Here is a 115,343-nt window from a genome sequence, read left to right as displayed (position 1 = left end):
ACAATTTATCCGCAATGTGGATAGTGTGCTGCGATCAATGGGACTGCCTGTCGCGGAAGTACTGGACATTCGCCGTACCACCCGTGGCCGCAGCTGGTTTCTGCAGGTCGGTGGCTTGGTATCCAGCTACGAGGAGCGGGCTGGAGCCGTCTTTTCACACCCTTGGCCAGATCCGGGGGTTCCCGTCACCGGCATTGCGCTGGATCAGTCGGGCCACGCATGGACGGTCGATCAAAAAGGGACGGTCCGCCAAGTGGAGGGCACGCCATCGGTAAGCTTTCATTTGCAGGACAAAACCGTGGCCGATCAAGGAGGTGCCGATTTTCGGTTGTTCATGGATCGCAACGGCCAGCCCTGGGTATACGCATCCGGTCGTCCCCAGGGTGTCTATTGGTGGCCGGAAAAGCAGGCTTCCCCGATGCACCTCACGACGGCTTCCACCGGCATGTGGCTGAGCAACCCAATCATCTTCGGGATGGCCGAAGATCCTGATGGGCATGTTTGGGTGGCCACAGATCATGGGGGAATAAACGTGGTAGATCCCAAAAACCGGCACGTTTCATATTTGCTACATGACGCGTATGACGACCGCACCATTGGCCAGAACAGCATCATGTCGCTTTATTGCGATCGGGACGGGATCATGTGGGCGGGCACCTTCAAGCGCGGTGTCAGCTATTACCACTCCAGCCAAATCCAATTTGCGCTGCACCAGCGTCAGCGGGGCGTGGGCGATGCGGCGCTTCCTTTTGACGATATCAACCAATTTATAGAAGACCAGCGCGGCAATGTGTGGATCGGCACCAATGGTGGCGGGTTGATTTATTTTGATCGGCGGGCGAATCGGTTTACGCAATATCGGCATGACCCCAAGGATCCGCATAGCCTGGGCAGTGATGTGATTGTAAACCTGTATACGGATCGCCGCGGCGAGCTTTGGATAGGCACCTACTACGGCGGGCTCAACCGCTTCGATGGAAACCGGTTTGTGCGCTACATGCATGACCCCCATGACCCGGCGTCCATCCCCGACAATAGCGTGTGGGAGATTTATGAAGACAGCCAGGGCCGCTTTTGGGTAGGCACGCTCAGCGCCGGGTTGGCCCGGTTTGATAGGGAGACGGGTCTTTTCACCCGGCTGGGGTTCGGTGAGCAGGGGTTTACCCGGTCGGCTTACATTTCGGCCATCGCCGAAGATCGCGAGGGAGCGTTGTGGTTCGGTACCGCTTCCGGCATCGAATTGCTGACGCGGGATGGTACATTCAAGCGGTTTTCCTATGCAGAAAATAAGCCCGGGGCGATCAGCCATGACCACGTAAATGCAATTATTGAAGACAGTAGCCACCGCATCTGGGTGGCCACGCGGGATGGCCTCAACCTCTATGAGGCATCCAGCGGCACATTCAGGGCCTTCCACACGGAAGACGGCCTGCCGGACAATACCGTAGTAGGGGTTGTTGAAGATCGGGAGGGAACGATTTGGGCGAGCACCACGCGTGGGATTTCAGCAGGCAGGGAAGTGGAGGGCAGTCCGGGGCAGTGGCGTTTCACGAATTATGACCGCCGGGACGGCTTACAGGGCAACGCGTTCAACGAAGATGCCGTTAGCTTGTTATCCACGGGGGAGTTGTTTTTCGGCGGCCCATCGGGATTTAACATCATAGACCCCGCGCATGTACAGCAGCCCCCATCGCCCCCGGCACAGCCCCTCCTCACCGATTTCCAATTGTTCAACCGCAGTGTGGAAGCGTCGCAATGGCTGGATCGCGGGCGGATGCAACTTTCCCATGATCAAAACGTTTTGGGGTTTGTCGTCGCCTCGTTGTATTTCCTCAATAAGGATCGGGTCTATTTCCGGTACAAATTGGAGGGATTCGACCAAGATTGGTCAGCGATGGATCCCCGTACACGCAAGGTCACCTTCACCAACCTGGATCCCGGAGACTACCATTTCCAGGTAATGGTCTCCGGCGATGGTGAGACGTGGAGCAAGCCCTACAACTTGGCAGCAATTACCATCCTGCCACCTTTCTGGCGTACGGGGTGGGCTTACATGGCCTATGCCTTGCTCTTCATTGCAGGCATGCTGCTGATCCGCTATATTGAGCGCACACGCGAAAAAACGCGGTTTGCTCTCCAGCAAGAACGCCAACAAGCCCGTCAGCTTGCTGAGCTGGACAACCTGAAGACACTTTTTTTTACCAACGTGAGCCACGAATTCCGGAGCCCGATCAACGTGATTCTGGCTGCGTTGGACAAGCTGCACCGTGAGACACATTCAGAAGCCATTGGCCGCCACCTGGCCGTCGTCCAGCGAAATGCCCGCCGTTTGCTCCACTTGGTCAATCAGCTGCTTGATTTCAGGAAGGCCGATACGCATGAGCTGAAGCCTCATCTGGAACAGGGCGATTTGGCCAAAGCCGTCCGCCAGCACCTTGAATCGTTCAACGACCTTGCCGAAAACAAAAAGATAACCTATCGTTATTCGCTCAGCGATACGCGGTACGAGGCTTGGTTCGATCACGACAAGGTAGAGCGCATGCTGTTTAACCTGCTGTCAAACGCCTTCAAGTTTACGCCTGCGGGCGGCCAGGTGACGGTAGAAGCCATTTTTAAAGACACCATGAGGCTGGAGGTGCGCGATACCGGTATTGGCATACCAGAAGCATCGAGGGAACGGATTTTTGACCGTTACTTCCAGCACGACACGCCCGCCGACATGCTCAATCAAGGCAGCGGCATCGGCTTAGCCATCACCAAAGAATATATCCAATTGCTTGGCGGGCATATCCACGTGGAGAGTACGCCGGAGCAGGGAAGTGTTTTTACGGTCGTCTTGCCGCTTACATCCCCTTCCGGCCAGCCCCCTAAGAGCCAGCCGGATCCGGATGAAGGGGAGGGCAAGGTGATGAAGCGTATCCTGTTGGTCGAGGATGATGCCGATTTCCGGTTTTACCTAAAAGACAACCTGCACAGCAGCCTGACGGTTTATGAGGCTGGTGATGCGGTCTCGGGCTGGACGAAGGCATTGGCTGTACATCCGGACATCATCGTATCTGACGTCGCCATGCCCGGCGAAGACGGCCTCGCACTGTGCCGCCGCCTGAAGAGCGATCCACGGACCCGGCATATCCCTGTCATCCTGCTCACGGCGATGGATGACGAGGCCATGCAGCTGGCCGGCATCGAATCCGGAGCTACGGATTACATCACCAAGCCTTTCAATTTTGAGTTGCTGCGTTCCAAGCTCAGCAGCATCCTCCGGCAGAAAGACTCCATGGAGCAGACCTATAAGAAGCGAATCGATGTCCAGCCCGCCGATACGAAAGAAGCATCCGCCGATGAGCTGTTTTTGCGGAAAGCCTTTGAGACCGTCGAGCGGCATATCGACAAAGCCGGTTTTTCGGTAGAGACCCTGGCCGGTGCGATGAATCTGAGCCGGGTGGGATTGTACAAGCGGATACTGACGCTTACGGGACATACCCCCTCCGAGTTTATCCGCAATACCCGGCTCAGGCGTGCTGCCCAGTTGCTGGAGCAGTCGGGCATTACGGTAGCCGAAGTGGCCTATAAGGTCGGCTTCAGCAACCCCAAGCAATTCAGCAAGTATTTCAAAGCACTGTATGGCGTGGCTCCATCAGCCTACCGGAAATAGCCTGCTGCCCCCATCAGTTAACCAAACTACCCCCATTTATTAACATAAGACCCCCATTGCCTATTTCCCGCTGGTGTATCTTTGACCCGATAACCAATGCAGTAATCCGTTACCATTAGTGCCTTTTATGATAATATTTGGACGTTTACTTACCATCGATTTACGTTTATCTTTAGTTGCAGTGTTGTTTGTCGGCGCTGTCATGCCAACGATGGCTTTCCAATCCGGCCAGCCCACCATCACGCGCCACGAAAGCGGCATATCCCTTGCCTACCAGGGCATGGCCACGGCAGTAGATCAGGAATTGGCGCTGGATGTTATCACCGATCGGATTATCCACGTGGTTGCGCGCCCGCTGGGCAGCACCGTCCGGCCGAGCGCATCATTGGTTATCGTCGATTCCCTCCACCGCACGGTCGGCCCATGGCAGCTGGAGGAGACTGCGGAGCATGTGCTCTTAAAAACCACGGCACTGACCGCGCAGGTCACCAAGGCCACGGGGGTCGTCACGTTCCTTGATAAGCAGGGCCAGCCCCTGCTGGCCGAACGGCAGCGCGATGCCACCACGTTTGCCGAAGCAGCTTACGATGGCGATGCCTTTTACCGCGTGCGGCAGCATTTTACCGTTTCCGATGGCGAGGGGCTGTACGGCTTGGGCCAGCATCAAAACGGCGTGATGAACTACCGGGGCAGGCAGGTGACCCTGTTGCAGTACAACACGATGATCGGTGTCCCCTTCCTGCTATCCACCAATCAGTACGGCATCCTTTGGCACAACTATTCGATCACGAAGGCGGGTGACATCCGGCCCCTGCTGCCGCTTTCCGCCTTTCGGCTATATTCCAAGGAAGGGCAGCCGGGATGGCTCACAGCCACCTACCGCGACAAAGATCACCCCGGCACGGTATGGGCATCCCGTCCCGAGTCGGACATCGCGTACCTGTACCTTGATGATCAATCCCGGTTTCCGGACTCGGTCGATTTGGCCCGCAGCCAGGTTACCTACGAAGGGGAGCTGGAATCACCCTATAGCGGGCTGCACCGCCTGCACTTCAATTATTCCGGCTATGTCAAGGTCTGGATAGACGGCCAGTTGCAGGAAGATCGCTGGCGCGAATCGTGGAACGCCGGGTCTTTTGAGATCCCACTGGACATGCAGGCGGGCGAGCGCCATGCCATCCGGCTGGAGTGGCTGCCCGATGGCGGGCAGTCGTATCTCGGTATCCAGTGGCAGCGCCCCATACCGGCATCCGACCAGGCGCTCTTTTCGTTTGATTCCGAGGCAGGCGCTGGCGTGGATTACTATTTCGTCGCTGGCGACGACATGGATGCCGTCATCGGCGGGTACCGCCACCTCACCGGCCGTGCCCCCATCATGCCGCGCTGGGCCTTCGGCTACTGGCAGAGCCGTGAGCGGTACAAGACCCAGCAGGAGCTGGAGGAGGTCGCCCGGGAATTCCGCCGCCGCCGCATACCCATTGACAACCTCGTGCAGGACTGGTCATATTGGCCCGAGCACGACTGGGGGAGCCACACCTTCGATTCCGCGCGTTTTCCCGATCCCGAGGGGATGATCAAGCGGCTTCACGGCCAGCATTTCCGGCTGATGATCTCCGTATGGCCGAAGATCAACGAGGCGTCCAGCGTTTACCCCCATTTCCGGGACAATGGCTGGCTGTACATGCGCAACATCTACGATGGTCGGCGCGACTGGATTGGCAAGGGCTATACGTCCACCTTTTACGACCCCTTCAATGCCGGCGCGCGGCAGGGATTCTGGACGTTGCTGGACAAGCAGCTCTACCAGAAAGGCGTAGACGCCTGGTGGATGGATGCCAGCGAACCCGATATCCATTCGAACCTCAACATCGATGAGCGCAAGTCGGTGATGCAGCCCGCCATTGGATCATCGGCCCGGTACTACAACGCCTTCCCCCTGGAAAATGCACGCGGCATTTACGAGGGGCAGCGCCATACCGATCCCGAAAACCGGGTGTTTATCCTCACCCGTTCGTTTTTCGCTGGTCAGCAACGTTATGCCGCAGCAGCATGGAGTGGCGATATCTCGGCGCGCTGGCACGATATGAAAGACCAAATTGCCGCAGGCGTCAATTTTTCCATGTCTGGTACACCCTATTGGACGATGGATGCCGGGGGCTTCTTGGTCGAACGGCGGTTTCACCAGCCCAATGCCGATGATTTGGAGGCTTGGCGTGAGCTCAATGCCCGTTGGTACCAGTATGGGGCATTTCTTCCCCTATTCCGGGCGCACGGGCAGTTTCCATACCGCGAGCCGTTCCACATTGCGCCAGACGGGCATCCTGCATACAGCAGTATGCGCTATTACATTGAGCTGCGCTACCGGCTATTGCCCTACACCTATTCCCTGGCCGGAAACACCTACCTGCACCACGATACGATGCTCAGGGGCCTGGCCATGGACTTTCCCCGCGATACACGGGCATTGGACATCAACGATCAGTTTCTCTTCGGACCATCGCTGCTGGTGAGCCCCGTGACCCAGCCGGGTGCGACCTCACGCCCCCTTTATTTGCCCCAAGGGGCAGGTTGGTATGATTTTTACAGCGGAGAGTACCATCGCGGCGGGCAAATGCTGGAAGCGGCAGCGCCCTATGAGCGTTTGCCCCTGTTTGCCAAGGCAGGCAGCATGGTACCAATCGGCCCGGCGGTGCAGTATACCGACGAAAAGCCTGCCGACGAAATTACGCTTTGGGTGTACGGCGGGGCAGATGCCACCTTTACACTTTATGAAGACGAAGGAACCAATTATAATTATGAACAAGGAAAATTCAGCACGATCACCTTTACTTATTACGATAGTACCAAGACGCTGCATATCGGCAGCCGCAAAGGCACCTTCGAGGGGATGTTGGCGCGCCGGAAATTCCATGTCGTCTACGTACATCCCGATGCGCCACAGGGCGTCGCCACCACATTCCGCATCACGAAGACGGCAACCTATACGGGAAAGGAGGAACGAATTATCTTGAGTAAATAAGCCATAGAAATAAAAGAGTGTAGTTAAAATTCTTCAATTATAAACAAAAAACCATGCGATCTATTTTTTACAAACAGTACACGCGAAGGCTGCTGCAGCTCACCATAGGCTGCCTGGCCTTACCTATTTCGGTACCTCCCGGTACCGCTTTTGCATACGAGCACGCTGCGCTTTCATCACGGGCCTATGCGCCGCAGGAAGCGGTCAGCGGCACGGTCGTCGATGATACCGGTGCGCCGCTGATGGGCGTCACCGTCAGCGAAAAAGGTACGGCCACATCCACGACGACCGATGCCGACGGCAACTTCCAGCTCACCGTATCCTCGGGCGATGCCATCCTCGTCTTTTCATCGATAGGTTTCGCCCCGCAGGAAATCGCCGTCGGCGGTCGGCAGACCATCAATGTGGCGCTGGAAGCCGAGGTCAATCTCCTTGAAGAGCTGGTGGTCGTCGGGTACGGCACGCAGAAAAAGAAGCTCACCACGGGTGCCACGGTACAGGTGAGCGGAGAAGACATTGCCAAGCTCAGCACCACCAACGTGGTCAATGCCCTCCAGAGCCAGTCGCCCGGTGTGCAGATCACGCAAGGCTCCGGCATGCCCGGGCAAGGATTCAAGGTCAATATCCGCGGTATCGGTACCATCGGCAATTCGCAGCCGCTCTACGTCATTGACAATGTCATCGGCGGCGACATCAACAGCCTGAACCCGTCGGATATCGAATCCATCGACATCCTGAAAGATGCCGCTTCGGCAGCCATCTACGGTGCCCGGGCCGCCAACGGTGTCGTGCTGGTCACCACCAAGCAGGGCAAATCCGGCAAGGTAACGCTCAACTACGATGCTTTCGTCGGCTGGCAGAATGCCTATAAGTTGCCGCCCTTGCTCAATGCCAAAGAATACATGGCCATCCAGGATGAGCGCATGTTCAACGAAGGGTTGGCTCCCTACGATTGGGCCAGTTTGATTCCCAACCAGTACCAGCAGATCCAGGATGGGACATGGAACGGCACCAACTGGCTGAAGGAAATCCATCAGGACAATGCGCTCACGCAAAACCACGCCATCAACCTCACGGGCGGTACGGATCGGTCTACGTTTGCCCTGGGCTACTCCGTCGCTTCGCAAGACGGTATCTTCGGCAAGCCCGTAGCACCCCATTTCAACCGGCATACCGTCCGGATCAATTCAAACCACGTCATCCTGAAAAACGATGATTTTGATATCCTCAAATTTGGCGAAAATCTCACCTATACCTATCGCACCACCGGCGGTATCGGCATCGGCAATATCTATTGGAACGACATCAACAACATGCTGAAGGGCAATCCGCTGATGCCGGTCTACAACAGCGACGGCGACTATTATGATCAGCCGAGCAAAGTAGCCGATGGCTGGGCATTTGACGGTGCCACGGTCAATCCCATTGCAGACATGGTATACCGGCGGGGGCAGAATACGAGCAAAAACCACTCCGTGATGGCCAATGCCTTCATGGAGCTGCAGCCCATCAAAGACCTGCGTTTCCGCAGCAATTTCGGCTATCGGCTCAATGCATCGTCATACCGGTCGTATACACCCGCTTTCCATTTGTCTACCACGTCGATCAACGACATTGACGATATTTCGCAAAACCAGAGCCTCAACTATGCTTGGACGCTGGAAAACACGCTGGCCTACCAGCGTACCTTCGGCGGCGGGCACCACCTGGATGCCGTCATCGGCCAATCCATAGAGCGCTGGGGTATCGGCGAGAACCTGAGCGTCACCACCTCCAACTCCTCCTTCCCCGGCAGCTGGAAGCAAGCCTACGTGGGCAATTGGATGGCCTTCCCCGGGTTTACGCCCACCATCGGCGGCGGGCATGACCTTGAAAATAATTTTGCCGCATTTTTCGGACGCGTCAATTACAACTACAACGAAACCTACATGGCCACGCTCATCCTGCGGGCAGATGGGTCGTCCAACTTTGCCCGGGGCAATCGCTGGGGTTATTTCCCATCGGTATCCGCAGGCTGGATTGTCACCAACGAATCGTTTCTGGAATCCGTCGACGGGCTCAATTTCTTGAAATTGCGCGGCAGCTGGGGCCAGAATGGGAATGCCAGCATCGATCCCTTCCAGTACCTGGCCACCATCGCCATCGATAGCCAAAACGGCTATTATTTCGGCAACGACAAAAACACCTTGCGCAACGGTGCCTATCCGGATATCCTGCCCAATCCGGCGGTCTCCTGGGAAACGTCCGAGCAGCTCAACATCGGGTTTGATGCGCGCTTCGCACAAGACCGCCTGGGCGTGGTCTTCGATTGGTACCGCAAGTCTACCATCGATTGGTTGCTCCAAGCCCCTGTACTGGCCATCTATGGCACTTCGGCTCCGTTTATCAACGGGGGCGACGTAGATAACCGCGGGGTGGAGCTCGGCTTGAACTGGAATGAAACCCGGGGCGACTTCCGCTACGGTATCAATCTCAATGGCGCTTACAACCGCAACCGCGTCGTGCGGATCGCCAATACCGAGCAGCTCATCGAAGGGCAGGCCAACGTATTGAGCCAGGGCACGCTGCCCATGTACCGCGCACAAGTGGGCTTTCCGATAGGCTACTTCTACGGCTACAGGACGGACGGCATTTTCCAGACCGAAGCACAAATTGCCGATTACCGTGCCCAAGGTCATGGCGTACTATCCACGGCGCAGCCCGGCGATGTCATCTTCGTAGATACCAATGGCGATGGTGCCATCACCGATGCAGACAAGGTGCAGATTGGCAATCCGCATCCCGATTTTACCGCAGGCTTCAACCTGTCGCTCGGCTACAAGGGAATCGATCTGAGCGTCACCGCCTTTGGTGCATTCGGGCATCAGATTGCCAAGTCGTACCGCTCCTTTGCAGACAGCCCGCTGCAAAATTACACCACGGAGGTGTTCCAGCGCTGGCATGGCGAGGGCACGTCCAACCGCTATCCGCGGCTGACTAATGGTAGCCATACCAATTACCAGTACGTTTCCGACATTTATATCGAAGATGCCGATTTTGTCAAGATCCAAAACGTCACGTTGGGTTATAATTTCAAGTCCCTGTTTCCAAAATGGCCGCTTGGCCAAGCCCGCATCTACGTATCGGCGCAAAACCTGTATACGTTTACAGGCTACTCGGGTATGGATCCCGAGATCGGATACGGCGACGAGCAGGGCTGGGTGTCCGGTATCGACCTGGGCTTCTATCCCAGCCCCCGGAACATCATCGTTGGATTAAATGTCAACTTCTAATACTGAAAGAACATGAAACGGATTTTCGCTATTACACTATGCGTCATCACGCTATCCAGCTGCGAAAGCTTCCTGGATACGGAGAGTTATGACAAAAAAAATACGGGCAATTTCCCGATTAACGTCGCTGATGCCGAGCAGATGGTCACCGGCATCTATTCCACCTTCAGCCGGGCCATTTCCGATGCGGCGCACACGCATTTCTATGCCGCAGAGCTTGCCTCGGACGACCGCTTTGGCGGCGGCGGCGAAAACGATCGCGACATGCACGGACTTGATCACCTGATGAATACCCAGCCCAACCGCTTTTTGCCCTTCTGGCGGGCCCGCTATCAGGGCATCTTCCGTGCCAATACGGCCATTGCCACGATGGACAATGTGACCGGCTGGGACAACGAATCGCAGCGCAACCAACTGCTGGGCGAAGTATATTTCCTGCGGGCGCTGTTTTACTTCGAGCTTTCCCAACTCTTCGGTGAAGTGCCGCTGGTCATCGTACCGGAGGCCGAAAACCTGCCCAAATCACCAGCCGCCGACACCTACGCACAGATCGGTGCAGACCTTCAGCAGGCGATATCGCTGCTGCCGGCCACGTCCTACACCAATACCACGGTGGGCCATGCCACCCGCTGGGCCGCCCAGGCGTTGGCAGCACGGGTATTCCTGTTTTACACCGGGTATTATGAGCAAAACGCATTGCCCGTAGCCGGGGGCGGTGAGATCACACAGGCACAGGTGGTCAGCTGGCTGGACGAGTGCATCGCCAGCAGTGGCCATGATCTGGTGGGAGACTTCCGCAACCTCTGGCCGTATACCAACGAGTATACCGCAGCAAATTATGACTACGTGCGGGAAAACGGATTGCATTGGGCCGGTGATGGCAACCAAGAGACCGTGTTTGCCGTCAAATTCGGCACGTTGGTCGATTGGGGCGACCAGTATACGCTCGGCTATTCAAACCAGTATGTCCTCCACTTCGGCATGCGGTCCAACAATGGGCAAGCAGGCACCTTCCCCTTCGGGCAAGGCTGGGGTGCCGGTCCGGTCAATGGCCGGCTGTGGGATCAGTGGCGCCAAGCCGAGCCTACTGACATCCGGCGCACGGGATCCATCATCAATGTGGATGCCGATCTGGAAAGCTACATCTACGGAGCCGATTCGCAGATGGAAGAAACCGGTTTCTGGCAAAAGAAATACATACCCATCACTGCATACCGCGATGGCACGCTGCTGCCTTCGTATGCGATTATGGCCGATGGTGCGCCCACGGACATGCAGCTGGCCCATACGCAGGATCTGGTGCTGATCCGCTTTGCCGACGTCCTGCTGATGCATTCCGAGCTTACCGAAAGTGCCGCGGGGCTCAACCGTGTGCGTGCGCGGGTAAATCTCGGCCCTGTAGCCTATTCATTGGACGCTTTGAAGCGCGAGCGCCGTTGGGAACTGGCCTTCGAAGGCCTCCGTTATTTCGATCTCATGCGCTGGCATGATGCGGCGACTGCCCTTGCTGCACAGGAAGGCGCAGCCATCAAAAATAAGGGCATAGACACCCAGATGCGGGGCTTCGGTGGCGGATACCGTGCGCGCTACGAAGCCACGGGGGGCTTCTGGCCGATTCCGCAGAATGAAATCGCACTTTCAGATGGAGTATTGACCCAAAATGCCGGATGGGGTACCCCAGAAGCTGAATTTCCGGGCTGGTAATATTAATGTAAGAAGACAATGAAGACATATAGCAAATACAGTTTGTGGTTTGTACTGCTACTGATAGCGGCATTTTCGGCCTGCGAACCCATCGAAGACCGCATGGAGATGAGCGGAGCGATCACCGCCGAGCAATTGGATATCACGGCCACCCTCTTGCAGGTCGATGGCAAAAACTCCAACAAAGTGGTGCTGGACAATAAAAGTCCGGTACTTTCCTCGTGGGATTACGGTTCGGGTGTTACGCAGCGGAAGACCGATACCGTCCTGCTGGTTGCCACCGGCGAAAACGAAATCCGCTTCACCGGACTCAATGCCGACGGCACGAAGATCACCAAGACGCTCACGGTGAATGTCGATGAGCTCACCTTTGAGGTCCCGTTGGAGTGGGGCTACCTCACCGGCGGATCCGAGAAGACCTGGGTGTGGGACGATACCCGGCCCGCCGTATGGGGCAATGGTGGCTACATGGGCGATAGTGCACCCGCTTGGTGGGCCCTGCCGATTAGCGATATCGACGGGCAGGCCGCCGGCGAAGGTGCCGGGGCCGAGATGGTCTTTTCGCTGAGCGGCTCGCGCCTCACCAAAGTTAAGTCCAGCGGCGAGAGCCAGACCGGCTCCTTCGCATTCGATATGAGCCAGATCATTACGCTGGACAATGGCAACGTATGGGCCAAGGGCAAGCTCACCACGCGGGGCGTCACCGTGTTATGCGGCATTTCGCCCAATGAAGGCAACGCGCCGGTCTACGAGTACAGCATCTTGATGCTGGATGACGACCATATGGTGCTGAGCTACTCCGCTCCCGGCACCGGAGCTTGGGGCGAGGCGTGGTTTTGGATGTTCAAAGCGGTGGATTAATTATTTGTGCTGCTGATATCGAATTCCCCGGGGCGAGAAGTCGCTCCGGGGATTTTTTATGGTAAGGAAACAGGCTATGAATGCGCATCTTAAAATTTTATGCGTATATTTGTGGCTGTAGAAAATAAAACGATGAAGGCGAGAGTAAATTTAACCATCGAGGAAGGCTTACTGGAAAAAGTAAAAAGCTACGCAGCAAGCAGGAAAAGCAGTGTCTCCGAACTGGTAGAAAATTATTTCAGGACGTTTGTCCAAGCGCCTCCGCACAAAAGCATCGTTGCTATCATCGAGGAACTTCCCAAACCTGATTTGCCTGCCGAAGGCGATTTAAAAAAACAATATATGGAAGAAAATGCAGGCAAGTATGGCTTTTAAGGTATTTTTGGACGCCAATATTATACTTGATTTTGCCCTTCGGCGAGCGCAGTATGAGCAAGGCAAAACCATCGTATCCTGGGCTGAGCAGGGAAAGCTTATCGGCTTTGTTTCGCCTACCGTGGTACAAATCTGTTCTTATTGGACGGCAAAAGCTTACGGAATCAAAAAAGCAAAGGAAATCATGGCGACCTTGCTGACATTCACCCACGCGGTCGATACCCCGCATGAAACCGTACTTGCAGCGCTTCACTCTTCCATGGATGATATTGAAGATGCGCTACTTTATTACACCGCTTTGCACCACGGTATCGACTATGTCATCAGTCAAGACCGTGCATTCCAACAGGCGGCACTTCCTTCGTTACCGGTGATTTCCCCCACAGATTTTATAGCGTTGGTGCACTGAGGCCAGTGGCCCCAGCAGCCGTTTGTCATTGAGCAACCGTTTGCGTACCGCACACCCTTGCCCTATTGAATTTCTTTTCTTAGTATTGTGATAGATGGATCAGACCAACGCAATACCATTACCCGCGCGCGTCCTTTCGCTGGATGTCATGCGGGGATTGATCATGATCTTGCTGGCCGCCGAAGCCTGCGGGCTCTACGAAGCCCTCGCCCATGCCTTTCCCGGCGGTGTAGCACATGCCGTGGTGGGCCAGTTTTTCCACCACGAGTGGCATGGGCTCTACGCCTGGGACCTCGTGCAGCCCGGCTTTATGCTTATTGCGGGCACTTCCCTCTACTTTTCTTGGCTGCGCAAATCCCTGCACGGCGTCAGCTGGTCGGCCAATTTCAGGAGCGTAGCCTGGCGGTCGCTGAAGCTATTTGGCTGCGGGGTGGCCCTGCATTGCGTGTATTCCGGCAGGTTGGTTTGGGAGCTCTGGAATGTGCTTACCCAGCTTGCCGCCACCACGCTGATCGCCTACCTAATCATCCGTTGGCCAGCGGTAGGACAGCTGCTGTTTAGCCTGGGGTTGCTCCTGCTTACCGAGTGCCTGTATCGCCTGGTGGCCGTACCGGGCTATGACCAGCCGTTCGTCAAGGGCGAAAACTTCGGCACCTATGTCGACCACCTGGCCATGGGCAAGCACAATTCCGGCGGTTGGGCTGCCATCAACTTCCTTCCCACGGCCGCCCACACTATTTGGGGTGTGCTGGTGGGCAAGCTGCTGGCCAGCAGCCAGCCTGTAGCGATCCAGCTTAGGAAACTGTTGATAGCGGGTATCGTTGGCCTCGCGGCCGGTTACCTGCTGGATTGGACATCCGTGACGCCCATCATCAAACGCATCAGCACCTCGTCCTTTGTGCTGGTATCCGGCGGCTACATCCTGCTTTTTATGGCGCTCTTGAGGTGGCTGGTCGATGTGCGGCAGTACGACCGCCATGCGTGGGTGTTTACCGTGGTGGGCATGAATCCCATTTTTATTTACCTATTTTTCGAGACCGTGGGCAAGCAGTGGTTCAATGGCACGGTCGGCATCTTCGTGGGCGGTACATTGGAATTATTGGCCGTGCCCGCAAGTGCCATTGCTATCGTAGTAGCGCTGGCTGCCCTATTTCTGGAGGGGCTATTGTGCTACTGGTTGTACCGCAAGCGGATCTTTTTCAAGCTGTAATAGCCACCTACCGAGACCATCCCATCACCATTCGCAAAAAAAGTAAAAAAATCCCTTTGGCGATTTAAAATTAAATGCATCTTTGTGGCAATTACAAAAGCAACTAAGATGCGTTTGTAACGAGCTTTTTATCTCCATTGTTACATTATGCTAAAGGCTACCCACTTATCCAAGGTATATCAGGGCAACCAAGCTCTTATCGATCTCAATCTTGACGTGCAGCAAGGCGAGATCTGCTGCCTGCTCGGCCAGAACGGCGCGGGCAAGACGACCACGATCAACCTGTTTTTGGGCTTTATCCAGCCCAGTGCGGGGGAGGCGAGCGTAGCTGGTCTGCCCGTCGTTTCCGGAAGCCGCGACTACCTCCGGCATCTCGCCTATATCCCCGAGGTGGTGCATCTCTATGCACACATGAGTGCACTGGAAAATCTTGATTTTTTCAGTCGGCTGGCGGGTTTCCGTTACAGTGTGGTTCGCCAGCAGGAGTTTTTAGAACGGGCCGGGTTGCAGCCGGAAGCCTTTGAACGGCGTTTGGGCGGTTTTTCCAAAGGCATGCGACAGAAGGTAGGCATTGCCATCGCCATTGCCAAAGACGCCCAAGCCATCCTTATGGATGAGCCCACCAGCGGCCTGGACCCCCGGGCTACCGAAGAGTTTTCGGCAATCTGCAAACAGCTTGCCGCCGACCAGCGGACCATACTGATGGCCACGCACGATATCTTCAATGCCGTGCATGTGGGCCATACCATCGGCATTATGAAGCAGGGCCGCCTGATACACCGCTTGGTCGCATCGAGTGTCTCGGCGGCTGAGCTTCAGCAATTATACTTAGCGACCATTTAACTTACTTCAATATTCCAAATTTAACCATGAAACGATTTTTTACCGCATTACTGTTTTTCATCGCTATCGGTGTATCCGCCCAGTCCGGCGGCACCATTACGGGAACGATTTTGGACGCCAACGGCAATCCGTTGCCGGGCATCAACATCGCGATTGACCCATTATCCCTCCGCACGGCCACAGACGCAGAAGGCCAGTATCACATCGCCCAGGTACCTTCCGGCAACCATACGCTCACGGTATCCGGCGTGGGGTATACCTTGCAGAAAAAAGATATCCGGGTCGATGGCCGGCGGCTGGAGCTTGATTTGGTGCTGGACGTGGCCAACCGCACGCTCACGGAGGTTGTTGTTTCCGGCACGCGTGGTAGGCCTGTACTATCATCAGCGGTGACGCGCGATGCCACAGCCTTGCGGGATATTCCGCAGAGTATTCAGGTGGTCGATCAAGCCACCATACAGGAGCAGCAGCTTTTTACCATTGACCAAGCACTGAAAAATGTGGCCGGCGTAAACTTATCCGCGAGCTACGGCGCTGTGAATATGCGCGGGTTTAACACCAATGCCGGGGCGTTCCTGACCAATGGCATCAAAGGTTCGCCATATCCCGAAGGGGTGATGCCGCTGCTTGGCAATGTAGAGCGCGTGGAAGTCATCCACGGCGCTTCAGCCATCTTGTACGGCGAGGGATCGGTAGGGGGCAATATCAACCTGGTGACCAAGCAGCCCAAACCCCAGACGACGGCCAACGTGTCATTGGGTGCCGGCAACCAGTCGCTCTTCCGTGGCCTGGCAGACGTCACGGGAAGCATCAATAAGCAGCAGACGGTATATTTCCTGCTGGGCACCGCCTATCAGCATGGCGGTCGTTTTACCCAGCATTTTGACAACGACAACCTGCAAGTGTACGGTTCGCTGAAGTGGGATGCCTCCGCGCGTACGTCCTTCCAGTTGAATGCCAATTACAGCCGGGATCGCAGTACCGGCACGTGGCTGCCCGGCATTCCGGTGCTGCCCGGTCTTGACCTATTTTCCCTGCCCACCGATTTCACGTACTACGGTTCGGATGGCCGCTACGAGGGAGATTCCTACCAGTTCCAAGGCATCGTGAAGCATCGGCTGAGCCCCACTTGGGATGCGCAGCTGCTGGTGGGTGTGAGCCAGAGCCGCGCCGACAGGCGCGAATACCGGCTTTCCTGGGATTATGATCCAGCAACAACCGAGCTTGGCCGCACGTATGCCAGCCAGCAGCTCAATTCGCCGACGACCACCATCAACCCATTTGTCACAGGCACCGTGAGCACGTTTGGGGTGGCCAACCGCATTACCGCGGGAGCCGATATTTCCTACAACAGGAGCAACTACCCGCGGGGTATCCGCTCGTACGCGGCCGATCCGTTTCTGATCAATGCCCCGGATTACGATCCGGCAGCAGCAGGCACGGCCAATTCGTGGAGCAGCGCCTGGGAGAAATTTACCTACAATACAGCGGCGGCGTACGTACAAGACCATATTACGATTACCGATCAATTCAAGGCCCTGCTGGGACTTCGCTATACCAATTACTTTATGCGCTACAGGGCCGTAAACGATGCGGGTGAGGTGACCAACGATGAGCGGCCGGAGGTGACCGAGTCGATTACGCCCCGTGCAGGGCTGGTATACCAGCCATGGGCGAGCACAAGCATTTATATCGACTATAACCGCGGCTTTATCCCGCAGTACAGCAATGAGCGGAAGTATGGTGGGCCGTTTGATCCGGAGACCTCCCACCAGTTTGAGCTCGGCTATAAGGGCAGCTACCTGCACAACCGCCTGCATCCCAGCATTGCGGTTTACCAGATCACGAAGCGCAACGTGCTCAAGTATTACCAGGATGAGGCCCTGCCCAATGGGTTCGGCTATCGCCCGCTTGAGCAGGTCAGGAGCCGCGGCATCGAGCTGGGCCTCAGCGGAAGCATTACAGACGAACTGTACCTCATTGCCAACTACAGCCACAACGAGACGATCATCAACAAGAGCGACGATCCCGCCGAGATTGGCGCAGGCTTCTACAACGCCCCGTCGGACGTGGCCTCGGCGTGGCTGAGCTACACCTTGCGGAAAACCGCGCTGAAGGGACTTTTTGCCGGCGTCGGGTTCAACTACGTAGGTGACCGCACGGCTTATTTCGGCGAAGCACCGGGATATACGCTGCTCGATGCCGCTATCGGTTACCGCTATGCGCAGTTTACCCTGCAATGCAACGGGAATAACCTGGCAGACCGCAATTATGTGTATGCTGGCGGGTATGCCGATTATACGCCCGGCTCGCCCAGGAATTTCATGGTCACACTGTCCTATTCATTGAAGTAAGGTACCATGTGGAAGATCATTGCCGGTAAGGAGATCAGTACCGCGTTCAGGAAACGTACCGCATATCTCCTTGGGTTTGTGTTGCTGGCGCTTTTGGCCGTTGCCGCTATCGGTGGCTACCAGCGTTATCGCAGTTATTCCGAAGATGCCGGGCGTGCAGGGTCGTTGTTCCGCGAAGAGTGGACGCATCAGCAGGCCAATCCACATTCGGCGGCGCACTTTGGCACCTACCTGTTCAAGCCCGTCCATTTCCTGTCGTTGCTTGATCCCGGCATCAATTCCTACACCGGAAATACCTATCGCGTAGAAGGCCACTACCAGCATCAGGTAGACGGGGCTGCGGCGGCAGCGAGCGATATACTCTCGCGCTTCGGCGATTTGCATGTGGCGCTGGTATTTCAGTGGCTGGTGCCCCTTGCCATCGTCGTCCTTTGTTTTTCGGCCATCTGCGGCGAACGCGAGTCGCAGACGCTGAAGATGCTGTTGACACAGGGCGCGCAGCCGGCGAGCTTGTTGTGGGGGAAGATCGCGGGTAACTTCACCGTGCTCCTGCTGGTCCTATTCCCCGCGTTTATCGTCCTTGCACTGGGGGTGTCGCCCGGGCCAGATGCCGCAGGTGCGCTGGTGCGGCTGGGATTAATGCTACTGGTCTATTGCCTATACTTTTTTGTCATTACAGCCGTGGTGTGCATGGTGTCGGCGGCATGCCGATCCAGCGCATCCTCGCTGCTGATTTCCATTAGCCTGTGGATGTGCTTTTGCGTGGTATTGCCGCGGGCCTTGGCGGCGCTTGCAGACGAACGCTACCCCTTGCCGTCGCGGCATCAATTCAATACGCTGCTTGAGCAAGGCTTTATGCAGGGGTTGGATGAAGACGGCAGCCGAGACGAGCGCTACACCCACTACCTGGACTCTCTGCTGCAGCACTATGAAAAAGACAGCGTGCAGCAGCTACCCATGAATTTCGACGGGCTGGCCATGCAGCAAAGCGAGGACTACCAGAGCAAGGTCTTCGACCGGTACAATGGCCAGCTGACGGGAATACTTACCCGGCAGCTGCGGTTTCAGGAATCGGCAGCGCTGGTGGATCCGTTCATCGCCGTGCAGCAATTGTCCATGGCACTGGCCGGTACCGACCTGTACCAGCACCTGCGCTTCCACGCCCAGGCGAAGCGCTACCGTGATGAATTCATCCGTATCCTCAACATGGAAACCGCATACGGAGACGCTACGTACCTGAGCTACGAATACGAGGTAGGGCCACGGTTTTTCGAACAGATGGAAGACTTCCAGTACCGTGAACCCGGCGTGGCATGGATGCTGGCACGACACGGCACTTCGGCTATCGCATTGCTCGTGTGCTTTGTTTTGACGCTGTTGTCCATCCAGCCCGTATCACGCCTAATACGCAAGCAATGAATCGATTTCTCATCATTTTCCGGTTTGAAGGCAGGCTGTTGCTCCGGACACCTGCCATGCTCGTTTCGTTGCTGGTGTTTACGCTGATCGGTTGTTATGCACTTTTCAGCGGAAGCGCCACTATCAAACGGCAGCAGGCGGCCATCGATAGCCTCCATGCGGATTATCAGCATAAATACGAGCGTGTGCTGGCCAGGTTCCATCCGGCAGATACATCAGCGGCAGCCAAGCGCGACTCCACGTATGCAGGCATGGCCGTCATGGTGAATTACTGGCTGCCGCAGGTCGCCGCGAACACGCCCTCGGCCGTTGCCTTCATGGCCGTGGGCCAGCGCGATGTTTATCCCTATTTCGTGCAGGTACGCAGTTCGGTAGATTACCTGGATGCATCCAATGCGCAGCTCGCCAATCCGGTGAAACAATTGGCCGGGCACCTTGATTTTGCTTTCGTGATCACTTACCTGCTCCCCTTGCTGTGTATCGGCATGTGCTACAACGCCCTGGCCCAGGAAAAGACCGCAGGCACCCACTCCTTGCTCCGGTTGTATGGCTTGGGCGATGCGCAGCTCGCCAGGTTCAAGCTTTTGGCACGGTATAGCTTTGCCGCCGCGATGCTGGTGATCCTGCATCTCTTGGCCTTGTCCATGGCCGGGCTCGGGGCCATCGTCGCAGTGGGCTCATTTTTGGGCCTATCGCTGTTGTACCTGTTGTTTTGGATGGCCGCCTTTTATGCCATCGTATGTTTGGCCAACGAAGCCATGGCCACGGCATTGGCCATGCTCGCTGCGTGGGTCGCCTTCGTCGTGGTGATGCCGGCATTGAGCAATACCGCGCTTGACGTCCGGCACCCCGTGCCGTTGAAGGCCGATATCGCATCGTATAAGCGCCACGCCAGCGAAACCATCTGGGCTACGGATCAAGACACCCTGGTACGCCAGTTTTTGGACAACAATGTCGAATTTCGCCCGTATTACCGCCCCGAATTGGATGAGCGGCCCTGGGGAGACTGGGCCATCGCCGCCTATTACGATCTGTTGGATCGGCAGGTCACCGCCTATGCGGACACTGCACTGCAACCGTTGGAGCGCCGCACGGCAGCCAGCCAGCAGCTGGTACGGTACAATCCGGTGACCCTCGTGCAGGCGCTCTACACCGAGCTGGCAGGCACGTCCCTGCGGCAGCAGGAGTTTTTTGAGGAGCAGGCGGCCGCATTTCAGCGTACATGGCGGCGGTTTATCTATCGCTTTCAGCTTACCGGTACGTCATTGGTGCCGGATGATTTTCAAACCTTTCCCCGGTTTGAGCCAGTGCCCTATCGCCGCCACCAGCAGCTTTTTGCTTGGGGTGCCATCGCATGGGCCGCCTATATATGCCTCTTTTTGCTGCTTCCTCATGGTTGGCGGAGCCGCCGGGCAGACCGGTAGGCCAATGGGTTTAATGGGTTGGCTATTTTAACGGTTTGGCTATAACGCCATGAAAACCGTACCTTTGGCTATCCACAAAAAACCAACGCACATGACGCATACCACACACATCGCAGCGATACTTGGACGGCTGGCCATAGCGCCCATCAATCCCGCCTGGAGCACGGGGAGCATTCACGGCACTTCCGAAGGCGGAGCCCTTTTAGAAAGTTTCTCCCCCGTAGATGGTGAGCGCATTGCCACCGTGGGTGAGGCCTCGGCGCACGACTACCATGCCGTGGTGGCCCGGGCTGTAGAATCCTTCGGCATCTGGCGGGCCCTTCCCGCGCCACAGCGCGGCGAGGTCGTGCGGCAGTTCGGCGAGGAGCTGCGGCGGCATAAGCAAGATCTCGGCACGCTGGTTTCCTACGAGATGGGCAAGAGCCTGCAGGAAGGGCTGGGCGAAGTGCAGGAGATGATTGATATCTGCGATTTTGCCACAGGCCTGAGCCGTCAGCTCTACGGGCTTACGATGCCCTCCGAGCGGCCCGGCCATCGCATGTATGAGCAGTGGCATCCGCTGGGTGTGGTGGGCATCATTTCGGCATTCAACTTCCCTGTGGCGGTTTGGAGCTGGAATGCTGCCATTGCCTGGGTATGCGGCAATGTCTGCGTATGGAAGCCTTCAGAAAAAACGCCGCTCACGGCTACGGCCTGCCAAAGCATCATTGCCGGAGTATTGGCCCGCAATGGCCTACCCGAAGGCATTTCCTGCCTGGTGCAGGGAGGCCGCCCGCTGGGCGAGCTGCTGGCACGCGATCCACGCATTGCCCTCTTGTCCGCCACGGGCTCTACCCGCATGGGCAAGTCCGTCGCCGAAGCGGTAGCCGCGCGGCTCGGCAAGAGCATCCTGGAGCTGGGCGGCAATAATGCCATCATCATCACGGAGCATGCCGACCTCGATATCGCCCTGCCCGCGGCCGTATTCGGCGCCGTGGGTACGGCTGGCCAGCGCTGCACTAGCACGCGGCGGCTCATCGTCCATGCATCCGTATACGAGGCCTTCAAGGCACGGCTGGTGCGTGCCTATGGGCAGTTGCGCATCGGCGATCCGCTGGATGAAGCCCATCATGTGGGGCCACTGATAGATCGCGCGGCCGTGGGCAATTACCTGGCCGCCATTGCCGCTTGCGAAGTGCAGGGGGGTCGTTTCCTCGTGGCGGGCGAAGTATTGTCTGGTGAAGGATACGCCTCGGGCTGCTATGTGCAGCCCTGCATTGCCGAGGTATCACCGGATATGGCCATTGTGCAGGCGGAGACCTTCGCGCCTATCCTGTACATCATGAAATACGAAACCCTCGATGAAGCCATCCGCATCCAGAACAGTGTGCCACAAGGGCTGTCTTCGGCCATTATGACGCTCAACCTCCGGGAGGCCGAGCAGTTCCTCTCGGCAGGAGGCTCAGACTGCGGCATTGCCAACGTCAATATCGGCACCTCCGGGGCTGAAATCGGCGGAGCATTCGGTGGCGAGAAGGAGACTGGCGGTGGCCGCGAATCCGGCTCCGATGCGTGGAAGGCCTACATGCGCAGGCAGACCAACACGATCAACTATTCCGACAAGCTGCCGCTGGCGCAAGGGATACGGTTTGATTTGTAGTATCGGTGATTTTTAATTAAAAACGTTCATCATCGAGAACGTTTTATTCCTTGCCTGCGCGAAATGAACAACTTGGCTGTTTTTGGCAGCTATCCCGTAAAACTGTCGGCAGCTTCCCTGCCATTTTTTCGGGATGGTCAAGCCAGTTTCACGAAATTGTTAAAAAATGCTAAAACGCAAGCCTTCGTATCAACACTGCACCGAATTTGCCGTTATAGCGATATATGAAGAAGCTACTGATGATCCTCACCTCCCACGCCGATTTGGCTATGGAGAACGGCCAGACCGGTGTATGGCTGAGCACATTTGCTGATGCATACTATGCGTTTATTCAAGCCGGGTTTGAAGTGACCGTTGCTAGTCCGCGAGGAGGCCAGTCGCCAATCGATCCGCTGAGCGAAGAAAATGCCCACATCACGGAGGGCATAAAAACCTACCGTGAAGATTTCATGGCCAAGATGGATTTTGGCAATACGTGGAGCTTGGAAGAAGTTGGCTCGCTGGCCTACGATGCGATCTACATCGCCGATGGGCATGGTGGCTTGTGGGATATGGCAGCCAACGCAAAGCTGGGCCAGCTACTATACAGCGGTCTGCTGAATAATACGCCCGTTGCGATGGTAGGCCACGGTGTAGCAGCATTGTTTTCATTGGCCAAGCTTCGTCCGGCGGTGTTGCAGGGTATGCACGTGACGGCCTTTACCGATACGGAGGAAGCCCTGCTGAAGCGGCACGCTTACCTGCCGTTTAGCCTCAAAGACCGCCTCAAGGAATTAGGCGCTCAGTTTACCCACGCCATCATCCCGTTTACGCCGCATGTCGAGACAGATGGTATCTTCATCACTGGACAAAACCCGGCCTCAGCCGTAATGACTGCGCAGGCGCTGGTGGAGCGGATGGAAGTGGAGCAGTTATATTGCGGTTGATTTTGCGCCGCAGCTCCACGTCTGTATCCGGGCGCGCACCGTAGGGAGCGGTATGGTTCCGTCGCGTATCCAAAGTGTCAAACTTATCAAGTTTCGAAGAGCAGCGCGAGCGTTACAGTCGCGTCTGATTTGTGAAATCCAATTTGTTTTTCGAACTTAGAACACTTTGTATGCGTCGTACATGACAGCCAATGCGGCAACGGGAAGAAACATATTTGCCTGAATGGCAGTCGTTTATCAGTGGTGATGACCATGCGTTAAGTACGGTATATGACGCCGTTGTGCAAAAATTGCACACATTTGGTTGTCAGATCATCGCAGATGACTCGTTGGTCAAGGACACTATTCAGGATTTGTTTGTCGACCTTTTGCGTTACCGCTCGAACCTCAATCCCCAAGTAAACGTGCTTTCCTACCTGTTCAGTTCGTTCCGTCGCAAGCTTATGCAGGCGATTAAACAACGTCAAGGCCGGGAGGAAATACGCGAACAGCTTGGCGATGAAGGCTTTGCTTTTGAATGGGATGCAGAGTCTACGTTCATCCGCAACGAAGAAGAGCGGCTGCTCTACACGAAGCTCCAGCAGGAGTTAGCTATCCTATCAGCGCATCAGCGTGAGGCGCTCTATCTGCGTTTCCGTGCGGGCCTTAGCTATGAAGAGTCCGCTACCGTACTGGGCATCTCCGTTGCATCGTGCCGCACGCTGATCTACCGCACGGTCAAGCAGTTGCGGAGCAAGCTGGATCACTCCAAAACTACGGCCTCCTCCTTCCTTTGGCTGCTCATTGGCCAACCAGCTCCCCCCTCCTCGCATCCAGGAGAAAAAAAATAAATTTTTTTGTCTATATATCGGCCTATACCTGCTCTTATCCTATTGAAGACCGATTATGATCTATGGATAAGCATGCAGAAGACTATATTGACGAGGCATCGCAAGAAGATATGCCCAATAAGCCATTGGCCAGCCGTCAATGGCGGATAGCACGCGCCATCGTCGAGTTGGTACGTACACTCAAGTATCGCCAGCTTGGTATAGAGGAGAAGAGCCAGCTTTGGCATGACATCCAGCATCAATGGCAGCGGGAAACACGTTTGCAGCGCCATCGTCGTCTACTGCGCCTCGTTGCCTGGAGTGCAGCAGCTTCCGTGGTGCTTGCCGCCGGTATGCTGTTCTATCGATACCACAAGGACACTTCCCACGCCTTATTGGCCTCCAGCGAGCGTATTCCGTTGGAAACGCTTGCCCAAGGCGGTGCCCCTGCGCTCCGCATCGGCTCAGACTCGGCCATCTCCTTGGCCAACATCTCCTCTATCCGGTTCGGCAACGGCACCCTGGAGACCATCGATGAGGCGGGAAACAAAAACCAACTAACCGCAGGGAAAACAGACGCATATAGCTCCATCAGCGTCCCTTACGGCCAGCGTACCCTGGTAGAATTGCCGGACGGCACGCAGGTAACCCTGAATTCGGGCTCGGTGCTGACGTTTCCCTCCACCTTTTCTGAAGATAAGCGGGAGGTCTCGCTCCGTGGCGAAGGATTTTTTGAAGTAACTCCCCGTCCGGACCATCCGTTTTACGTGTATACGGACGACATTCAAATCAAAGTGCTGGGCACATCATTCAATGTGAGCGCCTATCCGGACGAAAACGAATTAGGAACCTACCTGGTTGAAGGGCAGATCGAGCTGGCTCCGCTGGCTCATAACCGCTTCGAAAAACGCATACTCAAAAAAGGCAATTTCGCCACGTTCAACAAACGTCAAGGTCGCCTGGCCCTTGCGAATCAGGATGTCGAAAATCACATCGCCTGGACACAAAAGCGCCTGGTTTTGCAGAGTGTGCCGCTGGCTAACATCCTGCGCAAGCTCGAGCGCTGCTATAACGTCGAAATCGAATTGGCCGCAGCGAAGAACAAAGACGACCAATTTTCGGGCGTTTTAGATTTACAACGCCCCATACAAGCCGTATTGCGTGACATCATGAGTGATGAAACACCCAAAATCAAACAAAAAGGAAGGAGGATCATCATCGAATAACAGTAACCATTTATAACCAAAAAAATGCGGGCAAGTGTTCCAGCACTTACCCGCCGCGATTATTTAACGCTATCAATAATTAAATAACCTATATACAATGATACGAAAAAAAATATGGGATTGGAGGATAATGGGCCTCCCGGGAGCGAAGATTAAAGTAATATGCGACATGACTAGGACAGGGGCCATTCTTTTTTTCGCCGGACTCGTTTCGGCACATGCAACCACCTATTCTCAAACGGTTTCCGTGTCGCTCGACAACAGGCCCTTAGCAGAATTATTCCACGATCTTCAAAAACAAACGGATTATGTGTTTTTTTACAATGACGGATTAGTTAAAGGCAAAACGATTAGCATCAGTGCCCAAGGCGCCGAGTTTCGGCAACTCCTCCGGCAGGTACTGCGTGAGCAACAGCTGGATTTCAATGTTTCCGGCAGGCAAGTGACGATCAAGGCCATGGGCGCCAGGCAACAACGCACGGTTGAGGGCGTGGTTCGGGACAACAAGGGGGTGCCCCTGGCAGGTGTGACGGTATTGGTCAAAGGGACCAACATCGGAGCGCAGACGGATGACGAGGGGCGCTACCGTATCCAGGTGACGGGCAGCGTCACCTTAATCTACAGCGCCGTAGGTTTTGCAGATACGGAAATCAATGTGGCAGAACGCACCAAGGTCGATGTCGTCCTGAAGGAAGAAAGTCAGCAGATTGACGAAGTGGTTGTTACCGGCTACAGCACCATCGAACGCCGGCACGTCGCTTCATCCGTGGTTGAACTGAACATGGAGCGCGCCACCAACAGGCCAATATTCAAATTGCAGGAAGCCTTTAGCGGCACCCTGCCGGGAGTGACCCTGATGCAGGGCAGCAACATGCCCGGACGGGTTCCCGGTTCGATATCGATCCGTGGCATCAGCACGTTGCAGGGCGCCGATCCGTTAGTGATTGTAGACGGTATGGAGCAAAGCCTTACCGATCTGGATCCCAATCAGATTAAGAGTATCAGTGTGCTCAAAGACGCGGCTTCGGCCTCCTTATACGGATCAAGGGGAGCCAATGGGGTTATCATTATCGAGACCAAGCGTGGCGCTACCGGCCAATTCAAGGTAGACCTCCATGCGTGGTCTGCCTTCAATGAGCCCATAGACCTGCCGGATCTGGTCAATTCGGCCGATTACATGCGGCTAAACAATGAGGCCCGCATTAGCCAGCAACAGGATCCGCTATTTACCAGTGAGCAAATTGCCCTGGCAGACCAAGGCCAGTTTACGCAAACCGATTGGATAGACCGCATTATGCAGCGCCGGGCGCAAGCCCACAACACCACAGCCAGCATTTCTGGCGGCGGCGGCGTTGGCACGTTCAACCTGATGCTCGGTTATATCAATGAGCTCGGCCTCAACGCAGCCGAAGGAACGGAAAAATTCAGTGCACGGTTCAACACCAACATCAACGTTGCCGACAAATTCGTGCTGCTGGCAGACTTCTATGCGCACCGGCTGCAGGTAGACCGGTTGCAGCTCGGTGGCAACATCAATGATGATCCCAACGATTTCTGGCTTTACCAGGATGCCTGGAAGATGAATCCTACGCAGGATGTCTTTTACGGGGCGGAGAGGCCATACCATTACGTCTTGTACAACAATTTAAACCCGCTGGCCTCCATCAGCCACGGCGGCCGGCGCAACAACATGTATGATGTGAGTACCATCAACCTCCGGCCGCGGTACTTCATCCAGCCCAACCTCTCCATCGAAGGGAACGTATCCTACACCATCGACAAATCGGCGAGCAAGCTCAAGCAGCAGACCTTTATGTTCTATGATGGCGACGGCAAGCCCGCAATGACGTGGAACAACGCAGTGGGTGCCAAACAGGGCGTCAGCGTCAGCCAGTTCACGGCAAGGGCCAACCTCAACTACGAGCAGGACTTGCGCAACAAGAAGGACAAGCTCTACCTCATCGCCGGTTCGGAAATCATGAGCTACAACTATACCGACTACCGGGAAGTGAGCAAAGCCTCGTTTTTTGCAAAGGCCAACTACGCGTGGGACAACCGGTACCTCCTTGAAATCACCGCGCGTGCCGATGGCAGCAGCAAATTTGCTCCCGGACACCGTTGGGGCGCTTTCCCTTCTGCTGCAATCGCATGGAACGCCCATAGCGAACGCTTCTTTAGCTCGCTCCGGGAGTCGGGTGCCATCACCAATCTGAAGTTCCGCTTTTCCTACGGACTTATCGGCAACGAAAACGTCGCACCATATCTGTGGCAGGAAGACGTGGACGACTGGGGGTGGACCGCTCGGGTACCCAATCCCGAATTCAGCTGGGAGAAACAGCGGCAGTGGAACATTGGCTTAGACCTCACGGCGCTGGACAACCGGTTGAACATCACCGCGGAGACCTACAACAAACATTCCTTTGACCTCATATACGACCGCTTTCCGGTACCACCGCTCACTGGCTCCAATGGGCTGGAATCGGCGGTCAACATCGGCGAAGTGGAAAACAAGGGCTGGGAGATCAATGCGCGCTGGTCCGATCAAGTCGACGACTTCTCCTATAGTGTAGGCGGCATGCTGTTTGACAACCGCAACAAGGTGCTCAAAGCCGGCTACAGCGCTGGTGACACACTGATTTTCAAAGACAACGAAAACAAGATCTGGTATCCTGGCATCGCGTTGGATAACTATTACGGTTACCAAAGCAACGGCTACTTCCAGACCCAGGCTGAGGTAGATGCCACCACCGCCAAACTCCCGAATACACGCGTGGGCGACATCCGGTATGTCGATCAGAATGGCGACGGGGTGATCAATGAAGCGGATCGGGTAGACCTGGGCGACCCCTTCCCGCACCTCAACTATGCGGTTACGCTGGACCTCAGCTACAAGCGCTGGGACCTGAGCGTGCTCGGGCAGGGCGTAGGCCGCCGCACGGGATGGGTACAAGGTCTGGAAGGCTACCCGGTACTGATGGACGGCAACAACAACAGCTTTGGGACCCCGCGGCAATATTACATGGACAACCGCTGGACGCCCGAAACCCCCAACAGCAGGTTTCCCCGCGTGTGGACAGGGGCCAGTGCCAATGCCGTGCTGAGTGATGTATGGCTTAGCCGGGCGGCGTTTTTCCGGATCAAAACCATCCAATTGGGCTATACCATTCCACGCGTGGTACGTGGCATCGAAAACCTGCGCATTTACCTCAATGCACAAGATGCCTTCACCTTTACAAAATGGGAGGGGCTTGAGCCCGAGCGTGATGGCGGCAACGGCTCGTATCCGCGCATGGCCATGTACAGTGTAGGCATCAAGGCCACCATATTGTAGGTTTTAAACAAGAAGACCATGAAAAAGTATCTTATTCTATTCCTTATGATAATTGCCTTGTCGAGCTGTGAATCCTTCCTCGACAAGACCGATCCAACGGCTACCACCTTCCAGGAGTTTTTCGTGGATGAAGACGATTTACGCCGCGTGGTGTACAGCACCTATCTCGACGTATTTACCAACCGTGACGACCGAAGGCTCCTTTTCTACATGAAAGACGGACGCACGGACAACGCCTACGCACGGTCGGAGGGCGACCATCACCAGCGCATTGCCAACGGCACGATGAACAGCAACACCCGTGCCTTTGAGTATTATTGGACCATCCACATGAAGCATATCGGCCGGTTGAATACCTATATTGCCAATATCGACGTACCCTATGTGGAGGACGAAGCCGTCCGGCAGCGCTATAAATCCATTCTCGAAGGTCTTCGCATTTGGCACTATTTCGAAGCGGTGATGCGTTGGGAGAATATTCCCTTCGTGTTAGAACCTGCTACGATCGAAGAAGCCAAAGCCGAGCCATTGCCCAAAGCGCAAGTTTTGGACAGTTTGTTCGGCATGGCCACAGAAATCGCCTCCCGTTTGCCGGAAGGCGAGTACACGACAGACAAATACATGTTCAACCGCAATTCGTTCAAGGCCTTAATCATGCGCTATGCATTGTTCAATGAGCGGTTCGAATTGGCTGCTCAGCTTGCCAAGGAAATCATGGATAGTCAGCAGTACGAGCTTTACCACAGCTACCGCGATCTGTTCCAATACGAGGGCGACGCCCGAAATAGGGAGTTCATCATCCACATGGAGCGCGAGAGCGTGGGCAACAATAACACGACCTCGTTCAGGGATTTGGGCCCGCATTTCCGGACGGGGGGTGGCGAGTCGCAATTGGTGCCCTTGAAATCACTTATAGACACTTACTGGACGCTCCAGGGCAGGCCCATAGCCGATTGTCCGCTGCATACCAAAGAGGAGTACGAGCTCAACCCCGGCCTCAACCGTGATCCCCGTTATTCGGCGAGCATCATGGGACACGGAGATACCTTCTATGGCGAGGAAATCGACATTTACAACGCGAACAATCCCATGTACTATGAAAACCAGCGCGCCAGCAAGTCCGGCTTCTGGTTCAGGAAGTTTGTATCCGATGCCGATGCGTTCCGTAGCGGCACGCTTACCTACGGTCTCATCCGGTATGCCGAAGTGTTGCTCACTTATGCGGAAGCCAAGCTCATGCTCAATGATTTTGACGACTTGGCCAAAGACTGCATCAATCAGATCCGTCGCCGTGCAGGGCTGGATATGACCGTGGCTGACATCACGCTTCCGGCGTACAGCAGCTATACCCAGCAGCAATGGATTGATCTCCTCCGCAATGAGCGGCGTATCGAGTTTGCTGGCGAAGGGCTGCGGTACGAGGATATCTTGCGTTGGCGGATAGCAGAGGAGGTACTCAATCAGCCTGCATTGGGCCATACCCGTATCGTCAACGGGCAGAAAGTATCGTTGAAAATCGAGGATCGGTCGTTTTTGCCGTTCAACTACCTGTGGCCTTTCCACCAGACGGTGTTGCGTGTAGAACCCGATTTACGGCAGAATCCGGGGTATTAAGCATCCCTATCCCCAATAACCACGGAGCAATGGCATGCTCCGTGGTTATTGGGGATAGTCCTGTAGGTTCTATAGGTAATAGCATAGGCTGGTGCTTTTCCCTCCGGTAGTGTATCCTGCCTTCAGTCCGTGAAGCGGCAAACACCTTTTTATTCTTGGTGTTTATTAAACGTAAAACCCATTAAAAGGATAGCTTATGGTTGAACGGCTGGCAAACTTATCCGAAAAAATGCCCCATTGGGCATGGAACACATTTATTATACTGTTTTCGATCGGCATCGGTATGATTATTAAGTCGATTTTGGTCCCCATCGTGAGGCGCCAGTCGCAAAAAGAGTACTCCTATTCGGTAATGAGATCCATCATCACGAACTTCAACAGGATTTTTACCTTTTTCATCCCTTTGTTGGTTTTCAGCTCCATGCTTCCATTGATGAAATTTAATCCGGATACGCATGCCTTGTTTTCGAAAATCACCGAAATACTCATCAGTGTTTGCTTTGCGGTTGTCATCATACGCTTATTGTACGTGTTTGAAGATTACCTTTACCACCGCTTCGATGTGACCAAAGCGAACAATCTCCGCGAACGGAAGATCCGCACGCAGATTGTGTTTATCCGGAAACTGTTGATCACGTTGATTATACTGATCACCACGTCAATCATTCTCCTGAGCTTCGAAAGCATGCGTAAAATCGGCGCTGGGCTACTGACGGGTGTCGGTATCGGCGGTATCATCATCGGCTTCGCAGCCCAGCGGTCACTGGGAAACCTGCTTGCCGGTTTTCAGATTGCGTTTACGCAGCCTATCCGGATGGATGACGTGTTGATCGTGGAAGGCGAATGGGGAAAGGTCGAAGAGATCAACCTGACCTATGTGGTGGTCGCCATCTGGGATAAGCGGCGGCTCGTCCTGCCGATCAATTATTTTATAGAAAAGCCTTTTCAGAACTGGACCCGGACAACTGCGGAAATTCTGGGCACCGTCTTTATCTATACTGATTTCACTATTCCTGTTGAACGTTTACGGCAGAAACTGACCGAACTCCTGCATACAAACCGCTTGTGGGATGGCAAGGTAAATGTATTGCAGGTAACCGATCTGAGGGAGCGGACCATGGAAATCAGGTGCCTCATGAGCTGCCGGAATTCGGGAGACGCTTTCGATTTAAGGTGTTACGTGCGCGAAAACATGATCGCTTTCATCCAGGAGCATTATCCGGATAGCTTATCAAAAACGCGGCTCAGTTTAGCCAGTGAATAGGATTTGATTTAGCGGCCAGCTGCTTTTCGCCCAACTATTCATAAAATTATAGTCATACTTATAACTTTTTTATTTTTGACAAAAGTTTAAAGTATATTACTGAATACCGTTGTTTTCGCTATCGCAGGGCATCCACGGCTTGCTGCAATTCCGGGTCGTCCGCTTTCACCGCATAATATTTCGCGATTTTTCCATCAGGGCTGATGATCAGGTAACGCGGAATCCAATTCAGGTCGATGGCATCCGTAAAATCGTTTTTCCAATCGGTCTTGAACCAATAATGTTCGCCTTCCAGCTTAAACTTCCGAATGCCTTCCTGCCATCGCTGCTCCTCGCGGTCCAGCGAAAAATAGACGACCCGGACATCGGGATTGGCCTTCTGGAATGCATATAGTTCCGGAAACCCTTTGAGGCAATCCGGGCACCATGTGGCCCAGATGTACAGCAGCACCGTCTTGCCCTTGCTGGCTTCCAATATGGAGCCCGCGGTTGCCTGCTGCCCGTCCAGCCCGAATAGCGGCTGATGGAGCGCGGCTTCGGAAAATTCCGTTTTGGAAACAGCGGGGGCCTCCTGCCCCAGGGCAAGCTGCATGAAGAATGCGCTGAATATGAGGATTTGGACAAATTTCATCAAGCAAAGGTACGTTTTTTGGGTGTGCGGGGCAAACGATGTAATGGCACGGGTACCATTGGGATCAATACAACACCGTCAACGATCCCCGATAGCGCTCACCCAGTGCCGTGATGATCGTATAATAATAAGCGCCCACGGGCACCAGCCGCCCCTTATAAGAGCCATCCCATGGGACGGCGTATCCACGCGAGTGGAATACTTCCTGTCCATTGCGGTCGAAAATCGTCACCACGGCCGAGCCATCTTCTATGCCGCCGATGACCCATACGTCGTTGATACCGTCGCCGTTGGGCGAGAAGGTATTCGGGATGGTGATCTCTTCGCAGTATGCACGCACTTCAAACGTCGTGGTGGCCGTACAGCCGTTTTCATCTTCCACTTGCAGCGAATACGTGCCGGGCGCAGCGATGTCCAAGTAGCGATCGCTGCTGGTGCCGCCATTCCAGCGATAGACCATGAAGCCAGTAGGAGCCTCCATGCGTACGATTTCGCCCTTGGCTACACAGATGACGGTATCGCGCAGCTGTGGCATTGGTAGAGGCGCATGCGCCAGCACTTCGAATGTTGCCGTGTCCGTACAGCCGGTCGCATTGGTGAGTACCAGCGTATACATACCGGGGGTACTCACGTCGATGCTGCGGGTGGTCTCACCGGTAGACCACTCATAAGTATACGCCTCGCCGATCGGATGGTCGGCCGTCAGCGTGGTGGATGTCCCGTAGCACAGCGGCCCCTCATGCGCCGCTTGTATCCGTGCCACCGGTGGGGCTACGAAGTCGATGAAGAGCAGCTCGGACACCACGGTGCAGGCACCGAGCGAGAGCTCCAAGTGGTATGCGCCCGGCTCGCTTACATGCAATACCGTGTCGGATTCATTCGGCAGCAGCGCCCCGTCTTTGTACCAGCGCTTGATCACCTCGGGCGCATAGCCCACCACGGTGATGGTGCCTGGCTGGCCCTCGCATAGGAGTATCTCCGTATCTGAGGTAATCGGATTTTCCAGCCGTTGAAAACGAACCGTTACCGAATCTGAGAAAACAAAATTGTCACCGCAGGCGCTTACGCCCACGTGGTACGTGCCCGCCTCCGTAACGTTGAGTACGGCCATGGTCTCGTCGGCGATGATCTCCCCATCGCGGTACCATTGGTAGCGGTAGCCAGGCTGGACATCCGTTACTTCCAGTGCAAACACCTCCCCCTCGCAGCTATTCACCGTATCTGGGTAGTTGAAGGTAAACGTGGGCGCGTCCGTCATCGTCACCGTGATTTCTTTGGAATAGATTTCAATGTCTTCGCAGCCAAACCACATCACGGCGCGGTACACGCCCGGCTCGGTGAGGTGCACGAAGCTGGTGTCGGCGCCGACGATGTCCTCCCCGTTGCGCTGCCAGTGGATGAAGTTGTTGTTGTCTTGGAAAAACTTTATAGAAAGTACATCATTCCCTTCACCACACGTATTAACTACCGCGTCTTGCAGGGTATGGCCGTTGAATAACAACTGTTCGCCGACATGAGCATATGAAGCCGGGTTCACGGAATAATCCATCTTGAATAAACCATCGGATGTGGCCACGAACAGAAATTTTTCGCAAAAAGGGAATGGAGAGTAGGAGATTTTCCGACCCGCATCAATTGGCACACCTTGGCTTATCGATTCGGTATCGTAGATTGCCAAGTTGCCTAATGCATCGACTTTCGAATACCCCATCCCGATGCGTAACATTTGATTGTCATCAGAAACATACAAGCCGTCATCAGTTCCGACCAGCATATAGGATAAGTAGTTGTCTTCCGAGGCACTGAGGAGGTGAAGTTCATTAATGGTCTGTACATGCTTATTGGCGAAGGAAGGAACCGGTTTGGAGCGAGCACGACAATCGCGGGCGTTGAATAAATAGTTGAGGCCCATTTCGCTGGCCCAATATACCGAGAACTCTCCGGATGTGCGTACATCGAAGGTTCTTGAAGAGGCGTAGATCGCTTTAATCGCATCTGCATTGGGTGAATAGATATCAATGGGAATAGTTGTGGTTGCGCCGCCCAGGTATCGTACTATCAGATCGTAATTGCTCAGGCCTGGCCCGGCACAGGTGCTACCCAGTCCACTATTCCCATAATAATAAGTGGTTGCATACGCTTTGCGATCGTTTTGCCGAAAAAGATGTGGCAGGTATCTCCCCTTCCAAGGATCCACCTCGGTCACGCGTGACCCATAGGCGGAATACAGGTAGGTTGGTGTAGCGATCCAATTGGCCGCACTGCCGCCGGGGAAAAAGCCGTGCTGGATGTAATATTGTTTTTCCATAGCCACCGATAGAACGCTGGACTCCCGAAGCCCATCCGATGCTTTGTAATGTGTCACATTACCATTTGAAAACACAAAAGCATGGTCCCCGTCGGTACCTAAGATCAATGTATTTGCCGTACGCGAGCTGATATCCGTAAACGGCTTGGTGGAATAATCGGCAAAAAACGCGGTGAAGTCTTCCACTTCATCATCCGGCGATACCCTGGCAACAAAGTTATCTTCGCCCAATACCCACACGTAGTCGTCCCATGTGGTTTCCACTTTCAGAATTTTTTTGCCTGCGAAAAACTGCTCGTCTACGTGTAAGCTGAGCTGGGCCATCGCTGAGTGGCCAGAAAATAGCGCCATGTATAGCAGACAGCAGGATAAAGCGGCGCGGATCATCGGCTGGTCGATCTCAAGTACATACAGGGATAAAAGTTAAGCAATAATAATCATAATTTGTTTTATTGCATAACCATACCTATGATTTAAGCTCGTTCTGATCAACTTAAGCTATTATTTTCTGCAAGATCGCGCGCTTCGTGGAAACTTACTACGGCCGCTCACGCACTTCCACGACACCACCGTGATTAAGTACAGGGCATCGTTTGGCCAGCTCTGTGGCTTGGGCCAGGCTTTCCGCCTGTAATACCACGATACTTACCACTATCTGTCCGCCCGAGGCAACCATTCCCTGCGTAATCCTTTTGTCCGCGCCGGAGATCACATAGCCCTTTGCCGGAAAGGCAAAGCTTTCCACATACGCCCCCGTGGCTTTCCAGTATGCGATGGTCTTGTCCCACTCAGGGTTTACGGCTTTGGCTTGTTCGCGGCCATAGGTTTCAGGTACGCGCACCACCAGGACAAACTTTTTCATTTCGGCGTGCTTTGTTGCTGCGCCCGTTGTGAAGGCCAATGCGGCCATTAAAATCGCTGTCATCATATTCTCTGTTTTTTTACAAAGTTCGGCTGGCCGAGGGCGGCATCCTTGTAAAAAATCATTGATTTACCAGAAGCGCCGCTGCTTGAAAAATGCACGGGGCGGTAGGCCGGTAAAGCGTTTGAAGGCATGGTTGAAATGCGCTTGGTCGAAGTAATCGCCATCGAGTGCCAAGCGTTGCACCGGCAGCTGCGGATTGCTGCCGGCGATGAGCGTTTGCAGCCGCACGATATCTGCAAACGGCTTGGGCAGTATACCTACTGCCCTGCGAAACCGCTTTTCGAACGCATCCTGGCTGAGGTGTATCCGCTCGGCCAGGTCAGCCATGGGTATTCTGCCTTTGGCTTGGTGGATGGCCGCCACGGCATGGAGCGTCGCAGCGTCCGGCTCATGGGGCCGCAGCTTGGCCAGCAGGAAGCGCTCCAGCGTAGCCACCCTTGCCCGGTGATCGGGCGCTCCGGCGAGCTGATCCTGCACACGGGCGATTTCTGAGGCCGCGAAGAAGCTATCCAGCTCCAGCGTGAGCCCCCGCATTTCGTGGAGCGGATTTCTGAAAAATGCCGGGGCCATCCCTTCTTTGAGAAGCGCTACCATGGTGCCTGAGTGGGGCAGGTAGTGGATGAGGCGTGCCGATTGGCGCAGCCCTGCCAGCGATGCCGCAGGCACCAGCGTGCTTTGCTGGCCATACCCGTAGGCGATCTGCCCGCCGAAGCGGAAGGATAGTGCGATGGAGGTGCCGGGCAATACCCGGTTTTCAAGCGGCAGCCCGTGGCTTTCAATGATATGAAAGGCCTTGATGTAAGGCTGCAACGAGGCGCTGGGCTGGTACGTTTCAAACGTCATCGTATTTCCAAAGTTAATCGATTGCGATGATATATCCTATACGGCACAACAATGGTTATAGCCTAGCGGTGTGCGGGGGCTTCAGGATCCATGGGGCTATAGGCGCTTACGACAAACCCATTTGGCGGTATCGCTGATTCAGTACTTTGCTGTAAGCGGCTTTCATTTCATCTGATAGGAAGGATTTTTCGATCCACTCGTCCGCCCGCACCCTGTTTTTTGAAAAACGGGCAAATATGTTGTCGATTTGCCGGTTGGAGAGCCCCAGCTCTTTCCCGAAACGCTCAAAGTGTCCTGCATTGAGTTTACGCTTTTTGCCTTCAAGGGTCAATGCCAGTTCTTCCTGGTCTTCCGGGTTGACGATTGCGACGTTCAACAGGTCATAAGCCGGCGCTAACATCCAACCGGTGGATGAAGCAATCATCGAAAAATTTTTCAGGTGCATGTCGTTGTTGCCTGTTATAAAACAGAAACAGGTCAACTCGAATAAACGCACCATATCCAGCAGTGTATTGTCTGAAAAGGTCATCAGTGCTTTGCCCACCTTCTCCATTGAGCTTCTGTATTTATCAAAAGCCTCTGTGATTTGAAACATATCCAGCATATGTATTTTCTCTCCATTGGCGGCGCGGTCTATACGTTTGGTAATATACGATAGCTCGCCGGATTGCAAGCGCACCAAGCTTGATTGGACTACGGGAATACCAAACGCTTCGGCTATCCGCATGGTTAGGTGTTCGTTTTCCGGCATTTCCCTATACGTGTCAGACGGAGGCTTAAAAATGTAGTTGCCTCCAAGTTCGCCCACGACGGTCAGTCGGCCATTGGGTTCTTTCTGCACTTTTTTGATCAGTGTCATCGATAATTTGGGCTGTACTCCGGGCACCGCAATGCTCCGTTCCACCACATTTTTGGCCAGCTCAGCCATTTGATTCATGGCGTAAGGGATAATAGGGGCGATAGACGAGCCGAAGAAGCGGCGGCTACATGTTGGGTGAAAGTCTTGGTCCCCTGCCAAGACTTTATAACAATATAGGCATTTATTCTCCATCATGCTGTGGTATCGGTATGACACTGACTGCACCGATGCAATTCCTGCAGCAGGCCAATAGCAGGCCCATCCGGTCGTTGCGGTTGATTTTCCAGTTTTTGGACGCAATGTCCAACAGCCATCCTTCCGGTATCAATCCCTCAAAAAAGGGGAATAGCCTGTTAGAGACATAAGGTTTGTCGTTTACAGGCATCGTAAAGGTGATAAATTGTTCCGGAAATGCACGGACATAGTGCTCGTCGTATTCGAATACATATTCGCCGTCGTTGGTTTCTGACAATACACCCGCTTTTTCTTCTTTATAATATATTGCGGCTTTTCTCATTTTTCAAGCTCTTTACTATTTACAGGAGCTAACTCATGGCCAAACATTTGTAGGACCCTATTTACCTTATCCACGTTCATGTTGGATTTTCCCTGCTCGATTTTCCGAATCACGGTGAGTGCCACGCCAGCCCGATCAGCGAATTCCTGTTGCGTAAGGTTCGCGGCTTTCCGGCGGAGCTTTACGAAATCACTTAACGTCTTCATTATATGCTTTTACGTATAGTTCAGGCAAAAATATAAAAAATATATGTTTTTGCATATAACTTTGGCGATATAATTATTATTATATGCTTTTGGATATAGTTGAGTAATACCAGCAAATGACAATGCTCACCACTTTCTGCCCGCCCGAGGTAATCATTCCTTCCCTTTGCCGGAAAGGCGAAGCTTTCCACATACGCGCCCCCGTGGCTTTCCAGTATGCGAACGCCGTAATCTGCTCCTCACTCAGCGTATTTATTCACCAATTTGCGTAAGCAGGGTTAAAAGCTGGCCAGTTATCTGATATGGCGGTTTTTCGTACATGATAGTATCATATGAGGCTAACAAACATACAGATTTTAATGAGTCTTCCCACTTTCCCGTAAAATTCATAGGTCTTCATTTTGCGTTCTTAAAAATATATTGCCTATATTTAGGCACCGAAATCAACTCTTTTATCTATTATGAGCAACAAAAAACCAACTACTAAGGAAGAACAAAAGGTTTATATGGTCTATTCGGTCATTTCACCACCTGAGACCCCCGAAGCAGTCTTTTTTTCAGCGGAAGAAGCACGGGAGTATACCCAGCGTTTCAAGGTGAATCCCACCTATAAGATTGCGCCGCTATTGGTGATGCCAACGTATCTGTCGGATAAAGCACGGTCGCCCTATTTGATAAAATTCGAATCAGATTATCAAACCTACGTCTCGTTGATGACCCCAAATGACGGTGAGCCGGTTGACAAACTGCTTCAATTGGGTTATAGGATAACAAAAGACGAATCGTTGTATGTCTACGTATTGGCCACCGATGAGGCTGATGCCCTGCGCCAGGCTTTGCCAGTCCGGGACAAATTGATCGCTACGGGAGATTGGGTGTTTGACGAAGAGATCTATTGATCAGCTTTCTAGCGCATCCCATCAAACCATTCCCGCACCTCCTTGGCGATATTTTTATGGAAGACGAGGTACGTGCACGGCTGCCCATTACTGGATACCCGCAATACCTGCTTTTCATCGGCTACCACGATGCCCTGCTTGAGAAGCAGTCTAACGCCTTTGCTGCCTACGCCTTCGCAGTCTTCCACGCTATCGTTGTGCCAGCGCAGAAAGGTCTGGCAATGTATCGAGCGCTGCCCTTTTCAACCCTGTGCCCCGTGCTAAGAGGTTGTTTTTTTGGGCCGCGATCACCTGAACGAGTGTTTCCTGTGTTACCATGCTTAAACTTTGCAGTGCAAATGCACAAAATTATGCATTAGTAATATAAACTTTTGCATGATTGCGGATACGAAAGCGACAATTTCGTTTTATCGCGTCAATAACGCCAATATCGTCGCATGCGGCGTGGGGCGACAACTCAAAGGCGTCGCCGATGGTTATGTTGCCGCCGATGATGTTGAATACGGCGCAGCCGGATCTGATTACATACCAACCATCCTCACCACCCACATCGCTCCCTTATCTCCCCCTCATCCAGCCCCGTGTAGTCTGCAAACTCCTTGAAAGAGACATATTGGTGGCTTTCTTTGCCCAGGGCATCGCGGATGGTGCGGAGCAGGCGCTCTGCATGCTTGATGCTTTTTCCCAGAATTTCACTCACGTCTTTCGGATAGATACATATGCGTTTCGGTTGTTTCATAGTTAGTTAAATACAGTTAAACGGATAGTAAAATAGCCCTATTCCGCTTGTCCTGTGGTGATGCCCCCATGGTCGGTTGTCTCCTGTAAGCGGGCGGGATACCCCGCCTTTATAAGCATTACACTGCGATCGCATTACCGCGGATATACCCGACGCATACCCCAAGCATCCCCCAAGGAAACCGCAATGCGCAATCCCACGCTGCCGACCATGACCGTAGGCCAACGGATTTTCATAACAAAAATAACGTTCAGCTCCACACGAAGCAAGGCACAAAAAGGTACAAAAAGGTATAGATGGCGCATATGGGTACAGATGGTGCATTCAGGCCTGTTTGGAGCAAAAAGGCATGAAAAGGCATAAATAGTTCATATACAGCCAAATGAGACAGCTTCCCAGCCATCGCACCCCATCTTTGCAGCGTTGTAACAAATCCATATCAAATGGCACAACAGGCAAGTTTTATCAAATTTAAAGGGAAGATCGGGGATCTGTCCTTTTATCAAAATCGAAGCGGGTATCAAGCCCGCACCAAGGGCGGTGTCAGCGCATCGCGGATCGCTACGGATCCAAACTATGCACGTACCCGCGAAAACATGGCCGAGTTTGGCCGCGCAGGCTCGGCCTCCAAGCAACTGCGCAACGCCTTGCGGGCACTTCTCGTGCAGTACAGCGACCGCAACGTATCGGGCCGGCTCAGCAGCCGATTGCTGCGGGTGCTCAAGACCGATCCGGCAAACCGGCGTGGCGAACGCACGGTGGCCGAGGGCAACCTCCATCTGCTCCGCGGCTTCGAGTTCAACGAGGGTTCGTCCATGTCCAACACGCTGTTTGAAGACGTGGTCTTTACCGTAGACCGCGCCAGCGGAGCGGTGACCGCCACCACCCAGCCTTGGACAGATCCGCGTGTGGCCATGGCTGTACCACCCGAAGCTACGCATTACCGGCTTACGCTGGCAGCCGTGGCGGCAGATTTTGGCGGTGAGGGTACGGTGGTCGTACGGTCGCAGACGGAGCAGCTGGATTTGCAGGCGACCCCCGCACAGGAGCTTGAGGCCTCCCTGCCCGCGGAGACCGATCTACCCATCCTCGTGTTGCTGGGCGTGGGCTTCTTCCAGCAGGTCAACGGCGAGGGGTATGCCCTGCAAAACGGTGCGTTCAACGCCCTGTCTATCATGGAGGTGCATACTACATGATGACCATCCAACTGCGGCGTACCTATCACGCTGCCGGTACCAACGGCCAGCTGTCCCTTCAGGGGCAGCCGGTCTGCGGTACCATCGAATTGCCCTGGCGGGGCAACCGGCAAATGGTCAGCTGCATCCCGGAAGGGCGCTACCGCCTGTACCGACACACCTTTCCGAAGCATGGCGACCAGTTGGGTGTGGCCCATGTACCTGGCCGTGCGGGCATCCTCATCCATCCGGGCAACGATGCCCGGCAAGATCTGCGGGGCTGCATTGCTCCGGTGACCACGCTTACGGGCCCGGGCACCGGTATTAGCAGCCGAGCAGCACTTGAGCGGCTAAAAGCGCTCGTTTACCCCGCGATGGAGCGGGGGGAGGAAGTGTGGCTGGTTGTGGTGGAAGGGACGGTGGTGAGTGATCGGTGATATGTAATCTGTAATGAAAAACAAGAACCAATCGGCTTCCCCCTCTCGGGGAGAGGAGGGAGCCACGCCCGTCCAGGCGTCACATGGACAAACCGCCAACTCTTGGTGGGTAGCGATTCGGCAGGGGTTGCAGTTGGCGAGCCAGCTGGTCATCGCCTCGCCGGTGAAGCTCCCGGCTAAGGTGGTGACGGCGGCCAAGTACGTGAGCTTGGCGCTTGGTATCTGGGATGGCATGGCAGGTAGGCAGGATACACCATCCACACCGGCCGAGGAGCGCCACGATGCACCATGAGCTAAAGCTGGGCACTGCTGTGGGCACCTTGCTGAGTACCCTGCCCTCCATCGGTACCGATGAGCTATTCAAGACAGCCGTCCTTGCCGCGATTGGCGCTACGGTCAGCTTTGCTGTGAGCATGTTGCTGCGTCGGCTGCGCCGATGTCGCCGGCGCTGAATAAACCGCTCCCAAATCGGGGGCGGTTTATTCCATCTGTCATTCACAGCCCCATCCAGGTTTTGTAGGCATTGAAGTAGCCTTGGCTTACGGTCAGCGTTTCTTCAAGCGGCGGTTTGAGCTGCAGGTGGTACGAGCGCGCGCCGTGCTTGACGCTTTTGTCTATGGCATTCCGGTTTACGATGCACCCCGCATTGATTCTGCAAAATAGTTCGCCGCTAAGTTTAGGCTCCCAATCCTTTATCGCCGGGTCATCGTGTATATAGTACTTTCGATTGTCCATGGTGACGACGATGAGGTCTTTGCCGTCCCGCCTGAAGTAGGCACAGTCTTCCTCATGCAATGACACGTGCTGTTTGGCTAGGCGCGCATGGATTTTCATTTTTTCGCTTGGCTTTCCATTTTCTTCCTTGTCTGCCAGCATAAGCCGCTGTGCATGGTTAACGACAAGCAGCCGCCAGATCAGCTGGTATGCATTGCCGAAGATGATGAAGATAATGGAGAGGATGAATACATCGTCGAAATACGAGGTGTCCTCCATAGCTATGGCGAAGAAACTAAAGTACCACCGAGCTGCCAGGTAGGCCAGTGCTATTGGACATAGCAGGCATGCCACTGCTTGCAGCAGTATGCGTAGCGCCCACCTTTTCCTCGGTACCCTGGCTCCAATGCGTGATTCGCCAAGCTGGATAACAAGCAACAGCACGAGGCAGATTATGGTGTTGACAGCCCATAGCGGATAAAATCCCTCCAAGGCCTGCAATTGCCGAAACCCTTCAGGCTCTCCGAATGCCAGCGCAAGATAGCCCGCCCATATAGCCAGGGCTACCTTAAGGGTTAAGTCTATAATCCGGTAGATTTTTTTCATAAGCAAGATGTTTCCATATGTGTCAAACCCCCAACGACCTTCGTTTAGGCGGATAGACTATACCCAAAAACATGCTGGATTATTCCCAATCTGCGCGCGTATGCTGATGTTTAGCGGGTTTAGCGCCTATATTCGAACTCCGATGTTGGTAGGAGCCCAGCACCGGAAGGTTTCACAAAATCGTCGTAATGATAATAATTTAATCTACGTAATCTATGGGAAAATTTGAATTTAGCCAGGCAGGGCTACAAGAACTACTCATGCAACTGTATGCATTATCCGACAGCGAACTGGAAGTGGTGGCTGATTCGGCCGCTACCGATTTTACGGGCTGGGTACTCAATTATTTCGAGCTCAGCCCATCGCAAGTCGCATTCCTGCAGTCGCTCAATCCTCAATTTATCGTGGCTTCGGGCGTGGATACTGCTGTGGTACTCCGGCATCGGCTGCCTATTAATCTCATCAAGCCGGAGTCGGCTGCCGTACGTCCGCAGACCGATAAGCTTATCCGGCGTGAAAGCAATTTGGAGGAGACATCCACGGGTAGCGGCACGGTCACGGCCTCCGGCGTGCTCACTTTTGAGATTATCGATTGATGTCCTTCGGCAGCCTCGGTAGGTGCCCCCCGACCGGATGCCGTATCTAAATCGCCCCTCGCCCGTATGGGCGGGGGCATTGTCAATCCGATCAAAACAAACCATGTACTCCTCCTATTACCAACCCTTGCAGCAAGCGCTGCTTACTTTTGGCCCCGTGCCGCTCGTGGCGTGGGAGGCCGTCGCCCAGCGGCTTCAAGTCGTTCGCTGCCGTCGGGATCGCGGCATGCTACTGGGGAGAGGCCGTGTATTTTTCCTGGTGGAAGGCCTCCTCAAAGAAGAGATAGACGACGGCCGGGAGGTATATATCCAGCAGTTTGTCTGCTCAGGCGATTTTTTCACTGCGCCTGCGCCTGGCAGCGGCGGGCAGCTTGTCGCTATAGAAGCGGCAACGGCCTTGGCCCTTGCACAGCAAGACCTATACGAACTCAACCGCGAGCATCCCGAGCTGGCATCCATATACGAGGGCATCATCGCAGCCATACAGCAGCAGCTCATCAGCCGCATCCGACTATTGTTCATTTCCAAGCGCCAGCGCTACGCTGCTTTCCGGCAAACGTATCCCGGCTTGGCCGCCCGCCTTTTGGATAAAGATGTGATGGCCTATCTCGCCATGAGCCCCAGCTACTTCAGCCGTACGAAGTAGACATGCTTTAAAGCATCTGCACTCATGCTTTATCGGAGGTCGATAGGAGCGCGGATGATATAGTTTTGTAAGTGTGGAAGGGACATCTTCCGATAGCGCAATCATAGCACAAAACAGCAGCACGATGGCCAGCGATTACACAAACACACGCAATAACAGGCCCCGGCAGTCGGGGGTCGCCAAGCTTTTCACTGCATTAGCATTCGGCTGCGCACTGGTGGGCGCACTGGTCGCCTTCTTCATCGATCTGCCCGCTGTCGCGGTCAAGGAAAGCGACACCAGCATATGCTCGTGCAAAGTAGAAATGATTATAGACACCACGGGCGCGGACTGGTTTTATTACGATACGCCAATAGATTTCACACTGGAAGAAGAAGTGGAATTTCTTCCGGCTAAACAGGAAGGGGGTAGCGTTATGGATCCTTAGTTTTCAGATTCAAAAGTCGAAGTATTAACAGGTAAAAACCTATTGAAAATTAAAAAAAATAGATTATGAAACGTTTTTTGATGATAGCCGCAGGTATAGCGGCAATAGTTTGTTCCATTACATTTTTGTTTGGACTTCCCGCAAATAATAAAGGCAAAGCACCCAGAAGCACTGTCTACCATTATCCTCACGCTGACCTTAGCGACTGGAATAATCCGGAACGGTGGGAAGAAGGCGGATCAACGGAGTCTTGCAATGACAACGAGATTCCATGCCAAGTGGATCTTGATATAGCAGGGGCGAGTTCTATCGAGGATCTTTTGGAAGAGTATGAAGAAAACGAGCTAACCCAGTTTATGTCACGTCCGGGCGTTACCGGTAAAAGTGCGCAGCCTTAAAGGAGAAAAGCAGATCCCCCTATACTCACTATGAGCACAGGGGGGCTGCCTTTAATTCTGTTGCACATCTGATAACGTTAATACGATGTCGGGAATCGGCAAAATGAACCGGGGGCTGTTTGGTAGCAATTCATATGTGTTTTGGTCAATGACCCTGGTTAATCCTATGTTAAGTCCTTCTTGGTTAAACCTCTTTATATCCGGCCACCGTAAACCCCGCATAAGAAGTTCCTTTCTGCGATGCTCCAAAATCAAGTCTAAAAGGGATCCGTCTGGTATACCGATCGGCTGGAAAGTTTCGGTGACCATTCGCTTTTCCAATAAAGCGTTCAAATTAGCCAATGCTTTCTCGTATTCACCCAATCTCGCGAGACACTCAGCGCGCATCAAATACACCTCATCCGTTGCAAGGCCGGAAAACAACGTATTGCCCGAATTGTAACTACCCTTAAAGGAGTGTGAACTATCGCTGTTTTCGCGGAAGAAAAGCGTTTTCCTTAAGTCGTTATCATTATAACTATTGTATAACGTCGAATCTATTTTCGCCCGACTCGGTGCTATTGGCGGTGAAGACTGAGTGGACTGGTAAAGAATTTCCTGATTGAATTCAGGAATGGGGTACGTAGCGCTTTTTTCTAATGTATTGTAGTCAAGCAAATCATCCCTTAGCGCCAAGCAAGCCTCGGCATGAAGTAGGCAGTTTGCATAATCTCCCATATACAGGTACGTGCGCGCCAGTAAAGCGAGGGCCGCAGGTTTGGATGCCCTATAGGGATGGATAGCCGTTGATGGGAGGTATTCAACTGCGGCTTGTAGATCCTTTAATATTTGATTATATGACTCTCTGAGGGTCGATCGATTCGATATCAAGTTGAAATCTGACGAAAGCCGAATCGGTATTCCAAGATCCGTGTCGGCTGTGTTGGCGTTGTATGGTTTTGACCAGATCAGCGCGACAGACAAGAAAGCTCGTGCCCGCAAAAACAAGGCTTGCCCCATGATACTGTTCCAGCGTTCTAAGTCGTCCAAATCTGAGGTTAATGCAGAAAGGTTTTCAATCACAACATTGGCTTGATAGATGTTTCGATACGGATAAATCCAATCGAGGGGAGCCGTGGAGTAGATGCCATGATCGGCCCAAATATAAAGCTGCCTATCATTTTCACTGAATAAGCCATTCCATATTTCTGTGGTAAGGTAATAGTCATCTGCCGAAACCTCTCCAATTGCCGGGTCAAATTGAATATTCGGGTAGTAATCCAATAGAGCTTGCAGATCATCCAGTGATTGAGGGATGACCAATTTCTTGTTTGGCTTTACGTCAAGGAATGGATCGCAGCCATAATTACAAAAAGCAAGTGTCATTGCCAATAGGATTAGCCTGTTGATGGTCTTTTTCATTATCTTTTTTATATGTTTTGTCAAAATGTGAGTTGGACACCGAGGGAACCGGTCATAACCGGGGGTAACCCATAAGCCCCATACTCTGGGTCGACCCCGACATCGTTTGCTTTCCAAAGCATACCGACATTCGTTAAGTTCAGGTAAGCTTTTGCATTTCTTAACGATTTCAAAAAGCCCTTGTCGGTATTGAAGTTGTAGCTGAAGTTTACATATTGCAGCCTGATATGATCGGCCTTCTTGACTTTTACTTCGGAGTTGAGGTAAAAATCGTCACGGTCGGAATGGTTCGGATAGACCATGGACGGCACATTGGTAAAGCGTTGGTCGCCGGGGTTTTGCCATCGTTCATTGAATTCCTGATGATAGCCTGTAGGGTTCGCGCGCATTACACTTGCATAGTCAATGCCCTCGTTTCGGAAATAATACCCAAGCTTGTATAATACACTGAATGAAATGGAGAAATTCCGGTAGCTTATGGCATTGCGAAACGAACCAAAATAAGTTGGTATCGCCGACCCGTGGTAGACAATATCATCGATGGTGGTTCCAAGCCCCGTTATCGCATTGTAATCCATGGATGGAAAGCCTCCGAGATAGCCGATTGGATCACCCGTTGCCGGATCCAACCCGCCCCATTTATACGAAAACATCGAGAAAATCGGTTTGCCCTCAACACGAATCATGGATGGCGAACCACCCGTTACAAACACGCTGCCCGTGGCGTCCGAATCGCGATAATAAGACAGTACCTTGTCATTGTAATAACTCAGATTGAGGGTTCCACTCCATTTTATGTTGCGTGGAAATGTATAATCTGTAGTTAGCTCCACATCAAATCCCTTACCTTTCAACGAAGCGACATTCCGTGTAATGGATCCGGTTAGGCCAGTGGTGGGATCCATCGGGGCAGGCCCAAATAAATCCAGCCCTTTTTTCAGGAAAAATTCAACGCTTCCATGCAAACGCGAGTCTTTGAGAGCAAAATCCACTGCGACATTTGACATGTTAACCCGCTCCCATGTCAGCTCTGGATTTGCATGTTGCGTAATCAAGGCCATCGGGGTATTGGTGTACGGCGATTGAGCCGAATTGTACATCAATGTCGTGACCGCACTTTTGCTTATGTCTACATTCCCGCTGTACCCGTGTGTTGCCCTCACTTTTAGTTTGTCCAAAAACACGGAAGTAAAAAAAGACTCGTTATGAATGTTCCAACCCAAGCCTACCGACCAAAGCAGGTTCCATTTATCGTTTACGTTTACGCCAAAAAGATTCGATGCATCTCGCCTTCCGCTTAGGGTCAGCAAATACCGATCATCATAGGTATAGGCTACATTCACAAAGCCAGAAACGAATCGGTTTACCAAACCGGTGAAATCTTGGTTTGACGGGATGAAGATATTGCTGTTTGTGATCAGATGGGGGAATCGGTTTTTCAGGTCAATTGTCCCATATGTCAGGTTTGTCGGATCGTAGCCAAAGGCTCGGCTGTTTTTGCCGGACGTTGTACCGCTCCTGAATTCAGCACCGAGCAATGAGACGAGGTTATGGCTGCCCCATTGGTTGTCTGTATTCAGCTGCCCGCGCAAATTATGAATACGCAGGGAGCTGTAGCCGACATCGAGGACACCGCCCTTTGGAACGTTGTGTGTTATTCCACCCGATGCATCAAGCACGGTAAATTGATTCACAAGGTCGCGTGCGATATAGCTTTGTTCTTCATACAGTGTGTTGTTTTCCGTTTTCTGCTGCTGATATTGATATTTGATATGGAGGGCAATCCAAGGAAGTGGCGTATAGCTTGCACCCGTATTGACAACGGCGTTGTTCAATGAGGCTGTTGTTTTCGAATAGTGGTCTTCCACTAAAGGATAATAGTTCCAGTCCAGAAGCCTGCCATCTCCCAAGGTATCCAAGAACGATTGACGGTAAGTGCGCATTACCGCTAAAGGATTACCGGATTCGTCCATGATACGTGTATAGGGAGGCAACCCCATCGACGGCGAGTACGCCGTCTTCCCACTTACCGATTCACTGAGCGTGTACAGCATGGAGACATCGAAGCGCAGCGCACGATGTGGCGTATACGTGTTTTTGAAACTTAAGTTCCATCGATCGTAAGTTGCGGCCAGTGCGCTTTTGTTCCGGTCATAACCGGCAGAAACATACCACGCATTGTTGTCACTGCCGCCTTGGATATTTGCAGCATATTGCTGATTCAACGATGCGTCATACATGTACTGCTGATACTGTTTCAGCAGATTTCCTTCAGCGATATTGCTTAACTGCCTGTCGACTTCCTGCGCAGCTATTATATTATTCCGTTGAAGAAACAACAGCTCATAGACGGGTGTAAACACCGGTCGGGACCTGGCGGCCGTATCGGAAAACCGATGCCTGTTTTCAAATAGGAACTTTTCGGCCTCGATGAAATCTGCGCCGGTCATCAGTGGATATTTAGTTAAGTCCGGTATTTTCCCCACAGTGGTATTCGCATTGAAATTAAAACTGGTGGGTTGCCGATTGGCGCCCATTTTGGTGGTGATGACGATAACGCCATTGCCTGCCCTCGAACCCCAAATGGACGCCGCGGCGGCGTCTTTGAGCAATGTGATGTCCTTTACATCATTGGGATTGATGTTGTTGATATCGCCCTCATAAGGAAAACCATCCAGAATGATCAATGGGTCGCGGATTGCTCCCGCGCTGAGTGTGCTCAGCCCTCTGATCCGTATACCCATGTCTGTACCGGACGTTGCCCGCCGTTCGATATTCAATCCGTTTGCAACCGCTTCAAGCCTGCTCAATACATCGGTGCTTACCTGTTCATTGAGCGTTTCGCTGTCTATAAAATCGAAAGAGCCAACCGCCCGTTCCTTCGGTATTGATTGATATCCAGTGGATATTTCTACTTCCTGAAGCACGTTCGTGAGCGGGAACAACGTGATGTGTAGCGTATCATAACTATTTATGTCAATGTCTGCACGGTGAAAACCAACATGAGATACGAATATGGAAATAGGGATCGTGGCGATGTTCAGCTGAAAGGTGCCGAATTCATTGGTATGCTCGATGTCATCATTTGCACTGTTTCTGATGGACGCCCCGGTTAAAGGGTTGCCATCGGCATCTTTTACCACACCCTGTAAGACGGGTTGCGCTTCGGTTATCGCGGGCAGGAGGATTGTAATGATTATAAGTTTTAGAATTGTTTTCATTAGTTATTTATGATTTTGGTTTAGTTTGATAACACAAAGAAATCGAGGGCTTTGACACTCTCTTCTATGAATAACCCTGCCTCTTCCAATTGCGCGTTGTAGGACGAAAGTGTTGTTTCCGTGTCGAGGACGATGTTGATGGGTTTTGTGGTTTTTGTTTCGTCAAGTACAATCCTATCTATAGCAAACGGTTGTTTTTCCAGCCACTTTACGAGCTTCTTGATCGTTATCGGTTCGATTTCAGTATGTTTGTCAGGAAAGTGCCGTTGAAATCCAGGAGGCAGTTGCTTCAGTGTAAGGCAGGTCACTTCCTTCTTGACCAACCTTCCTGTAAAGCCGCTGACAGCGTTTAGATTAGCTAACATCAGGCTGTATAGCGAGTCTGCCATTTCCAGCGGCACGATAAACTCATACGTGTTCAGCAGGCGAGATGTCGCTGACACTTCCCTGTACCGCCTATAATCGATTTCTGGATAAGTGTTGGTATCAGCATCGAAGACTATGCGTTTGGGTGAGAACTGCTCCCCGAGCAGTTCTTTCGCAATTCCGAAGTAAAGTTGCCCGATCGTCTGATTAAAAAAAGCACGGCCGTACACTTGATCACCGTTTTTCCTTAGGCGCGATGTGAAGGGCAAACTCGGCATCTCACCTTTTATGAACAGCGTATAATTGGTTATTTCGATGTCTTTTGAGGGCAGTTTGCCCTGTTCCAGCAGTAGTGGGCCTTCCAAATCGATGAATGTTTTCAGTGCATAGGTCGGGATTTCATCGTTTAATACCTTTGTGATATTGGATGCGGTTATATCTGCTGTACCTGTCGTAGCGACCAATACGCCCCGAGGATCGATCCAGGCATAATGCGGCAATGTGATATGCGGGAACAAGTCAGCGAGTGATTGGGCATCAACGACGGAGCTTAGGTTAAGGGATTGCAACCGTGCATGGCTCTTAAGCAGTCGATCGGTATCATGTGGTTTGCTCGATGATACGGGTATAAGTGCCATTTCATCAATAAATTGCTGTTGCACATCATGGAGTGCATCCATAGCAACTATGCAGCTTCCACACCACGTGGCCCAGAAGTCCAGTATAATCAGCTTGCCCTTATAGTCGCCAAGCGTTATGGTCTCCTCCCCTTCCGGATGGTTTACCACCTGTAGCGGCATATCCCACAATTCATCGGGAATGGCATCGCCGATTTGCAACGGCTTGATGCCTGCCTGCCGGCCAGGCAGACTGTCGCTCGGGATTTCTTGGCGGGTGAGCGGGCTGGCTTGCAACCCAATGCTTACCGCCAGCAGGAGCAGTGCCAGTACCCCATTTGCGCGGCCCCGCCCGGGGAGGGCAAGGGCCTGCGCATGGGTCTGCACACATAGTAAGCTTGATTTGCGATAGCTTTGTTTGTTAGACTCCGTAGAGGTGCTACGCGTTACACCGTTGTTCGGCTGCCGTTCGACCGCGACTTGGGACAATGCCGAACCGTGACCGGATAGTATCTGTATTTCGGAAAGGACAAAACCCTTCCCATAGCGTAAAATTCGCTTCATTTTTCATTTGGTTATTAGGGGTTTATGAAATTATCGTCATAAACCGACCCGTCCACCAAATGAAAAATCGTGAAAGAATTTGCGGAAGTCGAAGTAACCTGCTACCTTTAGGGTGGGAAAACCAATAAGCAACATCTACGCCAGACCTAAGCAAACCTCGTGAGTTTCTTCGGCTTGGGGTCGGTGGCACCGGGAAGTGTCCGTTGGCGTATTTGTGCCTCGGGCAACAGAGGTATTTTGCCCTCGTTGTTTACGCTCCCAGCGTTTATTTGGTGTCTGCCTTATTCGGGTGGGCAAATTACGTTCTTTATGCTCGATTGGAACGCTATGCTGTACGGATGTGAGGTCGTGCTAGGGTGTCCGGCAACGGTGTTGCTGAGGATCGTGGTTAGTGGGTTTGGTTTTTTCGTTTTCATACTGTTGGTTATGGAAACGATGTGTACCCGTGAAGCGCTAGGAAAATCTTATTGGTGAAAAACCAAGTAGGGTGAACCGCCACGCTTCTTGCCCTGGAAACCGCTAAGAAACCAGTCAACAGGTCTACTCGAGACCGGTATCTTGAATCCAAGAAGACTGATAGGCGGCTCACCCTACTGGAATATATCGTAAAGATAGTATTTCCAGTAGAAAATGGCGAACCGCAGTCCTCTCGTATTCATTTAGCGGTTTTCGGACGAGAGTAACATCGCATGGTAGAGATTTCATTCCCTACCTTAAATGTCGCTTATTTCAACACAACAAATATATAGACAATAGATTGTAAAAACAAATATTTTAAAATTAATATTTCGATTTGATGACGAACGAGGACAAGTTCATCGCCAAAAGCAAGGATTTTCGTTTACATTTTAAGCTAACCGAGGATGATGTTGATACGTTATTAGCCGGAAAAAAGCTTAAATATAAAGGTCTTGAATTAGGTACGCGAACCGTTACTTTAGAATTGGCAGAAGCCTATCCGTTGATATATGGAATTGAGTATTGCGATTTCAAGAAAGATGAGACAACCTTTCCAGAATTTAGCGAGTTGCCTCAGTCTACCCAAGATTATATAAACGATAGACCTGAAGGCGCAGGTGACACTGTAGGACTTAAAGGGAGCAAAAACATGGCAAGCTATGTAGTTCGCGCTATCAAAGACTATCCAGTCGGATATGAATTTTTGAATGTTGAAGTGTTAAAAGAACTTCCCTCTCCCCTTAATCAGGCGTCATCTATATCTTGGAAAAATGGCTTACTGAAAGGGCTCGTCAAGAGTATGAATAAGTATAAAACCTATGAGGACGAAAATGGAGAGCCGAAACGTGGCATAATTTATAAAGTGCTAAATCCGGTGACTGCTGAATTGTTAGAAAAAGCAATGAAAAATATCGAAAAGGAACGGTTGGAAGAAAAAAAGACCGGTGGTGATCCGGTGGATTGATGGTATCACAATATGTGATACCTACCAATAACGATTCTGAGGTTACAATTTGTGACCTCCAATAAAAGGAAGACAAATGGCCAAAATAAGTTCAGTAATCGACTTATTTACAGTAAACTAATGATAAATATAGACAAAGCTTTTAATACAGAAAATAGAAGTATCTATGAATACTTTGTACAACCTGGAGTAGGTTTTTATATCCCATTGTATCAAAGGGAGTACAGTTGGGACACCTCCAATATTGAGCAGTTATTGGAAGATATCTCTAAAGGGATCGAAGACTTATCTGATGATAGTACCGAAAACCAAATACGTTTTCTAGGTACGATTATTACTGTTACGGAATCTGACAAGAATAACATACAGCCGCAGGATACCAAGGCTCTCCCTCCCGCTATAGAAAAAGTCATCGACGGACAACAGCGACTCTCAACCATTGCGTTGATATCAGCTTTGCTATACAAACAAATCACTGTGATTGAAGAGCGCTTAGAAAAGGCAGCCAAGAAACTGGAAGAACCATACAATAAAGAGGAAATTACAGCAGAGATCAAAGAAGCCTGCAAAGATTGGAAGAAGAAATTGCAGGCCGTATTTGGCGTAGATCTGAACCGTGGAACCCCGACGATAAAGCCAAAGATAATCCGAGGGAACCTAGATAAATGGGTAATGCGCGAACACCTAAATGAAAGCTATCATTCGCAAATAGCAAGTTATTTGTACGCATTTATCGAACATTTCTTCAATGGCGGAGCAATGCCTTCTTTTGATAAACAGTCTAACGCGGGCCGTAATCTAAAAGACGTTTATTCTTGGTTGACAAGAAAAGTGGCGCTGGCACATTTAGACAACTCCGAGTTTTGCGACGCGGCGACAATTTTCGCAAAGATAGACGAGGATAATCTTTGGCAATATGAACGCCCTGTATTAAGAGAAATATTAGAGATAGGTGATATTACGGACAAGAATTCTTTTTCCTACCATCTAGCGTCATTGGTGCAAACATTTTCTGTCTGCCACTACTTACTAGACCGCTGCTGCTTTACAATTATCAAACCGGCTAATGACGATTGGGCGTTTGACATGTTTCAATCGTTAAATGCAACAGGTACACCGCTAACAGCGATAGAGACTTTTAAGCCCGTTGTAGTGCAGACGATAGTTAATTTTAAAGAAGCTCCCGAAAATGAGTATTTTACCAAAATCGAAAGGGCCTTTGAAAACTTATCCAGTGCGGCGCAGAAGAGCAAGTTGACGAATGAGCTACTAACCTCATTCGCCCTACCTGTAGAAGGGAAAAGGTTGGCGACGCACTTCAGCGCACAGAGAAAGTGGTTAGCTGCTATCTATGGTCAACTTGCCACTAACGCTAAGAAAACGGAATTCATTAAGTACTTTGGTAATTACACGGAGTTTTACGACGAAGTGTGGATCAAATATAGAGGCAAAGATCATGTTCCGCTTAGCATACTAAGCGGAAGCGCAGAGGCAGACCTCACTTCCTTATTGCTTCTTTTTCTTAAAGAGAGCAATCATAAAATGGCGATTACCTTTTTGGGAACTTTCTACAGTGATCTAGTGGAGGGTAAGGAAAATTCCGCATCTAAGTTTGTCTCAATCGTCAAAGCTATTTCTGCTTTCTATATAATTTGGCGCGCTCATCAATCCAATTCCGGATTAGATGATGCTTACCGCACGTATTTCAGAGGGTCGGCAAAACTCGAAGTACAGAGCCATACATGGCTGGCCAACGATCCTTTTGATGTGGCAAGTATAAAGTCATATTTTAGAAATATACTACCTAACGAAAAAGGGGATTGGTTGAACAAAGCTAGTCTATATTGTGGCTATGGGACATCTTATAGTGTATCAAAATTTGCGCTAATCAATGCAGCTCACGACACAATGCCTGACGACACCAATCCAGGTTTATTCAAAAAGTCCACGACGGGTAAAGCCGAATACTTGCGACTGGAAAAGTGGGTCAGTGATGAGCTCGATTCGGTGGAGCATATCGCTCCCAAAGTAAACAAAGGGGACTGGAACGCTGGTCTATATGGCGATGATGAGTTGTACAATAACCTGGGCAACCTTACTCTACTTCCCAAAGGAGTTAATACCAGTGCAAGCAATAAAGGTTGGAAGGAGAAGCTAATTTATTATAAGCATCTTGGTGAACAGGATCCTGACCGATTAGTGGAGCTTACCAATAAAGCAAAAGCAGATGGCATTCCACTGAAGGATACCAATCTTGAAATACTGAAAAAGGCAAAATATGCGGATCATATACGCCCACTCCTAAACTACCCCGATGATCGGGAATGGGATGCTAATATTGTACGAGAAAGGTCGCGGAAGACATTGGATGCACTTTGGGATCGGGTGATTGGGTGGTTAGAATAAGTCTTAAAGAACTGAGTTAATCTATTTTTTTCTTCAAAATATTTAAGTATTCATTAATCTCAGAATGATTACCTGAGCGATTTTTGTATGTTATTGTTTGTATCTTAAAGTCTTCAAAAAAACGTCTTTGAATAATAGGATTTGCTTTTTCGTCACTGATAAGTAAATAATGTGTTGGCCCACCACCGGAATATGACTCATGCAAATAATCTAACAATAAATTGAATTCGGGATCAGTCATAGATGTGCCTACAAAAAACACCGATTTCGTGGAAAAAATTGATTGTAAAATGCTCTTATAGCCTAGTTCTCGATATAACGTTTTTCTATAATCTCGTTGTGAAAGAATGATGCCTTGTACGTCAGAAAACGCATCTCCATGAGCTTTTAATACAAAGAACTTCTGTTTCCAATAGTTATTGGCAATTTCTCTACTCTGACTATAGGTAAATGTTGGGGGAGAATACCCGTGAATTCTAGCAAAGGTATTCTCAATTAATCGATCATAATTGGAAGTTAAAATAATATTTGTATTAAACCCTAATATCGACTCCATGGTAACTGTAGGTTCTATATCAGGTCGGCCAAAAGTAGATTCCATATAATCGTAAAATAGGCTTCCTAGCTCGCTCTTTAATTCCTCAGCCAATAACAAAAAATTGCTATCAGAAGAGAGCAATTTTTTGTATTCATCTACCTTATCGGGTCGACACCATGGTTGCTTAGAAGCCAAATCAATAAGATCCTTTATCAGTTCACTCCAACTTGGCAAACCAGCTTCGATAGAGACACCGGCTCCAACAAAAAAAATACTTGACTTTTGTTTAAAGCTATCGGTCATTTCTAAGGGAAAATGATCATCTGTGAAACTCATAATGATTTTATAAATTTTTTAAATATAGAATCAAATACATTAGCCCTGACATTAATGCTGCTACTTAACGAACCCGATCTATCGTAATTCACAATGTAACTATGTAAATTTATTGACTCTTTCGTCCTCTGTTGTGCTAACTCCTTTAGATTATCTTTTTGGCCCAATCTTTTTTCCTCAAACTCATTAAATGTTTTTTTGAAGCTTTTTGAATCAAGATGAGAGCCGTTCAGGTTTCGGTATAAAAACCAAAATATATCTATGAAAGTATATTTATTTATGATTCTTTTACCTTCCAATAGGTCTAGTGTATGAATTATATCAAGAATTTCGTCAATTTTTTTTAAATCGTCAGAGGTCACGGAAATAGATTTATCGAGATATAGCCTCTCAATAAGGTTCCCTTTTAAATCCTCGTTATTTTTGTAATAAATTAAACAAAAAACGTGGGCTAAATAATCTTGATGTTTAAACCTTTGCTTTGATATTTTACAATTTTCAAAAAATTTATGATTGAGCGCTAAGCTGTCAATGTGTTTTCCGACATTACTTATAATAGCATTCCTTTTTTCTGCTGCGTTTAATGTAACCCCTTCTTGCAATCGACCAAATAACACCCTAACCTCATCTTCAGTACAATCATCAATTACGGCAATGGTGATCTCAGTATCTAAAAATTTCTGTTTCAGTTTTTTATCTAGATCTTCATATCTTTTATTACCGATATATAGGTCTCCAATTTTACTCACTTTAAAACCTTTGATACTTTTATCAAGTAACTTAAACTGACCATCATAAAAATTGAATATCGCAGTTAACCTTTGTTGGCCATCGGCTACTTCATAATCGTGAAGACGGTTCGTAATGTTCCGTAAGTATATTTTGGGTATATCAATGCCTCTTAATATAGAATCAATAAGAAGGGCCTCCTTTTCAGCAGACCAAACTTTCCCCCTTTGGTAATCGGGTTGTTCATTTATTTTGTCTCTTCGTTTTAGAAGGGTTGAAATTTTCCAATTTGTAACTTTTACTTCCATGAGGTTTAAACAAAACAAGCAATACACCCGTCACTCTCTTTTATCAGCGAATCCATGAGATAAGGTGAATTTTCAGATTTAGCTTTTTTGGCTCGTTCCATACGTTTAAGGTAGTCACGTTTAATTTCAATGACACGCTCCGGCTTAGCCAATTCTTCCAAAGGCTCATCCATCCATGTATATCCTTCTTTTTCGTATGCTATAGCCTTAGCAAATCGGTCGGGATGCTGCTCCAACAACCACACCCACTCGATCTTTTGCTGGAAGAAGCAGAAAAAACAACCGGAGCGACTACGAGAATAGGTGGCTTTTATCCCATCTACCTCAAAATCAATGTCTTCGTAATAAGCCGGTACTCCCACACCGCTTTCGCGCAGGATACGAAAAATGTCATCTTTAACTAAAACATCTGCATTGTTGATTAAAGGAAAATCAAGCTCGTATGCTAAAGGTCTCTTCTCCTGATCATATTGCAAAAACATATGAACCACCGTATTAAAAAGCACGGTATCTATGTCTAACAATAACTTTGCTTTATCTTTGACGGAAAAAGAATCTCCTGTTTTTCTATCAAGAATCTCCAAAATCCTCGGGGTATCATAATCCCCAGTAAAAGAAGAGTAATATTGCTCTATTACGGGTATATTCTTATTTGCCAAAACATCTTCCAAGACATCTATACTCCATATATTTTGGCGAAAAGGAAAAACGGATTGAATGTTAGATTTTGGAGAAATGTAACCCTCTCGATCCTCATCTCCTCGGATACCGACGTAGGATATCACGAGATCATCCCCAACGTATTCTTCAAACGGCTCTAATTTGAGTTTTTTTGTACACCAACGAACCTGAGAAGAGGGAAGTAAGCGACCAAAAACTTCATAAAAATGGTCAAACGGATCTTGATGGCTGCTCTCTGCCGCCGTTAACCGATGGATTTTTTTACCCAAGTAAATCTCCAAGTTGTCGATGAGCCGATAGGTCTCATCTAGTTCCTTGCCGGTATCGGACGTATAATACTCGATATCCAAATGTGGATAATTATCTTTCATATAAATAGCCAAGGCCGCACTGTCCTTGCCGCCCGAAATTCCTAATACATGCCTAACCTTTTTATTTCCCATAGCTATTTCAATAGCTCATTGAGCATCTTAGATAAAATAAATATATTCAAATTTTTGTCGTCCGTCAATGCGCTGCCAATCAATTTCTCCACACTATTGATCTGTTTGGTTTTGCCTTCGGGTACTTTCACGATCTTCATTTGCTTGCCGCTTTGAAGATTGGTTACTTCCACGCGGAGGGCTTCTTCAATACCCGTACCTTGCGTGGCTTGGGCGATATCGGTATAATTATCCAACTCATGTACCCAGTCGGAAAATCGGACATATAACAAAGGCTCTTCATCATCTTGTATTTGCTCAATTGACTTGCCCAATACCACCTGTGCCACGGCGCTGAGCCATGCTCGTTTATCATCCAATGGAGCGTTGATGCGTTGTAGGAAGGTTTTGAGATAGGGTGCAATGATATAAGACTTGACCGATGCAAAACGCTGTTGCAACTGCGCGCGCCAGGTTTCAAAATCATGCTCGGTACCGCTGCTTATAATTTCTTCCAAGATGAATTGCTCGTAGCGGTCTAACAAAGCGTCGTAACTAAACTGTATTTCTTTGATACAGCTACGTAACAGGTTGAAATAGGCTTGTAGCTTGCCGCTGTCTTCGTGTAATTCGGTAAGCGCATAGCCTAAAGCTTGTGGGAAATCTTCAAAGAACGATTTCTCGGGATCTGTGGCTTTTAGAATCGTTTCACGGAGACGTTGCGCTTCCTTTGTGATTTTTTTTGTGCGTTTAGCGTATTCGGGTAAGCCCCGATAAAACGAAAGGAAGGGGATAATGGTGTCCACAAATCCTTGGGTGGAGAGCTTCTCGGCTTCGGTTTGACTGAGCAGCTCGCGGTATTGGTTGAATACGCTCAGGCGTATACCCTCTACACTGAATGTTTTGATGCTGTAATCACTGGGTTTGCGCACGACCAAATCAAGCGTATCAGTACTCAGATCGGGAATGAAGCGATCGTTTGATTGGTGATAGAGCGATAGCTCATCTTTTTTGATTAACAGGAAAATCGGCAATAAAATATCTACCAACCCACGTTTAAGCTTATATGGCGGTTTCAACAATTGATTCACCAAGTCTTGAAGGGATCGTTTAGATTGCGTCGCTGTATGAAGGAAATCTTCGTAGCATCCCCATACGGGGTCAAAAGAAGCGTCAAGCGGTGCGCCCAATATCCACTGCCCGTTGTTTTCCTGGCGATGAAAGCCTTTGTCCTTTAAAAGGGACAAATAGATCATTTTGTCTGGTGGGAATAGGTGCGTAGGATAGCCAATATCTTCTTGGTCTCCGTTATCGATAAGGTTTTTGACCAGATTCTTTCGTGCCGTGGAAATAGCTGCCGAGAGCTTGGTTTTATTGACCATCTCGTTGAGATAATGGGGGGTGCTTGGGTACGCGTTTTCCGCAATCTTACTCAAAAAATTATTTAGTGTACGGCGGTTATAGATTTCATTCACCACCTCACCATTAAAAATAAAAATTACGTCTTCTGGACTAGCCATATTGAACTTGTCCATTACAAAGTAGCGCAGCAAATTTTTGTAATGGCTAAGGATATCTTCAAACTCACGGGCCGCTACAATATCACCATGGTGATCGGCCTTTGCAATCCGAACTTTCTCGATGTTCAACACCTGCTCCTTGATCTGCTGGATCTGTTTAAAAAGCACATACAGGATTGGCTTACGAGCTTGCTTAGAATATAGGGTGACGTCCTCTACAGAATGTTTAGAAGAGAATACCAAGTTAATAAAGCCATCTTGGTCACTATAGGGTACATCTATTATTAGCTCATCGCTGAGACGAACGTCGAAAAAACGAGGCGTGCCCACTTCGATTTGATAGCGCTTAGCTGGAATAACCGGAAAAGTAAAATAGCCGTTGAGATATTGGCTAATGTTGGTGACCTGCTCCACTACGCGACCAGCTTCGTCAATAGCCAGATCAATATCGACATCGGTGCCTTCAAAAAGAACATACCGATTACTATGATTGCGGTAGCGTATATGCTTATGTTGAACCAGTAGCCTGATGGCTTCTTTGGTTTGCTTCTCATCAATGTTTCCTGCTAATTTCAAATAACCAATGAGAAATTTGTCATTTATCGTTGCGCCTGAAATGCCAAGCAGATTTAATAAACCAATGGTTTTGATGACGGCGTATGCTGCGTGAAGCGATTCATCTAATTGGCTTTCTGCTGCTTCCAATTTATCACGCATTAGTCGCCAAGCGCGATGATCGGGATTGTGCTGAGCAGTCAGTTGGCTGTAATAATGATAGATAAGATAATCATATACATGGGGCAGGTAATAGAACGGAGCGTCTGGCGCTTTTAGGTAATGGTGCAGCCCGTAATAATCCTGCGCCTCGATAAACGAGAAGAAAGATCGCTCGTTTTGACCATACCGTTGCAAACCGATCGTCAAGGCACTGCCTGCCAGCAGCTCAATCGGAGCAAGTTGCTGGGCTATCTCTGGCGTGAAATAATCTCTCAACGGAAATGCTTTCGCTTTTTCAATGATTTGTAAAAGCTTTTTAACCGTTGGTGTTTTGACGTCGTAATCGATTTCTTCCAATCGATTGGCTGCAATACGTAGCAGCTGCTCAGCGGGTTCATTAAATGTAATTTCCTTGAATCTGCCTTGTACTTTTGTCCACTCCTTGCGTTCTCGCTCGGTCAAGCTAAAAGCATATCCACCAAAATCTTGGTGTAAGGTAGTGATGAGCAGGATATTGCGCTTAGCGTTGTTAGCCAATTCTGCCAATTGCTGCAAGAAATAGATTTCAGAATGTGGGTTATTTTTGGCGGCATATTCCAAAAACTTACCATATTCATCGATGCGGATGATGAGCGCGGTTTGTTTCTTTTGCAGCTTTTCAGCATAGACCGTTAGCGAAGCGATTACTTCATCCTCCTTACATTTTAATTCTCCTGCTAACGCAGCTTGGAGCGAGGTAAACTCGCCCACCAAATCCAGCAGCTGGTTTTTGGCGTACCCTTTTAGCAGATAATTAAATCGGTCAAAGCATGTTTTCCGGCCAGCAGCTGTCTCGGCCAGCGCCCACAAAAACGTTGATTTACCTGAACCATATGCCCCAATAATGGTAAACGTGCGTGTTCCTAAAGCCGCTGCCTCAACAATTTGCTCAAAAGCACGTTGACCGTTGTATGTTGGGATATAACGAAGGTTTTTCCCAATATCTCTCTTGATATTGACCGATGGTGAATATTCGTATGCTTGTTTAGTGATTGCCATAGTACGTCTTTAGGATTTCCCATTGATCGAGATTAGGTTGCAATTGCAAGACAGGATTACCTGCCGTTTCTGTGAATACCCCATACGTCGACGGTAATAGCTTAAGCTTATCAGCTAATGCGATTTCGTTGAGTAAGAATACATTGCCCAACGATGAAGAGTCGTTTGCTAATGCGGCTAAACTTAAACTTTGTTGCCCGGGATATTGATTCAACATAATGTAAAGCATTACTTCGTAAGGGAGGTCTGCCTTTGGCCCTACATTGAATCGGTACCAATCAATGAGCTTGCCTTGATCATCAACACCGGAGAAATGAGAAATCAGATTAAGCTCCTGCAATACATTGGTATATCCCTCTTCAATATCGGTTAGATCTGTACTGAGGTAATTGTTAATAAATACTTTTATATCACTTTCCAGTGTTTTGTTGCTAAACTGCTCTTGGTTTTCTTCAATTTTACGTTTTAAGAAACGCTCAAGGTGTCCTTTATTGAAATCTTGCCGTTCGCGTCGGAATTGGTTGAACACGAGGTTGTAAATGCTAGATTTCCCTTGTTTGATTAAGTGGTAGTGCAGCAGCCAAAGGGTTAGCGTGTCTTCTAAATAAAGGTCTGCACCGTTTGGGCCAAACAGGAATTGAGCAATGGGTGTAGGTCGGTCTTGATCGTCCAACAAGCCAAAAGCCCTTACCCAATGCCGAATGGAGGTGACCATGTTTTTACCGACACCGAGGTGCACGACGGCAGCGTCATCCCCAAAGGAATTGTCTGTTTGTATATAATCGAGGCCTTTTTTTAACCAATGCTGTTTGCACGCAAAGGTCTCATGGCCTGAGAATGAATACTTCATTTAACTAGGTGGTTTATTTGCTATAAATACTAACTTTTGAAATATACCCAATATACTCTTTGGGTATATTTTCAGCTTCATTAGTGTTTCTATTTTCTAATATTCTATTTTTGAATATTTCACAAGCTAAACGCAGTTCATTTTTATTTATCTGCTATACCCGAATCGTTCTAAGTCGATCCACACTGTTTCGAACTTGCTGAATAGTATAGCTGATTTCTTCTTCTGTGTTAAACCTGCCTATACTGAACCTGATGGACGAATTAGCTTCCTCCTTCGTAAGTCCCATGGCCAAAAGCACATGCGAGGGTTCCATCGTAAACGAGTGGCAGGCCGAGCCGTTGGACACGCAGATGTTTTTAAGGTTAAGCAGCAAGGCTTCATTGTCCACGCCATGGAAGCATATATTGGTCGTGGTGGGAAGCCTTAAGCTGCCACCGTTCACGGAGGTGTCATCGATTTCTAATAAGCTGTGCTCCAGGTGGTCTCTTAACCATTCGATTTCTACGATATCCTTAGTGCGTTCTTTCGCGGCGTATTTCGCGGCAGCGCCCATGCCAATAATGCCGGAAGTGTTTAACGTCCCGCTTCTCAGCCCCCTCTCATGCCCGCCTCCGAAGATAAGGGGCTGTAATCGTAGACGCGGATTGACGTATAGCCCGCCAATGCCTTTGGGGCCGTAAAACTTATGGGCAGAGAAGGCCATAAGGTCTGCAGCTTCGGCTCGTATACCATATTTGCCCAACGCTTGTGTAACATCCGTCATGAAGAGGGCTCCTCTTGCATGCACAATAGGTTGGATACGTCCGATATCTTGGATAACGCCGGTTTCGTTGTTGACCGTCATGATGCAGACAAGCACGGTGTTTTCCTGAAAGGCGTCTTCGAGCTCCTGCAAGTCGATATACCCACCACGGTCTACGCCCAAATAAGTGACCTCTACGCCAGTATGCTCCAAATAACGACAGGTGTCTAACACGGCTGGGTGCTCGGTAGCCGCGGTGATGATGTGCGGGGATTCGACGCCTACTTGCCGAACGACGCCACGGATAGCGAGGTTAATAGCTTCGGTAGCGCCAGCGGTAAAAATGATATCTTCGGGATTGGCATCGATAAGATCACCCACTTGCCCGCGCGCTTCATCCACTGCCCGCTTGATACGTGCACCCATGCGATGGCTGCTTGAAGCGTTGCCATACAAATCGGTCAAATACGGCATCATCGCCTCTAATACCCTTGGGTCGAGTGGCGTGGTAGCGTTGTTGTCCAGGTAAATGTATTCGTTGGTCATGGTAATTGCTCCCTTGCAATAGGAATCAAATAACTGATATATCAATATTTTTTATTGATATATCAGTATTTAAATATTTAATACAAATGTACATAACATTGGGATACTTGCTGCCGGGTGGAGCCAGATATTTGCTAACAAATAATATTGTTTCAACAGATAGGTAAACCAAGAGGCAAGCTTGGTTATTCGTTTAGTGGAACCGATGCATAGAACACGTAGGTGGGCAAAAGTGGGAGAGCCATCCCAAGAATCAGCGGGTTTGTCCCACCACTGTGGGGAAGTAGCACAAAAACGGTTCAAAAAAAGCAGGTTTGCATAGGGTTGGTGGGAGCAGGGGCATTGGTGAGCAATCAACTTGAATCAACCTTTTGAAATAGCAATTTGAATGTCTTATTTTGTAAGCATAGTAGCTGTAATATGAATGATAAAGATTTTAAAGCATTGATGGAACTTGCTGCCAGAAAGCTGGAAGAAGCTAAGGCGATGTCTAAAAAAGAAGCTATACAATCGCTTAATAGCGCGGGTATACTTACAAAGAAAGGCAAATTCACCAAACCCTACGCCGAACTCGAAAAACTGGTAATTGCAAAATAATTGAGAAGTTATACGAATGACGTGTGAATTGAAGCTTGTAAATCTATTACCAATTACGTTGGACATCCGTGAAGCTGCTATCCGGCTTGCTGATATGGTGAGGGAACGTAATGAGTGCAAGCAGATAGTATTGGACTTTTCGGGTATTGAATTTATCTCACGCTCTTTTGCAGACCAACTCTACAAGGAATTGTACCTTCATGACAAGGACTCATTTGACATTGTCATCAAAAATGCAGATGCCGGCATCATTCGCATGATGGATTCGGTATCTAAAACGCAGACCAAGCGCAGAGCTGTAAAAAAGACTCACCAAGTAGCTTCTTATAATGATTTGAAACAGATGGAAAGTTTTGTGATGAGCTGGTAGGCTCTCCTTTGCTGATTTAGTTCCAACCCCGCTTCGTAAAATAACTGAATAACCGGCTTGGCTTTACGAAATAGATTCGTGTCGCAAAGAATTTTACGAGAAATGGCATATATTTTACGTGAATGGCGGGGATGGGTGTGTGAAAAAAAGAAAAGACCCGCGTTTGAAGGGTCCTTCGAATATCTTATGAAGAGAATAAAAGACTATAGCTTCTCTACCTCCTCAATGGAGAGACCGGTGCCTTTGGCAATATCCGCAATGGATACCCCAAGGTTTTTAAACTCCAACGCTATTTTGCGCTTCTCGGCCAATTTCTCGGCTTCGGCCTTTGCTCGTTCTTTTTCTATACCTTTTGCTTCCCCCCTTTTATAAAAAGGGTCCCGCTCTTCTTTGAAAAATGATGCTGCTTTCAACATGGCTTTCTCCAATTGTGGTGTAAATTTACGTAATTGTGCGATGATTCGCAACTGATTGATTCTTTTTTGCTTTTCGCTGACCGGCGCTTTCTCGCGGTCTATGGCCCGTACGATGCTTTCGGTCACCTCGTAGGCGTCCGCATTGCCCAGATTGCCAAGTATAGCCAGCATCTTAATTTCCGTCTGCTCCGCATTGATGAACAGGTCATAGGGCAAATCGGAAAAGGACATCAGCGTGTACCGGAAACTGAAATTGGGCAAATCCAGCCTGTCCGGCATATTCATCCGCTCCGGCCCGATATACAGGACGTACTGCCGGATGGGCAATTTGTATAGCTGATGCAGCAGTATCCAGTAATCGGCCATCTGTATGGCCATATTGGATTCGTTCTTCCGCTGGATTTCAAGGTGCAGGATAAAGGTATCACCGTTCCTGTCGGTCACTTTGCGCAGTGTATCGGTTTCCTTCTGACGCGTCATCTGCAATTTATCCTTCAGCTCCGTGTACTCGACGATATCCAGGCCTAATACCTTCTCGACAAACACGGTGAGGAAGATAGGCGATATTTCGCGGAATAGCTTATCATAGAGCGCGGTTTCGGCGATCTTGTTCTTTTCATTAGGCATGTGGCAAATATAAGGAATAGAACGCAAACAAGCTAAATAATTTAGCCTTTTCCGGGGCGATTTTTACCCGCATTACATGCAACTATTTTGCCGCTTGCAATATGAAGCACTGCAATTCCATTTCGCCAAAGGGCAGTGATAGCTTAGAAGATTACTGGAGGTTGTTGGGCATTGATCCTAAAAACATGCGCTCACTGGCATACGAAGGATTTGCAAACACGTAGGTGGGCAAAAGTGGGAGAGCCATCCCAAGAATAAGTGGGTTTGTCCCACCAATGTGGGGAAGTAGCACAAAAACGGTTCAAAAAAAACGGATTTGCATAGGGTTGGTGGGGAGCAGGGGCATTGGTGAGCAATCAACTTGAATCAACCTTTTGAAATAGCAATTTGAATGTCTTATTTTGTAAGCATAGTAGCTGTAATATGAATGACAAAGATTTTGAGGTATTAATGGAGCTTGCTGCCAGAAAGCTGGAAGAAGCTAAGGCCATGTCTAAAAAAGAGGCAATACAATCGCTTAATAGCGCGGGAATACTTACAAAAAAAGGCAAATTCACCAAACCATACGCCGAACTTGAAAAACTGGTAATTGCAAAATAATTGAGAAGTTATGCGAATGACGTGTGAATTGAAACTCGTAAACATATTGCCTACTACGTTGGACACCCGTGAAGCTGCTATCCGGCTTGCTGATATGGTGAGGGAACGTAATGAGTGCAAGCAGATAGTATTGGACTTTTCGGGTATTGAATTTATCTCACGCTCTTTTGCAGACCAACTCTACAAGGAATTGTACATTGATGACAAGGACTCATTTGACATTGTCATCAAAAATGCAGATGCCGGCATCATTCGCATGATGGATTCGGTATCTAAAACGCAGACCAAGCGGAGAGTCGTAAAGACAACTCACTTGGTAACGTCATATGACGATTTGGAGCAGATGGAGAGTTTTGTAATGAGCTGGTAGGCTCCCTCTTATGTTTTGCTAAAAATAATTGCATTGTAGCTTGGCAAAACATATCTTTGCCCATACATCACAAATAACCAAATCACCTACCAATGGCAAAGAATAAAATATTAGATGTAAAGGGAACAGAAATCACTGTTTTTCAGGAAGAAACCAATGATTTTATATCCCTGACCGACTTAGCTAGATATAGAGATTCCGAACATATGGACGATATTATAAAAAATTGGCTAAGAAATAGAAATACAATTGAGCTCTTGGGTTTTTGGGAAGTTTTAAATAACCCGGATTTTAAACCCGTCGAATTCGACGGGTTTAAAAAGCAAGCTGGATTAAACAGCTTCGTTCTTACTCCTAAACGCTGGATAGAAACCACAAACGCCATTGGTATTAGATCAAAGTCTGGTCGGTATGGCGGAACTTTCGCGCACAAAGATATTGCCTTTGAATTTGCTTCATGGATATCAATAGAGTTCAAGCTTTACGTTATCAAAGAATTTCAGCGTCTAAAAGAAGAAGAAAGCAATCGTCTCCGTTTGGAATGGGATTTCCAACGTACACTTGCCAAGGTGAACTATCATATTCATACGGATGCCATCAAGGATAATTTGATCCCTGCGGCATTATCAAAAGCACAGGTTTCCCTCGTATATGCAAATGAAGCTGATGTGTTGAATATGGCATTATTCGGAAAGACTGCCAAGCAATGGCGCGATGACAATGCGGACAAAAAAGGTAATATAAGGGATTACGCGACGATAGAACAATTGGTAGTGCTGTCAAATATGGAAAGTACTAATGCGCTGTTAATCCACCAAGGACTGGATCAATCCGAGCGATTAATCCAGTTAAACCGGATGGCAATTATGCAATTGCGTTCGCTGGTGGCACATAAGAAATCAGTGAAGAAACTGAACGATGTAAAAAGGTAGCTATGTACACGGCGATAAAAGGAATCTATGAAAGTGGTAAGATAACATTTACCGAAGAGCCTCCGGTAAAGTCTAAAGCGGAAGTAATGATACTTTTCTCACAGGACAGGACAGCGCTGAAAAGGCTCCGAAAGGGAAAGTGAAGATTGGGTTGTTGGAAGGTAAAATAAAGCTTCCGGGGGACTTCAATGAGCCGTTGGATGACTTAAGAGATTACAGGACTAACCTAACCTGAAAATATTGTCTCGGTGCCATTTCAAGTTTTCTTGTGTTGGCCGATAGGTTTGCGCCAGCGGATAGTGGATAGGATTTCCCTGTAACTTCCTCAAACTATAATCATGCCCTTCATCCTCCGTGAAATGCGGCGACACGGTAATCCGGTAATCTTCATCTACACTAAGCAATCCGCGGTCAAACGCACGGTGCATATTGGGACACAGCGCAATGCCGTTGCCAATGCGGTCGTCATGGCCTACGCTGAATGGCACAATATGACAAGCATCTACAAAGCTGTGGCCATTCCGTGAGACCAAGTGCATACCAGTAAATGCGCAAGTGCTTTGGTAGAGCCGAAGGATGTGCCGCTTAAATAGCCTATTACGTACAAAAACATCCTCCTCGGTGTCGATGCGAATGGTTTTATATTGTGCCTCCGGTTCTTGGAGGATATAGGCCTCCACATCGTGCAGATAACCCTCACCGCTGTGCTTAGCCGCAAGGAAATAAGCTTTTTGCTCGGGGAAGTGAGTATCGAGTATGGCTGTTTGCAGGATAGTGCGGCTTACAGGGTCTTGGAAGAGGGTAATGCGCTTATTTGGCAGCCGGGTTTGGTTTGCTGGTGCCAAAAAGATTCGCCATCAGCTTTATCACTTTGCAGGCAGTAGAATGGTTGGGTAAAATCGGCTTGGTGCGGCGTAGTGACGAGTAGCTGCCAGTTTTCCAGAAATGTGCCCACCAACTCGGCATTGGCTTCGAAACGGTTATCAAGGACAATGCCTTTCTCCACCAGCTCCATGAGCGTAAGCATCAATACGGGCTTATGCGGGGCTGTACCATACCGCGTGGGTGCACGCTTGAGGTGCGTGAGCGCGTGGAGATAAGTATGGAGGGCAGCGGTATCCATTTCGTAAAGATAGGGATTTGTATCGTTTCCTGTAGTTAGGCCGCAAGTGGCAAAAGTGGGAGAGTCATCCTAAGAATAAGCGGGTTTGTCCCACTAATGTGGGGAACTAATACAAAAACTACTCAAAAAAAGCGTGTTTGCCTAGGCTTGGTGGGAGCGGGAGCATTGGTGAGGACAAGAGTGGCTACAGCTCATTGGGCTCCTGTAAACGAAAGCATTCGTTTAATCACTAAAGCAGCAGCCAATCCTATTCGCAAATGTAAGATTTCAGACCTAATACTGTAATTGGCTTTCATAGCTGTGTTTTGAATGTTATGAATAAACTGGTAAGGAATAGAAAATCAAAAACCGAACATTTTTGAAAATACCCAGAAATGGGTATTTCAACTTCAAATGATTATCCGTTTCTTTACGAAAGATAAACTCCGTACAACGGAGAGAGCCGTAAATGTAAGCATTATTAATAACGAACCTGACTTATCCTAAATCATCATGATATCTCAACTCGACACTTCCATCATCATCGGATTGGCGATCCTAAGCACTGCGCTTTCTTTTTTTTCCTTCTACCCGGTAAAAGGCGTAGGAGGCAAAAGGTGGTCTCTGAGGAATATTTTTATTATTACACTGCTGGCACTGAACTTATTATTGTTGGCCTTTAAAGGGTACTTAGACAAGAATGCCGAAAATGAAAAAGCGGCCCGTGAACAACAGCACAGGAATGAAGTTTTAGCGCTGAACAATGAGATAATCTCATCTCAGGATGAGATACTAAGCAAGCTGGATTCTATTGGGCTTGGATATGATATGATAAGGAACGAACTGTACGTGGTGGATAGGGAAACTGTGATACGGTTTGCTACCCAAGCGGAAAACTTAAAAAACGCTTTAAACAACATGAATCCCGATTCGTTGCTCCTGAGAAACGATTCGGTCGGTATAGTTTACGTTACGAGCAAGGCGCCAGCGGTGGCGATTGAGCCGGGTAACTGTGAGACGAAGTATTCGACAAGCTTCTATTCAGGGGGTAAGCTGAGAATCATAAACCAGACGGGAATCCCCATTGAAATCGTAAATGCGACGGCCGCTCAATACGTTTATGCGAGTGGTTATTCCATCAACATGTTTCTGAACGCGGGCCAAGATGGCCGGACACCGTTACTGCATGTATCAAAGCGGGCACAGAACGAGGAATACGCCAACACAATTATGGATTACAAATTGAACATCCGATCTGTCCCGTCTGACGGAAGCCGGGCGAAGTACGCTGAAATTAATGCAGAAGTGGTGGCCTGTGAAGAGAATGTATTACTGCTCACAGAAAATAATGTCTTTTTCCGCTGATTTAATATTTCTCCGTCTGGAAGCCGTAGCGCGACGCCTTGGTATAGGTTACTTCGGCGTGTCGGCATCCCGCAATATGGACCAAATGCGTTGGAGTTGTGATGTTACTTCCGATTCCGGAAGCACAATTGGCTTGCCTGTAAATGGGCGGGGGACGTTGCCCTGGAAATCCGGGAATAGATATTCGAGTTTAGCATCGTCAAGCCCCGTGGCGTCTACGAATGTCCAGCGGTTGCCGCCGTCATCGCTTATGGCCATTAACATGGATAGAACAATCATTTTTTGATCCGGCTGGGGAATCGTCATGACGAGCACCTGAGGAATGAAGGCGTATACAATATCCTCGTTTTGTTGAAAGTTGCCCGGATCGCCGAAATAGACGCTATCAATACGGATGCCGTTGGCGGCCATGTCTTCCATACCAGCAGCAATAAACGCCAGCATTTCTTCACGCCCACCCATTGCGTTGACGAGTGCTGTATGGGTCTGATCGGCGATGGCTCCGTAATTTTTCTCTTGGGTGACGGTGCCCATCAGTCGGACTTGTGTTACAAGTGCTGCCGTATCTTGGGCCATAGCGACTAAGGTATAAAGCAAAAAAATAAACAAAAGGATGGGGATGCGATGGAATGGTGGATTGTAGGTCATGTAAAAAATCTTTTGGTGAAGATAGTGAAAAAATGGGGTTATTCACTATTATGACAGTTTGTGTTGTTTGACTAAGATCAGGTAGTGAGGGGACTTATAACAAAGAGAAAAATTATAACTTTGTACAAAGCAATGATCAAGAAGTTGTCAGGAAAGCAAGGCTAAACGGATGTTTGGGCCTGAAATTTAAACTCATCAACCTTTCGAGTTGCATTTGGACTTTTCGGGTATAGAGTTCATGTCGCATAGTTTGCAGACCATTTCTGCAAAAAATTGTGCCTTTTGATTTTAAATCCCAGTTTAGTTGTATACTACTACCCTAGTTTCCACATTATTATCTGTACAATATTGTTTTGCAAAATCTTCGGCAGATTTTCTGTCTGAGAATGGTCCGGCAACTGTTCGCCACTTTTTTTTGGGTCGCGCTTCCACGAAATATTCCGCATCTGCAAATTGAAGTGAGGCACCCTCGGATGGGTAGAAAACACTTAAGATTGTACGCTTTTTCATAGCTATCGTTATTTGAATAATAATCTTTTGAATGGTATACTTGTATTAACTCCAATAATACGCCTTTTCCAACCGCCTGTATTAGAGCCCCTCGAATCGATAAGATCAGGCAACTCTAAGAAAACCTCGATATTGACCTTTGCTTCAGAAATTTTCTCGGTGGGATCATATTTGTTATTAATAAACCTTATTATGCTGCCAAAATGCAAATGGTATTCCGGTTTAGAAATAGGTGAGAACGTAGCCTTAGCAATAATATTTCCTCCAAAAGCTTTCTTTTCCCCTAACATTGCCGTATAATTTCCGGAGAGGGTATGATCTACTCTTGTCTTGTATTCGATGCCAGTGACGTCTTTAGCCGTGTATTCATTTTGTAAGAAGGTTATTTTCCCTATAACACTGTCTTTCAAAGTCCCAGATTCAAATGTCTGATTTCTTAACTTTTCATAATTATTTGTGACATTTGGTTGATAGCTGAAATTAAAATACTGGGTTCGAAAGAGACCGTCTTCCCAAACCCTTTCTTTATAATGATTTATGGTAATTGTTCCTGAAATCAGGCTGGCGCGTTGTTCGTCGAACTGCTTTTCTATTAATAATGACCCGTCAAAAGTGGAATAAGCCGTCTGGCGGTAAGTAATACCGCCGCTAAACCAAGTTAGTTTTTCCCATTCCCATGTGGGATTTTCTATTTCTAGTTTGTAAAGTTCGTTCAAAAACTTGTTATATGTTGTTTTCGATATATGTGATGCAGTTGAATCAAGTAGTTGGTGGCTTTTAAAAAATGTTTCAATTTCTTCCTTTTCCTTAATGAGTGTATAGTCAGATTTATTAGTAAAGCGGATAAGAGTTTTGTTAATATCGATCCAACGCAACAGTGCTGCGTGGTACTTTTGGGGTAGACTTTCAGTGTGTTGGTGGAAGAAGTCGTTCTTAAATTTCGCTAATCTATCGGTAAATAGGTCGTAACGAGCTTTTTTAAACTCGCCATGAGGAGGAGTAAATCCAGACAAAACCTTTTTATATGTTGCTGTTCTGGGGAAAAGTGCAAAAGACAAGGAAAAAACGGTGCCTGAATTAACATCGCTACCACTAAATAGATTGCTGACCCCATTACCAAATGTTGATTGCAGACCAAAACTTAACACTAATAATCTTTTTAATATGTCTTCATTCTGAAATTTTCTTGCTATAGATAAATCTAAAATGGTTTGGTTTTCTTTGATATTTAAGCTAGCTGATGTTCCTATGGGAAATGTTCCTCGATCATAAGTCAGATAGGTTAGTTTCTCTTCTATGTATTTCTTATAAGTCGGCCTAGTAAAGGTTTTATCATCATTCTTCCGTTCAATAAGTAAATCATCAGCTTGTTGAGATGATTTTAAATGAAGAAAGATAAGCGAGTCGATTCTGCTTGAAATCTGTGTAGGATTTATTTGCGCATTTGACGTCTTGTAGCAAAATTGTGTAAAGAAGATTATTGATAAAATATTAGTGGAGAATCGCTTAGGTCTAACCATTTCGGATAATTAGTTTAGATGGTAACTACAAACTATAAATAAAGGTAGGGCTGTATAGTGGTTTTTACAATACCTAGAAATGGGTATTTTATAGGCCGATTCCTTATATAGCTTATCTTAATTTATTTTTGCTTAAAGGATATAGCTATGTACACGGCGATAAAAGGAATCTATAAAAATGGTTAAATAACTCGGCAAGAACTAAAACGACGCTCTCATAATGCAGGGAAACCGATTCCTTTCAAATATTCATACGTACCATCATAAAACGCTTCGCTCCGTGTATGGTCTTCCGGGTCACCTTTTGGTACCACGATGACCATGCCTTGGCGTGCGCGAGTAAGCAACACGCGATACGCATTTTTGAGGTATTGCTTGCGTTCAGCTTTGAGCACACGCTCCCAGCGGCTACCCTTGAAAGCGAAGGTCTGCCACCCATCGGCGTGATGCCTAAAATCCGCATCCCACGTAACGCAAGCCCAATCCAGCTCTAAGCCCTGTACCTGAAACTCGGTAGCGACGTCTTCTAAATAATACGACGAACGGACGTCATCCTTATCATCCAGAAACCAATGGACAGGGTCTATCGGTACGCGCACATCGATTGCGTAAGGTCTTAGTCGGTAAGCTTGCGACGATACCACGATACCGTACCGTTCATTGCCTCGTGCCCGTTGCTTGAGCCACTGCTTGGCCTTTTGCGCATCGCGCGTGAGCACAATGGGGTAATTGTCTTTGATATGCTGCCAAGTAGCTCGGGCAGCTTCAGGCTGTAGATCCAACAGCTGCTTGACCATGAGCGACAGGTACTCGGCCCGATAAGACCGCATGGATACCGATAGGTGTAGCTCCGGCTTGTAATGCACCTTTGCTTGATACTGGGCGAGTAAGCGTAAGGCATCGCCCGCGGCATACTCGCTATCGGTCAATTGGTCGGATACGTATACTTCCCAATGGGGGAATGAACGATTGAGCGACACAATCCACTCACTAATACCTGCCTCGCCGGTATTGATCTCTTGGCCGCCGCCTACCAAGCAGACGATGACAGCCCAGTCGGGATGCCGGTCTAAACACGAAATGAGAAATGCTGACTCGGAATGAGCAAAGTTGGGCTGGTTCTTTTTGCGCGCCATGAAGCTGGCGGTCTGCCGATGGTCCCAAGCGCGCTGTGCTTCGTCGAATATGGCCACGTGATCATGCGGTGGGTTGGGGTCGGCTAAGCAATCATCTCGGAAGTGATGTACATTTTGAATAAAAAGCTTTACCTCACGGCCTGCTTTTGATTTGCTTATTTTGTGGCCTGCTTCGCGTCCTCGCCGTACTTTATCGCGTGTGAGCGCCTCGCGCAAGACGGCTACCAATGGGCCATTGCCGGAAAGGAATACGCTGGAGGTGCTGCTTTCGCTATCGAGATGTTGTGTAACGATATTGAGCCCCACCAACGTTTTGCCCGCACCTGGCACGCCGGTGACAAAGCAAAGGGCCTTTTTGCCCAGTTGTTTGGCCTGGCTGATAACCTCGCTAACGGCCATGCTCGTCTCATTAAGATTTTCTTCTTCAGCACCACGGCGGGTGATGTCTGCAACAGTATGGTTGGCATACAGCGCGGCTGCGGCTTCGATGATGGTAGGCGTAGGGGAGTAAGGCCCGCTGGCCCAAGCTTGCGGATCGATGTTGGCCCCTTCTGCAAAAAACAGCGCTTGCTCGATGGCTTGTGGCAGCTGCACTTTATTGCACCAAATAGGGGTCAAGACGTTATCATTGTGAAGGCTGGTACTGATGGCAAGAAGCGCCTCCGGTGCAGCAGTAGCTACCAAGATAGGCGCAATAAAAACTTTGTGACTGGGCCTGTGGAAGTTTTTGAGATCAAGGGCATAGTCCCACACTTGATCAATGGCATACCTATGAAAAGCGGTATCGCCTACTTTAAACTCAATGACCAATACAGCGTTGGCGATGATAATTACCGCATCGATACGCCGCCCCATACGGGGAATATCATATTCGAGAAATAAATGGCCGGTAGGATAGGCGACCAACACTGCTTTGAGGATACGGATTTGCTGCTGCCACGCTCCGCGCTGAGTAAGCTCTACATTAAACGTAGTTTGCTGGGTCAGATGGCCAAGTAAGGCTTCATCAGACGTCTGCAAAAAACCAGCGATCGTGTCGGAATAGTATGCGCGAGTCATGGATGGTTTTAATGTGATGATTGCTCCGGTCGTCTTCGGGGTTTGGAAATTGGCATGGCTTTAGGAAAAATCAGCGGTATTAAAAAAGTCCTTTAATGAAATGCCCAGTGTAACGGCGAGCTTTTCAAGGTTTACGATTGAAATATTGCGCCTCCCGTTTTCTACCTCACTGATGTATGACTTATCAATGTCGGAGTCGAAAGAAACTTTCTCTTGGGTTAGTTTTTTTGTCAATCGGACGTCTCGTAATCTTGCTCCTACTTTGGTTTTTATATCCATCCCTAAAGTTCCCAACAATTCGACTATAGTCTATTAGACTTTAAGTGAATTTTTTAAATTTGTCGCGCATTACTAATGAAACCTTTTATACCGTGATGACCAAACTTTTTGACCGATTACCAAACCGCTATGTGGGCACGCATTTGCTTGACTTTGACAAGGACAATCAGCGTTTCACTTCTTGGAGAAGTGAGCGTACAACAGAGCCGTTTGACCCGTTTACCGTGCTATGCGAGATGCATGGTATAAGAAGCCTGATAGCGGCCATTGTCTCGGGAGCGTATTTCGAAGCGGAGCCGCTGTTAGTCGTTCCCACAGGTTCGCGTTATACCGTGCTTGATGGAAATCGCCGGCTGGCCGCCGTGCGCGCGATTTTAGACCATGAGCGTTATGCACACTATTATCCAGATTGGCTGCATAAACCTACGTCGGAATTGCTGGAAAGTTTAACGCAGATTCCGGTCATCATCGTAGCTGACCGGCAATTGGTGTGGCCGCTTTTGGCGCAGCGGCATGGCATGGGTACGGAAAATTGGGATAGTTATACCAGGGCTTCATTTTTTCATCGGGTGACGGACAGTTACTTGGTATCAGATTATCAAGTGGCAAATTACTTGGGAATAGGGAGGTGGGAATTCAATAGATTTATGACCCCTTATAGGCTGATCGCAGCAGCTGAAAAAGCAGGGATATGGAACCGGCGGCAGATGGAACGGAAAACAATCTATTATTCGTTGTTGGCGAAAACGTTGCAGGATGAGCGCATCCAGCGCTTTGTCGGCATGGAGAGCTTGGACGGTTTTGCTGCTGCGGCGCTGAATCTGGCAAATGTTGGCCGTCTGCTTAATTGGCTGCATGGCAATAAGGAAAAAGGTTTGCGTCCGGCGCTGTCTTATGTAGACTCAGATATCCGGAAACTCGGCAGGGTAGTGGAGAGCGATGAGGCCATGCGCTACCTTGATGAACACGGTTGGTTGGAGCGGGCTTATCAGATGGCCGTGCAGCAAAAGTTCCCAATAAACAGTGACCTGCATAAGGTGCATAATAAGCTCGGGGATATGCTGGCCACGGTGCCCGACTATGAGGTGCCTTACGAAGGGGAGGGGCTGGCGAAACAGGTGAAACGTGCAGCGGATGATTTGTATGAACGGGTATTGAAGAAACGCATAAAAAACGGTGGATGATGGAAAGGGTTACTTCAATAGCGGAATTGAAAATACTTGCCTACCGTGAGACAGGGGAATACGTGGATTTTTGCATGATGTTGGCTGGAGGCTTAGCAAAAAGTTACAAACGCATTGGGTATGACTCCGAAACGGATACGTTTGGCGTCTATAATATGTGTGATGATACTGAACAGGAAGATTTGGACGATGACGCTTTAGCGAAGGATACCAGGATCGTGAAAGCTGTGGAGAGAGGGGCACTGTTCTATTGTAAGTGGTAGTTTGGGATCAATAATCCGCCGGATAAGGCACACGCCCCTCTCCGGCTGTTTCGATGTAAAGCGTTATTTGGTTGATGCATTTCTGTAGGTTCTTCCGTACATCCTCGCCCCAGAAGCGGAATACGGTATAACCAACCCATCGCAATAAGTGCAGCGTTGTTTTCCTTATCGCGCTGGATATTGCGCGCTATCTTGGGAATCCAGAAGTCGCGATTACTCTTGATGATGCCTTTGGTCTTTTCCCATTGATGGCCATGCCAAAACTCCCCATCTACGAAAATGACAAGCCGATATTCCGGATGACGATATCTGGCTTGCCGGGTAGGTCTTTTGTATACGAGCGGTAGCGGATGCCCTTTGCCCAAAGCGCCTTGCGCAGCAACAACTCCGGCTTGGTGTCCTTGGAGCGGATTCGGCTCATGATGTACGAGCGCTGCGGCGTTGTGGGGAGATGTGGCATAGGGGTAAAGATAGCGATTTGTATCTTGCCCATCCCAAGAATCAGCGGGTTTGTCCCACCACTGTGGGGAAGTAGCACAAAAACGGGCGAAAAAGCGGGTTTATATGGGGCTGGTGGGAGCAGGGCATTGGTGAGCACACAACCTTTTGAAGTAGCAGGAAATTCACCAAACCCTACGCCGAACTTGAAAAACTGGTAACTGCAAAATAATTGAGAAGTTATGCGAATTACTCTTGAATTGAGACTCGCAAACCTATTGCCTATTACGCTGGACACCCGTGAAGCTGCCATCCGGCTTGCTGATTTAACAACCTAATTCGCTAAAGTGGAGAAAGCGAGGATGTGACTATAACCAAAAAGGCTCCTGACGGGTATCAATAATATGCAATAGCGTGATATGTTTATCTGTAACTTCGTAAAATAAAGAACTTAATTTGTTAATTGGGGCTACGCGAACGTTTTGGTCAAAAGAACTAGCTTTATACATCCGAGGAAAATTTGTGATAAGGTCAATCACTTTTTCGGTTTCTTCAACAAAGTCTGTCACCACTTTGTCACCCCAATTTTCTCTTAAAAAGTCAGTAAGCGCCTTAAAGGTTGATTCAAAGGTTTCGGCATACTGTACAGATAATCCCACAATTATTGGTTTAGGAGCGCATTGAGGCCTTCGTATTTTTTAACTCGGCCTGCTTTTACGTCTTCTTGCGCTTTACGCACACCAGCTATGACATACTCTGGAAAAGTGACGGACTCTTCGAGTTCATATTTGACCCCTAAAGCATCCAAAACAGCTTTAACGGCCTTTTCGGATTTTTTGTTTTCGATATGGACTGTCAATGTAGTCATCACTAAAAAGTACTTGCTAACAAAGTTACATATATCGATCCATAAAATCAAATGGTGTATATTCCGGGCAGTTGCTGTTCGTCACAAAACGCAGCGGCTGAAGGAGAATTCCGAATCACAAGGAATGGTGGGGTGTGATTCGGATTGCCCAGGCGAGACGCAATCTCCTTTGAGGGATAAGTGCCGAGCGAATCTGGCAAACTGTTGATCCGCTCCGGAGACGCGTTATCAAGCTTGCTGACCTGCTATGAGGTAGCAGCCTGGCCTTACGAAATAGATTCGTGTCGCAAAGAATTTTACGAGAAATGGCATATATTTTACGTGAATGGCGGGGATGGGTGTGTGAAAAAAAGACCCGCGTTTGACGGGTCCTTCGAATATCTTATGAAGAGAATAAAAGACTATAGTTTCTCTACCTCCTCAATGGAGAGACCGGTGCCTTTGGCTATATCCGCAACGGATACCCCAAGGTTTTTAAACTCCAATGCTATTTTGCGCTTCTCAGCCTCAGCTTTTGCTCGTTCTTTCTGTGCTCCCATTTTGTAAAATGGATCCCTTTCTTTCTTGAAAAATGTCGCTGCTTTTGACATAGCTATCTGAAATTGTGATTCAAATTTACGTAATTGAACCAATATTCGCAACTGATTGATTCTTTTTTGCTTTTCGCTGACCGGCGCTTTCTCCCGGTCTATGGCCCGTACGATGCTCTCCGTGACCTCATACGAGTCGGCGTTGCCCAGGTTGCCAAGTATGGCCAGCATCTTAATTTCCGTCCGCTCCGCGTTGATGAACAGGTCATAGGGCAAATCGGAAAAGGACATCAGCGTATACCGGAAATTGAAATTGGGCAAGTCCAGCCTGTCCGGCATATTCATCCGCTCCGGCCCGATGTACAGGACGTATTGCCGGATAGGCAATTTGTATAGCTGATGCAGCAGTATCCAGTAATCGGCCATCTGTATGGCCATATTGGATTCGTTCTTCCGCTGGATTTCAAGATGCAGGATAAAAGTATCGCCGTTCCTGTTGGTCACTTTGCGCAATGTATCGGTTTCCTTCTGGCGTGTCATCTGCAACTTATCCTTCAGCTCCGCGTACTCGACAATATCCAGGCACAATACCTTTTCGACAAAGACGGTAAGGAAAATAGGCGATATTTCACGGAATAGCTTATCGTAGAGCGCGGTTTCGGCGATCTTGTTCTTTTCATTAGGCATGCGGCAAATATAAGGAATAGAAAACAAACAAGCTAAATAATTTAGCCTTTGCCGAGGCGGTTTTTACCCGCATTATATGCAACTATTTTGCCGCTTGCAATATGAAGCACTGCAATTCCATTTCGCCAAAGGCAGTGATAGCTTAGAAGATTACTGGAGGTTGTTGGGCATTGATCCTAAAAACATGCGCTCATTGGCATACGAAGGATTTGCAAACACGTAGGTGGGCAAAAGTGGGAGAGCCATCCCAATAAGTGGGTTTGTCCCACCAATGTGGGGAAGTAGCACAAAAACGGTTCAAGAAAGCGGGGCTGGTGTTCGCTATTCCCGAACATTTATTTTTAATCCTTTTGTATAAACTTTTTCCGTTATCTCGTCTGGGTTCATCCCCTTACGCCAGGCAGCGTGGCTTTTGAAATTGAACGCATGTATGGGGCATAGGACGCTTAGGGGAGTTATCGCTGGCTTGAAAACAGGCCTTTTTCAGTAAAAATTGTATAGACGGCTCCCTTTTGAACCACCAACAAGATATCATTGGGGGCTATCATCATCAGGCTTCCCATAGCCTATACTGTATTTGTTGTAAACCTGTAATTGTTGTGGTTTGCTCAGAACGGGCATAACGAAAAGCAAGTCGAAAATGCTTATTTGTACCGGCGTATCAAGCGTTGTTAGCAAGGTAAGTGTTGATGGTGTTTTCATAAGTCAAGGTATTTAAGTTGTTTGTCGTAATCAGGAAATTTTAGGCAATAAAATTGGTATGGCAAAGAATTTTACGTAAAATCGTATATATTTTACGTGAATGACACGAATTGACGCGTGAGCGGTCGTTAGATAGTACTTTCGGAAATCCGCTATCTTCGCAGGATGGGCATTGCAAATGAAATATGGGAAGGCTTTATTAAGCAATATCCCCAAGTAAAGAGCGGTAGGTTATCCTTGGACGAGATCAATCGTCTGATGGCAAAATATATGCTTCAGCGAAACAACGAGCCGCTGAAAGATTTCGATGGGCTGAGTCCCGTGCAGATGCAGGCGCTGATATCCGCTCCGCTCGGGCCGGAAAGCATCGTGCAACTAAAAGCGGCATCCAATGAAGAAACCGTGGCCTCGGTGCCGATGCTTGGATTATCGGATATGCTGCTGGGCGAAATCAGAAAGGCGGGAAATCTCAAATTGACTGCCAAAGGCAATCTACCTGTTTCGGTGTGCACTTCCCTCGTGCAACGGGGCCTAATCAGATGGAAGTATATGGACCACGTCAAAAAATATACGGAAGACAACGTGCCGTATATATGGCCGCTGAAGGATCACCTGCTGGTCGAGGGACTGGTAAAGAAACGCGACAACAAACTATCGCTTACAAAAAATGGTGAGCAATATCTCACAAAGCCCGATAGCGAACGCCTACTGCATATCCTGACATTTTTTACGTTGCGCTTTGACTGGCGCAACCTGTATCGCTTGGAGGATGGTGGCACTTGCGGAAACCTGGGCTGGGCGTATTCGCTCTACTTGCTGCTGAAAAATGGGCACAAACGGCTCAATACCGAATTCTATTTTGAAAAATGGATGGCGGCATTTGAGAAGGAACGATGGGAAGACGTGGCGGACCCGATATACCCGGCACAGATAGACTGGCTGCGGTACACATACAACACACGTTTTTTTGAATGTTTTGCGGTGTGGTTCGGCTTGGTAAAGCTCCATGAGATCAGGGTGTCGGGACAAATTTTCAACGAGCTGGAAGTAGAGAAGTCCGAGTTGATGGACAAACTGTTTAACATTTCTGAAAAACAAAAAGAGGGTTGGGGCAAAAGTACTTAGGTCTCGTCTTCTATTACAACCGATGAAATAGGAAAACAAGCCGTTTTCGTTTTTCCTTGTGATTGAAGTCCGATGAGTTTGAATGAATTTATTGTTTCATTGTACCGATATTATAGATGCGATTTTAATAAAAATTAAGTATAGTGTTCAGGCTGTGCGCCAGAAAAAAGCAGAAGCCTATGATGATGATATTTACCGAAGCCCTGAAAACCCAATTATGAAGTGATAAATCGTAATGGAATTTTTTAGTAACTAAAACAACCAATCCCATTAACAAAAACCAAACGGCAAAGAACAGGGAAATCTTTCCTCTGACCAAAGAGGTTACCAGATCGTGAACAAGTCCGCAAATCATAAAAGTCAGGAGTAAAGAAACGGCTGCCGGTAAAACCATTTTTAACGGACGGAATATTTTTGTTCCGAGGTAATAGCTGAACACCGGATTCCAAAAATTCCAGAAAGCCGAAAAATTTTTCGCTCCCAGTGATCGGTATAAATTATTACGAAGCGAACTGGGATGCCCAAACGGAACACCGTTTCTTTTTTTTACATACTCGGATAAGGTCATTATTTAAAAATAAGCTTCAGCATTAAATGAAAGCTCGCTATTTTGCGCTTCTCGGCCAATTTCTCGGCTTTCGCTCGTTCTTTTTCTATCCCTTTTGCCTCACCACTTTCAACATGGCTTTCTCCAATTGTGGGTGTAAACCGAGCTAGAAATTGGCAGAATCGACTGCCAATTTATGCGAGCTCTCGCCTACCTTTGAAAATCTGTAATTCAGGCGAAACTTACGTAATTGTGCGATGATTTGCAACTGATTGATTCTTTTTTGCTTTTCGCTGACCAGAGCTTCCTCCCGGTCTATGGCCTGTACGATGCTTTCCGTGACCTCATACGAGTCGGCGTTGCCCTTTGGAAAGAGCAAAGCCCTCCCCATAGCGTAAAATTTGTTTCATTTCAAAACCGACCCGGCTGCCAACAGAAAACTCACATCTGATTTGCATATGATTCGGGAAGCCGTTTTGGGGAAGTTACACCGTCGAGGACAAGCAACGAACTATCCCTCTCGGACCGGCGTTCAACAACGTGGTCTTAAGGATACGCTATTGGCGGCAGGAGTCCGGTGGATACAAATATGCATCGGCGAATAGCCAACTAATCGCTGACAAGCAGCGCTTAATCTGCAAAATGTGCTGTTTTTTTATATCTTTACGATCGAACTAAGATAGAAAGATACACATGGCGTCAGGTAGTTACATAAAAAAGAAATCATATACGCATTTATTAGCGCTGATATTGGCCCTGGCCTTGAATGCATGTGCATCCACGTCATATGTGGGGGATCGCTATGCGCCGTCAGAACATGTAGATGTATACTATTCGGTAAACGACGTGAAGCGTGAATACAAGGTGATAGGACACCTTTCCGAAAAATCAACGGGAGTGAATGCTGATGAAAGGGCTAAACAACAGATCATCGGAAAAGGCAAAGAAGTGGGGGCAGATGGGGTGATCATTTTGGGATTTGAATACGTAGGTACGGATGACATCACGCGCTACCAAAAGGCGGAAGCCATTAAATATATAGATAAATAATAGATAATAACATACCTAAAAAGATAAACTCGTGAAAAGAACATTAATCAAAAAACTTTGGCTATCTACACCGCTATTGGCAATAAGTCTCTGGTCAGCAAGTTATGAAAGCAAAAAAGACTTCAAAATCGAAATATCGGAAGATGGTAAAGTCACAACGTTAATTTGCCAGCATGGTTGCGCTTGGAAGGAGCTTTCATTCACCAAGCCCACCCACGGTGATGCAGCCATGGTTAACCAATTTGGAATGGCAAGCTTTGATGAAGGTAACACCGCAGCAGCGGATGGCTCTCTTGCAGAATTCAGTTTCACAATAACCAAAAAGGCCGGCAAGTATGTTTTAAAGGGCGTTAACGGAACTGCTTGGAAAAGCTTATCCTTTAGCCTGAAACCATACGCCGCACCACGGGTATTGGACGCAAGTGGGGTAACTGTGCGATGACGAGGAATAGATGAGTTGTTTGATGAATATGTAACGAGGTGTCGCAATTCATGATACCTAATCTAAGATTACGTGGATACTAAATATTCGTAAATGAAATACATAATATATATAGCAATGCTTATGGTGGCAGCCGGTTCGTGCAAGAAAACTAGCACGGCGGATCCCGAAATCGTCAGTCAATTTGTAAAGGAGGTGAAGGCAAACAGGTATGAGGGTTCTCAGGAGTTGCCTGCATTCGGATTCGAACATATCGATGCGCTATTAAGCCACGCTTCCGACGAACAGTTGGTCAGCCGGTTTCCCTGGTCACCGATATTGTCTTATTATCCCGGCCAGAAAGAAGTTGGGCTGGTCATGCTTTACGCCATAGAGGTGATCCGTAGCCCTGGAAACTACCCCGCCAGGGGTGTACTGGTCGTCGATGCAAACGATCGAGAGCGAAAGGTTTCGCTCGGCGAGGTGCTTCCGCGCTACCAAACTTGGTGGGCCGAACATAAAGGAAAAAGCGTAGCACAACTCCGGCAGCTCAATCCGCTGGAGGGGACGGGCTTGGTATGGTTCGGGACGGAAGTGCCAGAATAATTATTATTTAAAAACACAATGGCATGGCAGCTATACTGAGATTGACTAAATTGAAAGCGGAGGAACCCATACGGGTGAACTTTGATAATGTGGCGTATTATTACGGAAAGGGTGCGCACACAGTGATTGTGTTCCCAGCGCCAAAATATTATGAGCATACGCTGACGGTAAAAGAGTCGCTGGAACAGGTGGATAGGTTGCTGGGGATTTGAAGGGTTGATAGTAGGTGTGTAATATACAAAAATAGACCAAGCTCGCTGGCCAGCTTTCGAAAAAACGAAAGCATTCCTTCCCATAGCTTTCTAAGATGCGCGGCATCTAAGGAATTGGTGTATATATAATAGGTGCCGTATGGAAATCACTTTCCATTTTCATCATACGGATATAAACCTTATCATCATGGCTGAATTGAATACCGGACGGAGGCTGCAACCCAGGGTTGACCTCACCGCAATGGTTGATCTGGCTTTTTTGCTGATCACCTTCTTTATGCTCACCACTAACATCAACAAGCAACAGGCGCTGGACGTGGCTATGCCCGACATCACCGATACAAGTGATTTCTCGCCGTTAGCGGATAACAGGACCGTCACGCTGTTGTTGGGTGAGGGCAAACGCGTGGATTGGTATTGGGGTTTGCTGGACAAGCCGCTTGCCGGACCACATTCAACCGTGATGGGTAAAGATGGGATCCGTACAATATTGCTGGAGAAAAAAAACGAAATCGCGCAGATAACCGGAGAGCAGGGCAAAGGGATGATAGTGGTGATACGGCCCAGTGATAGGTCGGCTTATGCCAGTTTGGTGGACGCTTTGGATGAGATGAAGATTTGCGGCATAAGGCAATACATGATTGGAAAGATAAGTCCGGCAGAAGAGGCTGTTATTGGGATGAAGACCGGAAACTGAAATTGGGTGATTTGCATAACTGACGCAGCAGTATTTTTCAAGGATTGACGAAAGTCTCCCGGACACGAGATGAAAGCATGAAGTAGGGAATCCAGACGGCGGCGAATACAAATGCTTTGATAACGCTGGAGACATCGCCGATGGGAGAGGCCTTTAAGCCAGGGATAACCTGTGGCAGTAGGAAATCAAAGAGCACGAAGACAAAATTGAGCAGATAGAACCCGATGGCCAGCGGCGGTAGCATTGCCTTGCGCTTGAGCATGAAGATGGCGCAGATAACGCTGAGGCCCATGATGATAAGATTGCCGGTCAACTCAAAGGCGATCAATAATTTGAAGGGAATATTGGATGGGGCGCCTTGATGGCCATTCCAAATGGCGGCATCGAAATAGCCCGAAGTGATAAGGGATATCGAGATAACCACGGGTGAGACCAAGAACGTAAGGAGTGGAAGGATGAGCCAACCACCGACACGCTCATATTGGTAATGCATTTCGGGATCTGCCTTCGGCAGGAAGGGCCTTCGATAAGCCAGGAAACCAAGATAAACCAACAGGCCAAGTAAGACCAACGACCAAAGGAAGGCATACCATGCGAAGCCCCGGCTAATTGCTCCAGCGGCAGTGTTGATGGTGACCGTACTGGAAAGTTGTTGGTCTGCAATGGTCTTGACGTCTGCCGCAAATTCCGAAAGCTTCGATACAGGGATGGCCGATGTATGGTATTTGAATTGGTACTCCATGATCAGGGTGTCTGCCTTGGCAAAAGTGGACGTTCCGAAGACGTAGCCGTCTCGGTCAAGGAAGAAATTGGATCGCCGCATATTCCAGCCGTACGGAGAGACTATCGTGATGCGGTATGCTACGTCGCTGGGATAGTTGACGGCAATGGGCTGGGTTTTGGTGGCCGGAACAGTAGGAAGCCGATCGTATATCATCTGGGCAAAGAGATCTACCGTGTGATAGCCCGTCTCATTTTTGGCCAGGAAGGCGGGTATACGGTAGTACTCCAACAGGGTGATGCGGTTGAGCTCCCGATCGTCATCGATATGCAGCGAATCGGTGGATGTTATTTCCGGATATAACTTCGAATAGTAATCGAGGTAGTTTTTTTCGGTATCCCAAATGCTGCTATAGGCGAGTTGCGATCGTAACTGGTCGGCTTCGTGGCCATTGTAAATGGTCTCCACGACCAAGGTTGCCGTGGATTCTTCATCGGGCGAAAGGATGTACTGCTCTTCGCATTGAATGCTGCCGGACTGGTTGGATGCAACAGGCGTAAGCTCACTGCGTGGAGATTCCAGCACCAGGGCAGAGCCGTATATGGGCATAGACCGGGTGTCCAGATCGCCGCCCTGATGGCTGATTGTTGGGTCTGCCCAATAGGGCTTGTCGTCGATTTCGAATCGGACTATGGCATGATCGAACACCGATGGAGATGGGAGCCGCTCCTTGATCTTGTCGATGAGGGTGGTGCTCACCAAGGCGAGCTGGGCGTTGATTCCCGCATGGCGGAGCATGCTTACCAAGAGAAGTGATTTGTCTTTACAATCGCCGTGACGCTGGGAAAAAACCTTGTCTGGCTGATGTGCTTTGTGGGAGTATTCGCCTATTTCCACACCGGTATACCGGATTTCGTCTTGTACAAACCGGATGGCGGCATTGGCAAATTTCTTGGGGTCTTGGTCTGACTGCCGGAGCAGCTCGTCGGTCTTTGCTGCCAATGTGCCACCGATAGCGGCCGGTAGTGGATTGACACGCTGCGCCCACTCACCTACCGCTTCCCAATCGGCATATTCGGACAGCTGGACATACTGGTAGGTGTTGATCCAAGAGGGTGTATAGGACTCGTACTGCATAGCCTCGACCATGTCCCGTTTCCATTGGTAACGTAACAGCTGGCCCATGGGCTGGATGGTGGGGGCAGGTGCGTCGTTGAAAGTCTTGACCTTCAGCGCCCGTGATGCGGATACCAATATGGAAGTATGTAGCTGCGAAATGGGAACGGAACCTTGCAGATAGACGTCTTCGAAAAAGCGACCTTCAAAGACAGGGTTTTGCCCCGTGATGCTGTAGCTGTACTCGATTTGGTCACCGACACGGATATCGTCTAATACCAGATAAGCAGAATAATCGCCATTGTAGATGAATGAGGCGGCGTCCTGTTCGATTGCAACCACCTTGAATTTATTGATATGCAATGCGTTTGTCCGCTTGCCATCGCGAATTATCCACAATTCATGGAACCGGAGCTGCTGGTAGGCGGGTGAAAAGGTGACGGAAATATCGGCTCCGTACTGCACGCCGGATTCGTTGACGATTTCACGGATGATGTGTGTATAAGCTACCTGCTGTTCGGCATGCAACTGATAGTCCAGTAGCTTGAAATAATAGCCGTCGCTGATTTTCTTGGTTTCGGGCCGAAGACCATTGGGTACAATGGATGCTACCCACTGTGGTGTAGGTGACTGCGATAGGGTAGGCTGGCCGAATACCGGTGTATCGGACAGCAAGTCGATACCGACAAGAAAAGCAATCAGTGCGTAAACGTGCATTTTAGCAAATGTGGGCATATGGAACGGTTAGGCAATATTTTAACAGATTTAGGGGTTGAATATACACATTTTTATTACGATTTGCGAATGATGATTTAATAGCGATATTTGTATGAAGTCAACATACCTAATCACGGATCAAAGCTTATTTGACTATGCAGACTATCATCACTACGTTTCTAATCGTGAGTACAGTTTCTACCTTATATTGGTGGACCAACCAGCAAGGGAATAACGCAACGGCCGTATCGCCGGGAGTGACCTTGCTGAAAAACAATGTCTTTTTTGCCATCTTGGGATATGTATGTGCTGCAATGTTTGTCGGCTTAATCGCACTCGCGAGCTTCGTAGGATTGGGAGATGAGGATGACTTTTGGTATGCAATTGCCTCGTTTGCAATAGTTCTACCGTTGACGGGGTATGGCTGTTTTTATTGCCTGGCGTATTATCGCAGGCATCGTGTCGAACTGACAGCGGGTGGAATGACCGTCTATGACGCTTGGGGGTGCTCAAAAACTGCCGCATGGGCCGATATTAAATCCGCTGATTTCAATAGTTTTATGAATGAGATCCGCGTATATACCAAAGATGGAGAGCGCTTGCGGATCAGCTCGCTGCTATATGGTCTTGATGTATTCCGTGCTGAACTGGCTAAACATCACCCGTACCTTGTGCAGCGGACGCTCAGGCCTTAAAAAAATCAGCTACCGGCATCAATGTTCCTTGCCGCTGTATATCCACATCGGCTCGGTTTTTCCCGCGCGTACAAATCCCATCTTTTCGTAAAATCCGACGGCCTCCAAATCGGCGGTGAGCATTTGCATGTGAATGCCTTTATACTTCGCTTTCATGCTGTCCATAATCAATTGTCCTATTCCTTTGCCTTGGTAGTCCGGATGTACCAGTAAATGGGGATAGTAGACAACGAGGTAACCGTCTGATAGCGCATTGCCGATGCCAACCAACCGGTCGCCGTCCCATGCGGAATACAGTGCATGGGAATGTAGGAGTCCATTGTAAAGCTCCGCCGGCTTATCTGCCGAACTCCAGCCGTTCAATTTATATAGGTTTATGATGTCGGATTGGGTAATATCCCTCGTGTCAGAAATGGTAATTGGCATATTTGCAGTTTAAAAAATCAACGTCCAAATATATTGAAATTGCCGAGACACATAAAGGAAAGACCCGCACCTATACAGGCCCATAAGTGGGCGAAAGCGGGAAAATCATTTGGCAATTGTTTTTTTATATTTTTGCGGCCAATAAATTCGCACAAATGAAGAAAATTGGTTTGCTATTGGTATTGATTTTACCTTTCTCGCGCTTATACGCGCAATCCATCGATGATAGGCTATGTTGGAGATATTTTGAAATCACGGAAAAGCTCAGGGCGGACGAACCGCTTGATAAAGCGGAATGGAATGATTTCTTAACTAATGACGCCATTCAGGTCTATTTGAAAGATCAAGGTGTAGACAGCGCCTACATTGAAAGCTATAGGCAAGCCATGGAAATTGTGTATATGCCCAAAAATGAAAATGTATTGAACGAACGGCTGAAAGACCAAAATAGATACTGGTGGACATATATCATCAACGAGTATAAACTACATGAGGATGAAATGAAACATTATTTGCTTGGCTTGCAAAACGATCAGGAAAGCTATTTCGACACGTGCTATCGATATTCCTATACGATGCTGCCCGAAGCCTACCATAAAAAGGCGCCCGAGTACAAGGTGACGATGATACCGATCCACAACGATGCACACGTGAGAAGCGGGTGGATGATTTTTACATTAATGGCTGCTTATTTTAGCGATTTCAATAAACTGGGCGTGCTTGGCGGGCATGAATTTCACCACGTGCTGAGGCCGAGGCTGGTCTTTGAAGTGGATAAGGAAGACCAGGTAATCATTAGCCTGCTTCAACGGATATTGAATGAAGGAAGCGCCGATTTGATTGACAAGCGGTATGAAGGAGAAAATGCCACAAAACTACTGGAGTTTCAAAGGGGCTACCCGGAAAGTTTTATAGCGGAAGGTGCTGGAATACTTAAAAATATTGATTCGCTATTGTCTTCGGCTGACCTCGATAAATCTAAATTGACCATAAACAAACTGATTGATACCTGGAATACCAGCGGGCATATACCGGGATACTATATGGCTGACATCATTGAAAAGCAGGGGTATAAAGCTGAATTGATCAACCATATCGAAGATCCCTTTTATTTTGTTTATTTATACAATAAGGCCGCAGAAAAAGAGGATGACGCGTATGTGTTGTCTGCGGAAACCATGAATCTGGTGAGGTTGCTGGAAGACAAATACCGGAAACAGGCTAAAATTGTTGCACTTCAATAGCCGATTACGCTGGACACTTGTGAAGCTGCCATCCGGCAGCTCCACAAGGAATTGTACCTTAAAATCAATCACAGTCGGAAACCATCGCGCCCATACCGTCTTGCAAGCGGATGAGCGATACACCAAAGTATTGCGATTTCCGCGGTTAGCTAATGACTCCAGATAAAAGTAGTTAATATTTTGAAAAGTCATTGAATTTTGGTATAATTCGGCTTGTATACGGATTGAAGAAAGACATCTGGGTGCCGAAACTTCTAATGATGTGATGAAAAAAGTCTTGATATATACACTTCCGGTCGTCGCCCTACTGATATTTCTGATAGGTAAGGGCAGGTTGATAACAATCAATGTTGGTTCAACTTGGGTGGCTCTTTCTTATGGGCTTTTGAGCGGAACACTAATTGTTATTTGGTTGCTAATCGTGCTAATGAAGTTAATTATCAAAAGATAGTCCATTCACTTAACCGTTGTCCCGGAATACATGCCGTTTTGTCCTTTGCGGCTTGGCGCTACGGAATGAAGTCCATATGGAAATCACCATTTTTTTTCATCATATGGATATAACTTTTTCATCATGGCTGAATTGAATACCGGACGAAAGCCGCAATCCAGAATTGACCTTATGGCAGGCCTTATGAAGCTTCGACGTATCACTAGAAAAAATATATTGTACTTCTTATTAGCCACCTTTTTGACGGGTAGCGCCAAACTTATTGCGCAGCCCACAGAGGCAAATCAGCATGCAGAAGAAATATTCCGGCAGTATGCCGATAGTACATGTTGAAAACGTTGAACCCTTGGTTTTATGGAAAAGACTACCTAATCATCAGTAAAAAGGGCGATACCGTTAGTTGCTTTTCTTACTTGATAGATCACAAAAAGATATTAGAGGGAGGAGAGTTGCCAAAAGACCTAAGGGATGTGTATTGGGATAGTACTTATTCCGCTTTTACAAAAGAGGTTGGATTCAACCCGTACTTGGCAGTGCGACCCATCGCACCGGATAGCGCCTTCCGGATTTGGGGGCAGATCAGCAAACTTGAGCCTTGGCAGATCAACGATGATCAAGCCGACGGCGATGGCTGCCCTGTAGATAGCAACGGTAAGCCAACGAAAGAAGACTTGAAGGACTAATCAGAAGCTTTGTCCTCGCTATTTATAAGACTACCCCCCTTGCTTTTTGCCCATGGGAAACGTATCATTGTACCATGTTCGGGAAGCTATCATTTTACTTAGGGGTGCTCTTGTTGCTATGGGCAGGCCAAGTGGCCGGACAGGGGCTCCGCATCAAGGGCAATAGCTACCCGATACATGAACGAACCGCTATAGACCTTTTTAACTATCAGCCGTCCTTGCAGCACCGTACGCTCTCCAAGCGGCTGCAGATTCGTTTTGAACTGCGCTTGGATCAAACCCACAGTTATGGCAGCATCCTGCGTATCAAACTGGAAAACCCGGCCAAGATACTGAACCTTTTCTGCCGCAAACTGGACGGCGGCTGGCTGGAATTTAAGCTGACCGAAGAAGGGCGCGATCAGCTATCGGTGATCCAATTGGATCCGAAATCGTTTGGTATGGACCAGTGGATAACGACCGTGCTCCAATTTGAAATCAGCAGTGGGCAAATCAGCTGGCACCTGCTCGACAAGAAACAGACGATACCTTTTGCGTTTTCCACGATTACCTATGAAAACATCTACTTCGGGAAAAATGACATCAGTATCGACGTCGCGGACTGTTCTATACGGGCACTTGAGATCGCGCTTGACGAGAACCAATACGTCTTTCCCCTCCGGGAGAGCTCGGGCAATACCATCCACGATGTGACGGGAAAGCCGGTAGCGAGTGTGGAACGCCCGGTATGGCTTATCAACGAATCGTACTACTGGAAAAAGACCCACACCATCCGCCTACAGGCTACCGGTGGGTATCAATTTGACCAAGAGCGTGGTAGAATGGTCTTTTTTGACCGCAACCAGCTCCAATTCCTGGATTTATCAACCCACGCCCTCACCCAATATACGCTGGACAACCCCTTGCCGCTGGACATCCGGCTCGGCAATAGCTTCATTGACGGGGAGTGGCTGTACGTATACGAAGTAAATGACCTTCCCATCGGGTCGCCCACCGTGGTGGGGATAAACCTGGAGACGAGGGAAACCCGTATAGTCAGCACAGCTTACATAGCGATGCAACTGCACCACCATACTGGCCAGCAGACCGCAGGGATTCCCTACCTCCTATTCGGCGGATTTGGCAATGACCGCTATAGCAACACCTTCCTCTCGCTCGATTTGAAGGATGGCTCGTGGGATACGGTGGGTACCAATGGAGACCGCATCATGGCGCGGTATTTTACCTCTTCGTTCTATGATCCGGACGCGGACCAGTTGTTTGTATTCGGCGGTATGGGCAACGAAGCCGGGGACAATACGCTTGGCAGGACGTATCGCTATGATCTGTATCGGCTGGATCTAAAGACCTTCCGGCTGCATAAGCTATGGGAGGATGAATGGCCGGGCAAAGCATTGGTGCCTGCGCGAAACCTTGTCTATGATGGATCGGAAGCTTTTTTTGCGTTGCTGTACCCTGAATACTTGTCTAACTCGACATTGCAGCTTTACCGGTTTTCGATTGCTGATGGCGCGCACCAACAGCTCGGCGATAGCATTCCCATCAAGTCTGAAAAGATTAAAACGAATGCCAATTTATTTTTCTATAAGCCGCTGAATACGTTCTATGGTATCACGCAGGAGTTTGCGGCAAATGAAGTTTCATCCGAAATACAGCTCTATGAGCTCAAAGCACCGGCGCTGACACATGCCGAGCTCACGCAATATGATGATTACCAGCCAAAGGGCCCTTGGCCATGGTATGGCTGGGCTATTGCGATCGTTGCCTGTACTGCCGTGGCAATCATCATCCTAAGGAGACGAAGCTTGCGGCAAGCTGCAGCTATGGCCCCTGCACCGCTGCATCCGGAGGTTGCCACCTATCCGCTTCCTGTGCGGAATGCCATCTACCTATTCGGCAAATTTGAGGTGATCGACAAAAAGGGTACGCACATCGCCCACCTCTTCAGCGGCCGCCTGAAACAGGTGCTCTTGCTGTTCCTATCGCGCTATCCCGGAAAGGGGATCGAATCGGGCGAACTCAGTGCGCTGCTCTGGCCGGATAAGGAGGTAGCTGCCACCAAAAATATCCGTGGCGTCACGCTCAACCAATTCCGGAAACTGCTGGCATACTTGGACGGCATCGCCCTCGTCTATGCTGATAACCACTACCAGCTCCAGATCACCGGCTGTTTTATCGACTACCTCGCGTTTAGCGAGGCTTATGACCGCGGCGAGGCCTATACTCCGCTGACAGCTACTATCCTTGAGCGGGGTAAATTCTTGAAAAATACGGAACACGAGCTGCTGGATGACCTGAAGGAAGACACTGAGTACAAAGTGGTGGAAATCCTGCACAGGCAGGTCGCCGAGGTGTTTGACAACAGCCAGTACGAGCGCTGCATACATCTGGCGCGCCTTTGCCTGGAGACCTCGCCGATAGATCTGGATGCGCTGGCTTATGAAATCAAAAGCATGCTCCGGCTCAAACAGAAAGTGGAAGCAATCCGGCGGTTCGAACATTTTAAGCAGTTTTACGAAAACTTGATGCGCGAACCGCTGCCCTTCACGATAGACCAATTGAAGGATTAGTCAAAAAAAATCGGCATTAACCCCTGTATTAACCCCTAAATTAACCCAGCTCACCTAATATTGAGCCGTTTTGATACCGGCATGTATTTGCCGAAGAAACCCAATTAAATGACCGTATTAATTAACTAAAGTTTATGACACAACTCCGACGAACCTTCTTGTGGTGGCTGATCGCCTGCACGGTTCACCTGTCCATTTCGGGGTGCCAGAATGAAAAACCGAACATGGTCACATTAGACCTTGATTGCATGATGGCCCACCTCGAAGACATGCAACAGATCATTGACACCGCACAAATCGGCGATGTGGACGGCACCTTCCCCGCTGCGAGCGCGGTGGAATTCCAAGCGGCCATCGACACGCTGAAAACGGGCATCTCCAAAGCCAAGGCTGGCTATTTCGTGCTTCCCTTTCAGATCAACGCTTTTTGCGTGAACGCCGACAAAGCCATCGCCTCTTTTATGAACGCTTACCAGACCACGCTTGAGCCGGGCACACCCGCCGAACTGCAAGTTTTCGGCATCGACAATAAAGGCTACATTGATTTCGGGGAATCGCCCGAATATGGCGGCTCGAAACGCTTTACCGTGGAGGCTTGGCTGAAGTACGATCCGGGATTCTTTGAATTTGCCATCGGTGACTTCATCGCCACGTTTAGCCATGACGGCAATGGTATCAAGCAGGGATGGATGGTCAACTTTTCGGGGGCCAACCTGCGCACTACCCTCGGGATGGGCCCCCAGCAGGATCGCGTGCTGGAATGGGGTGCTGCCTATCCGACCAATTATGGCCAATGGAATCACATCGTGGCCGTGTATGACGAGTCGTTTGATGTGGACCAGCTAAAAATGTACATCAACGGTGAATTGCTTTTCGCTAAAACCAACGACATCATTGATGGCGCCGGGGCACTGCAAAAATACCAGCCCAACACGCGCAACCTAAAGATGTGGGCTTTTGTGGAACCGGAAGACAACAATCGTAACATGACCGGTTACATACGCAAATTCAGGCTGTGGAGTACCGCCAAAAGCCAATCCGATATCAAATCATTGATGGCGGGCGATGTATCGGGCAACGAGGCTAACCTGATATGCGCCTGGGATTTTACGGAGGTGCCGCAGGATCCGGCTCGGATTACGGATAAAACAGGCCGTTTTACAGCCGAACTGGTAGGACAGTACAAATGGCATAAACTGGAGCAATAACCCTTAGCTAACAATTTTATGAATAACATATTGATTTTCTGCGTCGTGGGATTGCTGATGATGCTATCGGATCCGACACTGGCGCAACAAAACCAGCCCCTAAGTGGCACCGTGCTGGACGAAACGGGCCAGCCTATCGTCGGTGCAACCGTTCGCGCTGGCGACCAGCAGACTTCCTCTACCGATGATAGTGGGCAGTTTAGCATCGATATCGCCCTGGGCGGGCAGCTGACCATCACGTTTGTAGGCTATGACCCGTATACCCTTACCGTGGCGTCGTACAGCCCTGTAACCATCCAACTGACACCTACGAGCAACTTGCTGGAGGACGTGGTGGTATATGGCTATGGTACGGTCAAAAAGAAAGATCTGACCGGAGCCATCGGAAAAATCGACAACGCTGACTTGATGAAATCTCAGGCTACCAATGTGAGTGAAGCGCTCAATGGCCGGGTAAGCGGTGTGCTGGTGACTAAATCGAACAATCGCCCCGGAGCGGATATGAGCATACAGATCCGGGGGGTAAACTCGTTCAATTTTTCCAATGAGCCGCTGTATGTGATTGACGGTATCCCTTCATACACGGGTATGCGCCACCTCAATGCTGCGGATATCGAATCGATAGATATCCTCAAGGACGCTTCTTCGTCGGCTATCTATGGCTCCCGTGGTGCCAATGGTGTCGTAATCATCACCACCAAGGCTGCCAATCGCAAGGCCGGATTCCAACTCGAATACAACGGCACGCTATCCGTGAAAACACCGAACCGCATACCGGACATGATCGGCAATTTGGGCAATGGATTGGAATACATCGATTACAAAATCGCGCTATGGACCAAAAAGTATGGCGAAAGCTCGCTCGGTAGGAGTGACTTCCTCACCGAGGATGAAAAACGTCGCGTGCGCTATGGCGAGTACTACGATTGGTTGCGCGAGCTCTCCGGGCCATCATTGAGCAACATGCACCACGTCACGGCCAATGGCAGCAGCGAGAAGAGCAGCTACGCATTCGGCCTGGGCTATAATGATGACGATGGGATGGTGGGCCAAGAAAATTTCAAACGCTATACCTTCAGCCTCGGGCTGGAACACCGAGCGTCCGATCGGTTTAAGATCGGGATGAACAGCTACCTCTCGCTGAATAACACCAATCATGGCGCGGACGACGCGCTGATAAACGCGTATTTCATCCCGCCAGTGGCCAGCCCGTATGACCGCAACGGAGATTATGCGTTTGAGGTACAACCGACCTCCAGCAAGATCAATCCGTTTGTGCAGATCGAAAACAATAAAAAGATGACCGAGGCGCAGTACATCAATATGGCCGGTTTTCTTGAATATAAACCAATAGATGGCCTGACGTTGAAATCGCAGCTGGCTATGCAACTGGACAATGATCTGTACGGCGAATGGATCGGCAGCTATACCCAGTCCAAGCAGGGGGTAAATGCACCGGACGCCTTTCGTCGCGAAAGCAAAAACATGAACTATGTGTGGGACAACATGGCCACTTATGATCGGCGGTTTGCTGATCACCACCTCAATATCGTAGGCCTTTTCAGCATGCAGCACGAGACCCATAAGGGATCGCAGATGCGGGGAGTGGGACTGCCTTTCGACTCGGACTGGCACGCGATTGAATCGGCCGAGGAGATTACGGACGTGAGTAGCTACTACTGGGAGTCTTCGATGCTGTCTTACATGATGCGCGCCAACTATGACTACCAAGGTAAATACCTGCTCACCGTCACCGGAAGGGCCGATGGCTCCTCGCGGCTGGCCGAAGGGAACCGATGGGGATTCATGCCTTCGGCTGCGCTGGGATGGCGGCTTTCCGAAGAGGAATTCTTAAAAGATGGTCCCTTTGATGATCTTAAACTGCGGCTGAGCTGGGGCAAGAGCGGCAATAACAACATCGGATACGACGTGGCATTCAGCCGCTTGGATCTCACCAAATATCCGCTGGGCCAGTCGGGCACCAATGGCTATGGACTGGGCAGCTCCAAAGGCAACCGTGATCTGCGCTGGGAAATGACCTCCGAATGGAATGCTGGCTTGGATATCGCGCTGCTGGGCAACCGCCTATCGGGCACGTTTGAGGTGTATGATCGCACCACCAAAGACCTGATTTTCCGGCAGGCGGTGGCCGGATTGAATGGGTATACGTCCATCCTGCGCAATATCGGCAGTACGGGCAATCGGGGTGTGGAAGTCGGCATCAACAGCACGAACATCGCGAACGACAGGTTTCAGTGGAAGACGAACGCGATCTTCAGCCTGAATCGCAACCGCATCAAGGAGCTTTATGGCACGGGCGAGGATGACCTGGCCAACCGCTGGTTTATTGGCAAGCCCATCAGCGTCATTTATGACTATGAGTTTCTGGGTATCTGGCAGGAAGACGAGGGGGATGAGGCCAAGAGATTTGGTCAATCACCGGGACACATCAAGGTGAAAGACCAGAATGGCGATGGGGCGCTCGATGAGCGGGATTATAAGGTGCTTGGCACCCCTTCGCCCGATTGGACCTTCGGGCTGACCAACACCTTTAACTATCGAAACTGGGATCTTTCGGTCTATGTGTACGGCCGTATCGGCGGGTTGTATAACGATGATTTCACCTATACGTTTACGGCGTGGGACAATGAGCACTGGAATAAGCTCGACGTCACCTACTGGACACCTGAAAACCGCAGCAACGCCTATCCCGAGATTGGTGCGCAGTCTTACTATACGCAGGTACTGAGCAAGGTGTCGGGCACTTTCGTGAAGGTGCAGAATATTTCGCTGGGCTATACCTTGCCCGCCGACGTGCTGTCCCGTATCCATGGCAAGAACGCACGGATATTTGCTTCGGTGCTCAACCCCTTCACCTTTACGGCGTACAATGGGCCGGATCCGGAGATCATCGGTGAGCCGATATATACCCAGCTATCGCTCTATCCCATGAGTTTTAATCTCGGTGTTAACTTCACATTCTGATCCAACGATGAAAAAGCAGATAAAAACATTACTATGCCTGATGTCCTGGATAGGCCTGGGCTGGATATACACAGGTTGCTCCTCGTTTCTGGACGTAGACGCGCCATCGGTCGTGACCGATGATTTCTACGATACCAAGGCTGGCCAGGAGAAACTAATCGTAGACGTGTACAGCAAGTTTCGCAGCGTGTTCAATACGGGTGAGTTGCAGTATTATGGTACAGACTTGTATATGGCCATCACCGAAAATGAAACCGAACGGATGTTTAACGGGTATGATGTGACATTCAACTCCACAGCGCCCGTTGTAGGGGGGTATTGGAATAACTTGTACAAGATTGTGCAGGAGTCCAATATTCTGCTCACGCGGTGCACACCTGAGGTAGCTGGTGATGACTATGCCGCGATGCATGCCAAGGGTACGTTTTTCCGTGCGCTGGCGTACTATTACCTGGTCGAGACGTTTGGCCCGATCCCTTTTTATACCGAAGAGCAGACCGAGGTGCTCACCGCGGTGACGCGTACGCCTGAGGAAGACATCTATACTTTCCTGATCGAGGATCTGGAGCAGGTACGTGGGGTACTCGGATTTGGCAATGCCACTGCCGGCGAGGTCAACGATGCGGCCATCCACTTCCTACTGGGCAAACTCTACCTGACGCGCGCGTATAAATCCTATGGTAGCGCGGCCGATTTTACAGCTGCGGCGGCGCTGTTTGAGGCGATCATCGGAAGTTCTTCCTACAGCTTGCTGGATAGCTATTCGGCCGTGTATGACGAGAATAATCAAAACAATAGTGAAGTCGTCTGGGCCATCCAGTACGGCACCGACCGCAACTTCCAAGGAAGCGGCAATCCGCAGCAGGGCTTGTTCGGGTTTGGTATCGTGGCGCTGGAACCCAATCTTTTTACCCGCAACCAGTCCGACTATTCAAGTATGAACCGCGGCTACTGGGTGATTCCCAGTGCGCACATGTACTTTACTGACCCGGCGCTGGATACGCGCTATGATGCCACATTCAAGCGGGAGTTTATCGTGAATAATCCCGAAAGCGAGGCTTATGGCCAGCTGGGGATCTATTTTCCCCGGTGGAACGATGACTCGGGCGAAACGCATGATGCACGGAACTTCTATCCGTTTATGACGGAGGAGGGGTACAACTGGTATCCGCAGTCTACGGCCCTCCCCGAGCTGAGCACGGCCATAGATCGTATGCCCATCGTGCATAAATTTAAGGATACGAAGATGGACTGGGGTGGCCCCGGTACCCGTGAGGACGTGGTCTTCAGGCTGGGTGATGCCTACTTGCTGGCTGCCGAGGCCTACCTCGGTGGCGGCCAAGCCTCGATGGCTACTCAGCGGGTCAATACCCTGCGTGAACGGGCGGCAATCGACGAGGCAGCTTATAACGACCACCTCAGGGTAGGCTCGGTAGACCTGGATTTTGTGCTGGACGAACGTGCACGCGAACTTTTCGGCGAGCACGACCGATGGTTTGATCTGAAACGCACGGGGAAACTCGTCGAACGTGCCCATGCCAAAAATATCTTTGTCCAGAAATACGACAACCTGAATACTGACCACTTACTACGCCCAATCCCGCAGGATGAAATCAACAAAACGACAGGGCTTGAACAAAATAAGGGCTATTAATGCGTATCATCATGAAATTGAACACCATGCTATTTAAGACAATAATCCTGCTGCTCGGCACACATGTGGCCGGGTGCAACAAGTACACATCACCGGAAATAAACCAAGGGTTGGACGAGCAGTTGCCGGGTCTATATGAAGAGCTGTATGACCCCATAGCGGATAATGGGCAATATAACCTATTGGAAATGACCGTCAAACCTGCACGCTATTGGAACTGCGTGGAGGTGCTCAACGTGGGCAGCCGCAATAATATTGGCGAAAGCGAAGAAATACGCGGGCTGCAGTACCACCTGCTCTGCCAGTCGCTGGCCGGCCTGGCCAATCGCGCCGTGCAGGACGGCCGCAGCCAAGTGGGGGTATGGTTGCATGACCATGCCGGCAGGGCATCGTATAGCCTCTCCAAGCAGGCGCTCAGCGACATGGGCATCAGCGAACAGGGCATGCAGAGCGGCATCGAACTTGCCCGCAACAACTATGGCCCCTCCGATGGCATTGCCCTGCAGCTCAAAGACCTGTTTGAAGGGTATGTGCTTACCGACGTGACCAATAACCCGGAAAGCAATACCGTGGCGTCGGTAGCTTCATCGGTGTATAATGCAATCATCGTGGATGTGCGCGACCAGGCCAACTACGACCAAGCGGGCTACAAAATGGTCTACGATGCCACGACGAAAACCACTGCGGATGCCTGGAACGAATTTAAAGACCGGGTGAGTAATAAGGCATTGGTGGTCATGCCTGTGCAGACCGGCGAACTCCGTGATTTTGCGATCATGCATAACCTATTTGTGCTCAATGTCAATAAGGCGTATAATAACCCCGCTGCCGGGCAGAATCTTCCGCTGTTTGAGGAGATCCTTCAGTGGCTGGAGCCGGGAGCCCCTATCTACGGCTGGGAACAAGGCGTTGATGAGGAAGTGTTTGTCAACCGGGCGTCGATTACCGGGCATGTATGGGTGCCCAATGATTGGATGTATAACTTGCCGCTGACCTCGCTTGCTTATCGCGAGCGGCAGGAACAAACGCTTGCGCAGGTGACCAATCCGCAGTTTATTGACTGGGAGAAAGACAAGAAATTCGTATCTTTCTACCTGACCGATGGCGATAACATCCAGTGGATGATGAACGATTTCGTTGGTGAATATTATCAAAACGCAGATGTATCGGATGTCAAAATGGGTTTCGGCGTACCGGTGTCTAATCTCACCCAGATAGCTCCGGCCCAATTCAATCGCATCATGGGATTGCAAAACCGCGAAGCCACAGTGATCGAAGCGCTGGGTGGGGGATATCAATATGTTGATAATTTCGGACGGGAAAATAACCGGGAGGCACGGTTGGCTGAAGTGGCCGGACGCGTAGCCAGCAGCATGCGCCAACACCGCGTGAAACTGCTGGGGCTGATGGCCAAGGATGCCAAATCTGCCGATGCGCAGGAAGGCTATCAGGCTTTTATCGATGCCAATGACCAACTGGAGGGGATCGTCGTCTTGCAATACGCTCCTTACGCAGGCGGCGGGGGTGAGATTTTTTGGTTGCGGAACAGCGCTGGCTATGATATCCCGGTAGTCACGGTGAGCTATTCCCTATGGAATTTCGGCTCGCAAAACCACGAGCGTGAAGGAACGCCCGCTTATATCGCGCAGCAGCTTGCCCAACAGGCAACCAGTGATTTTTCGATCGTAGCTGTACATGCGTGGAGCGCTTTCCGCGATACAGGTAACAGCACGGATCTGCTGGGCGAAAACAGCGATGGTGATCTCCGGGGCGCTTCGGCTGCTAAGCTGGTCAAGAAGCATCTTGGCGACGACTTTGAAGTGGTAAATCCGCAAGAGCTGATCTGGCGTATCCGCAAGCAGTATAAGCCCGAGCAAACCGAGCAGTACTTAAATACTTATTATTAGATCTGCGTGATTAACTACGGCTTATGAACAAACTAATTTATGGCGCATTTAGCGCGTTACTGGCCAGCAACGGAATCGCCTGTGCCCAGGACCACGAGATTAGCGCGGTGTTTGACCCCGTAGCTTGGGTAAATCCGCTGATGGGTACCGATTCGAAGGGATCCTTCTCCAATGGGAACACCTATCCGGCCATTGCCGTACCTTGGGGCATGAACTTCTGGAGCCCACAGACCGGGCGCATGGGCGACGGGTGGATGTACACATACGGTGCTGAGCGCATACGCGGATTCAAACAGACACACCAACCCTCCCCGTGGATGAACGATTACGGGCAGTTTTCGATCATGCCCGGCAGCGGCCGCCCTACGGTAGACCAGGATGGGCGAGCCAGCTGGTTTTCGCACAAAGCGGAAACGGCCACGCCGTATTATTACAGCGTCTACCTGGCCGATGCCGACGTGACTACGGAGATCACGCCTACCGAGCGGGCGGCTGTATTTCGGTTTACTTTTCCGCAGAGCGACAGCTCGTTTGTCGCGATCGATGCCTTTGACCAAGGGTCGGAAATCACTATCCTGCCCGAGGAGGGCAAAATCATCGGCTATTCCAGCAAGTACAGCCGAGGCAAGCTGCCCAACTTCCGGAATTACTTTGTCATCCAGTTTGATAAACCCTTTGCCTTCAGCCGCACCTGGTGCGACAGCGTGTATAGCGAAGGGTCTTATGCCAAGGGCGACCATGCCGCAGCGATCATCGGCTTTAAGACCCAGCGTGGCGAGGAGGTGACCATGCGGGTAGCCTCCTCGTTCATCAGCCACGAGCAGGCCGCACTGAACCTGCGCCGGGAGGTCGGCAACAAAACTTTCCAGCAGGTGGCCGACGAGGCCAGGACGATTTGGAGCGAAACGCTGGGCCGGGTAACGGTCGAAGGGGGCACCCATGACCAATTCGAGACCTTTTATTCGTGCCTGTACCGCACCGTACTCTTTCCAAACCGGCTCTACGAGGTGGATGATGAGGGGACGATTGTACACTATAGTCCTTATAATGGAAAGGTGATCCCGGGCTACTTGTTTGGCGGCACGGGCTTCTGGGATACTTTCCGGGCGCTGTACCCTTTCTTGAACTTGGTGTATCCCGAAATCAATGTAGAGATGCAGGCCGGCCTGGTCAATGCCTATCACGAAGGCGGCTGGCTGCCCGAATGGAGTAGCCCGGGATATGCCAATATCATGGTGGGCAATAACTCCGCTTCGGTCGTCTCCGATGCTTATATCAAGGGATTGCGCGGCTACGATATCCAGACCTTGTATGAAGCCTTGTTGCATGGTGCCAATAACGAAGGGCCGATGACCGCGGTGGGCCGTGCTGGCGCACCATACTACATCGATCTGGGGTATGTACCCTACGACGTGGGCATCAACGAAAATGCAGCGCGCACTCTCGAATATGCCTACGACGATTTTGCCATCTACCAGCTGGCCAAAAAGCTGAAGCGGCCTGAGGGGGAAATCGAGTTGTACGCGCAGCGTAGTCGCAACTACCGCCACCTCTTCGACCCTGAAACCGGATTGATGCGCGGCAAAAACAAAGATGGCAATTTCCAGTCGCCCTTCAATCCGTTCAAATGGGGCGACGCCTTTACTGAGGGCAACAGCTGGCACTATTCGTGGTCGGTCTTCCATGATATCGAAGGGCTGGCTAGGCTCATGGGTGGACACCAGGCCTTCGCCAGTAAGCTGGACTCCGTTTTTCTGCTGCCGCCGATCTTTGACGAAAGCTATTATGGCAGTGTCATCCACGAAATCCGCGAGATGCAGGTGGCCGATATGGGGCAGTATGCCCACGGCAACCAACCGATCCAGCACATGACCTACCTCTATAACTACGTCGGCCAGCCTTGGAAGAGCCAGTATTGGGTGCGCGAGACCATCAACCGGATGTATAATCCGCGGCCCGACGGCTACTGCGGCGATGAGGATAATGGGCAAACATCCGCCTGGTATGTCTTTTCGGCGCTGGGCTTCTACCCGGTATGTCCGGCCACTGACGAGTACGTGATGGGAGCTCCCCTGTTCAAGAAAGCCACAGTCTACTTAAGCAATGGCAAGCAGCTAGTCATCAACGCGCCGGAAAACAGCGCCGAAAACCGATACATGCAATCGGTGCAGCTAAATGGGGAACCGTATGATAAAAACTTCCTTAAACACAGTGCATTGCTCAAAGGGGCAACGCTTGACATCCGGATGTCTGCCCAGCCCAACAGGAAGCGCGGCGTAGCACCATCGGCTTTTCCCTACTCGCTGACCAATGAGTTGGACTAAGAGGAGGCAACAACAATACAAAAAATGATTTAAATTGATATTTTTATGGCCAGATAGTAACACAACATGGCATCGGGTTTTTTTGCGATTCTGGACGATATAGGCGCTTTGATGGACGACGTGGCGGCTACAAGCAAAATAGCGACACGCAAGACCGCTGGAATATTGGGCGACGACCTGGCCGTCAACGCCGAAAAAGCGACAGGCTTTTTATCATCTCGGGAACTGCCGGTGCTATGGGCCATTACAAAAGGGTCGTTGCTCAACAAGCTTATCATCATCCCCATTGCGCTGGTGCTCAATGTCTTCCTCCCGATCGCGATAACGATCATCCTGATTTTGGGTGGGTTTTACCTGGCTTACGAAGGCGTTGAAAAAATCATGGAATATTTCTTCCATCGGCCGAAAAAAGGGCACGAGGTGGTTGAAGAACGGAGGGAAGACGGTAGCGACGCAGAAAAGACAAAAATAAAAGCGGCGGTGACCACCGATTTCATCCTGTCGATAGAAATTGTAATCATTGGTTTGGGAACCGTGCTGGAAGAAAGGCTATCGATACAGATCCTGACGGTTTCGGTGGTTGCGCTGCTGGCCACCGTAGGTGTCTACGGTATTGTAGCGCTCATCGTGAGGATGGATGATACCGGCTATGACCTAATAAAACGTACGGGTGATAAGGGGTGGCCTGCTAAACTTGGACATTTGCTGGTAAACTCCCTGCCTGTGGTGATCAAGTCATTGGCTGTAATCGGTACCATTGCGCTGATTTTGGTGTCAGGCGGTATATTTGTTCACAATATTGACTACTTACATCATATTTTGCCCGCGTTGCCTCCGCTCCTCAAAGAAATGGTGATCGGCTTAGTGGCGGGAATAATCGCGGTTGCAATTTTGGCAACGGGCAAAAAGGTGTTTTCCCGGAAATGACATAAAAAGGCACGTTGTGTGCCTGTATCGGCCTTTGAATGAAATTCGGCGGTACGCCTACCGATAGGCGATGTGTGTCAGTCTTCACCTAAATACAACCTTAACCCAATATTCAGTTAATACCTCTCCTCCACTTTTGCGGGCGTATACTACATCTTATCCGTATCAGCACATACTATGATTTTATTTCGTAAACAAATGAATCGGCACATTCGCTATGTAAAACGTGCCTCCGGTGCATCCTTATTGATGTACAGCCTGCTCTTCGGCATTGCCCCACTGGCCAGTGCCGCAACGACCCTGGTACATGCCCAACAGCAAACCGGCCGTATCACCGGCCGTGTGACCGACGCCGATGGCCAAACACAGGCCAATGTGACCATCCGCATTGCCGAAACCGGACAGACTATCGGCACCGACGCCAACGGCAATTTTAGCCTTTCACTGCCAGCGGGGCGCTATACTATTGTGGCGAATCACGTATCATTCGACGTGTCAAGCCAGTCGGCAAATGTGAAAGCTGGTGAGGATCTGCACCTGACATTTGCGCTCCAAGCCAAATCCAGTGAATTGGAAGAGGTGGTGGTCACGGCATTGGGCATCACCCGCGAAGCAAAGTCCGTGGGATTCTCCGTACAACAGGTGGGTGGGGATGCCATTCAGGAGGCTCACGAAACGAACCTGATTAACACGTTGAGCGGCCGCGTAGCCGGGGTGAATATTACCAACTCTTCTGGAGGGGTAGGTGCATCGTCAAACATCCAAATCCGTGGACAAAACTTCGTGAGCGGATATAACTACAACAACTCGCCCCTGTTTGTCGTAGATGGCGTGCCCATCAGCAACAACAACGAGCAATCGACCCGCGCATTTACTGGCCGGCAGGATTTCAACAACCCGAATTTAACGGGAGGCGAAGGCGAAGTAGACTACGGCAACGCCGCTGGGGAAATTGACCCGAACGATATCGAAAGCATTTCGGTATTGAAAGGTCCCAATGCTGCTGCCCTATATGGTTCGCGCGCTTCGAATGGGGTCGTGTTGATTACCACCAAATCGGGCAGGGGAGCCAAAGGTGTTGGCGTTTCGTTCAATACCCATGCCGACTTTGGGACGCCGCTGAAATTGCCGGACTATCAGTATGAATATGGCCAAGGCCGCTATGGTGTTTATGAATATGTAGACGGCGCCGGTACGGATGGAAGCAAATATGACAACGTCCTGGAAAACTGGGGCCCCGCATTAAATGGCCAACTAATCAAGCAATGGGACTCGCCCATCGATCCGGAAACTGGCGAACGCATCGCCACCCCCTTCGTAGCACAGCGCAACCAGTTGAAGGACTTCCTTGAAACCAGCAAGACCTTCACCCACAACCTCGCTATCGCAGGAAGCAGCGACCGCTTGAACTACCGCTTTTCGTATACCAACATGACGCAAACGGGTATGGTACCCAATACCGATCTGGGCCGTAATTCGCTGGGGGTCAATGCGGGCTATCAGATCATCCCCAAGCTGCGTCTTGATGTGTCGATGAATTGGGTGAACACTGATAGCGACAACCGCTCCAGCTCCGGGGCAAAAAACGAAGATGCTATCATGCGTATTTTCTTATACATGCCCCGCAACTTGGATATCAATTCCTTGAAAGACTACTGGCGACCGGGAACGAATAACACGGAACAAAACTCGCCGATTTTCAACATGAACGGAACGGTGTGGAATAATCCGTATTTTGTGGCTTATGAAAACTTGAACGGCAATAACCGCGACCGTGTGTACGGCAATGTGAAGGCAACCTATGACATCCTGCCCTCCTTACGGCTGATGGTGCGCACAGGGCGGGATTTCTATAACGATAAGCGTACGATGCGCCATGCCGTGTCATCCAACCAGTATCGCAATGGATACTATCAAGAAGACGACGTATATTTCCTGGAGACCAACCACGATATGTTGCTGACCTATGACGGACGCTTCAGCGGCGATTTTTCCTTGAATGCATCTGTCGGGGGGAATTTAATGACACAGGTTTCGAAACGCTTGGGAGCAATCGCCCCGCGCCTGGCCATTCCCAACGTGTATAACTTGACTAACAATGCTGCCCCCATTCTGGCGGGCAATACCTACCAAGAGAAACGCATAAACTCCATCTATGGTACGGCCCAGCTGGGCTACCGCGACCTGCTGTACTTGGACTTGACGGGTCGCAATGACTGGTCGAGTGCATTGCCCAAGGCAAATAATTCTTATTTCTACCCATCGGCATCGCTGAGCGTCATCGCTTCCGAACTGTTTGGCTGGACCAGCAGCCAGGTAAACATGGTCAAGATCCGCGGCGCGGCCTCATCCGTACGCCGCGACCTGGAGCCTTACCGCACGTTGGCCAACTTCCTCGTGTCGCAGGGCTGGGGTGGTGAGACCGTTGCCGTGCACAACAACAATTATCCCAACGAAAACATCCGCCCGGAAAAGGTGGTTTCCTATGAGTTTGGCTTTGATACCCGGTTTTTCAACAACCGTCTGGGACTGGATCTGACATACTACAAGAGCATCACCACCGATTTGATTATCCCTGTAACGCTCAACCCCTCGGCGGGCTATGACACCAAATTGCTGAACGTGGGTGAGATGACCAACCATGGCATGGAAGCCATGCTCAACGTGACGCCTATCCGCAACGACAACTTTTCCTGGAATGTCTTTGTCAATTACTCCTTCAATCGCAACAAAGTGGTTTCGCTGGCCGAAGACCGGGGGATCTCCCGCATCCGCCAGCTGGAGCGTTGGGCATCGTTGGAACTGCGCACCGAAAACACCAAGGGCGATGGCTCCTTCGGCTCGCTGTATGGGGATTACCTCATCTACGACGGAAACGGCCAGCTGACCCACCGCAATGGTTTGCCGCAGGAAGAAAACGGCGACTGGGGATACCTCGGGAACGTCAATCCCGACTGGATTGGCAGCATCGCCAACGAATTCAAGTATAAAAACTGGAACCTGAGCTTTTTATTTGGCGGTCAGAAAGGCGGCGTGGTACACTCGCGTACGTACATCGACGGTATCAACGCTGGGAGCTTGCCCGAGTCGTTGCCTTTCCGCGATGAAAACGGTGCTGGTGTGATCGTAGGCGAAGGGATAGACATCGACACCGGACAACCCAATGCCGTGGAAATCCCTGTGCGCGATTACTGGCGTGCTTACTACAACAATGACCGTATCGCTACCTTTGATGCTTCTTATATCAAACTGCGTGAGCTGAAAATCGGCTACGCGTTGCCAAGCAGCTTGCTGAGCCGCACGCCGCTAAAAGGTGCTGCCCTATCATTTGTGGGCAGGAATCTATTGCTATGGTCGGATGTACCGCATATCGATCCGGAAGTATCGGCATACGATGGCCAATTTGTGGGCGTGGAAGCGATGTCTTTGCCATCGATGCGTACCTTCGGCATGTCATTAAGCGTTAATTTTTAATTGTAAAGGGAATAGACCTTATGAAGAAATATATCTTTGGCCTTGTGGTGGCAGTTTTGACCTTCCAGGCATGCAGCAACTTTGAAGAAATCAACATCGACCCCAATAATCCGGCTACGGTACCAGCAGAAATGCTGCTTCCGCCAATCATCAGCGGGGGAGTGGGTACCATGACCGCCAGTGGCACACGCGCCGGACAGTATGTCCAGCACTTGGCGTACTTGGGTGGCACCAGCGAAAGTGACGGCCGTTACAACCTTACCGGAGCCTCCTGGCGTGAGGAGTGGAATGGTGCGATGCGATTGATCAAGGATGTCAATCAAATGAAAGAAATCGCCCAAGCGGCGGGACAACCTCATTACGAGGCACTGGCATACATCAATAAAGTATACATCTTATCCCTAATGACTGACGCCTTTGGCGACATTCCTTACGATGAAGCCGGCATGGGCAATGTAGACGGATTGGAATTTCCGCGCTATCAAGCGCAGGAAGAGGTTTATACCCGCATGATAGAAGATCTCGAAACGGCCAACCAACTATTATCAGGAGTGCCGCCAGCTGTCGCTGTTGGTCGTGACATCCTGTATGATGGCGACCCGACACAATGGCGTAAGTTTGCTAATTCATTGAAAATACGCATTCTGATGCGCCAATCAGCCAAGAAAGATGTCTCAGCACAGGTTGCGGCCATCTTCAACGATCCGGCACAATATCCGGTATTTACCAGCGTGGCTGACGGTGCTACCCTGATGTACAACAACAGCAGTGACTTCTACCGCTGGTATATCCAAAACCCACCGTCGGATGGCAGTGGGGTCAACTTCGGCGACAACAGCCGTATCAGTGTGACCCTGATAGACTTGTTGCAAAACACAACTGACCCTCGCCTGCGGATATATGCGGCGCCTACGCGCAATTCGTATCTGGCCAATGCATCATCTTCGTCCGTACCACTGGAATACCGCGGTCAGGAGGCGGGGCTAAGCTCGACGGAACAAACGGCCCTGTATACACAGACGGGCTTAAATGAAGGAGACTTTTCTGTCATCGGGCGTCGCATCCGTCAGGAAAACCGGGCCTTCCTGATGACCTATTCGGAATTGCTGCTGATGAAAGCTGAAGCTATCCAGCGGGGTATGGGGGTCAACGGGGCAGCTGCGGACGTGTATCGGCAAGCGGTAGATGCGTCATTCGGCAAATGGCAGCAAGTAGGGAGCCAGACGCAGATACAGAATCCGTACATTGACGACAACCAGCGTGCCGCCTATTGGGCCATCGATGCAAACCAATATAATCCTGCGCGCGGCTTGGAGCAGATTGCCGAGCAATATTTTATCGATAGCTTCCTGAATGGCTTCGAAGGCTGGGCTTCATGGCGCCGTACGGGTGTGCCTGAGATACATCCTGGCCCATCGGTATTGTCAGCCATTCCTGTGCGCTATGTGTATTCAGATAATGAGCAGAATAATCCAAGCTTGGCCGAATGGGTAAACCAGCACATGGGCGGCGATATGCCGGATCATAACGTGCCTGTTTGGTTCCAGCCTTAAAAAAAATAGCAACAAAAAAAAGACGATTATGAAAACGAATAACATCATCCATATACTCGGACTGGGCGCGGCACTTTTGGCCGCGGCGCCCGCTTTATCGCAGATCCGTCCCGTAGGCTACGTGGGCAATGCACATTCCCACAACGATTACACCCGCAACAACCCGTTTACCATGGCGTATAGCCTGGGCTTCGGGTCTATAGAGGTGGATTTGTTTCTCCGGGATGGCGAGCTGTACGTGGCGCACGAGGCAAAGGAAATCAGCAGTGAACGCACCTTTGACAAGTTATATCTACAACCGATCCTTCAAGCCTTCAAGGATTCGGAAGACGGTTACCTCTATCCTGAGCAGGGACAATTGCAGTTGTTGATTGACCCCAAAACCGACGGTACGGCCATCCTTAAGGTGCTGACGGAGAAACTACGTCCTCACCACGACTATTTCGATAGCAAAAACAACCCCAAAGCAGTGAAGCTGGTGATCAGCGGAAACAAACCGAAGGCGGCCAACTTTGCTGACTTCGATGAAATCTTTTTCTTTGATGGGGATCTCGGGGCAGATTATACTCCAGAACAGTTGGCTCGTATCGGTTTATTCAGTGCTCCTTTTCCCGCCATCTCCAAATGGAACGGCTTGGGCAGGCTCACCGAACCGGATTTGAATAAAGTGACGGCTATCGTGGATTCTGTACACCGCATCGGAAAGAAAATCCGCTTCTGGGCGAGTCCGGATACGCGGACCACTTGGTACGAGTGGGTCAAGCTGGGTATTGATTACATCAATACCGATAACCCGATCGGCGTATCGGAGTTTATGCGCAACTATCCCCAGCATTCTTACCGGGAGCAGCTGTCTTATGCGCCTTACCAACCGCGCTACAGCGCTAAACCGGGTGCGACTCCGCGCAACGTCATCCTGCTGATCAGCGATGGGGCCGGCTTGTCACAGCTGTGGGCGGCGGCCATCGCCAATCGCGGTTTGCTGAATGTGCTCAATATGCCATACACGGGTTATTTATACACCGGCTCGACAGACAACTACCATACTGACTCCGCTGCGGGTGGTAGCGCTTTGGCGACCGGCGTCAAAACACGCAACCGCTATATCGGCGTAGATACCCTGGGTAATCCGGTGACCAATATTCCCGATCGCCTCGCCGTGAAAGGGATGGTCAGCGGCATTGTATCCAATGATCGTGTGACGGGAGCGACACCATCTTCGTTTTATGCACATGTGAGCGAACGGGACATGTCCGACAGCATTGCTTATGACTTGCTGGATTCAAAACTTTCATTGGTTGTTGGCGGCTTCCCGGCTGCTTTTGCCAAAGCCGACAGCACATTGCTCCGTCAATTACGGGATAAGGGATTCGACGTGCAAGAGGGTGTGGACGGTATCGAAAATAGCAAAAGCAAGCGCGTACTGGCTTTTGCGGGCGACCAAGTAAGCCGCGAATGGGATAAATTGAGCAGTGAGCAAGGCAGCATCAATACCGGCTACCGTATGATCGAACATGCATTCCTTCCCTCAGCAAAGTTTCTGGACGCTAAAAGTGGCGGCAACGGCTTCTTCCTGATGGTTGAGGGGGCCAAGATCGACGGTGGTGGCCATGGCAATTCTACGCCATTCACCGTTACCGAATACTTGAGCTTCGATAAATTGGTGGGCCAAGCGTTGGAATATGCGGATGCCGATGGTGAAACGCTGGTCATCGTCACCTCCGATCATGAAACCGGCGGTCTCGTGGTGCTGGACGGCAACTACGAAACCGGTCATGTACTGGGCAGTTTTGCGACCACCGACCATACCGGCATCCCGGTACCGCTGGCTGCATACGGCCCGGGGGCAGAACATTTCCAGGGATTCGTGGATAATTCGGAGATCGCAAAACGTATCTACAAACTATTGGGGATCGACTAATGCGTTGAACATCGCGATGCCAATAGCCACGGGCTAGAAAAAGTATAAAATTTTTGTTATTTGATGCAGTTTTGGCCCATAAATGCCTATAAATCCCTACGTTTGGACAAAACAAATCTAAGCGAGCAAATTTAATGGAGATGCAAAGGGATTTTATACGTATTTATACACTTAAAATGCGCCGATCGGGCGCATCTTGCCTGTGGCTATTGCTACTTTCCTTGGCGCAGGGCGCATTTGCCCAGCAGAACTTGAAATACCAATTGCCTCCGCAAAGCATTGTGGATTTGGTAGACGCCCCGCGCCCCGCTGCATACCTTTTCAGTACGGATGGCCATTGGTTAATGATCTTGCACCCTCCTGGCTATGAGTCGATCGAACAGGTCGCGCAGCCGATACTGGGCATTGCGGGCTTGCGCATCAACCCGATCACCAACACATGGGTGGCTGAAGTGGCCGATACTTACCAATCGGCAACCGTACGAGATTTAACAACGGGTGAGGAGTTTAGCTTGGCTGGATTGCCCGAAGGGGTACAGATAGCTGACGTAAAATGGTCGCCCAAGGGAAATGGCATTGCCTTTTTAAACAAATCCCTCCACGATACGGAATTGTGGGTGGCCGATTTCGGCCAGCGCTCGGCAAGGAAAATGTTGAGCGGGGTAAATGATACCTATGGCGAGTCATTCCAGTGGGCAAAAGGCGGCGATGCCCTGCTCGTGCGTCAGGTGATTCAGCAGCGTGGCCCGGTGCCCCCGGCACCGGCGGTACCCGAAGGGCCGGTAGTGCAGGAAAATCTCGGTGGCATAGCACCTGCACGCACGTACCAAAACCTGCTTGCCAACGCCTATGATGAGGAATTGATGGAATATTACCTCTCCGCACAATTGGTGGAAGTGGGGCTGGATGGCACGACAAGGAACATCGGTGACCCCGGTATTTTCGAACGTGTGTCATTTTCGCCAAATGGGAAATACCTCCTGGTGGAAAAGGTGGTACGTCCGTATTCATACGTTGTGCCGATTTCCAGCTTCCCGACAGCCGTATCAATCTGGTCGGCAGACGGCACGCCGGTGAAAGCACTGTATACAACGCCCTTGGCAGATAACCTGCCACCGAGCTTTGATGCGGTGATAGCTGGCCCCAGAAACTTCGCATGGCAAAAGAACGTGGACGCGACAGTGACTTGGCTGGAAGCGCCGGACCAGGGCAACCCGGATCAGGAGGCTGCGTTTCGGGATGAACTGTTTGCGGTGGGCGAACCGTTTGATATGGGGGCAAAGAAAAAAATCTATGCGGCCAATTACCGGATTAGAAGTGTATACTGGGGTGAGGATTGGGCCATTGTCAGCGAAAACTGGCGAAAGGACAGAAGCACCAAACTGACATTGATAGATCCTGCCTCGGCTAAGGTGGTGAAAACCTTGTCTACCCGCAAATCGGAAGATACGTATACGGATCCGGGTGATTTTATCATTGGCTCGAAAGGATTGTTATTGGCTGATAAAACAGGAAGTGTCTTTACAAAGGGCTTGGGTGCTTCGCCGGAAGGCGACCGGCCATTTGTATTGAAATGGAAACTGGATGATGGAAAGGTGGACACATTGTTCAAATCGCAGCGAGGTTACTATGAAGAGCCTGCCTTCTTCAACAATGATGATGTAGTGTACTTTACCCGCGAGTCTTCTACCGCGTCGCCAAACCTTTTTGCGGTAACGCTGAAAGGCAAAAAGGAAAGCCAATTGACCAATTTTCCAGATCCGTACCCCAGCTTGAAATCCGTACAGAAGCAACTGCTGTCATACCCGCGTAAAGATGGTTTGACGCTTAGTGCCACGTTATATTTGCCTGCCGACTTCAAAAAAGGTGATGCACCACTGCCGGTATTGATATGGGCGTATCCGCGTGAGTTTAAAACCAAGGAGGCCGCTGGCCAGGTAAAAGGTTCTGCACACCGCTATCCGGTGCTGGCGTTCCGCTCACCTGTATACTGGGTGACGCGCGGCTATGCGGTGCTGGATCAGGCAGACATGCCTATCGTTGGCGAAGGCGACAATGAGCCGAACGATACTTTCATCCAACAGATTGAGGATAATGCACGTGCATTGATCGATTATGTGGTGGATATGGGGGTAGCCGATAGGAATAGAATCGCTGTAGGTGGACACTCCTATGGGGCATTTATGACGGCCAACTTGCTTGCCCATACTGACTTGTTTGCGGCAGGCATAGCGCGTAGCGGTGCTTACAATCGTACGCTGACGCCCTTCGGCTTCCAGGGCGAAGCGCGCACGTATTGGCAGGCCAAAGACGTATATGATGCGATGTCTCCTTTTACCTATGCGTCGCAAATTAAAGCTCCACTATTGATGACCCATGGTATGGATGATGAAAACTCCGGTACCTTTCCCATCCAGAGCGAACGGTTATATGCCGCAATCAAAGGCCATGGCGGTGTCGTACGTTTGGTGTTGCTGCCCAAGGAATTTCATGGCTACCGGAGCCGCGAAGGTGTGCTGCACACCTTTTGGGAGCAAGACCAATGGCTGGAAAACTATGTGAAGAATAAGGAAAAATAGCAGGACTTGATCGTTGTCGCCATCGTGGAAAGCCTAAGATGGGTCTTTTCGGTTGTCGGCGGTCTCTGCAATCTGTTTGATTTGTAGCATGGTCGTTCGCCAGTAAAATTCCAGATGCTTGCGGATGGTTTCCGTGGGGAAATTTGATATCGTAAGCGTCAGTAGCGTTTGGTTGCCGCTGGGTGCTAAGCTAAATTCAAGGATTGAATAGCTCGTGGGCTCGTCCGCAAGGCGGGAGATGGAGCTGAGGTGGGAATAAGCTAATCTCACCTCTGCGTCGTAGTGCAACACAACACCTTTATTCTCAAATGGAATGTGATGGAAGCCGCGGATAAAGATAGGACAACCAACTTGCCAATCCGTTTGCACGTCGATTTGCATCTCGGGTTCACCGAGCCATGTGGCCATTGTTTCGGGATCGGTCAGCGAGGTCCACACTTTGGCCTTGGTTGTATCAATGGTGATCGCCGTTGAAAAAGAAGTTGTCATGTGATGTGGGTAGCGTAGGCCGTCAGGCGACTTGCTTGATGACATATTCCATGTTGTTGAATGTGAAACGGCTGCCCGCTTCCAGGCCGGCCAACCGCTGACCGATAGGGGAAGCCGTGGATACGACCATGTAAGTGCTGCCGTCTACCTCAAGCCGACCCGCGCTGATGGCAAGAAAAAATGTCCCACGGCTGGTTTCTATGAGACTACCCAACTTTGCGGGACCTGCCTGAGGTTGTATATCCAGCGTGGCCAACACCTGTTCCATCCGCTGTGCATCTAATAATAACTGCTGATGCCTGTCAATTTCCTGTTGCATCATTTCGCGTGTAGTTTCAAACTTGTCGCCTGCACTGCTTTTGGTGTCATCAGTAGCGGCATCGCTTGCAGACTCGATGGCCTGCTGGGCATTGGCGATGCGTTGGTCTACATATTGCTGGCAAGCAGCCAACAGGGAAGTTTTGATGGTATGATACCGGTTGTCCATGTTTATTCAAGCTATCCGTTGCCTTCCGCAAAACGCGCGCCGAGTTTGTAGCAAAAGACTAAAGTGCCTCAATGAAACGGATGCTAATCCCCCGAAAGCAATCATCCATTGAGTACGTCGTAGCGGAAATCCAATAGGATGACCTCGCCGTCGTATGCTATAGTGTCCGTTTATGGCAGGCGGACACCGGTGACCGCTTCGGCAAAAGCATAGAGCTTGGCCGCAATCTGTTCGTCCAATGCATGCGGAGCAAGTGTATCCATCGCAGGGTAACCACGGTATCCACCGGGTTCGTGAGGGCCGTATAATGCCCCGCCCTTGACATCCGCCGAGGTAGCGGCATAGAGCGAGGGCAGCGCGCCCTGCCACGGCTCCATCAGCTCACCGAAACGGGCGACGGCGGCATCATATTCTTCCGGAGTCATGTGCCGGGAAAGCTCGGTCTTGTTGGCTCCGGGTTGTGCAGCGATAGACAGGACATCGTCTCCTTTCGCGCTGATCCGTCGGTGCAACTCCAGCGTAAATAGGATGTCTGCCAGCTTGCTTTGTGCGTATTCGCGCATCGGGTTATACCCTTTCTCCGCTTTCAGATTGTCAAAGTCGATGGTGCCATGCAGGTAAGCCATGCTGCTGACTGTCACAATACGGGAAGCAGGAGTAGATCGCAGTAATGGATAAAGGCTGCCTGTAAGTGCAAAGTGCCCGATAAAATTGACGCCGAACTGCTGTTCAAAGCCCTCGGACGTTTTTCCTAATGGTGGTATCATCACCCCGGCGTTGTTGATGAGGATGTCCAGCCGCTCGTGGGCAGCAATGAACTGGCCTGCGAATGTTGCTACCGCGCGCAGGTCTCCTAGGTTGAGCGCCATGACGTCCAACGTGCCCTTGCCGTCCGGTGTGCGGATGGATGCTGCTGCTTGGTTGCCCTTTTCAGTATCACGGCAAGCCATGATGACCTGTGCGCCTGCTTCATAGAGTGCTTTGGCGGTCTCGTAGCCAATACCGGCGTTGGCACCGGTGACGATGGCTGTTTTGCCCGTTTGGTCGGGCATGTCTTTTGTTGTCCACATTATGAATTGTTTTTTTATGCAAAGGTGCGTTGCAGGCCAAGAAACAGCGCTACAAAAAAGAAAGCAATAGCTATAAAAATCAATCTTTCTGTGTCTGACGGAAATGATTGGGGCTTTGACCGGACTTGCTTTTAAAAAATGCGGAAAAGTGATTGGGCTCCTCGAAGCCAAGGGAGCGGCTAATCTCGCCGATGGTCCAGTCGGTACTTTTGAGCAATATACGGGCTTCCTGCATCATGCGCTCGGCGATTAATTGCATGGTGGTATGGCCAGTGATGGTCTTAAGGGCTTTGTTGAGGTGATTGACGTGCACATGCAACTGCTGGGCATAGTCCTTGGCCGATCGCAATCGCAGCACTTGGCTGGTCATCTCAATGGGAAACTGACGTTCGAGCAGCTCAGCAAACAGGCCGGCGATGCGTTCGGCTGCATTGGCGGCGCTGACAAGTTGGCCCGAAATAGGTTGCAGCTTCTGCGCTTCATGCACCAGCTCCAGCAGCTGGTTGCGCAGCAGGTCGTACTTGAAAATGTAATCGCCATGGAGCTCGGCGTACATTCGTTCGAAGAATTCCT

At 50.0% G+C, this 115,343-nt stretch carries 101 protein-coding genes and 1 pseudogene (2 of these 102 cut by a window edge); 60 read left to right on the top strand and 42 right to left on the bottom strand.

Annotation, left to right across the window (positions count from 1 at the left end; translation table 11 throughout):
* The 19 genes from BMW65_RS13850 to BMW65_RS13760 form a co-directional block, all read left to right on the top strand.
* Nucleotides 1-3,655 carry the 3' portion of a hybrid sensor histidine kinase/response regulator transcription factor gene (locus BMW65_RS13850; RefSeq protein ID WP_090606239.1) on the top strand. 350 nt of this gene lie to the left of the window's left edge, so only the last 3,655 of its 4,005 coding nucleotides appear in the window; its start codon lies beyond the left edge, outside the window; its stop codon occupies nt 3,653-3,655.
* 127 nt (nt 3,656-3,782) lie between these two features.
* Nucleotides 3,783-6,674 (top strand): TIM-barrel domain-containing protein, encoded by a 2,892-nt coding sequence (locus BMW65_RS13845; protein WP_245747642.1) that lies wholly within the window; start codon nt 3,783-3,785, stop codon nt 6,672-6,674.
* Nucleotides 6,675-6,727: 53 nt separating this feature from the next.
* The gene (locus BMW65_RS13840) at nt 6,728-9,946 is read left to right on the top strand and encodes a SusC/RagA family TonB-linked outer membrane protein (RefSeq protein ID WP_090606236.1); all 3,219 of its coding nucleotides are present in this window, start codon (nt 6,728-6,730) and stop codon (nt 9,944-9,946) included.
* Between the two features lie 12 nt (nt 9,947-9,958).
* Nucleotides 9,959-11,650 (top strand): RagB/SusD family nutrient uptake outer membrane protein, encoded by a 1,692-nt coding sequence (locus BMW65_RS13835; RefSeq protein ID WP_090606234.1) that lies wholly within the window; start codon nt 9,959-9,961, stop codon nt 11,648-11,650.
* A gap of 18 nt (nt 11,651-11,668) precedes the next feature.
* Nucleotides 11,669-12,511: a hypothetical protein gene (locus BMW65_RS13830; protein WP_245747641.1), complete on the top strand. Its 843-nt coding sequence runs from the start codon at nt 11,669-11,671 to the stop codon at nt 12,509-12,511.
* A 132-nt stretch (nt 12,512-12,643) separates the two neighbouring features.
* Nucleotides 12,644-12,886: a DUF6364 family protein gene (locus tag BMW65_RS13825; protein ID WP_090606233.1), complete on the top strand. Its 243-nt coding sequence runs from the start codon at nt 12,644-12,646 to the stop codon at nt 12,884-12,886.
* The gene (locus BMW65_RS13820; protein WP_177181136.1) at nt 12,876-13,295 is read left to right on the top strand and encodes a type II toxin-antitoxin system VapC family toxin; all 420 of its coding nucleotides are present in this window, start codon (nt 12,876-12,878) and stop codon (nt 13,293-13,295) included. Before BMW65_RS13825 ends, BMW65_RS13820 begins: the two co-directional genes overlap by 11 nt.
* Nucleotides 13,296-13,389: 94 nt before the next feature.
* Entirely contained in the window at nt 13,390-14,505 is a 1,116-nt protein-coding gene (locus tag BMW65_RS13815) for an acyltransferase family protein (protein WP_090606230.1), read from the top strand.
* Nucleotides 14,506-14,652: 147 nt separating this feature from the next.
* Nucleotides 14,653-15,348, top strand: a complete 696-nt coding sequence (locus BMW65_RS13810) for an ABC transporter ATP-binding protein (RefSeq protein ID WP_090606228.1) — start codon at nt 14,653-14,655, stop codon at nt 15,346-15,348.
* 26 nt (nt 15,349-15,374) lie between these two features.
* A complete protein-coding gene (locus BMW65_RS13805; protein WP_090606227.1) occupies nt 15,375-17,702 on the top strand; it encodes a TonB-dependent receptor in 2,328 nt (775 codons plus the stop codon).
* Nucleotides 17,703-17,708: 6 nt separating this feature from the next.
* A complete protein-coding gene (locus BMW65_RS13800) occupies nt 17,709-19,121 on the top strand; it encodes a DUF3526 domain-containing protein (RefSeq protein ID WP_090606225.1) in 1,413 nt (470 codons plus the stop codon).
* Nucleotides 19,118-20,545, top strand: a complete 1,428-nt coding sequence (locus tag BMW65_RS13795; protein WP_177181135.1) for a DUF3526 domain-containing protein — start codon at nt 19,118-19,120, stop codon at nt 20,543-20,545. Before BMW65_RS13800 ends, BMW65_RS13795 begins: the two co-directional genes overlap by 4 nt.
* A 91-nt stretch (nt 20,546-20,636) precedes the next feature.
* Nucleotides 20,637-22,184: an L-piperidine-6-carboxylate dehydrogenase gene (gene amaB / locus BMW65_RS13790; RefSeq protein ID WP_090606493.1), complete on the top strand. Its 1,548-nt coding sequence runs from the start codon at nt 20,637-20,639 to the stop codon at nt 22,182-22,184.
* Nucleotides 22,185-22,408: 224 nt separating this feature from the next.
* Nucleotides 22,409-23,110, top strand: a complete 702-nt coding sequence (locus BMW65_RS13785; RefSeq protein ID WP_090606222.1) for a type 1 glutamine amidotransferase domain-containing protein — start codon at nt 22,409-22,411, stop codon at nt 23,108-23,110.
* Nucleotides 23,111-23,301: 191 nt separating this feature from the next.
* A complete protein-coding gene (locus BMW65_RS13780; RefSeq protein WP_090606220.1) occupies nt 23,302-23,940 on the top strand; it encodes an RNA polymerase sigma factor in 639 nt (212 codons plus the stop codon).
* Between the two features lie 62 nt (nt 23,941-24,002).
* On the top strand, nt 24,003-25,145 hold the full coding sequence (locus tag BMW65_RS13775) for a FecR family protein (RefSeq protein WP_090606219.1): 1,143 nt from the start codon (nt 24,003-24,005) through the stop codon (nt 25,143-25,145).
* A gap of 169 nt (nt 25,146-25,314) precedes the next feature.
* Entirely contained in the window at nt 25,315-28,476 is a 3,162-nt protein-coding gene (locus BMW65_RS13770) for a SusC/RagA family TonB-linked outer membrane protein (RefSeq protein WP_245747640.1), read from the top strand.
* Nucleotides 28,477-28,494: 18 nt separating this feature from the next.
* Nucleotides 28,495-30,090, top strand: a complete 1,596-nt coding sequence (locus tag BMW65_RS13765; protein ID WP_090606216.1) for a RagB/SusD family nutrient uptake outer membrane protein — start codon at nt 28,495-28,497, stop codon at nt 30,088-30,090.
* 196 nt (nt 30,091-30,286) lie between these two features.
* On the top strand, nt 30,287-31,354 hold the full coding sequence (locus tag BMW65_RS13760) for a mechanosensitive ion channel family protein (protein ID WP_090606214.1): 1,068 nt from the start codon (nt 30,287-30,289) through the stop codon (nt 31,352-31,354).
* A 118-nt stretch (nt 31,355-31,472) separates the two neighbouring features.
* Here BMW65_RS13760 and BMW65_RS13755 read toward each other — a convergent pair whose 3' ends face one another.
* The 7 genes from BMW65_RS13755 to BMW65_RS13725 all read right to left on the bottom strand — a co-directional run bounded on the left by BMW65_RS13755 (nt 31,473) and on the right by BMW65_RS13725 (nt 37,643).
* Complete coding sequence (locus tag BMW65_RS13755; protein WP_090606213.1) at nt 31,473-31,985, bottom strand: TlpA family protein disulfide reductase; 513 nt, start codon at nt 31,983-31,985, stop codon at nt 31,473-31,475.
* A gap of 64 nt (nt 31,986-32,049) precedes the next feature.
* A complete protein-coding gene (locus BMW65_RS13750; RefSeq protein WP_177181134.1) occupies nt 32,050-34,644 on the bottom strand; it encodes a T9SS type B sorting domain-containing protein in 2,595 nt (864 codons plus the stop codon).
* 187 nt (nt 34,645-34,831) lie between these two features.
* A complete protein-coding gene (locus BMW65_RS13745; RefSeq protein ID WP_245747639.1) occupies nt 34,832-35,221 on the bottom strand; it encodes a YciI family protein in 390 nt (129 codons plus the stop codon).
* 63 nt (nt 35,222-35,284) lie between these two features.
* Complete coding sequence (locus tag BMW65_RS13740; RefSeq protein ID WP_090606210.1) at nt 35,285-36,061, bottom strand: AraC family transcriptional regulator; 777 nt, start codon at nt 36,059-36,061, stop codon at nt 35,285-35,287.
* 106 nt (nt 36,062-36,167) lie between these two features.
* Nucleotides 36,168-36,998 carry a HipA domain-containing protein gene (locus BMW65_RS13735; protein WP_218145413.1) on the bottom strand — a complete coding sequence of 277 codons (831 nt, stop codon included), beginning with the start codon at nt 36,996-36,998 and terminating at the stop codon, nt 36,168-36,170.
* Nucleotides 36,999-37,101: 103 nt separating this feature from the next.
* Nucleotides 37,102-37,437, bottom strand: coding sequence for a HipA N-terminal domain-containing protein (locus tag BMW65_RS13730; protein ID WP_090606208.1), 336 nt, complete (start codon nt 37,435-37,437; stop codon nt 37,102-37,104).
* Nucleotides 37,434-37,643, bottom strand: a complete 210-nt coding sequence (locus BMW65_RS13725) for a helix-turn-helix domain-containing protein (protein ID WP_090606206.1) — start codon at nt 37,641-37,643, stop codon at nt 37,434-37,436. Before BMW65_RS13725 ends, BMW65_RS13730 begins: the two co-directional genes overlap by 4 nt.
* Nucleotides 37,644-38,104: 461 nt before the next feature.
* On the opposite strand from BMW65_RS13725, the gene BMW65_RS13720 reads away from it, so the two are divergent.
* Complete coding sequence (locus BMW65_RS13720; protein WP_090606204.1) at nt 38,105-38,542, top strand: hypothetical protein; 438 nt, start codon at nt 38,105-38,107, stop codon at nt 38,540-38,542.
* An 8-nt stretch (nt 38,543-38,550) separates the two neighbouring features.
* Here the strand turns inward: BMW65_RS13720 and BMW65_RS13715 are convergent, their stop codons facing one another.
* From BMW65_RS13715 to BMW65_RS13710, 3 genes are all read right to left on the bottom strand, one after another.
* Nucleotides 38,551-38,730, bottom strand: coding sequence for a hypothetical protein (locus BMW65_RS13715; RefSeq protein ID WP_090606203.1), 180 nt, complete (start codon nt 38,728-38,730; stop codon nt 38,551-38,553).
* 1 nt (nt 38,731) lies between these two features.
* Nucleotides 38,732-38,860 carry a hypothetical protein gene (locus BMW65_RS24680; RefSeq protein ID WP_262497333.1) on the bottom strand — a complete coding sequence of 43 codons (129 nt, stop codon included), beginning with the start codon at nt 38,858-38,860 and terminating at the stop codon, nt 38,732-38,734.
* Between the two features lie 220 nt (nt 38,861-39,080).
* A complete protein-coding gene (locus BMW65_RS13710; protein WP_090606201.1) occupies nt 39,081-39,281 on the bottom strand; it encodes a hypothetical protein in 201 nt (66 codons plus the stop codon).
* A 443-nt stretch (nt 39,282-39,724) separates the two neighbouring features.
* Between BMW65_RS13710 and BMW65_RS13705 the strand changes: the two genes are divergently transcribed.
* From BMW65_RS13705 to BMW65_RS23910, 4 genes are read left to right on the top strand one after another with little or no spacing between them, the layout of a single operon-like run.
* Complete coding sequence (locus BMW65_RS13705; protein ID WP_090606199.1) at nt 39,725-40,477, top strand: hypothetical protein; 753 nt, start codon at nt 39,725-39,727, stop codon at nt 40,475-40,477.
* Nucleotides 40,474-40,893, top strand: coding sequence for a DUF5675 family protein (locus BMW65_RS13700; protein WP_245747638.1), 420 nt, complete (start codon nt 40,474-40,476; stop codon nt 40,891-40,893). Before BMW65_RS13705 ends, BMW65_RS13700 begins: the two co-directional genes overlap by 4 nt.
* Nucleotides 40,894-40,906: 13 nt before the next feature.
* Entirely contained in the window at nt 40,907-41,185 is a 279-nt protein-coding gene (locus tag BMW65_RS13695; protein WP_090606196.1) for a hypothetical protein, read from the top strand.
* Nucleotides 41,175-41,345, top strand: coding sequence for a hypothetical protein (locus BMW65_RS23910; protein WP_177181133.1), 171 nt, complete (start codon nt 41,175-41,177; stop codon nt 41,343-41,345). Before BMW65_RS13695 ends, BMW65_RS23910 begins: the two co-directional genes overlap by 11 nt.
* Before the next feature lie 43 nt (nt 41,346-41,388).
* On the opposite strand, the gene BMW65_RS13690 is transcribed toward BMW65_RS23910, so the two are convergent.
* Nucleotides 41,389-42,213 (bottom strand): LytTR family DNA-binding domain-containing protein, encoded by an 825-nt coding sequence (locus tag BMW65_RS13690; protein WP_090606194.1) that lies wholly within the window; start codon nt 42,211-42,213, stop codon nt 41,389-41,391.
* 215 nt (nt 42,214-42,428) lie between these two features.
* Here BMW65_RS13690 and BMW65_RS13685 point away from each other — a divergent pair, with 215 nt between their 5' ends.
* The 4 genes from BMW65_RS13685 (at nt 42,429) to BMW65_RS13670 (ending at nt 44,280) form a co-directional block, all read left to right on the top strand.
* Nucleotides 42,429-42,809 carry a hypothetical protein gene (locus tag BMW65_RS13685; protein WP_090606193.1) on the top strand — a complete coding sequence of 127 codons (381 nt, stop codon included), beginning with the start codon at nt 42,429-42,431 and terminating at the stop codon, nt 42,807-42,809.
* Between the two features lie 37 nt (nt 42,810-42,846).
* Nucleotides 42,847-43,455, top strand: a complete 609-nt coding sequence (locus BMW65_RS13680; protein ID WP_177181132.1) for a cyclic nucleotide-binding domain-containing protein — start codon at nt 42,847-42,849, stop codon at nt 43,453-43,455.
* A gap of 124 nt (nt 43,456-43,579) precedes the next feature.
* Nucleotides 43,580-43,882: a hypothetical protein gene (locus BMW65_RS13675; protein WP_143053886.1), complete on the top strand. Its 303-nt coding sequence runs from the start codon at nt 43,580-43,582 to the stop codon at nt 43,880-43,882.
* A 65-nt stretch (nt 43,883-43,947) separates the two neighbouring features.
* Complete coding sequence (locus tag BMW65_RS13670) at nt 43,948-44,280, top strand: hypothetical protein (RefSeq protein ID WP_143053885.1); 333 nt, start codon at nt 43,948-43,950, stop codon at nt 44,278-44,280.
* Between the two features lie 51 nt (nt 44,281-44,331).
* On the opposite strand, the gene BMW65_RS13665 is transcribed toward BMW65_RS13670, so the two are convergent.
* From BMW65_RS13665 to BMW65_RS13655, 3 genes are read right to left on the bottom strand one after another with little or no spacing between them, the layout of a single operon-like run.
* Entirely contained in the window at nt 44,332-45,681 is a 1,350-nt protein-coding gene (locus BMW65_RS13665) for a RagB/SusD family nutrient uptake outer membrane protein (protein ID WP_090606187.1), read from the bottom strand.
* A gap of 20 nt (nt 45,682-45,701) precedes the next feature.
* On the bottom strand, nt 45,702-48,902 hold the full coding sequence (locus BMW65_RS13660; RefSeq protein WP_090606185.1) for a SusC/RagA family TonB-linked outer membrane protein: 3,201 nt from the start codon (nt 48,900-48,902) through the stop codon (nt 45,702-45,704).
* Between the two features lie 20 nt (nt 48,903-48,922).
* Nucleotides 48,923-50,449, bottom strand: a complete 1,527-nt coding sequence (locus BMW65_RS13655; protein ID WP_090606184.1) for a TlpA family protein disulfide reductase — start codon at nt 50,447-50,449, stop codon at nt 48,923-48,925.
* A gap of 793 nt (nt 50,450-51,242) precedes the next feature.
* On the opposite strand from BMW65_RS13655, the gene BMW65_RS13645 reads away from it, so the two are divergent.
* Nucleotides 51,243-51,872: a hypothetical protein gene (locus BMW65_RS13645; RefSeq protein ID WP_177181131.1), complete on the top strand. Its 630-nt coding sequence runs from the start codon at nt 51,243-51,245 to the stop codon at nt 51,870-51,872.
* 120 nt (nt 51,873-51,992) lie between these two features.
* Nucleotides 51,993-54,278 (top strand): GmrSD restriction endonuclease domain-containing protein, encoded by a 2,286-nt coding sequence (locus BMW65_RS13640; protein ID WP_090606180.1) that lies wholly within the window; start codon nt 51,993-51,995, stop codon nt 54,276-54,278.
* Nucleotides 54,279-54,294: 16 nt separating this feature from the next.
* Here the strand turns inward: BMW65_RS13640 and BMW65_RS13635 are convergent, their stop codons facing one another.
* The 6 genes from BMW65_RS13635 to BMW65_RS13610 form a co-directional block, all read right to left on the bottom strand.
* Nucleotides 54,295-55,152, bottom strand: a complete 858-nt coding sequence (locus BMW65_RS13635; protein ID WP_090606178.1) for an SIR2 family protein — start codon at nt 55,150-55,152, stop codon at nt 54,295-54,297.
* A complete protein-coding gene (locus BMW65_RS13630; protein WP_090606177.1) occupies nt 55,149-56,189 on the bottom strand; it encodes a DUF262 domain-containing protein in 1,041 nt (346 codons plus the stop codon). Before BMW65_RS13630 ends, BMW65_RS13635 begins: the two co-directional genes overlap by 4 nt.
* Nucleotides 56,190-56,194: 5 nt before the next feature.
* Nucleotides 56,195-57,313 (bottom strand): phosphoadenosine phosphosulfate reductase family protein, encoded by a 1,119-nt coding sequence (locus tag BMW65_RS13625; RefSeq protein WP_090606175.1) that lies wholly within the window; start codon nt 57,311-57,313, stop codon nt 56,195-56,197.
* Nucleotides 57,314-57,315: 2 nt separating this feature from the next.
* Nucleotides 57,316-60,567, bottom strand: coding sequence for a hypothetical protein (locus tag BMW65_RS13620; RefSeq protein ID WP_090606174.1), 3,252 nt, complete (start codon nt 60,565-60,567; stop codon nt 57,316-57,318).
* A complete protein-coding gene (locus tag BMW65_RS13615; RefSeq protein WP_090606172.1) occupies nt 60,554-61,417 on the bottom strand; it encodes a DUF4007 family protein in 864 nt (287 codons plus the stop codon). Before BMW65_RS13615 ends, BMW65_RS13620 begins: the two co-directional genes overlap by 14 nt.
* 154 nt (nt 61,418-61,571) lie before the next feature.
* Nucleotides 61,572-62,708, bottom strand: a complete 1,137-nt coding sequence (locus tag BMW65_RS13610; RefSeq protein ID WP_090606171.1) for a cysteine desulfurase family protein — start codon at nt 62,706-62,708, stop codon at nt 61,572-61,574.
* Nucleotides 62,709-63,128: 420 nt separating this feature from the next.
* Between BMW65_RS13610 and BMW65_RS24220 the strand changes: the two genes are divergently transcribed.
* Both BMW65_RS24220 and BMW65_RS13605 read left to right on the top strand, forming a co-directional pair.
* Entirely contained in the window at nt 63,129-63,305 is a 177-nt protein-coding gene (locus BMW65_RS24220; protein ID WP_177181130.1) for a hypothetical protein, read from the top strand.
* A gap of 16 nt (nt 63,306-63,321) precedes the next feature.
* Nucleotides 63,322-63,675 (top strand): STAS-like domain-containing protein, encoded by a 354-nt coding sequence (locus tag BMW65_RS13605; protein WP_090606169.1) that lies wholly within the window; start codon nt 63,322-63,324, stop codon nt 63,673-63,675.
* A 203-nt stretch (nt 63,676-63,878) separates the two neighbouring features.
* On the opposite strand, the gene BMW65_RS24580 is transcribed toward BMW65_RS13605, so the two are convergent.
* Nucleotides 63,879-64,718: an RpnC/YadD family protein gene (locus BMW65_RS24580; protein WP_090606168.1), complete on the bottom strand. Its 840-nt coding sequence runs from the start codon at nt 64,716-64,718 to the stop codon at nt 63,879-63,881.
* Nucleotides 64,719-65,141: 423 nt separating this feature from the next.
* Between BMW65_RS24580 and BMW65_RS24215 the strand changes: the two genes are divergently transcribed.
* The 4 genes from BMW65_RS24215 (at nt 65,142) to BMW65_RS24210 (ending at nt 66,763) form a co-directional block, all read left to right on the top strand.
* Nucleotides 65,142-65,318 (top strand): hypothetical protein, encoded by a 177-nt coding sequence (locus BMW65_RS24215; RefSeq protein ID WP_177181129.1) that lies wholly within the window; start codon nt 65,142-65,144, stop codon nt 65,316-65,318.
* Nucleotides 65,319-65,328: 10 nt separating this feature from the next.
* Entirely contained in the window at nt 65,329-65,688 is a 360-nt protein-coding gene (locus tag BMW65_RS13595; RefSeq protein ID WP_143053884.1) for an STAS-like domain-containing protein, read from the top strand.
* 92 nt (nt 65,689-65,780) lie between these two features.
* Nucleotides 65,781-66,620 (top strand): KilA-N domain-containing protein, encoded by an 840-nt coding sequence (locus BMW65_RS13590; protein ID WP_090606165.1) that lies wholly within the window; start codon nt 65,781-65,783, stop codon nt 66,618-66,620.
* Nucleotides 66,621-66,622: 2 nt separating this feature from the next.
* On the top strand, nt 66,623-66,763 hold the full coding sequence (locus BMW65_RS24210) for a hypothetical protein (protein ID WP_177181128.1): 141 nt from the start codon (nt 66,623-66,625) through the stop codon (nt 66,761-66,763).
* Nucleotides 66,764-66,841: 78 nt separating this feature from the next.
* On the opposite strand, the gene BMW65_RS13585 is transcribed toward BMW65_RS24210, so the two are convergent.
* Together BMW65_RS13585 and BMW65_RS13580 are read right to left on the bottom strand one after the other, a co-directional pair.
* On the bottom strand, nt 66,842-67,465 hold the full coding sequence (locus tag BMW65_RS13585; RefSeq protein ID WP_143053883.1) for an HNH endonuclease: 624 nt from the start codon (nt 67,463-67,465) through the stop codon (nt 66,842-66,844).
* Nucleotides 67,402-67,743, bottom strand: a complete 342-nt coding sequence (locus tag BMW65_RS13580; protein WP_090606161.1) for a hypothetical protein — start codon at nt 67,741-67,743, stop codon at nt 67,402-67,404. Before BMW65_RS13580 ends, BMW65_RS13585 begins: the two co-directional genes overlap by 64 nt.
* Before the next feature lie 492 nt (nt 67,744-68,235).
* On the opposite strand from BMW65_RS13580, the gene BMW65_RS13575 reads away from it, so the two are divergent.
* Nucleotides 68,236-69,087, top strand: a complete 852-nt coding sequence (locus BMW65_RS13575; protein ID WP_090606160.1) for a hypothetical protein — start codon at nt 68,236-68,238, stop codon at nt 69,085-69,087.
* Between the two features lie 48 nt (nt 69,088-69,135).
* On the opposite strand, the gene BMW65_RS13570 is transcribed toward BMW65_RS13575, so the two are convergent.
* From BMW65_RS13570 to BMW65_RS13555, 5 genes are all read right to left on the bottom strand, one after another.
* Nucleotides 69,136-69,735, bottom strand: a complete 600-nt coding sequence (locus BMW65_RS13570; protein WP_090606159.1) for a hypothetical protein — start codon at nt 69,733-69,735, stop codon at nt 69,136-69,138.
* Between the two features lie 300 nt (nt 69,736-70,035).
* Nucleotides 70,036-70,245 carry a hypothetical protein gene (locus tag BMW65_RS24205; RefSeq protein ID WP_177181127.1) on the bottom strand — a complete coding sequence of 70 codons (210 nt, stop codon included), beginning with the start codon at nt 70,243-70,245 and terminating at the stop codon, nt 70,036-70,038.
* Nucleotides 70,246-70,253: 8 nt separating this feature from the next.
* Entirely contained in the window at nt 70,254-71,765 is a 1,512-nt protein-coding gene (locus BMW65_RS13565; RefSeq protein ID WP_090606157.1) for a hypothetical protein, read from the bottom strand.
* 215 nt (nt 71,766-71,980) lie between these two features.
* A complete protein-coding gene (locus tag BMW65_RS13560; protein ID WP_090606156.1) occupies nt 71,981-73,960 on the bottom strand; it encodes a DUF2075 domain-containing protein in 1,980 nt (659 codons plus the stop codon).
* Between the two features lie 60 nt (nt 73,961-74,020).
* A complete protein-coding gene (locus tag BMW65_RS13555; protein WP_090606154.1) occupies nt 74,021-74,239 on the bottom strand; it encodes a helix-turn-helix domain-containing protein in 219 nt (72 codons plus the stop codon).
* 92 nt (nt 74,240-74,331) lie between these two features.
* Here BMW65_RS13555 and BMW65_RS13550 point away from each other — a divergent pair, with 92 nt between their 5' ends.
* Together BMW65_RS13550 and BMW65_RS13545 are read left to right on the top strand one after the other, a co-directional pair.
* A complete protein-coding gene (locus BMW65_RS13550) occupies nt 74,332-75,423 on the top strand; it encodes a hypothetical protein (protein WP_177181126.1) in 1,092 nt (363 codons plus the stop codon).
* Nucleotides 75,420-75,686 (top strand): hypothetical protein, encoded by a 267-nt coding sequence (locus BMW65_RS13545; protein ID WP_090606151.1) that lies wholly within the window; start codon nt 75,420-75,422, stop codon nt 75,684-75,686. The genes BMW65_RS13550 and BMW65_RS13545 overlap by 4 nt, the downstream gene beginning before the upstream one ends.
* Nucleotides 75,687-75,693: 7 nt before the next feature.
* On the opposite strand, the gene BMW65_RS24575 is transcribed toward BMW65_RS13545, so the two are convergent.
* Both BMW65_RS24575 and BMW65_RS24570 read right to left on the bottom strand, forming a co-directional pair.
* Nucleotides 75,694-75,831, bottom strand: coding sequence for a PDDEXK family nuclease (locus tag BMW65_RS24575; RefSeq protein ID WP_245747652.1), 138 nt, complete (start codon nt 75,829-75,831; stop codon nt 75,694-75,696).
* 151 nt (nt 75,832-75,982) lie between these two features.
* A pseudogene (locus tag BMW65_RS24570) lies at nt 75,983-76,107 on the bottom strand (very short patch repair endonuclease); the annotation flags it as partial.
* Between the two features lie 64 nt (nt 76,108-76,171).
* On the opposite strand from BMW65_RS24570, the gene BMW65_RS24200 reads away from it, so the two are divergent.
* The gene (locus BMW65_RS24200) at nt 76,172-76,345 is read left to right on the top strand and encodes a hypothetical protein (protein WP_177181125.1); all 174 of its coding nucleotides are present in this window, start codon (nt 76,172-76,174) and stop codon (nt 76,343-76,345) included.
* A 147-nt stretch (nt 76,346-76,492) separates the two neighbouring features.
* Here the strand turns inward: BMW65_RS24200 and BMW65_RS13535 are convergent, their stop codons facing one another.
* From BMW65_RS13535 to BMW65_RS24195, 4 genes are all read right to left on the bottom strand, one after another.
* Nucleotides 76,493-76,783 (bottom strand): type II toxin-antitoxin system RelE/ParE family toxin, encoded by a 291-nt coding sequence (locus BMW65_RS13535; RefSeq protein WP_177181124.1) that lies wholly within the window; start codon nt 76,781-76,783, stop codon nt 76,493-76,495.
* Between the two features lie 2 nt (nt 76,784-76,785).
* The gene (locus tag BMW65_RS13530; protein WP_090606148.1) at nt 76,786-76,992 is read right to left on the bottom strand and encodes a DUF2683 family protein; all 207 of its coding nucleotides are present in this window, start codon (nt 76,990-76,992) and stop codon (nt 76,786-76,788) included.
* 401 nt (nt 76,993-77,393) lie between these two features.
* Nucleotides 77,394-78,209, bottom strand: coding sequence for an RpnC/YadD family protein (locus tag BMW65_RS24565; RefSeq protein WP_090606147.1), 816 nt, complete (start codon nt 78,207-78,209; stop codon nt 77,394-77,396).
* Nucleotides 78,210-78,740: 531 nt separating this feature from the next.
* Complete coding sequence (locus BMW65_RS24195; protein WP_177181123.1) at nt 78,741-78,911, bottom strand: hypothetical protein; 171 nt, start codon at nt 78,909-78,911, stop codon at nt 78,741-78,743.
* 165 nt (nt 78,912-79,076) lie between these two features.
* On the opposite strand from BMW65_RS24195, the gene BMW65_RS13520 reads away from it, so the two are divergent.
* The gene (locus tag BMW65_RS13520; protein WP_090606145.1) at nt 79,077-80,036 is read left to right on the top strand and encodes a hypothetical protein; all 960 of its coding nucleotides are present in this window, start codon (nt 79,077-79,079) and stop codon (nt 80,034-80,036) included.
* A gap of 124 nt (nt 80,037-80,160) precedes the next feature.
* On the opposite strand, the gene BMW65_RS13515 is transcribed toward BMW65_RS13520, so the two are convergent.
* A complete protein-coding gene (locus BMW65_RS13515; protein ID WP_090606144.1) occupies nt 80,161-80,604 on the bottom strand; it encodes an acyltransferase in 444 nt (147 codons plus the stop codon).
* A 145-nt stretch (nt 80,605-80,749) separates the two neighbouring features.
* Entirely contained in the window at nt 80,750-80,974 is a 225-nt protein-coding gene (locus tag BMW65_RS13510; RefSeq protein ID WP_090606142.1) for a hypothetical protein, read from the bottom strand.
* A 302-nt stretch (nt 80,975-81,276) separates the two neighbouring features.
* Between BMW65_RS13510 and BMW65_RS13505 the strand changes: the two genes are divergently transcribed.
* The 5 genes from BMW65_RS13505 (at nt 81,277) to BMW65_RS13485 (ending at nt 83,569) form a co-directional block, all read left to right on the top strand.
* Nucleotides 81,277-81,633 (top strand): hypothetical protein, encoded by a 357-nt coding sequence (locus BMW65_RS13505; protein WP_090606141.1) that lies wholly within the window; start codon nt 81,277-81,279, stop codon nt 81,631-81,633.
* 31 nt (nt 81,634-81,664) lie between these two features.
* Nucleotides 81,665-82,075, top strand: coding sequence for a hypothetical protein (locus BMW65_RS13500; protein WP_143053882.1), 411 nt, complete (start codon nt 81,665-81,667; stop codon nt 82,073-82,075).
* A 93-nt stretch (nt 82,076-82,168) separates the two neighbouring features.
* Nucleotides 82,169-82,660, top strand: a complete 492-nt coding sequence (locus tag BMW65_RS13495; protein ID WP_090606138.1) for a DUF4943 family protein — start codon at nt 82,169-82,171, stop codon at nt 82,658-82,660.
* A 23-nt stretch (nt 82,661-82,683) separates the two neighbouring features.
* The gene (locus tag BMW65_RS13490) at nt 82,684-82,872 is read left to right on the top strand and encodes a hypothetical protein (RefSeq protein ID WP_090606136.1); all 189 of its coding nucleotides are present in this window, start codon (nt 82,684-82,686) and stop codon (nt 82,870-82,872) included.
* Between the two features lie 139 nt (nt 82,873-83,011).
* Nucleotides 83,012-83,569 carry an ExbD/TolR family protein gene (locus BMW65_RS13485; protein WP_245747636.1) on the top strand — a complete coding sequence of 186 codons (558 nt, stop codon included), beginning with the start codon at nt 83,012-83,014 and terminating at the stop codon, nt 83,567-83,569.
* Nucleotides 83,570-83,606: 37 nt separating this feature from the next.
* Here the strand turns inward: BMW65_RS13485 and BMW65_RS13480 are convergent, their stop codons facing one another.
* Nucleotides 83,607-86,141: a DUF3857 domain-containing protein gene (locus tag BMW65_RS13480; protein WP_090606135.1), complete on the bottom strand. Its 2,535-nt coding sequence runs from the start codon at nt 86,139-86,141 to the stop codon at nt 83,607-83,609.
* 137 nt (nt 86,142-86,278) lie between these two features.
* Between BMW65_RS13480 and BMW65_RS13475 the strand changes: the two genes are divergently transcribed.
* Nucleotides 86,279-86,818, top strand: a complete 540-nt coding sequence (locus tag BMW65_RS13475; protein WP_090606133.1) for a hypothetical protein — start codon at nt 86,279-86,281, stop codon at nt 86,816-86,818.
* A gap of 18 nt (nt 86,819-86,836) precedes the next feature.
* Here the strand turns inward: BMW65_RS13475 and BMW65_RS13470 are convergent, their stop codons facing one another.
* The gene (locus BMW65_RS13470; protein WP_090606132.1) at nt 86,837-87,244 is read right to left on the bottom strand and encodes a GNAT family N-acetyltransferase; all 408 of its coding nucleotides are present in this window, start codon (nt 87,242-87,244) and stop codon (nt 86,837-86,839) included.
* A gap of 155 nt (nt 87,245-87,399) precedes the next feature.
* Here BMW65_RS13470 and BMW65_RS13465 point away from each other — a divergent pair, with 155 nt between their 5' ends.
* The 13 genes from BMW65_RS13465 to BMW65_RS13400 all read left to right on the top strand — a co-directional run bounded on the left by BMW65_RS13465 (nt 87,400) and on the right by BMW65_RS13400 (nt 112,724).
* A complete protein-coding gene (locus BMW65_RS13465) occupies nt 87,400-88,488 on the top strand; it encodes a DUF5700 domain-containing putative Zn-dependent protease (RefSeq protein WP_143053881.1) in 1,089 nt (362 codons plus the stop codon).
* Nucleotides 88,489-89,265: 777 nt separating this feature from the next.
* The gene (locus BMW65_RS13455; RefSeq protein ID WP_090606127.1) at nt 89,266-89,622 is read left to right on the top strand and encodes a hypothetical protein; all 357 of its coding nucleotides are present in this window, start codon (nt 89,266-89,268) and stop codon (nt 89,620-89,622) included.
* Between the two features lie 74 nt (nt 89,623-89,696).
* Entirely contained in the window at nt 89,697-92,192 is a 2,496-nt protein-coding gene (locus BMW65_RS13450) for a hypothetical protein (protein WP_090606126.1), read from the top strand.
* Between the two features lie 134 nt (nt 92,193-92,326).
* On the top strand, nt 92,327-93,400 hold the full coding sequence (locus BMW65_RS13445; RefSeq protein WP_218145412.1) for a LamG domain-containing protein: 1,074 nt from the start codon (nt 92,327-92,329) through the stop codon (nt 93,398-93,400).
* Nucleotides 93,401-93,418: 18 nt separating this feature from the next.
* Nucleotides 93,419-96,385 carry a SusC/RagA family TonB-linked outer membrane protein gene (locus BMW65_RS13440; protein ID WP_090606124.1) on the top strand — a complete coding sequence of 989 codons (2,967 nt, stop codon included), beginning with the start codon at nt 93,419-93,421 and terminating at the stop codon, nt 96,383-96,385.
* 7 nt (nt 96,386-96,392) lie between these two features.
* Entirely contained in the window at nt 96,393-98,039 is a 1,647-nt protein-coding gene (locus BMW65_RS13435) for a RagB/SusD family nutrient uptake outer membrane protein (RefSeq protein ID WP_090606123.1), read from the top strand.
* Nucleotides 98,040-98,050: 11 nt separating this feature from the next.
* On the top strand, nt 98,051-99,946 hold the full coding sequence (locus BMW65_RS13430; RefSeq protein WP_090606484.1) for a GxGYxYP domain-containing protein: 1,896 nt from the start codon (nt 98,051-98,053) through the stop codon (nt 99,944-99,946).
* Nucleotides 99,947-99,969: 23 nt separating this feature from the next.
* Entirely contained in the window at nt 99,970-102,270 is a 2,301-nt protein-coding gene (locus tag BMW65_RS13425) for a GH92 family glycosyl hydrolase (protein WP_090606121.1), read from the top strand.
* Between the two features lie 66 nt (nt 102,271-102,336).
* On the top strand, nt 102,337-103,197 hold the full coding sequence (locus BMW65_RS13420) for a DUF808 domain-containing protein (RefSeq protein WP_090606120.1): 861 nt from the start codon (nt 102,337-102,339) through the stop codon (nt 103,195-103,197).
* A gap of 198 nt (nt 103,198-103,395) precedes the next feature.
* Complete coding sequence (locus BMW65_RS13415) at nt 103,396-106,671, top strand: SusC/RagA family TonB-linked outer membrane protein (RefSeq protein ID WP_177181122.1); 3,276 nt, start codon at nt 103,396-103,398, stop codon at nt 106,669-106,671.
* 20 nt (nt 106,672-106,691) lie between these two features.
* Nucleotides 106,692-108,224, top strand: a complete 1,533-nt coding sequence (locus BMW65_RS13410) for a SusD/RagB family nutrient-binding outer membrane lipoprotein (RefSeq protein WP_090606116.1) — start codon at nt 106,692-106,694, stop codon at nt 108,222-108,224.
* 28 nt (nt 108,225-108,252) lie between these two features.
* Nucleotides 108,253-110,145, top strand: a complete 1,893-nt coding sequence (locus tag BMW65_RS13405) for an alkaline phosphatase (protein ID WP_090606115.1) — start codon at nt 108,253-108,255, stop codon at nt 110,143-110,145.
* Nucleotides 110,146-110,279: 134 nt separating this feature from the next.
* Complete coding sequence (locus BMW65_RS13400; protein WP_245747635.1) at nt 110,280-112,724, top strand: alpha/beta hydrolase family protein; 2,445 nt, start codon at nt 110,280-110,282, stop codon at nt 112,722-112,724.
* Nucleotides 112,725-112,757: 33 nt separating this feature from the next.
* On the opposite strand, the gene BMW65_RS13395 is transcribed toward BMW65_RS13400, so the two are convergent.
* The 4 genes from BMW65_RS13395 to BMW65_RS13380 form a co-directional block, all read right to left on the bottom strand.
* Nucleotides 112,758-113,258: an SRPBCC family protein gene (locus BMW65_RS13395; RefSeq protein WP_090606113.1), complete on the bottom strand. Its 501-nt coding sequence runs from the start codon at nt 113,256-113,258 to the stop codon at nt 112,758-112,760.
* Nucleotides 113,236-113,700, bottom strand: coding sequence for a hypothetical protein (locus tag BMW65_RS13390; protein ID WP_090606112.1), 465 nt, complete (start codon nt 113,698-113,700; stop codon nt 113,236-113,238). Before BMW65_RS13390 ends, BMW65_RS13395 begins: the two co-directional genes overlap by 23 nt.
* Before the next feature lie 170 nt (nt 113,701-113,870).
* Nucleotides 113,871-114,770, bottom strand: coding sequence for an oxidoreductase (locus BMW65_RS13385; protein ID WP_090606110.1), 900 nt, complete (start codon nt 114,768-114,770; stop codon nt 113,871-113,873).
* A 79-nt stretch (nt 114,771-114,849) separates the two neighbouring features.
* A protein-coding gene (locus BMW65_RS13380) for a helix-turn-helix domain-containing protein (protein WP_090606108.1) crosses the window boundary here: on the bottom strand, nt 114,850-115,343 show its 3' portion. 412 nt of this gene lie beyond the right edge of the window; only the last 494 of its 906 coding nucleotides appear in the window; its start codon lies off the right edge, out of view; the stop codon is at nt 114,850-114,852.

This window comes from Parapedobacter koreensis (genome assembly GCF_900109365.1).
Lineage (GTDB): Bacteria > Bacteroidota > Bacteroidia > Sphingobacteriales > Sphingobacteriaceae > Parapedobacter > Parapedobacter koreensis.
This window is presented reverse-complemented; position numbering and strand designations above follow the sequence as displayed.

Coding starts and splice junctions, on each gene's coding strand:
- BMW65_RS13845 (WP_245747642.1), top strand. CDS start 3,783: ATGATAATATTTGGACGTTTACTTACCATCGATTTACGTTTATCTTTA.
- BMW65_RS13840 (WP_090606236.1), top strand. CDS start 6,728: ATGCGATCTATTTTTTACAAACAGTACACGCGAAGGCTGCTGCAGCTC.
- BMW65_RS13835 (WP_090606234.1), top strand. CDS start 9,959: ATGAAACGGATTTTCGCTATTACACTATGCGTCATCACGCTATCCAGC.
- BMW65_RS13830 (WP_245747641.1), top strand. CDS start 11,669: ATGAAGACATATAGCAAATACAGTTTGTGGTTTGTACTGCTACTGATA.
- BMW65_RS13825 (WP_090606233.1), top strand. CDS start 12,644: ATGAAGGCGAGAGTAAATTTAACCATCGAGGAAGGCTTACTGGAAAAA.
- BMW65_RS13820 (WP_177181136.1), top strand. CDS start 12,876: ATGGCTTTTAAGGTATTTTTGGACGCCAATATTATACTTGATTTTGCC.
- BMW65_RS13815 (WP_090606230.1), top strand. CDS start 13,390: ATGGATCAGACCAACGCAATACCATTACCCGCGCGCGTCCTTTCGCTG.
- BMW65_RS13810 (WP_090606228.1), top strand. CDS start 14,653: ATGCTAAAGGCTACCCACTTATCCAAGGTATATCAGGGCAACCAAGCT.
- BMW65_RS13805 (WP_090606227.1), top strand. CDS start 15,375: ATGAAACGATTTTTTACCGCATTACTGTTTTTCATCGCTATCGGTGTA.
- BMW65_RS13800 (WP_090606225.1), top strand. CDS start 17,709: ATGTGGAAGATCATTGCCGGTAAGGAGATCAGTACCGCGTTCAGGAAA.
- BMW65_RS13795 (WP_177181135.1), top strand. CDS start 19,118: ATGAATCGATTTCTCATCATTTTCCGGTTTGAAGGCAGGCTGTTGCTC.
- amaB (WP_090606493.1), top strand. CDS start 20,637: ATGACGCATACCACACACATCGCAGCGATACTTGGACGGCTGGCCATA.
- BMW65_RS13785 (WP_090606222.1), top strand. CDS start 22,409: ATGAAGAAGCTACTGATGATCCTCACCTCCCACGCCGATTTGGCTATG.
- BMW65_RS13780 (WP_090606220.1), top strand. CDS start 23,302: ATGCGGCAACGGGAAGAAACATATTTGCCTGAATGGCAGTCGTTTATC.
- BMW65_RS13775 (WP_090606219.1), top strand. CDS start 24,003: ATGGATAAGCATGCAGAAGACTATATTGACGAGGCATCGCAAGAAGAT.
- BMW65_RS13770 (WP_245747640.1), top strand. CDS start 25,315: ATGACTAGGACAGGGGCCATTCTTTTTTTCGCCGGACTCGTTTCGGCA.
- BMW65_RS13765 (WP_090606216.1), top strand. CDS start 28,495: ATGAAAAAGTATCTTATTCTATTCCTTATGATAATTGCCTTGTCGAGC.
- BMW65_RS13760 (WP_090606214.1), top strand. CDS start 30,287: ATGGTTGAACGGCTGGCAAACTTATCCGAAAAAATGCCCCATTGGGCA.
- BMW65_RS13755 (WP_090606213.1), bottom strand. CDS start 31,985: ATGAAATTTGTCCAAATCCTCATATTCAGCGCATTCTTCATGCAGCTT.
- BMW65_RS13750 (WP_177181134.1), bottom strand. CDS start 34,644: ATGGCGCTATTTTCTGGCCACTCAGCGATGGCCCAGCTCAGCTTACAC.
- BMW65_RS13745 (WP_245747639.1), bottom strand. CDS start 35,221: ATGATGACAGCGATTTTAATGGCCGCATTGGCCTTCACAACGGGCGCA.
- BMW65_RS13740 (WP_090606210.1), bottom strand. CDS start 36,061: ATGACGTTTGAAACGTACCAGCCCAGCGCCTCGTTGCAGCCTTACATC.
- BMW65_RS13735 (WP_218145413.1), bottom strand. CDS start 36,998: ATGAATCAAATGGCTGAGCTGGCCAAAAATGTGGTGGAACGGAGCATT.
- BMW65_RS13730 (WP_090606208.1), bottom strand. CDS start 37,437: ATGAGAAAAGCCGCAATATATTATAAAGAAGAAAAAGCGGGTGTATTG.
- BMW65_RS13725 (WP_090606206.1), bottom strand. CDS start 37,643: ATGAAGACGTTAAGTGATTTCGTAAAGCTCCGCCGGAAAGCCGCGAAC.
- BMW65_RS13720 (WP_090606204.1), top strand. CDS start 38,105: ATGAGCAACAAAAAACCAACTACTAAGGAAGAACAAAAGGTTTATATG.
- BMW65_RS24680 (WP_262497333.1), bottom strand. CDS start 38,860: ATGGTAACACAGGAAACACTCGTTCAGGTGATCGCGGCCCAAAAAAAC.
- BMW65_RS13710 (WP_090606201.1), bottom strand. CDS start 39,281: ATGAAACAACCGAAACGCATATGTATCTATCCGAAAGACGTGAGTGAA.
- BMW65_RS13705 (WP_090606199.1), top strand. CDS start 39,725: ATGGCACAACAGGCAAGTTTTATCAAATTTAAAGGGAAGATCGGGGAT.
- BMW65_RS13700 (WP_245747638.1), top strand. CDS start 40,474: ATGATGACCATCCAACTGCGGCGTACCTATCACGCTGCCGGTACCAAC.
- BMW65_RS13695 (WP_090606196.1), top strand. CDS start 40,907: ATGAAAAACAAGAACCAATCGGCTTCCCCCTCTCGGGGAGAGGAGGGA.
- BMW65_RS23910 (WP_177181133.1), top strand. CDS start 41,175: ATGCACCATGAGCTAAAGCTGGGCACTGCTGTGGGCACCTTGCTGAGT.
- BMW65_RS13690 (WP_090606194.1), bottom strand. CDS start 42,213: ATGAAAAAAATCTACCGGATTATAGACTTAACCCTTAAGGTAGCCCTG.
- BMW65_RS13685 (WP_090606193.1), top strand. CDS start 42,429: ATGGGAAAATTTGAATTTAGCCAGGCAGGGCTACAAGAACTACTCATG.
- BMW65_RS13680 (WP_177181132.1), top strand. CDS start 42,847: ATGCCGTATCTAAATCGCCCCTCGCCCGTATGGGCGGGGGCATTGTCA.
- BMW65_RS13675 (WP_143053886.1), top strand. CDS start 43,580: ATGGCCAGCGATTACACAAACACACGCAATAACAGGCCCCGGCAGTCG.
- BMW65_RS13670 (WP_143053885.1), top strand. CDS start 43,948: ATGAAACGTTTTTTGATGATAGCCGCAGGTATAGCGGCAATAGTTTGT.
- BMW65_RS13665 (WP_090606187.1), bottom strand. CDS start 45,681: ATGAAAAAGACCATCAACAGGCTAATCCTATTGGCAATGACACTTGCT.
- BMW65_RS13660 (WP_090606185.1), bottom strand. CDS start 48,902: ATGAAAACAATTCTAAAACTTATAATCATTACAATCCTCCTGCCCGCG.
- BMW65_RS13655 (WP_090606184.1), bottom strand. CDS start 50,449: ATGAAGCGAATTTTACGCTATGGGAAGGGTTTTGTCCTTTCCGAAATA.
- BMW65_RS13640 (WP_090606180.1), top strand. CDS start 51,993: ATGATAAATATAGACAAAGCTTTTAATACAGAAAATAGAAGTATCTAT.
- BMW65_RS13635 (WP_090606178.1), bottom strand. CDS start 55,152: ATGAGTTTCACAGATGATCATTTTCCCTTAGAAATGACCGATAGCTTT.
- BMW65_RS13630 (WP_090606177.1), bottom strand. CDS start 56,189: ATGGAAGTAAAAGTTACAAATTGGAAAATTTCAACCCTTCTAAAACGA.
- BMW65_RS13625 (WP_090606175.1), bottom strand. CDS start 57,313: ATGGGAAATAAAAAGGTTAGGCATGTATTAGGAATTTCGGGCGGCAAG.
- BMW65_RS13620 (WP_090606174.1), bottom strand. CDS start 60,567: ATGGCAATCACTAAACAAGCATACGAATATTCACCATCGGTCAATATC.
- BMW65_RS13615 (WP_090606172.1), bottom strand. CDS start 61,417: ATGAAGTATTCATTCTCAGGCCATGAGACCTTTGCGTGCAAACAGCAT.
- BMW65_RS13610 (WP_090606171.1), bottom strand. CDS start 62,708: ATGACCAACGAATACATTTACCTGGACAACAACGCTACCACGCCACTC.
- BMW65_RS24220 (WP_177181130.1), top strand. CDS start 63,129: ATGAATGATAAAGATTTTAAAGCATTGATGGAACTTGCTGCCAGAAAG.
- BMW65_RS13605 (WP_090606169.1), top strand. CDS start 63,322: ATGACGTGTGAATTGAAGCTTGTAAATCTATTACCAATTACGTTGGAC.
- BMW65_RS24580 (WP_090606168.1), bottom strand. CDS start 64,718: ATGCCTAATGAAAAGAACAAGATCGCCGAAACCGCGCTCTATGATAAG.
- BMW65_RS24215 (WP_177181129.1), top strand. CDS start 65,142: ATGAATGACAAAGATTTTGAGGTATTAATGGAGCTTGCTGCCAGAAAG.
- BMW65_RS13595 (WP_143053884.1), top strand. CDS start 65,329: ATGCGAATGACGTGTGAATTGAAACTCGTAAACATATTGCCTACTACG.
- BMW65_RS13590 (WP_090606165.1), top strand. CDS start 65,781: ATGGCAAAGAATAAAATATTAGATGTAAAGGGAACAGAAATCACTGTT.
- BMW65_RS24210 (WP_177181128.1), top strand. CDS start 66,623: ATGTACACGGCGATAAAAGGAATCTATGAAAGTGGTAAGATAACATTT.
- BMW65_RS13580 (WP_090606161.1), bottom strand. CDS start 67,743: ATGGATACCGCTGCCCTCCATACTTATCTCCACGCGCTCACGCACCTC.
- BMW65_RS13575 (WP_090606160.1), top strand. CDS start 68,236: ATGATATCTCAACTCGACACTTCCATCATCATCGGATTGGCGATCCTA.
- BMW65_RS13570 (WP_090606159.1), bottom strand. CDS start 69,735: ATGACCTACAATCCACCATTCCATCGCATCCCCATCCTTTTGTTTATT.
- BMW65_RS24205 (WP_177181127.1), bottom strand. CDS start 70,245: ATGAAAAAGCGTACAATCTTAAGTGTTTTCTACCCATCCGAGGGTGCC.
- BMW65_RS13565 (WP_090606157.1), bottom strand. CDS start 71,765: ATGGTTAGACCTAAGCGATTCTCCACTAATATTTTATCAATAATCTTC.
- BMW65_RS13560 (WP_090606156.1), bottom strand. CDS start 73,960: ATGACTCGCGCATACTATTCCGACACGATCGCTGGTTTTTTGCAGACG.
- BMW65_RS13555 (WP_090606154.1), bottom strand. CDS start 74,239: ATGGATATAAAAACCAAAGTAGGAGCAAGATTACGAGACGTCCGATTG.
- BMW65_RS13545 (WP_090606151.1), top strand. CDS start 75,420: ATGATGGAAAGGGTTACTTCAATAGCGGAATTGAAAATACTTGCCTAC.
- BMW65_RS13530 (WP_090606148.1), bottom strand. CDS start 76,992: ATGACTACATTGACAGTCCATATCGAAAACAAAAAATCCGAAAAGGCC.
- BMW65_RS24565 (WP_090606147.1), bottom strand. CDS start 78,209: ATGCCTAATGAAAAGAACAAGATCGCCGAAACCGCGCTCTACGATAAG.
- BMW65_RS24195 (WP_177181123.1), bottom strand. CDS start 78,911: ATGAAAACACCATCAACACTTACCTTGCTAACAACGCTTGATACGCCG.
- BMW65_RS13520 (WP_090606145.1), top strand. CDS start 79,077: ATGGGCATTGCAAATGAAATATGGGAAGGCTTTATTAAGCAATATCCC.
- BMW65_RS13515 (WP_090606144.1), bottom strand. CDS start 80,604: ATGACCTTATCCGAGTATGTAAAAAAAAGAAACGGTGTTCCGTTTGGG.
- BMW65_RS13510 (WP_090606142.1), bottom strand. CDS start 80,974: ATGGGGAGGGCTTTGCTCTTTCCAAAGGGCAACGCCGACTCGTATGAG.
- BMW65_RS13505 (WP_090606141.1), top strand. CDS start 81,277: ATGGCGTCAGGTAGTTACATAAAAAAGAAATCATATACGCATTTATTA.
- BMW65_RS13495 (WP_090606138.1), top strand. CDS start 82,169: ATGAAATACATAATATATATAGCAATGCTTATGGTGGCAGCCGGTTCG.
- BMW65_RS13490 (WP_090606136.1), top strand. CDS start 82,684: ATGGCAGCTATACTGAGATTGACTAAATTGAAAGCGGAGGAACCCATA.
- BMW65_RS13485 (WP_245747636.1), top strand. CDS start 83,012: ATGGAAATCACTTTCCATTTTCATCATACGGATATAAACCTTATCATC.
- BMW65_RS13480 (WP_090606135.1), bottom strand. CDS start 86,141: ATGCCCACATTTGCTAAAATGCACGTTTACGCACTGATTGCTTTTCTT.
- BMW65_RS13475 (WP_090606133.1), top strand. CDS start 86,279: ATGCAGACTATCATCACTACGTTTCTAATCGTGAGTACAGTTTCTACC.
- BMW65_RS13470 (WP_090606132.1), bottom strand. CDS start 87,244: ATGCCAATTACCATTTCTGACACGAGGGATATTACCCAATCCGACATC.
- BMW65_RS13465 (WP_143053881.1), top strand. CDS start 87,400: ATGAAGAAAATTGGTTTGCTATTGGTATTGATTTTACCTTTCTCGCGC.
- BMW65_RS13455 (WP_090606127.1), top strand. CDS start 89,266: ATGTTGAAAACGTTGAACCCTTGGTTTTATGGAAAAGACTACCTAATC.
- BMW65_RS13450 (WP_090606126.1), top strand. CDS start 89,697: ATGTTCGGGAAGCTATCATTTTACTTAGGGGTGCTCTTGTTGCTATGG.
- BMW65_RS13445 (WP_218145412.1), top strand. CDS start 92,327: ATGACACAACTCCGACGAACCTTCTTGTGGTGGCTGATCGCCTGCACG.
- BMW65_RS13440 (WP_090606124.1), top strand. CDS start 93,419: ATGAATAACATATTGATTTTCTGCGTCGTGGGATTGCTGATGATGCTA.
- BMW65_RS13435 (WP_090606123.1), top strand. CDS start 96,393: ATGAAAAAGCAGATAAAAACATTACTATGCCTGATGTCCTGGATAGGC.
- BMW65_RS13430 (WP_090606484.1), top strand. CDS start 98,051: ATGAAATTGAACACCATGCTATTTAAGACAATAATCCTGCTGCTCGGC.
- BMW65_RS13425 (WP_090606121.1), top strand. CDS start 99,970: ATGAACAAACTAATTTATGGCGCATTTAGCGCGTTACTGGCCAGCAAC.
- BMW65_RS13420 (WP_090606120.1), top strand. CDS start 102,337: ATGGCATCGGGTTTTTTTGCGATTCTGGACGATATAGGCGCTTTGATG.
- BMW65_RS13415 (WP_177181122.1), top strand. CDS start 103,396: ATGAATCGGCACATTCGCTATGTAAAACGTGCCTCCGGTGCATCCTTA.
- BMW65_RS13410 (WP_090606116.1), top strand. CDS start 106,692: ATGAAGAAATATATCTTTGGCCTTGTGGTGGCAGTTTTGACCTTCCAG.
- BMW65_RS13405 (WP_090606115.1), top strand. CDS start 108,253: ATGAAAACGAATAACATCATCCATATACTCGGACTGGGCGCGGCACTT.
- BMW65_RS13400 (WP_245747635.1), top strand. CDS start 110,280: ATGGAGATGCAAAGGGATTTTATACGTATTTATACACTTAAAATGCGC.
- BMW65_RS13395 (WP_090606113.1), bottom strand. CDS start 113,258: ATGTCATCAAGCAAGTCGCCTGACGGCCTACGCTACCCACATCACATG.
- BMW65_RS13390 (WP_090606112.1), bottom strand. CDS start 113,700: ATGGACAACCGGTATCATACCATCAAAACTTCCCTGTTGGCTGCTTGC.
- BMW65_RS13385 (WP_090606110.1), bottom strand. CDS start 114,770: ATGTGGACAACAAAAGACATGCCCGACCAAACGGGCAAAACAGCCATC.